The sequence below is a fragment of the Pseudomonas sp. 14P_8.1_Bac3 genome (assembly GCF_025466085.1).
Taxonomy (GTDB): Bacteria; Pseudomonadota; Gammaproteobacteria; order Pseudomonadales; family Pseudomonadaceae; genus Aquipseudomonas.
Genome location: NZ_JANLOD010000066.1, coordinates 111,458 through 226,800, shown reverse-complemented (window position 1 = coordinate 226,800; position 115,343 = coordinate 111,458). Strand labels below are relative to the sequence as shown.

The window sequence follows — 115,343 nt, the reverse complement described above, 5'->3', positions numbered from 1 at the left end:
ATAGTCCAGACACGCCTTTCAAAGTCGATGTCTGCCCAGCGAGTAGTCGCCGCCTCGGCGGGGCGAGTCATTGTGTGCAACTGCCATTCGATCAGGCAGCGGGTCGTGCGTTTGATACTGGCGTTCGCGATCTCCAGCATAAGCTCGGGGAGTTCTTCGGGCGGAAGCGCAGCCATGTTCTCTTTCTTGGGCTTCTTGAATACTGCCCTGATACCGCTGAGCGGGTTGGCGAAGATCAAGCCGGAATTGACGCCGTAGGTCATGATCTCGTTTAGCCGCTGGCTGAGACGCTTTACCGTCTCCAGGCTGCCTTTCGCTTCGATAGGACGAAGCAATCCGATCACCATCGGCGCGGTGATTTTCGTGAGTGGCGTCGTCTTCAAATCGGGGAACACGTGCAGCGTGAGGGACCGCCAAATGTCCTCGGCGTAGGCCGGGGTGACCGAGTCTTTCTTGAGCTCGAACCAGGCGGTGGCCACGTTCTCGAAGGTGTGTTCCGTTTCTGCGCGCTTGGCTTCATTCAGCGTATTGCGCTGCACCTTCGGATCAATGCCCTGAGCGAGCAGCTCGCGGGCATCGACTGCCATCTTTCGTGCATTCGCCAGTGACAGCTCGGGGTAGGTCCCGAAGCCGATGTTGATGCGCTTCTTGGTCACCGGTTCGCGGTAGTTGAAATTCCACAGCAACGAGCCGTTGCTGCGTACGCGGAGCTGCAAACCGTCACCGTCCGTGAGGACGTAATCCTTGGACGCGGGTTTGACTCCCTTGAGCTGTCGATCGGAGAGACGGAGGTTTTGAGCAGGCATGAGATTCTCCTCAGGCACTGATTCGGTATTCCAAAGATTAGCACCGGATGAGGTGGAATACCGTCTGGAATACCCGAATGGCTGGAACTCAAAAACTCTCAAAAGACCAGGAAAAGCTCTGGAAGCCGCGTGTTTACTGGCTCTCAGGCACAAAAAAAGACGTCCGTGGACGTCTTTGTTTGATCATTTGGTGGAGCCGGGGGGATTTGAACCCCCGTCCGCCAGTACTCCGCTGTCGGTACTACATGCGTAGCCGTGTCTATTAAGTTAACCCTCAGCGACCCGACGGGCAGGGTGCTTTGGGCGAGTTGTGTAAGTTTTAGCCGCTTCGTCCACAACGTACTGCACGGCGATTCTGTTCTATATGACAATCACTTCGAGTTTACAGACATCCTCTAGTGATTGCTGGACCCGAAGGTACCAGAAGCTCAGGGCTAAGGCTGCTTACGCAGCGAGAGCGTATTCCTGGCCGTAGTTATCGTCATTGGCAACTATAAGTAGTTGCAACAGTGGATTTACGAGTTCTGTTACCAACTCGGCATGCACCTAAAGTTTCGCAACCGGCGTCGAATCCTAAACGGCCCCGAGCCTGATGCTCGATGAATCTTGTGAGCAACAGGCCTGTGCAGTGTACGCCAACGTGGCCCAGAAGGCCAACCCGAAGGTTGGCCAAGTCGTCATCAATGTGTCAGCGACAACGCTTGAGTGGCCTCGGTGGCGCATTTTTTGTCGTCCCCGGAGGCGTGCGAGGCTTCGGCGCTGGCCAGCAGTCTTTTGATTTCCATTGTGGTGTAGTCGGAGCCTGCCGGAAGTGAAGCCACTTTGGCTTTCAGCTCTTGCAGCTTGCTCGTGCAAAGGGTGTTGTCCGCTGCAAATACGGGAGAGGCCAACATGACAGCAGACATGAACAGACCAGCGAGCGCGGTGCGTTTCATGGATATCTCCTTGAGCAGGTAGTCTCGTTGCTGCCGTATGGGCGGGCGGCTCGGACGAGGTCGGAAAGTGAGCCACGGATGATTGGGCCTACTTAAAAGACCACGACGCTGCGCAGAAATTCGGTGGTACAGGAAAGGCTCTGGGAGTGCTGAACAGCAGCAAGCCTTTGCGATGAGTATAAACAGAAACAACAATGCCAACCCGAAGGTTGGCATTGCTTCGGATCACTTCCCGCCTTTGTTGGCGTTCTTGATGTCCTGGATCGTTTTTTCCGTCTCAGCGATGCAGTCTTTGGTCCCTTCGCTAGTGCCTTTTGCCTGATCTTCTTTGGCCAGCCTGACGCTTTCCATGACCTGGTCACTCATCTCGGGAGGGGTCTGTGCCTTGGCATTGTCAATGGTTTTCAGGTTGACCGCGCAGAGGTCTTCAGCGGCAAACGAGGGGGACGCCAACAGCGAGGCAGTAACGAAAAGACCTAACAGTACAGAACGTTTCATGTGTATCTCCTTGAACTGAGGGGCCAGGCACTTGCTGGCCATCAGGACGGGCTGCCGAGTAGGGAAGCCCGGCGATGTCCGGGCTTAATCTGTGGACTACGGCGGCGCGTCAGGGTTCTATTTTTCTTCAGATGACCCTGGCCCGGGTCACCCGATCCACCAGATAGACCAGGCCGTGGTAGTCGATTCCACCGTGTTGCGTCAGACCGATCTCACATGTTCGGCTGGTAGAAATCCCCTCGCTGCACTGTTGCACCGCATCCTTGAGCGTGCGTAGCGAATGAGCGTTCAGCTCCGGCGTGGTGAAGCCTTTGTCGCCAGCAAATCCGCAGCAGTGAATGCCTTCGGGAATCACCACGTTTTTGCTGCACTTGCGCGCCAGCTCGATCAGCGCCTGGCTTTCCCCAAGGTGCTGGGTGCTGCAGGTGACGTGCACGGCGATGGGCGCTTCCTGCGCTGTGAACTCGAGTCTGTCCATCAAATGCGTACGGATGAAACGCACCGGGTCGTACAGGTCCAGTCGAACATCGCCCAGGTCCTGAACCAGGCGCAAGTTGCAGGGGCTGGTGTCGCAGTAGATCGGATCGAGCCCGCCACGACTGGCATGGAGCAACGCGCCGATCAGTTCCTGGCGCTTGTGCTCGGCCTGTTCCGCGTAGCCTTTCGAGGCGAAAGGCTGACCGCAGCACAAGCTGTCCTGATTGTCCGGAAAGACGACCTGGTAACCGGCTTTTTCCAGCAGCCCGCGGGTTTTGTCGTACAGGGACATTTGCTCTTTGTCACCGGCTGCGGGCCCCATGACCCGTGAAACGCAGGCCGCCAGGTACACCACTCGCGGGCGCGCGTCCGTCACGCTCGGGCTGAAGCGAATGGCCTTTTCCGGCTGCGGCATGGCAGGGGTCCATTGCGGGACGTGGCCTTTGGACAGGCGCGTCAATGTTGCCGAAAGTTTCGCCAGACGCGGCGCCCCCAACATCATTCGCGCACCGTTGGCCACGTGCAGAGTGAAACGTGCTCCCTGCAATGTGCTGGCGAAATGTCCTTCAAGCCAATTGGCGGTTTTCGTATGCGTCGCGGTTCGGCTGCGGAGTTTTTTCACCAGCTCGCCGGTGTTGATGCCTACAGGACAACGCTGAGCGCACAATCCGGTGGCGGCGCAGGTGTCGATGCCCTGGTATTCATAAGCGGCTTCAAGTTCGGTGGTGTCCACGCCGGCGCGTTTCTTCGCCTGAATGTCACGCCAGATCACGATGCGCTGGCGCGGGCTCAGGGTCAGGCCTTTCGAGGGGCAGACCGGTTCGCAGAAGCCGCACTCGATGCACTTATCCACAATCTCATCGGCGGCCGGCAGCGGTTTCAGATGCTTCAGGTGAATCTGCGGGTCTTCGCTGAGCACCACGTCCGGATTGAGAATGCCGTTGGGGTCGAGCAAGCGTTTGAGCTGCCACATCAACTGGTAGGCATCGCTGCCCCACTCCAGTTCGACGAAGGGCGCCATGTTACGACCGGTGCCGTGCTCGGCCTTCAGTGAGCCGCCGAATTCCACCGCGACCAATTGCGCGACGTCATCCATGAACGCCTGATAGCGTGCGACTTCTTCCGGGTTGTTGAAGCCTTGGGTGAAGACAAAGTGCAGATTGCCTTCCAGGGCGTGTCCGAAAAGGATCGCCTCGTCGTAGTGATGTTTGTCGAACAGCTCGATCAGGCGATTCACGCCAATCGCCAGTTGTTCCACCGGGAACGTCACATCTTCGATGATCACCGTGGTGCCGGTTTTGCGCACCGCGCCGACGGCAGGGAAGGTGTCCTTGCGGATGGCCCAGAGCCGGGCGTTTTCCAGCGGGTCTTCGGTGAAGTCGACCTGTTTCTCCACCGGGAACGCGGCCAGTGACGCCATGATCTGCGCCAGTTGCTCGTGCAGTAACGTGGACGATGCGGCGCGGGATTCGATCAACAGGGCGCAGGCATTGTTCGACAGGTGTTGTACGAAAACCGGCATGCCCGGTTTGTCCTGCACCGAGCGCAGGCTGCGGCGGTCCAGCAGTTCTACGGCGGACACTGGTTGGCTTTTCAGCACCGTAACGGCGTTGCAGCAGGTTTCAACATCGGGGAACACGATCAGTGCCGACGCCTTGTTCGGATGGTCGATCACGGTGTCGTAGGTCACTGCGCTGATAAATCCGAGCGTGCCTTCGGAGCCCACCAGCAAATGGCTCAAGATATCCACAGGCTCGTCAAAATCCACCAGGGCGTTGAGCGACAGGCCGGTGGTATTTTTCAGACGATATTTGTGGCGAATTTTCGCGGCCAATTCGGAATTGGCGCGGGTCTCGCGGCCCAATGTCGCCAGTCGTTCGAGCAGTGTTGCGTGGCTTTCACGAAACGCTGCCACACTCCTCGGATCTTCGGTGTCGAGGCGGCTGCCGTCAGCCAGCACCAGGCGAATGCCGGCGAGGGTGTGATAAGTGTTTTGCGCCGTGCCACAGCACATGCCGCTGGCATTGTTAGCGACGATGCCGCCGATTTTGCAGGCGTTGATCGAAGCCGGATCCGGACCGATCTTGCGCCCGAACGGTGCCAGCCAAGCGTTGGCGTGTGCGCCGATTACTCCCGGTTGCAGGCGGATTTGCGTGCCTTGGCCACGGATCTCGCGCCCGTTCCAATTATCCCCCAGCACGATCAGCACCGAATCGCTGATCGCCTGGCCGGACAGGCTGGTGCCGGCGGCGCGAAACGTCACTGGAACGTGGGCCCGCTGCGCCAGTTCGAGCAGTGCGACCACTTCATCTTCAGACTCGACGCGGATCACCAGCTGCGGAATCAGCCGATAGAAACTGGCGTCGGTGCCGAAGGCCAACGTCGACAATGGGTCGTCGAAACGTCGCGCTTGAGGGATCAGTTGTTGCACATCTCGTAGGAAAGCCGCCGGTAGACTCATTGGTCCTCCAGGATCAAAACCACCAGGTCTTTGGGACCGTGAGCGCCGTAGGCCAGGACCTGCTCGATGTCAGCGGTCTTCGACGGGCCGGACACCAGCAGCGCGTTGGTCGGCATGCCTTGTGCCCAGTTGAATTCCTGTTGCACCTGATAAAAGTTGTCGTGGATCTCACTGGCGTTGAGCAAGGCGAAATGCACCGGTGGCGCCAGGCTCATCAAGCGCGGTTCTTCCCGCGTCGGCCAGAGAATCAGACTACCCGTCGCGGCGATTGCGCCGAGGGTGCTGGTCAGGCTGGCCGGGGTGTCGTTGAACAGTTCGGCCTTCCATTCCTCAATCGGGCGGTCGTAGGATTTGAGCGTCGGCAGACCTGGATTGTTCGCCCAATGTTGAGCGATACGTTGACCGTGAGGCGTCGACGCTGCAATCAGCAGGCTCGGCAGTTGGCGATCGCGCAGCAATTGCGCAAGCAGCGCTGGCCAGTCTTTGTCTGATGTCAGATGGATTTCGGTGTGCACCGCTTCCATCAGCTTGCGCAGTTGCGCGATGCGTTGTTCGGGCGCGTAGGTGTAGGGCGCGGTCACCAGTTCGACATCGAACTCGTCAGGCACCGGGGTGGTGCCTGTCAGGCTTTTCCGTAATTTGCCGAGGATATTTTGCTTGGCGCTCATCAGCGGTCTCCCTGTTTGGCCAGATGCTCGCGGGCCATGTCATGCAGTGAGCGGGCAGCGGGTTTCGGCGCGCTGTGGTTTTGCGTCCAGGGGCCAACGTTGCTCGGCGCGAGGGCGCGCAGTCGCGTGGCAAAGAAGCCGAAGAGACGATACAGCGTCGGCGAGCTGTTGAGCCTGGCCCAGGCGTTCCAGATGAAGCGTTCCTTGCGCGAATACTTGCTGCCCTGGCCGCGCATGACTTGATGCGGACTGTCCGGGGCTTTGACGTTCTCTTCCCGCAGCCGACGCAGCAATGCCGGGATAGGAATTTTCACCGGGCAGACTTCACCACAAGCGCCACACAACGACGACGCGCTCGGATGGTCCGGGACGCTGGCCAGACCGACCATGTGCGGGGTGATGATTTTTCCGATAGGCCCAGGGTAAACCTCCCCATAGGCGTGGCCGCCAATTCGAGTGTAGACCGGGCAATGATTCATACAGGCGCCGCAGCGAATGCAGTTCAGGGTCTGGCGCAATTCGCTGTCGGCGAAGGCTTGGCTGCGACCGTTGTCCAGCAGCACCAGATGCACTTCCTGGGGACCATCCAGCTCATGCGCCTTGCGCGGGCCGGAGATCATGTTGACGTACGTGGTGATCGGGATGCCCAGGGCGGAGCGAGTCAGCAGCGACAACAACGGCACCACGTCGCGCAGGTTCTCCACGACTTTCTCGATACCGGTGACGGCGATGTGCACCGGCGGCACCGTGGTGGTCATGCGCCCGTTGCCTTCGTTTTCCACCAACAGCAGGGTGCCGGTCTCGGCCACGGCGAAGTTGACGCCGGAGACGCCGATGTCCGCTTCGAAGAATTTCTGTCGCAAGACTTTGCGACCGATCTGAATGAGTTGGTCTACGTCCTTGGTGTATTCCACGCCAAGTTTGTCGTGGAACAAGGACGCGACCTGACCGGCATTCTTGTGGATCGCCGGCATAATAATGTGTGAAGGCTTCTCGTGGTCGAGCTGGACGATGTACTCGCCCATGTCCGATTCCAGGCATTCAATGCCACGATCCGCGAGGAAATGATTCATTTCCATCTCTTCGCTGACCATCGATTTGCCCTTGATCACTTGCCGCCCCTCGTGAGCGCGGATGATCGAGAGGACGATGCCATTGGCCTCGTCCACCGTTTCCGCCCAGTGCACTGTCACACCGTTGCGGGTCAGGTTTTGTTCAAGTTGCTCGAGCAGGTCGGGCAACTTGGATAACGCACGAGCGCGGACAGCATTGCCCAGCGCGCGCAAATGTTCTCTTTCATGGGCATCGCTGAAGGACGCTGCCCGTTTTGTCATCAGTGAATCCATCGCCGTGCGAAAGTTGTTTCGCAACTGCTTGTCGCCCAACGCCTCGCGCGCCCGGGTGCGGAAGTCTTCTTCTACGGCAACCGTAGGAATAATCGCGGAAGCGTTCATTGAGCGCCTCCGGTTCGTTGCCAGAGGAAACTGGCCAGGTGCTGACCGCGCAACGCTTCCTTTTGCTTCTCCAGCGAGCCGTTGATGTTCATCAGGCAACCGCAGTCGGCACTGAGTACCTGGTGCGCGCCGGATTCCTTCAGCGACCGGGTCTTGTCAGCCACCATAGCGCCGGAAATATCTGGCAGTCGGACGCTGAAAGTCCCACCGAAGCCACAGCATTCACTTTCGTGGCTGTGGTCGACTCGCTCCACGTTGCCCAGTTGCGCCAACAACTGACGACCATGCAGGTGGGTGTTCATCTCGCGACGTGCCGAGCATGAGGTGTGCAACGCCACTTTGACCGGTTCGCCGCTGTCCTTGAGCTGCACTTTGCAGACGAACAACAGGAACTCGGCCAACTCGTAAGTTCGTGCCGCCAGGGCTTGAACCTGTTTCAACGTGTCCGGCTCGTCCTTGAACAAGTCGGCGTAATGTTCGCGCAACATGCCCGCGCAGGAACCCGAGGGCACCACCACCGGATGATTACCGGCAAACAGCACCAGCTGCGAGCGCGCCACGGTGCGGGCCTGCTCGGTGTAACCCGAGGTGTACGCGGGTTGTCCGCAGCAACTTTGCCCTTGCGGGTATTCGACCCGGATACCTTCGCGTTCCAGCAGGTGGATCGCATCCATCCCGGCTTCCGGGTAGAACAAATCCACGACGCAGGTTCCGAACAGGTAAACCCGGGACGGTTTTTCGCTGGGATACTGTCGAGGCTGAGGCAGCGGCGGTGCGACGCGAGTTGCGTTCGGCACAGCGTTGTAAAAAAGCTCGCTCATCAGGCGTGTCTCTCGGCCGGTTATCCGTCCGCTGAGGCTGCTGAATATAGTGCCTAATGCTTTCAGCAGCCTTACAGACCGGGTTGTGAATGGCTGACGCCGGAATCGCAGTCCGGCGTCGGTTTTTACGATTTGTCTTGCAGGACTCAGTGCACCAGCATGCCGGTGAACCAGTAGGCCTGAGCCAGGGTGATCAGGCCGACGATGGTCGCGAAGAACAGGCTGTGCTTGAGGGTGAAGCGGAACAGGTCCGACTCCTTACCCACCAGGCCGGTCGCGGCGCAGGCTACGGCGATGGATTGCGGCGAAATCATCTTGCCGGTCACACCACCGCTGGTGTTGGCCGCTACCAGCAATACGTCGTTCACGCCGATCTGGTGCGCGGTGGTCGCTTGCAACGAACTGAACAACGCGTTGGACGAGGTATCGGAGCCGGTCAGGAACACGCCCAGCCAGCCAAGGAACGGCGAGAAGAACGGGAAAGCAGCACCGGTGCCGGCCAGGACCAGGGCCATGGTCGACGACATGCCCGAGTAGTTGGTGACGAAGGCAAACGCCAGCACCATGCCAATCGACAGAATCGGCCAGCGCAGCTCGTAGAACGTCTCTCTTAATGTGGTCAGACCAGTTTTAATATTGATCTTCAGCACTAGCATCGAGACCAAAGCGGAAAAGAAAATCGCTGTGCCGGTCGCGGAAATCGGATCGAGCTTGAACACTGCCGGAATGGCCGTCGGGGCGGTCACGATTGGCGCGACCTTGATCACCATCTGGTCCAGGTGCGGAATCGCGAAGTTGAACACCCAGCTGTACATCGAGCCGCCAACGGCGAACATTGCCTTGAACGGCTTCAGAGTCCAGATAGTGACCAGAACGGTCAGGATCAGGAACGGTGACCAGGCCTTGAAAATTTCACCCAGGCTGTAAGGCGATGCCACGGTGCTGCGTGGCTGACCGAAACCACCGGCGCTGGCGGTCACCACCGAGGCAGAAACGGCACCGGCGATGTGTTGGCCGGCGGCGCGTTTCGGTTGCCAGACTTTCAGGAACAGTGTCAGGGAAATCAGGCTCGCCAGGGCCGAGGTGATGTCCGGCAGCTCCGGACCGATGAAGTTCGAGGTGAAGTATTGGGTGACGGCAAAGCTCAAGCCCGCCACCAATGCGGCTGGCCAGGTTTCGCGGACGCCGCGCAGGCCATCCATCATGAACACCAGCCAGAACGGCACGAATAGCGACAGCAGTGGCAGTTGGCGGCCGGTCATGGCGCCGATCTTGAACGCGTCGATACCGGTCACTTGCCCGGCCACGATGATCGGAATCCCCAAGGCACCAAAGGCCACCGGCGCCGTGTTGGCGATCAGGCACAGGCCTGCGGCGTACAACGGATTGAAGCCCAGTCCTACCAGCAGTGCCGCAGTAATCGCGACCGGTGCGCCGAAACCGGCGGCACCTTCAAGGAACGCACCGAAGCAGAAACCGATCAGCAGCACCTGCAAGCGCTGGTCATCGGTGATCGACAGGACGGAGCTGCGGATCACTTCGAACTGACCACTCTTGACCGTCAGTTTGTAGAGAAACACCGCGGCGACGATGATCCACGCGATCGGCCACAGACCGTAGGCGAAGCCATACCCAGCGGCGGCGAATGCCATGTCGACCGGCATCTGAAAGGCGAAGATGGCGACCGCAATGGACAGCGCCAGCGTGATGCTGCCGGCCACGTGCCCTTTGAGCCGAAACACGGCCAGCGCCAGAAAGAAAAACACAATGGGAATCACGGCCGCGAGCGCGGATAGGCCGAGGCTGCCGAGCGGGGTATAGAGCTGTTGCCAGGTTTGCATATGGGGTGGCCCCTAATTGTTGTTGGTCAGGCACTGATCAGCGTTCTTGGATAATTGGTAATACCAATTTACAATCGCTGTTCGCTAGGGTAAAAGCCTTGTAGGTGGTGTGTCAATTTGCCGCCCTAAAACTTTTGTCGAATAAGCGCTGCGGCGCCCGCGTGATCCGCTCGAACAAATGCCGTCTGGTAGGTGCTGGCACAGCGCCGATAGGCCAGAATAGAGAGCCCGGCGAGCCGTCGGGATCGTGGAGAATTGAGTTATGGGGTTTGATCAAATTCGTCAGCGCCGTTTGTCTGACGATATTGTCGAGCAGCTCGAGGGGATGATCCTCGAAGGTACGCTGAAGGCCGGCGAGCGCTTGCCGGCCGAGCGCGCGCTGGCCGAGCAGTTCGGCGTGTCACGGCCTTCGTTGCGCGAAGCGATTCAGAAACTGGCGGCCAAGGGGCTGCTGGTCAGTCGCCAGGGTGGCGGCAACTATGTGGTGGAATCGCTGGGCACGACCTTCAGTGATCCGCTGCTGCATCTGCTGGAAAGCAACCCTGAAGCTCAACGGGATCTGCTGGAATTTCGCCACACACTGGAAGCGTCCTGCGCTTATTACGCGGCGCTGCGCGCCACCGATGTCGATCGCGAACGGCTGACGGCAGCCTTCAATGAATTGCAGGATTGCTACGCGCGTCACGATGAAGTGAGCCGGGCGGAAGAGGGCGCGGCGGATGCGAAATTTCACCTGGCCATCGCCGAGGCCAGTCATAACGCCGTGTTGCTGCACACCATTCGTGGGCTGTTCGATTTGCTCAAGCGTAACGTGGTGACCAACATTGGTGGCATGTACAAGCAACGCACCGAGACGCGCGACATGTTGATCAGCCAGCACCGGGAGTTGTACATGGCGATTATCGAAGGGCGGGCGGAGCAGGCGCGGGAAGTGTCCAGTCGACACATTTTGTATGTGCAGGAAGTGCTGGAAGAGGTGCGTCAGGAAGTGCAGCGCATGGCTCGGGCGGAGCGACGCAAGGGGATGTAGCCGGGAGTCTTGCGGTGGGTGTGCGATTGTTATCGCGAGCAAGCTCGCTCCTACAGGGGTCGTGATATCCCTGTAGGCGCGAGCTTGCTCCGGGGCGGCGTTCCGACGATGGCGCCATCAGGACGAGCGAATTAGTCTTCCTTGCCCTTGTTGCGCACCGCACGCTGCAACTCGCGACCGGCGTCACGTTCGCGTTCGGTATCACGCTTGTCGTATTCCTTCTTGCCTTTGCCCAGCGCGATCTCGCACTTGACCATGTGCTTGCTCCAGTACCAGGACAGGCACACGCAGGCATAACCCTTTTGCTGCACGGCGGCGGCCAGCTTTTCCAGCTCACGGCGGTTGAGCAGCAGTTTGCGGGTGCGGGTCGGGTCAGCAATGACGTGGGTGCTGGCAGTCGTCAGCGGCGTGATGTGACTGCCAAGCAGCCAGGCTTCGCCATCCTTGAGCAGCACGTAACTGTCAACCAGCTGCAGCTTGCTCGCCCGCAGACTTTTTACTTCCCAGCCGGCCAGGACCAGACCAGCCTCGAACCGATGTTCGATGAAGTAATCGTGTCGCGCCTTTTTATTTTGCGCGATGGTCCCTGTTGGGTGTTTCTTCTGTTTAGCCATAGGGGCGGCATTATAGGGAGTTGCAAGCGAGTCGGCTACGGTGATGCTGCGTGCTTGAGCAGGTTGATTGAATCCCGGACAATGCGCGCTCTTTTTTCAATGCTTGGACGTGATAACGATGTCGACAGACAAGGTTTCTGTCCACGGCAGTTGGGCGAGCCGCTGGGTCTTCATACTCGCGGCGACCGGTTCGGCCGTGGGCCTGGGCAGCATCTGGAAATTCCCCTATATGGTCGGGGTTTTTGGCGGCGGGGCGTTTGTGCTGATGTTCCTGGCCTGCATAGCGCTGATCGGTGTGCCGGTCATGCTGGCTGAAACCCTGATCGGCCGCCGTGCCCGGCAAAGCCCGGCAAACGCCCTGAAGGTGTTGGCGCTGGAGGCGGGGCATTCGGGCAAGTGGTCCTGGGGCGCCTTCGCCGGAATGATAACGGCGTTGTTGATCCTGTCTTTCTACAGTGTCGTTGGCGGCTGGTCGCTGGATTACATCATCGACATGGGCCGTGGCGATTTTCAGGGCGTAACCCCTGACCAGGTCGGTGCGTACTTCGGCAAAGTGATCGCCGATCCGTGGCGCCTGACACTTTGGCACACGATTTTCATGCTGCTGTCCGCCATCGTGATTGCCAAAGGTGTCGTCGCCGGGCTTGAGCGCAGCTTGCGCATCATGATGCCGTTGCTCTTTGTCATGATTCTGGTGCTGCTGGGCTACAGCATGACCACCGGCCATTTCATGAAGGGCGTGCATTTCATGTTCGACTTCCAGCCGGAAAAAGTGCTGGACGGTTTACTGCCGGCGATGGGGCACGCGTTCTTCTCTTTGAGCGTGGGCGTAGGCTCGATCATGATCTACGGTGCGTACATGCCGAAGGATTCCTCGATTTCCGGGACTGTCGTCGGCGTCGCGTTGCTTGATACCTTTGTTTCGCTGGTGGCCGGCCTGGCATTGTTCCCGATTGTGTTCGCCGCCGGGCTGAACCCGAGTGAAGGCCCTGGCCTGATGTTCGTCAGTCTGCCATTTGCCTTTGGTAACGTAGCGTTCGGTCAGTTGATGGGCGTCGTGTTCTTCGTGCTGGTAGCCATTGCAGCGTGGAGTTCAGCGATTTCATTGCTGGAGCCGATGGTGGCCTACCTGGTTGAACGGACAAAAGTCAGTCGCGCCTGGGTGACGTTCTGGCTAGCCTTCACTTGCTGGTTCGTCGGTCTGGGCACGGTGTTTTCCTTCAATATCTGGCGGGACGCCAAATTTTTCGTGAACGAAGGCGGGATGTTTCATCTCTATCAGTGGGGTGCCGCCGGCGGCCTGAACTTCTTTGGCCTGATCGATTTTTTCACCTCACGGATCATGTTGCCCCTCGGTGGTTTATGTTTCGTGGTGTTTGCGGGCTGGGTGATGGGGCGTGAAGCGGTGCGCGACGAGTTGTCGATCCGCAACCCCATGTTGTTCACGCTGTCCCTGTTTTTGATGCGCTATGTGGCGCCCATCGGCATTCTCGTAGTGTTTGCCGCCCAGCTGTGGAAGTGACGCTTACATGACGACACATATTCAACGTTCGGCTCTGCTGCCGTATCCGGCGCAAGCGCTGTATGACCTGGTCAATGACGTTGCACGCTACCCGGAGTTTCTGCCGTGGTGCTCGTCGGCCGAAGTCCTGGAAAGTTCGCCCGAGCACATGCGCGCGAGCGTCGGTGTGGCCAAGGGGGGGCTCAGCCAGCATTTCGTGACGCGCAATACCCTGGTTCCGGGGCAATCGATCGAGATGAACCTCGAGGAAGGGCCATTCACTCAGTTGCATGGCATCTGGGTATTCAAGGCGCTGACCGATAAAGCCTGCAAGATCAGCCTGGACCTTTCATTCGATTACGCCGGTCCGATTGTCCGCGCGACCTTGGGGCCGTTGTTCAATCAGGCCGCCAATACCCTGGTCGATGCGTTCTGCCAGCGCGCTAAACAGATGCATGGTTGAGGTCGTGATCGATATTGAGGTGGTGTATGCCGCGGTCGATCGCCAAGTGCTTCGTCGTGTATCGATACCGGCGGGCACAGCAGTGCGTGCGGCTTTGCTGGCTTCGGGGATAGGCGAAGAATTTCCGGAGCTGGATCTGGCCGAGTGCCCCGTCGGGATATTTGGCAAGGTGATCACCGATCCGGACGTCCGCCAGGTTCAGGTGGGGGATCGTATCGAGATCTATCGGCCGCTTCTTGCTGACCCCAAAGAGGTCCGCCGGCTTCGCGCTGCCAAAGCTGCCGAGGCGAAAGCCCGGAATCAGTGATTCGCTGAACGTCAGGCAATAAAAAACCCGGAAATTCCGGGTTTTTTATTGCGTCGCAAATTATTGCGGCGAGGTGTCCAGGGGTTCTGGCGTCGGGACCGGAACGGTTTCTACCCCGTCCACGTCCTTCTGGATCTGATCCAGCAACGAACCTGGCTTGACCGGTTTCTCCGGTTTCGGCTTCTCGGCGTTCTCGGCAGGAGCGGTCACGTTGGTGCCGCTGTCCTTGCCAAGAATGGCTTCGTCCCGGCTCACGCCTGGCATGAAGTCACCGGAAAGGCTGACAAGCTGGTCATTTGGGTTGAAGATAACGCTAATGCGTTCCTGTTGGCGTTCACCGCCACCGGGTTGCAGGCTATACAGGTAATCCCAGCGATCGGCATGGAACGTGTCGGTCAGCAGAGGGTTACCCATGATAAACCGTACTTGCCGACGGGTCATTCCCGGGCGTAACTGGTCTATCATGTCCTGCGTGACGACATTGCCCTGCTGGATGTCGATTTTGTAAACCCCGGGGAATGAACAACCGGCGAGTGCGAGCAGTCCCACAAAGGTGAAACTGGTTAGCAAGAGCTTGGTGTTTTGCATCGGTGGGCGACTTCCACTATCTTGGCTGGGACAACGTAAACGCCGATCATACCCGCATTAAGAGAAGCTGCGAAGCAGCATCGCGAGAAAGCTGACCATGGTTGAAAATAGCGAACTACGCAAAGCCGGCCTCAAAGTGACCCTTCCACGGGTCAAGATTCTGCAAATGCTCGATTCCGCCGAGCAACGCCACATGAGTGCCGAGGATGTTTACAAGGCGCTGATGGAGGCTGGTGAGGACGTCGGTCTGGCCACGGTTTACCGTGTTCTGACTCAGTTCGAGGCAGCTGGCCTTGTGGTGCGGCACAACTTCGACGGAGGCCATGCGGTCTTCGAGCTGGACGACGGCAAGCATCACGACCATATGGTCAACGTCGAGACCAGTGAAGTGATTGAATTCTTCGACGAAGAAATCGAGCGTCTGCAGAAAGCCATCGTCGACAAGTACGGCTTCGAAATGGTTGATCACAACCTCGTGCTGTACGTACGCAAGAAAAAGTAAGCCTGTCGCGCGAACTGACAGGTTCGCGAAACGAGCGAAGGCGACCCCAGGGTCGCCTTCGTGCTTTCTGCGATGCCTAGATTTTTGCGGTGACCACCATTTTTTTCGCATGAGCCAAGGATTCCTTGGTCAGGTCGATGCCGCCCAGCATTCGCGCGACTTCTTCGACACGATCGTTCTTGCTCAGCTTGGAGACGGCCGTGTGGGTCGCGTCCTCACCACGCACTTTGTGCACAAATAGATGCTGATGCCCTTGCGCTGCCACTTGCGGCAAGTGAGTCACCGTCAACACTTGTCCGCGTTCGCCGAGGCGGCGCAGCAACTGGCCGACAATCTCGGCGGTCGGACCGCCAATGCCCACGTCCACTTCGTCGAACACCAAGGTCGGCACGCGTGACGTCTGCGCGGTGATCACCTGAATCGCAAGGCTGATCCGCGACAGCTCGCCGCCCGAGGCGACTTTTGCCAAGGCTTTCAGTGGCTGGCCGGGGTTGGCGCTGACCAACAACTCGACCTGTTCCAGCCCGTTGGGCAGCAGTTCATCACTGCTGTTTGGACGCAATTCGATGGTGAAGCGACCGCCCGGCATGCCCAGGCGCTGGATTTCCTGTTCCACGGCGCTGGCCAGGCTGCTTGAGGCTTGATGGCGCAGGTCGCTAAGCTCTCGAGCCTTCTCCTGATAATGACGAGCATAAGATGCCAGCTCATCGCTCAGGCGTTCGATCGATTCGTCGTTGGCATTCAGGGTTTCAATTTCATCCAGCAGCCGTTGCTGCATCTCGGCCACTTCGGTGGGCTGGATGCGGTGCTTGCGCGCCATGGTGTAGATCGCATCGAGGCGTTCTTCGAGGTATTGCAGGCGCGCGGGGTCGGCGTCGAAGTTATCAAGGAAGCGGTTCAGCTCGCCCACGGCTTCTTCAACCTGAATCTGCGCACTGGTCAGCAGGCTGCTGGCTTCGCCCAATGCGCCAATCGAATTGTTCACGCTCGACAGCCGATTGAGGCTGGCGGTCAGGGCGTTCAGGACATTGCCGGAATCACTTTCGCTGCATTGCTCGACTACTTGTCGGCAGATGCCCAACAACGTTTCAGCGTTGGTCAGGTTCTTGTGTTCCTGTTCCAGCTGCTCCAGTTCGTTTTCGCCGAGGCCGAGATTTTCCAGTTCTTCGAGCTGATAACTGAGCAGTTGATGACGGGCGCGCTGCTCGTCGCCGGAGTTGGACAGGCGCTCCAGCTCCTGGCGGGTCTGGCGCCAGCGCTGGGCGGCGAGCTGAACCTGGCGGGCAAGGTCAGTGGCGCCGGCATATTCGTCGAGCAGGCGGCGGTGAGTGTCAGTCTTGAGCAAAGACTGGTGTTCGTGCTGGCTATGGATATCGATCAGCAATTCACCCAGCGACTTGAGGTCACCGAGCGGGCAGGGCGTGCCGTTGATATAGCCGCGCGAACGACCTTCGGCGGTAATGACCCGGCGCAGGATGCACGGCCCGTCATTTTCGAGGTCGCGCTCGGCCAGCCAGGCGCTGGCTTCGGGAATGTCGACCAGGTCGAAGGTGGCCAGGATATCGGCCTTGTCGGCGCCTGGGCGGACCACGCCACTGTCGGCGCGATCACCGAGGGTGAGGCCGAGGGCATCGAGCATGATCGACTTGCCGGCGCCGGTTTCCCCCGTGATCACACTCATACCGCGATCAAGTTCGAGATCGAGATGTTCGACGATGGCGTAGTTGTGTACGGACAGGTGCACCAGCATAAAGGCCGCTCCCAGGCTTTAGGTCTGGTTATTTATACAGTGTTTTATTTGTGGCTGACAATGCCCCTGCTTAGCTCGATTGGATTGATCCGACGAAATCGTTAGCGCATCAGGGAATGACAATGCAGCTGTTTTTTGTAGGGTTAATCATACGGGGCCCTTGAAGCTGATTTTTGCGGCCCCATATACCGGGACAGAAGCGTGAGTTGAGCTCGCGGACGAAATTGAAAGGAGAAATCTATGGCTGACGAACAGACAGTGGATACGCAAAACCTCGACGCCGATCAGGCTGCCCAGGATTCGGGTGATGAACTGGCGACTCGCGTGCAAGTGCTCGAAGAGCAATTGGCTGGCGCCCATGATCAGGCCTTGCGTGTGGCAGCTGATCTGCAGAACGTCCGCCGTCGCGCCGAGCAGGATGTAGAAAAAGCGCACAAATTCGCCTTGGAAAAATTCGCTGGCGATTTGCTGCCGATCATCGACAGCCTGGAGCGTGGCCTGGAGTTGTCCAATCCGGACGATGAAAGCATCCGCCCTATGCGCGAAGGCATCGAGCTGACCCTGAAAATGTTCCAGGACACCCTGAAGCGGTATCAGCTGGAAGTGATCGATCCGCATGGCGAACCGTTCAACGCCGTTCAGCATCAGGCAATGGCCATGCAGGAAAGCGCCGACGTCGAGCCGAACAGCGTGCTCAAGGTGTTCCAGAAGGGCTATCAGCTCAACGGTCGCCTGCTGCGCCCGGCGATGGTCGTGGTCAGCAAGGCCCCTGCGCCAGTTTCGCCTTCTATTGATGAGCAGGCTTGAAATTAGCCGCAAGGCCCCCATTTAGAAGTCAAGCGTTTAAGTGCTACCGCAGTTAGCCACCACTGCTGCGGCAACCAAATCCAAAGTTTCGGGAGAGTGAACATGGGCAAAATTATCGGTATCGACCTGGGGACTACCAACTCCTGCGTCTCCGTGCTTGAAAACGGCGTAGCCAAAGTTATTGAAAACGCTGAAGGCGCGCGTACTACGCCGTCGATCATCGCTTACGCCAACGACGGCGAAATCCTTGTTGGTCAGTCGGCCAAGCGTCAGGCTGTGACCAATCCGCATAACACCCTGTACGCGGTGAAGCGTCTGATCGGTCGTAAGTTTGACGAAGAAGTCGTACAGAAAGACATCAAGATGGTCCCTTACAAAATTGCCAAGGCTGACAACGGCGATGCGTGGGTAGAAGTGAACGGCCAGAAAATGTCGCCGCCACAGATCTCGGCTGAAATTCTGAAGAAAATGAAGAAGACCGCCGAAGACTACCTCGGCGAGCCAGTGACCGAAGCGGTAATCACCGTTCCGGCCTACTTCAACGACAGCCAGCGTCAGGCGACCAAAGACGCCGGCCGCATTGCGGGCCTGGACGTAAAACGTATCATCAACGAACCAACCGCAGCCGCTCTGGCTTACGGTATGGACAAGGCGAAGGGCGATCACACCGTGATCGTTTACGACCTGGGCGGCGGTACTTTCGACGTTTCCGTGATCGAAATCGCTGAAGTCGATGGCGAGCACCAATTCGAAGTGTTGGCCACCAACGGTGACACGTTCCTGGGCGGTGAAGACTTTGACATTCGTCTGATCGACTACCTCGTCGACGAATTCAAGAAAGAAAGCGGCATGAACCTTAAAGGTGACCCGCTGGCCATGCAGCGCCTGAAAGAAGCCGCTGAAAAAGCCAAGATCGAACTGTCTTCGAGCAATTCGACCGACGTGAACCTGCCGTACATCACTGCAGACGCTACCGGTCCTAAGCACTTGAACGTGAAAATCTCCCGCGCCAAGCTTGAAGCGCTGGTAGAAGACCTGGTTCAACGCACCATCGAACCTTGCCGCATCGCTCTGAAGGATTCCGGCATCGACGTTGGCGCCATCAACGACGTGATCCTGGTTGGCGGTCAGACCCGTATGCCACTGGTTCAGAAACTGGTGACCGAGTTCTTTGGCAAAGAAGCACGTAAAGACGTGAACCCAGACGAAGCTGTTGCCATGGGTGCTGCCATCCAGGGCGCCGTATTGGCCGGTGACGTGAAAGACGTTCTGCTGCTGGACGTCAGCCCGCTGACCCTGGGTATCGAAACCATGGGTGGCGTGATGACCGCGCTGATCGAGAAGAACACCACGATTCCTACCAAGAAATCGCAAGTATTCTCGACGGCCGACGACAACCAGGGCGCCGTGACCATTCACGTGCTGCAAGGCGAGCGTAAGCAAGCGGCGCAGAACAAGTCCCTGGGCAAGTTCGACCTGGCCGAGATTCCACCAGCACCACGCGGCGTGCCGCAAATCGAAGTGACCTTCGACATCGACGCCAACGGCATTCTGCACGTAGGCGCCAAAGACAAGGCCACCGGCAAGACCCAGTCGATCGTGATCAAGGCCAACTCCGGTCTGTCCGAGGAAGAGATTCAGCAGATGATTCGCGATGCTGAAACCAACGCCGACGCCGATCGCCAGTTCGAAGAGCTGGCCGCTGCCCGCAACCAGGGCGATGCACTGGTTCACTCCACGCGCAAAATGGTGGCAGACGCTGGCGATAAAGTGACCGCTGAAGAGAAGACAGCGATCGAAGCTGCAGTGGTTGCCCTCGAAGCCGCCGTTAAAGGCGACGACAAGGCTGCCATCGAAGCCAAGGTTGAAGAGCTGTCGAAAGTCTCCGCTCCAGTGGCGCAGAAGATGTACGCCGAGCAGGCTCAGCCCGCTGAAGGTGCTGCACCGCAAGGCGAATCGGCTGAGAAGGCTGACGACGTCGTCGACGCCGAGTTCGAAGAAGTCAAAGACCACAAGTAAGTTAGTGGTCGCCCGGTTGACTGCCTTGAGGCGGTGACTGGTAGGATGTCGCCGCGCGGGAGCCTGCTCCCGCGTTGGCGTGTCTGGAGTACAGGAATTTTTACAGCATGCGACAGCGCTCGGATGCTGGCGGTATGGCCGGGAATGCTCCTGCTTTTCGAGCCGCAAGTACCAATGAATCAAAGACCAGGATCGTTGAATTGACGTGAGTTGGGTCCGGGCCTGTATTGGGGCTCAACGAGTTTGGCGAGGCTCAGGAGAGGTTTGCCGGACGTCCTTAAGAGTGCAAAGACTTATGGCAAAGCGTGACTATTACGAAGTATTGGGTGTTGAGCGCGGCTCAAGTGAAGCGGATCTGAAAAAGGCCTACCGTCGCCTGGCGATGAAGCACCACCCGGACCGTAATCCCGATGACAAAGCGTCGGAGGAGATGTTCAAGGAGGCCAATGAGGCCTACGAAGTGCTGTCCGATTCCAGCAAGCGAGCGGCGTACGACCAGTACGGCCATGCCGGCGTCGACCCGAGCATGGGTGGCGGCGGTGCCGGATTTGGCGGTCAGAACTTCTCCGACATCTTCGGTGATGTCTTCAGTGATTTCTTCGGCGGCGGCCGCGGCGGTGCTCGTGGCGGCGCCCAGCGCGGCAGCGACCTGCGCTATACCCTTGAGCTGAACCTGGAAGAAGCGGTGCGCGGCACGACCGTGAATATTCGCGTTCCGACACTGGTCAACTGCAAGCCGTGCGACGGCTCGGGTGCCAAGAAAGGCTCCTCGCCAGTCACCTGCCCAACGTGTGGCGGTATTGGTCAGGTCCGTATGCAGCAAGGTTTCTTCTCGGTGCAGCAGACCTGCCCGCGTTGCCATGGCCAGGGCAAGATCATTTCCGACCCGTGCACCTCCTGTAACGGTGACGGTCGCGTCGAAGAATACAAAACCCTTTCCGTGAAAGTGCCGGCCGGTGTCGATACCGGTGACCGCATTCGCCTCTCCGGCGAAGGCGAGGCGGGGGCTCAGGGTGGTCCGACGGGCGACCTCTACGTGGTGATCAATGTGCGCGAGCACGCGATCTTCCAGCGGGATGGCAAGCACCTGTTCTGCGAAGTGCCGATCAGCTTTGTCGACGCGGCGCTGGGTGGCGAGCTGGAGATTCCGACCCTTGATGGTCGGGTCAAACTGAAAATCCCTGAAGGGACTCAGACCGGCAAGCAGTTCCGTGTTCGTGGCAAAGGCGTTGCGCCGGTGCGTGGCGGCGGTGCGGGTGATTTGATGTGTCGTGTGGCAGTCGAAACCCCAGTCAACCTGGGTCGTCGTCAGCGCGAGTTGCTGGAAGAGTTCCGCAGCTCGCTGGCGGACGACAACAGCCATTCACCGAAAACCACCGGTTGGTTCGAAGGCGTGAAGCGCTTCTTCGGCGATCTGTAAGGAGTGGGCATGCGACGTATAGCTGTGATGGGTGCCGCTGGCCGCATGGGCAAGATCCTCGTCGAGGCGGTCCAGCAACGCGCGCCGCAGACCGGTCTGACAGCCGCTATCGTGCGTCCCGGCAGCACGCTGATTGGCGTGGATGCCGGTGAGCTGGCCTCGTTGGGTCGTATTGGCGTGCCGCTGTCCGGTCATGTCGAAGCGGTCGCCGAAGAGTTCGATGTATTGATCGACTTCACCCTGCCGGAAGTCATGCTGAAAAACCTGGCGTTCTGCCGTAAGGCGGGCAAGGCCATGGTAATCGGCACGACGGGGCTGGACGCTGCGCAGAAGCAATTGCTGGCCGAGGCGGGCAAGGATATTCCGATCGTGTTCGCGGCCAACTTCAGTGTCGGGGTGAACCTGTCGCTGAAGCTGCTCGACATGGCTGCGCGCGTGCTGGGCGATGAGGCGGACATCGAAATCATCGAGGCTCATCATCGGCACAAGATCGACGCGCCTTCAGGCACGGCCCTGCGTATGGGTGAAGTGATTGCCAGTGCTTTGGATCGTGATCTGCAGAAGGTCGCGGTGTACGGTCGTGAAGGTCACACCGGCGCCCGTGAGCGGGAAACGATCGGTTTTGCCACTGTTCGCGGTGGCGATGTGGTCGGTGATCACACGGTTCTGTTTGCCTGTGAGGGCGAGCGCCTGGAAATTACGCATAAGGCCTCCAGTCGCATGACTTTCGCCAAGGGTGCGGTGCGTGCAGCGTTGTGGCTGGACGGTCGCGAGCCTGGTCTTTACGACATGCAAGACGTGCTCGACCTGCGTTAAGATGCGCCCGAAATCGGGGTCCAGCTTGGCGCTGGAGCCCGATTTCATTACGCCAAGCGACGTCCTGTCGCATTCCCCGGCCTTTAAGGCTCATTGGCGGTAGACCAAAAAAGCCTTTTTCTGTAAGCTACAGCTTTAGTGTGTCCACTAAAAGCGCGCAGAATAATTCAGTGAAGAAGCGGGGTGACGTGTCCATACGTCACTCCGCTTTTTTACAACCTGCGATCGCCCTTTCAGGCTTTATTTACGGGAGGTCTTCTTGACTAAGCCAGCCATACTCGCCCTTGCTGATGGCAGCATTTTTCGCGGCGAAGCCATTGGAGCCGACGGTCAAACCGTTGGTGAGGTGGTGTTTAACACCGCAATGACCGGCTATCAGGAAATTCTTACCGATCCTTCCTACGCCCAACAGATCGTTACCCTGACTTATCCGCACATCGGCAACACCGGCACCACGCCGGAAGACGCCGAGTCCGACCGCGTATGGTCTGCTGGCCTGGTCATTCGCGACCTGCCGCTGGTTGCGAGCAACTGGCGTAACACGATGTCCCTGTCCGATTACCTGAAGGCCAACAACGTTGTAGCCATCGCCGGTATCGACACCCGCCGCCTGACGCGCATCCTGCGTGAAAAAGGCGCCCAGAACGGCTGCATCATGGCCGGTGACAACATCTCCGAAGAAGCCGCCATCGCCGCTGCCCAGGGGTTTCCTGGCCTCAAGGGCATGGACCTGGCGAAAGTGGTCAGCACCAAAGAACAGTATGAGTGGCGTTCGACGGTCTGGGATCTGAAGACGGACAGCCACGCGACCATCGACGCTTCCGAGCTGCCGTACCATGTGGTTGCCTACGATTACGGCGTCAAGCTGAACATTCTGCGCATGCTGGTCGAGCGCGGTTGCCGCGTGACCGTGGTGCCGGCCCAGACGCCTGCTGCTGAAGTCCTGGCCATGAAGCCAGACGGCGTGTTCCTGTCCAACGGCCCGGGCGACCCGGAGCCTTGCGACTACGCGATCCAGGCGATCAAGGACGTGCTGGAAACCGAGATCCCGGTGTTCGGTATCTGCCTCGGTCACCAACTGCTAGCCCTGGCCTCTGGCGCCAAGACCCTGAAAATGGGCCACGGCCACCACGGTGCCAACCACCCGGTCCAGGACTTGGACAGCGGTGTCGTGATGATCACCAGCCAGAACCACGGTTTTGCGGTAGACGAAGCGACCTTGCCGGCCAACGTTCGCGCGATTCACAAATCGCTGTTCGACGGCACCCTGCAAGGGATCGAGCGTACCGACAAGAGCGCCTTCAGCTTCCAGGGTCACCCGGAAGCCAGCCCTGGCCCGAACGACGTAGCGCCATTGTTCGATCGCTTCATCAACGAGATGGCCAAGCGACGCTGATCGCTCGCCTTTGATGCAGCAAAGCTTGAGGGCGGTCCCGACACCGGTGGCCCCCTCAAGGCTTCACAGATTGAACAAGACGGCTTGCCGACTGACCTGCGGATTTGAGTGACAAACCCATGCCAAAACGTACAGACATTAAAAGCATCCTGATTCTCGGCGCTGGCCCGATCGTTATCGGCCAGGCCTGCGAATTCGACTACTCCGGCGCCCAGGCCTGCAAAGCCCTGCGCGAGGAGGGTTACCGCGTCATCCTGGTGAACTCCAACCCGGCGACCATCATGACCGACCCGGACATGGCCGACGCCACGTATATCGAGCCGATCAAGTGGCAGACCGTTGCCAAGATCATCGAAAAAGAGCGTCCGGACGCGTTGCTGCCGACCATGGGCGGCCAGACCGCGCTGAACTGCGCCCTGGACCTGGAGCGCGAAGGCGTTCTGGAGAAGTTCGGCGTAGAGATGATCGGTGCCAACGCGGACACCATCGACAAGGCTGAAGACCGTTCGCGCTTCGACAAGGCGATGAAGTCCATCGGTCTGGATTGCCCGCGCTCGGGTATCGCCCACAGCATGGAAGAGGCCAACGCGGTTCTTGAGCGCCTCGGCTTCCCGTGCATCATCCGTCCGTCCTTCACCATGGGTGGCACCGGTGGCGGTATCGCATACAACCGTGAAGAGTTCGAAGAAATCTGCGCCCGCGGTCTCGACTTGTCGCCGACCAAAGAGCTGCTGATCGACGAATCGCTGATCGGCTGGAAAGAATACGAGATGGAGGTGGTCCGCGATAAGAAGGACAACTGCATCATCGTCTGCTCCATCGAAAACTTTGACCCGATGGGCGTGCACACCGGTGACTCGATCACTGTTGCGCCAGCGCAGACCCTGACGGACAAGGAATACCAGATCATGCGTAACGCCTCGTTGGCGGTACTGCGTGAGATCGGCGTGGAAACCGGCGGCTCCAACGTTCAGTTCGGCATCTGCCCGGACACTGGCCGTATGGTCGTGATCGAGATGAACCCGCGTGTGTCCCGCTCTTCGGCACTGGCCTCGAAAGCCACTGGTTTCCCGATTGCGCGTATCGCTGCCAAGCTGGCGATCGGCTACACCCTCGACGAACTGTCGAATGAAATCACTGGCGGCGCTACGCCTGCGTCCTTCGAGCCGTCTATCGACTACGTCGTGACCAAGCTGCCACGCTTCGCCTTCGAAAAATTCCCGAAAGCCGACGCGCGCCTGACCACGCAAATGAAGTCGGTCGGTGAAGTCATGGCCATCGGCCGGACCTTCCAGGAATCCCTGCAGAAAGCCCTGCGCGGTCTGGAAGTGGGCGTTTGCGGCCTGGACGAGAAGCTCGACCTGAGCAACCCGGAAAGCATGAGCATCCTCAAGCGCGAACTGACCGTACCGGGCGCCGAGCGTATCTGGTATGTGGCTGATGCGTTCCGCGCCGGCCTGTCAGTCGAAGACATCTTCGGCATGAACATGATCGACCCGTGGTTCCTGGTGCAGATCGAAGACCTGATCAAGGAAGAAGAGAAGGTCAAGACCCTGGGTCTGGCCAGCATCGACCGCGACCTGATGTTCCGTCTCAAGCGCAAAGGCTTCTCCGACATGCGCCTGGCCAAGCTGCTGGGCGTTACCGAGAAGGCGCTGCGTCGCCACCGTCACAAGCTGGAGATCTTCCCGGTCTACAAGCGCGTTGACACCTGCGCAGCCGAGTTCGCCACCGACACCGCCTACATGTACTCGACTTACGAGGAAGAGTGCGAGGCCGCGCCGACGGGCCGTGACAAGATCATGATCCTCGGCGGCGGTCCAAACCGTATCGGCCAGGGCATCGAGTTCGACTACTGCTGCGTGCACGCGGCACTGGCCCTGCGCGATGACGGTTACGAGACCATCATGGTCAACTGCAACCCGGAAACCGTTTCCACCGACTACGACACCTCTGATCGCCTGTACTTCGAACCAGTGACCCTCGAAGACGTGCTGGAAATCGTCCGCGTCGAGAAGCCGAAAGGCGTGATCGTCCAGTACGGCGGCCAGACCCCGTTGAAACTGGCTCGCGCCCTTGAAGAAGCGGGCGTGCCGATCATCGGTACCAGCCCGGACGCCATCGACCGTGCCGAAGACCGTGAGCGCTTCCAGCAGATGGTTGAGCGTCTGAACCTGCGTCAGCCGCCAAACGCCACCGTGCGCAGTGAAGACGAAGCGATTCGTGCTGCGGCGAAGATCGGTTACCCGCTGGTGGTGCGTCCGTCCTACGTACTGGGCGGTCGTGCGATGGAAATCGTTTACGAAGAAGAAGAACTCAAGCGCTACCTGCGCGATGCGGTGAAAGTGTCGAACGACAGCCCGGTGCTGCTCGATCACTTCCTCAACTGCGCCATCGAAATGGACGTGGATGCGGTCTGCGACGGCACTGATGTGGTGATCGGCGCGATCATGCAGCACATCGAACAGGCGGGCGTTCACTCCGGTGACTCCGCGTGCTCCCTGCCGCCGTACTCGCTGCCGGCGCACATCCAGGACGAGATGCGCGAACAGGTCAAGAAAATGGCCCTGGAACTGGGCGTGGTCGGCCTGATGAACGTTCAGTTGGCGCTGCAAGGCGAAGACATCTACGTCATCGAAGTCAACCCGCGCGCGTCCCGTACCGTGCCGTTCGTCTCGAAGTGCATCGGTGTTTCCCTGGCCATGATCGCGGCTCGCGTGATGGCAGGTAAAACCCTGAAAGAAATCGGCTTCACCAAAGAAATCATCCCGAACTTCTACAGTGTGAAAGAAGCGGTCTTCCCGTTCGCCAAATTCCCTGGCGTTGACCCGATCCTGGGCCCAGAGATGAAGTCCACCGGTGAGGTCATGGGTGTCGGCGATACCTTTGGCGAAGCATTCGCCAAGGCTCAAATGGGCGCCAGCGAAGTGCTGCCGACCGGCGGTACTGCGTTCATCAGCGTGCGTGATGACGACAAGCCACTGGTTGCAGGCGTGGCCCGTGATCTGATCAACTTGGGCTTCGAAGTGGTTGCCACTGCCGGTACTGCCAAGCTGATCGAAGCCGCAGGCCTGAAAGTGCGCCGTGTGAACAAGGTGACCGAAGGCCGTCCGCACGTGGTCGACATGATCAAGAACGATGAGGTGACCTTGATCATCAACACCACCGAGGGGCGTCAGTCGATCGCCGATTCGTACTCCATTCGTCGTAATGCCTTGCAGCACAAGATTTACTGCACCACCACCATTGCTGCTGGCGAAGCCATCTGTGAAGCGCTGAAGTTCGGTCCCGAGAAGACCGTGCGTCGCTTGCAGGATCTACACGCAGGATTGAAGGCATGATCAAGTACCCAATGACCGTCCAGGGTGCGAAAGCCCTGGAAGAAGAACACGCTCACCTGACCAAGGTCGTCCGTCCGAAGCTCAGCCAGGACATCGGCACGGCCCGCGAGTTGGGTGACCTGAAGGAAAACGCCGAATACCACGCTGCTCGTGAGCAGCAGGGTATGGTCGAGGCGCGGATTCGTGACATTGAAGGCCGAATTCAGAATCAGGTGATCATCGACGTCACGACCATTCCTCACACTGGCAAAGTGATCTTCGGCACCACCGTTGAAATCGCTAACGTCGAGACGGATGAGCGCGTCACTTACCACATCGTGGGTGAGGATGAGGCTGACTTCAAACTCGGCAAGATTTCGGTCGGTTCTCCATTGGCCCGCGCCTTGATTGCCAAGGAAGAGGGCGATGTGGTCGCCGTGAAAACGCCGGGTGGCGTTATCGAGTACGAGATTGTCGAAGTTCGCCACATCTGAGAGAAGGCGCCCGCTGCGTGCGGGCGCCATGCTTTGGCAACTGACCCAGATGTTGTGGGTGGGTGGCCTGTGGCTGCTGCACATCGGTCTGCTGCCGGTGCTAGGCCAAATTGGTCTGGCGCCGCTGCTGATCGACGAAATCGCAGGCATGCTGAACGCGCTGGTAGTGGCGTTCGCCGCAGCGTGTGTGATCTTTCAGGCTTTGGTGCTGGTTCAGGCCGAGGGCCTTTCCAGTCTATGGCGCGATATTCGCGGGCAACTGCTGCTGATGGCGTTGTATGGGTGCGCGATGTTTTTTGCAGTCCGCTTTGCTTGGCCGGACGCCGTGCGTTGGCAGGTTTTCAGCTATCTGATTCTGGGTTTTTCCGGGCTGGTGCTGGTGCTGCAACCGGTGCCTGGATGGAGCGGCAGGGTGCGCGAAGCGCACCCTTGACCCTTGCCATCACTTGAAACGATGGACGTTCGACAGCTGCTTGTTGACGCTGAAGTTCTTGCGGTAAATCAGTGCCATCTTGCCGATGACCTGTACCAGATCCGCCTTGCCGACCTTGCACAGCTCTGCAATGGACGCCAGGCGTGATTCGCGATCGAGGATGTTGAGCTTGATTTTGATCAGCTCGTGATCCGCCAGCGCGCGTTCAAGTTCGGCTAACACACCTTCAGTCAAGCCGTTGTCTGCCACGATCAAAACCGGTTTCAGATGGTGGCCAATGGATTTGTACTGTTTCTTCTGCTCTTGAGTGAGCGGCATAATCTGACCCTTACGTCTGGATTCTGTAAAATGGCGGCCATTTTACCCGAGGGTTCGTTGATCCGCCCAATTAATCACGACCCTAATCATCGAGGTGCCCAGTGGCGCGTTCCAAGACAAGCCTTGGTTGGCTGAAAAGACATGTCAACGATCCCTACGTGAAGCAGGCGCAGAAGGATGGCTACCGCTCGCGTGCAAGTTACAAACTCCTGGAAATCCAGGAGAAATACAAACTGATCCGTCCGGGGATGAGTGTGGTCGACCTGGGTGCCGCGCCGGGTGGCTGGTCGCAGGTCACCAGCCGGCTGATCGGTGGTCAGGGGCGTCTGATTGCCTCGGATATCCTGGAAATGGACAGCATTCCGGACGTGACTTTCATCCAGGGTGACTTCACCGAGAACGAAGTGCTCGCGCGGATCCTTGAGGCCGTGGGTAATTCGCAGGTGGACCTTGTGATTTCCGATATGGCCCCCAATATGAGTGGTACGCCCGAAGTGGATATGCCCAAAGCCATGTTTCTTTGCGAACTGGCGCTTGATTTGGCGACTCGGATACTCAAGCCCGGTGGCAATTTTGTAATCAAGATTTTTCAGGGCGAAGGGTTCGACGTCTACCTGAAGGACGCTCGCAAGAAATTCGACAAGATCCAGATGATCAAGCCGGATTCTTCCCGTGGCACTTCTCGCGAGCAGTACATGCTGGCCTGGGGCTATCGCGGCGGAGACGAGTAAAACGAGGTTTTTCGTCGGGGCGATAGGTTTTTCGTATTTCGCCCCGAGAGCATTAGCGAATATTGTGTAGAAAGTGTTTCACAAAGGGTTACAGACGGCGCCTGCCAGAGCCGTAGGTAATGTAGTAAGTTAGGCCGGTGAATATCATGCGAAGCGCGCGCCATTAGCGGAGCTTGCTTCAGAGGGTAGTTAATTGAACGATATGGCAAAGAATCTGATCCTGTGGTTGATCATCGCGGCTGTCCTGGTGACAGTGATGAACAACTTCTCCAGCCCTAACGAGCCGCAGACCCTCAACTATTCCGACTTCATCCAGCAGGTCAAGGATGGCAAGGTCGAGCGCGTAGCGGTTGACGGCTACGTGATCACCGGTAAACGCAACGACGGCGACAGCTTCAAGACCATTCGTCCGGCAATCCAGGACAACGGTCTGATTGGCGACCTCGTGGACAACCATGTGGTGGTCGAAGGCAAGCAGCCTGAACAGCAAAGCATCTGGACCCAACTCCTGGTCGCGAGCTTCCCGATCCTGGTGATCATCGCCGTATTCATGTTTTTCATGCGGCAGATGCAGGGCGGCGCCGGAGGCAAGGGTGGGCCGATGAGTTTCGGCAAGAGCAAGGCGCGCCTGCTGTCCGAAGATCAGGTGAAAACCACCCTGGCTGACGTCGCCGGTTGCGATGAAGCCAAGGAGGAAGTCGGCGAACTGGTCGAGTTCCTGCGCGATCCGGGCAAGTTCCAGCGCCTGGGCGGTCGCATTCCTCGCGGCGTGCTGATGGTTGGTCCTCCGGGTACCGGTAAAACCTTGCTGGCCAAGGCGATTGCCGGCGAAGCCAAGGTGCCGTTCTTTACCATCTCCGGCTCCGATTTCGTTGAAATGTTCGTCGGTGTCGGTGCCAGCCGTGTTCGCGACATGTTTGAACAGGCCAAGAAGCACGCACCGTGCATCATCTTCATCGATGAAATCGACGCCGTCGGTCGCCATCGTGGCGCTGGCATGGGTGGCGGTCACGATGAGCGTGAGCAGACTCTCAACCAGTTGCTGGTGGAGATGGATGGCTTCGAGATGAACGACGGCATCATTGTTATCGCCGCAACCAACCGTCCGGACGTCCTGGACCCGGCGCTGTTGCGTCCGGGCCGCTTCGACCGTCAGGTTGTGGTTGGGCTGCCGGATATCCGCGGTCGTGAGCAAATTCTTAAAGTACACATGCGCAAAGTGCCAATGGGCGATGACGTTGCTCCTGCAGTCATCGCACGCGGTACACCGGGCTTCTCCGGCGCCGATCTGGCCAACCTGGTGAACGAAGCGTCGTTGTTCGCTGCCCGTACCGGCAAGCGCATTGTCGAGATGAAAGAGTTCGAGCTGGCCAAAGACAAGATCATGATGGGCGCTGAGCGCAAATCCATGGTCATGTCCGAGAAAGAGAAGCAGAACACCGCTTATCACGAAGCAGGCCATGCCATCGTCGGTCGCGTCGTGCCTGAGCATGATCCGGTCTACAAGGTGTCGATCATCCCCCGTGGTCGTGCGCTGGGTGTGACCATGTTCCTGCCGGAAGAAGATCGCTACAGCCTGTCCAAGCGCGCGTTGATCAGTCAGATCTGCTCGCTGTACGGCGGCCGTATCGCCGAAGAAATGACCTTGGGCTTTGACGGTGTGACCACCGGCGCGTCCAACGACATCATGCGTGCCAGTCAGATTGCACGGAACATGGTGACCAAGTGGGGTCTTTCGGAAAAACTCGGTCCGTTGATGTATGCCGAAGAAGAGGGTGAAGTGTTCCTTGGTCGCGGCGGTGGTGGTCAGAGTGCGAGCTTCTCCGGTGAGACAGCCAAGCTGATCGACTCCGAAGTGCGCAGTATCATTGATCAGTGCTACGGCACGGCCAAGCAGATCCTCACGGATAACCGCGACAAGCTCGATGCCATGGCCGATGCCCTGATGAAGTACGAAACGATCGATGCCGATCAAATCGACGACATCATGGCGGGTCGTACACCCCGCGAGCCTCGTGATTGGTCGGGCGGCACCGGTACGTCCGGTACACCACCGGTAGTGCAGGATCCGCGTCCGGAAACACCGATCGGCGGTCCAGCTGCTGACGTCTAAGGTTTGAAATGACTTCTGTTCTGTCCTCGACCCGGTTGCCTTTCGGCAACCGGGTTCTTGATTTGGCCCGGACGCATGTCATGGGCATTCTCAATGTCACTCCCGATTCCTTCTCTGATGGCGGCCAATACAGCCAGCTCGATGCGGCCTTGCGCCACGCCGAAGCCATGGTGTTGGCTGGCGCAACCCTGATTGATGTGGGGGGCGAGTCGACCCGGCCTGGCGCCAGGGCGGTTTCGCCGCTGGAGGAATTGGAGCGCGTCGCGCCGATCGTCGAGCGCATCAATCGAGAGCTGGACGTGATTATCTCGGTCGATACCTCCACGCCGGCGGTCATGCGTGAAACTGCGCGGCTTGGGGCGGGCCTGATCAATGATGTCCGTGCTTTGCGTCGTGAGGGAGCCCTGGATGCTGCCGCGGACACAGGTCTGCCGGTTTGTCTGATGCATATGCTCGGCGAGCCGGGCGACATGCAGGACAATCCGCACTATCAGGATGTGACCCAGGAGGTGGCGGACTTTCTTGCCGAGCGTATAGCGCAGTGTGCGGCTGCGGGTATTCCGGCCGAGCGGATCATTCTGGATCCGGGGTTCGGCTTCGCGAAAAACTTGCAGCACAATCTAAGCTTGTTCAAACATATGGAAGCCCTGCATGTCTTCGGGCGGCCGCTGCTGGTCGGGGTTTCGCGCAAGAGCATGATTGGTCAGGCCTTGAATCGCCCGGTCGGAGAGCGACTTTTTGGTGGCCTGGCGCTCGCGGCGCTGGCTTCGTCCAAGGGGGCGCGTATATTGCGCGTCCATGATGTGGCCGAAACCGTCGATGTGGTGCGAATGATCGCTGCAGTGGAATCAGCCGAATAAGAATGATGGAGCACTTATGACTAAGAAATACTTTGGCACCGACGGCATTCGTGGTCGGGTCGGCGAATATCCGATTACCCCTGAATTCATGCTCAAGCTCGGTTGGGCGGCGGGCATGGCGTTCCGCAAGATGGGCGCCTGCAAGGTGTTGGTGGGTAAGGACACGCGGATCTCCGGGTACATGTTTGAATCAGCGCTCGAGGCTGGACTGACTTCGGCCGGTGCCGACGTGATGCTCCTGGGGCCGATGCCGACGCCTGCCATTGCTTACCTGACACGTACGTTCCATGCCGAGGCAGGCATTGTGATCAGCGCTTCGCACAATCCGCACGACGACAATGGCATCAAGTTTTTCTCCGGCAAGGGCACAAAGCTGCCGGATGAAGTCGAGCACATGATCGAAGAGTTGCTCGACACACCGATGACCGTGGTTGAGTCGAGCAAGATCGGCAAGGTGTCGCGAATCAACGATGCCTCGGGCCGGTACATCGAATTCTGCAAGAGCAGCGTGCCTACCGGCACCAGCTTCTCCGGCCTGAAGATCGTGATCGATTGCGCTCATGGCGCGACGTATAAGGTAGCGCCAAGCGTATTTCGTGAGTTGGGTGCCGACGTCGTTGTGCTTTCCGCACAACCGAACGGCCTGAACATTAATGAAAATTGCGGTTCGACTCATATGGGGGCCATACAGGCGGCCGTGCTGGCTGAGCATGCTGACCTGGGTATTGCATTCGACGGCGATGGCGACCGGGTTCTCATGGTCGATCACACCGGCGCCGTCGTTGATGGTGACGAACTGCTGTTCATCATTGCTCGCGACCTGCATGAGCGACATCAGTTGAAGGGCGGTGTAGTCGGGACATTGATGAGTAACCTGGGGCTGGAGCTGGCCCTCGCTGATCTGTCGATTCCGTTTGTGCGGGCCAACGTCGGCGACCGGTATGTCATCGCGGATCTGCTGGAACGTAACTGGTTGGTCGGTGGTGAAAACTCGGGCCATATCGTTTGCTTCAATCACACCACCACCGGCGATGCGATCATCGCTGCGTTGCAGGTGCTGATGGCGCTGAAAACTCGCTCGCAAAGCCTGGGTCAGGCTCGGCAGGCGTTGCGCAAGTGCCCTCAGGTACTGATCAACGTGCGTTTCGGGGGCGGTGCCAGTCCGCTCGATCATCCGTCGGTCAAGGAGGCCAGCGAGCGTGTTACCCAAGCCATGGCGGGGCGTGGCCGGGTGTTGTTGCGCAAGTCCGGTACCGAGCCGTTGGTGCGTGTCATGGTCGAAGGCGAAGACGAAACACAGGTCCGTGGCTATGCCGAAGAGCTGGCAAAACTGGTTACTGAAGTTTCTGCCTGAATTCGGCTTGCCAGCCATGATTGTGTTGGGTAACATCTGCGCCCACTTTGACCGACGAGGTACAGCATGCGTCGCCCTATGGTAGCTGGTAACTGGAAGATGCACGGTACCCGCGCAAGCGTCGCTGAGCTGATCAACGGCCTGAGTCATTTGGTCTTGCCGAGCGGTGTAGATGTCGCGGTATTCCCGCCTTGCCTGCATATCAATCAAGTGATTGATGGCTTGCAAGGCCAGTCGATTTCGGTCGGCGCGCAGAACTCTGCGGTGGAATCCCTGCAAGGCGCATTGACCGGTGAAATCGCGCCGAGCCAGTTGGTGGATGCAGGTTGTTCCCTGGTACTTGTCGGGCATTCCGAGCGCCGCCAGATAATGGGTGAGCGGGACGAGATGCTGATTCGCAAGTTCGCGGCGGCACAGGCATGTGGCTTGATTCCGGTGTTGTGTGTGGGGGAGACCCTCGAGCAACGTGAAGCCGGTAAGACTCTTGAGGTTGTCGGGCGTCAGCTGGGCAGCATCATTGAGGAGCTGGGTGTCGGTGCCTTTGCAAAGGCAATTATTGCTTACGAGCCGGTCTGGGCCATTGGCACCGGGCTGACTGCTTCGCCGCAACAGGCGCAGGATGTGCACGCAGCCATTCGCGCCCAGTTGGCGGCAGAGAATTCTGAAGTCGCACAAGGCGTGCGGCTTCTATACGGCGGCAGCGTGAAGGCGGCCAATGCGGTCGAACTGTTCGGCATGCCGGATATCGATGGGGGGCTCATTGGTGGAGCTTCCCTGAATGCAGATGAGTTCGGTGCGATTTGTCGCGCCGCGGGAAACTGAAAAAATGCTGGAAACAGTCGTAGTCGTTTTTCATCTGCTGGGTGCATTGGGCGTAGTTGCTCTGGTATTGCTGCAGCAGGGTAAAGGTGCGGATGCTGGCGCGTCTTTCGGAGCAGGTGCTTCAAATACTGTGTTCGGAAGCCAAGGTTCCTCTACCTTTCTTAGTAAGTTTACTGCTATACTTGCCGCCGGTTTCTTCATAACCAGCTTGGGGTTAGGTTACTTTGCTAAAGAGAAAGCTCATCAGCTGACTCAAGTAGGTTTGCCAAACCCAGCGGTGTTGGAAGTTCCAAAGCAACAACCGGCTTCTGATGATGTACCGGTGCTTCAAGAGCAAAAGTCGGCTACTCCAGCGACTGACGTGCCTCCAGCTCAAGAGCAAAAGTAAGAAGGGTTTCAAACGCAGTATTGCCGAGGTGGTGGAATTGGTAGACACGCAACCTTGAGGTGGTTGTGCCCATAGGGTGTAGGGGTTCGAGTCCCCTTCTCGGTACCAATTATCAGGAGAGCCCGCTGTTGCGGGCTTTCTTGTAGGTGGAAGGTTACATTGACCCTGTCAGGGATCGGTCGTATACTTCCGCCCCAGCTTTGTCGCGGGGTGGAGCAGTCTGGTAGCTCGTCGGGCTCATAACCCGAAGGTCGTCGGTTCAAATCCGGCCCCCGCAACCAGTTTAAGGAGCCCCTTTTAAGGGGCTTTTTGTTAGCTGGACACTTTCTACGCCGCTGTTCGACGGCGTTTCAAGGATGGGCGTTTCGCCCATTTTTTTATTTTGCATAGCATGCACATACATGCACGAGGGGGTTCAGGTGTCGAGCAAGCTAGAAGAGTTGCAGGCCTTGTTGGCCCCGGTGGTCGTGGCCCTAGGCTATGAATGCTGGGGTATTGAGTTCTCGGCTCAAGGTCGCCACTCAATGTTGCGCGTTTATATTGATAAAGAAGGCGGCGTGCTGGTGGACGATTGTGCCATTGTCAGCCGTCAAATCAGCGGTGTCCTGGACGTTGAAGATCCAATCGCCGTTGAGTACACCCTTGAAGTTTCCTCGCCTGGCATGGAACGCCCACTGTTCACTATTGAGCAGTTTGCAAAATTTGCCGGTGAACAAGTGAAGATCAAGCTGCGCTCGCCTTTCGAAGGGCGACGCAACTTTCAGGGCCTTCTGCGCGGTGTAGAAGAGCAGGACGTCGTGGTGCAGGTAGAAGACCATGAGTTCCTGTTGCCGATCGATATGATCGACAAGGCCAACATTATTCCCAGTTTTGACTGAGACGCGGATCCCGCGGATCCAATGGCTTGCGAAAGGCGAGGCGTACGATGAGCAAAGAAGTACTGCTGGTTGTTGAGTCGGTATCCAATGAAAAGGGCGTACCGGCAAACGTAATTTTTGAAGCGCTGGAGCTGGCTCTGGCCACCGCTACCAAGAAGCGGTTTGAGGACGAAGTCGATCTGCGTGTGGAAATCAATCGCCACACCGGTGCTTATGAGACATTCCGTCGCTGGACGGTCGTCGAAGAAGCAGACCTGGACGATCCGGCCATCGAAACCTGGCCGAGCAAGGTTGCCGAAACGCACCCTGGCGCCAAGGTTGGCGATGTAGTCGAAGAAAAGATCGAGTCCATCGAGTTCGGTCGTATCGCGGCACAGACTGCCAAGCAAGTCATTGTGCAGAAAGTTCGCGAAGCCGAGCGCGCTCAAGTCGTTGACGCCTATCGCGAGCGCCTGGGTGAAATCATCTCCGGCACCGTGAAAAAAGTGACCCGCGACAACGTGATCGTCGATCTGGGTAACAACGCCGAGGCGTTGCTGGCCCGTGAAGACATCATCTCTCGCGAAACCTTCCGGGTTGGCGTGCGTCTGCGTGCGCTGCTCAAGGAAATCCGCACCGAGAACCGCGGCCCGCAGTTGATCCTGTCGCGCACCGCACCGGAAATGCTGATCGAGCTGTTCCGCATCGAAGTGCCGGAAATTGCTGAAGGCCTGATCGAAGTCATGGCTGCGTCCCGTGATCCGGGTTCGCGCGCCAAGATCGCGGTCCGTTCCAAGGACAAACGCATCGACCCGCAGGGCGCTTGCATCGGTATGCGCGGCTCGCGCGTCCAGGCAGTGTCGGGTGAGTTGGGCGGTGAGCGTGTGGACATCGTCCTGTGGGATGACAACCCTGCTCAGTTCGTGATCAATGCAATGTCGCCGGCTGAAGTGGCGGCAATTATCGTTGACGAAGATGCCCATGCAATGGACATCGCCGTTGGCGCAGACAATCTGGCTCAGGCCATCGGTCGTGGTGGTCAGAACGTGCGTCTGGCTAGCCAATTGACTGGCTGGACCCTGAACGTGATGACCGAATCGGACATCCAGGCTAAGCAGCAAGCAGAAACTGGCGACATCCTGCGCAACTTCATCGACGAGCTGGAAGTCGACGAAGACCTGGCACAGGTGCTGGTAGATGAAGGCTTCACCAGCCTGGAAGAGATTGCCTACGTACCGTTGGAAGAAATGCTCAACATCGACGGCTTTGACGAAGAAACCGTCAACGAGCTTCGCGCTCGTGCCAAGGATCGTTTGTTGACCAAAGCCATCGCTACTGAGGAAAAGCTGGCAGACGCCCATCCGGCCGAAGACCTGCTCTCGCTTGAGGGTATGGACAAGGATTTGGCGATGGAACTGGCGGTGCGCGGCGTAATTACCCGCGAAGACCTGGCCGAGCAGTCTATTGACGACCTGCTCGACATCGACGGCATTGACGATGATCGTGCCGGCAAGTTGATCATGGCCGCCCGAGCCCACTGGTTCGAGTAATTAGGCGCGGCCTGAGGAGAGAAGTGCATGACGCAAGTCACGGTGAAACAACTGGCCGATGAGGTCAAAACACCGGTAGAGCGCCTGTTGCAGCAGATGCGTGAGGCAGGTCTGCCGCACACCGCCGCCGAAGAACATGTGACTGACAGTGAGAAGCAATCTTTGCTGACTCACTTGAAAAGCAGCCACAAGGCGAAAGTGGAAGAACCACGCAAGATCACACTGCAGCGTAAAACCACCAGCACCTTGCGTGTTGCTGGCAGCAAAAGCATCAGTGTTGAAGTTCGTAAAAAGAAAGTTTTCGTTCAGCGCAGCCCGGAAGAAATCGAAGCCGAGCGCAAACGCGAACTGGAAGAACGTCGCGCAGTAGAAAATGCTGCTCGTCAGAAGGCTGAAGAAGAAGCCAAGCGTCGCGCCGAAGAAGAAGCGCGTCGCCAGCCTGCTGCTGCGCAAACTGCTTCCAACGACGCTGTTGCCGCGCCGGTTGCTGCTGTTGCTGAACCTGTACGTGAAAGCGCGCCGGTTGTTGCAGCTGCACCAGCGCCGTCTGCGGACGTTCGTAACAAGCAGAACGAACAGCGCCGTCCGGACAAACCACGTGCCGACGATAACAATCGTCGCGGCAGTGGCGATGGCGAGCGCAAAAACGCTCCGCATCGTGCTTCGGTCAAAGAGAAAGCGCCTGCTCCACGCGTTGCGCCACGTACTACCGACGAAGAAAGCGATGGCTTCCGTCGTGGTGGTCGCGGCAAGGCCAAGCTGAAGAAACGCAACGCCCACGGTTTCCAGAGCCCAACCGGTCCTGTCGTGCGCGAAGTGAAGATCGGCGAGACCATCACTGTTGGCGATCTCGCCCAGCAGATGTCGGTCAAGGCTGCTGAAATCATCAAGTTCATGTTCAAACTGGGCACTCCAGCGACCATCAACCAGGTACTGGATCAGGAAACTGCCCAGCTCGTGGCTGAAGAACTGGGCCACAAAGTGACCCTGGTCAGCGACACGGCCCTGGAAGACTCCCTGGCCGAGTCCCTGAAATTTGAAGGTGAAGCGTTCTCCCGTGCGCCGGTTGTGACCGTAATGGGCCACGTTGACCATGGTAAGACCTCGCTGCTCGACTACATCCGTCGTGCCAAGGTAGCTGCTGGCGAAGCCGGCGGCATCACCCAGCACATCGGTGCGTACCACGTTGAAACCGAACGCGGCATGGTCACCTTCCTCGACACCCCTGGTCACGCCGCGTTTACCGCCATGCGTGCCCGTGGTGCCAAGGCGACCGACATCGTGATCCTGGTGGTTGCAGCGGACGACGGCGTGATGCCGCAGACCATTGAAGCCGTTCAGCACGCCAAGGCTGCTGGTGTTCCGCTGGTTGTAGCCGTGAACAAAATCGACAAGCCGGGCGCTGATCTCGATCGCATCCGTAGCGAACTGTCGGTTCACGGCGTGACTTCGGAAGAGTGGGGCGGCGACACCCCGTTCGTATCGGTTTCGGCGAAAGTCGGTACTGGCGTGGACGAGTTGCTCGAAGCTGTTCTGCTGCAAGCTGAAGTTCTGGAATTGAAAGCAACTCCGTCGGCACCTGGCCGTGGCGTTGTAGTTGAATCGCGTCTCGACAAAGGTCGCGGCCCGGTTGCAACCGTTCTGGTTCAAGACGGTACCCTGCGCCAAGGCGACATGGTGCTGGTCGGTTCGAACTATGGCCGTGTACGTGCCATGCTCGACGAGAACGGCAAACCGATCAAGGAAGCCGGTCCTTCCATCCCTGTCGAGATCCTCGGCCTGGACGGTACCCCGGACGCTGGCGACGAGATGAGCGTGGTTGCCGACGAGAAGAAAGCCCGTGAAGTAGCTCTGTTCCGTCAAGGCAAGTTCCGCGAAGTCAAACTGGCCCGTGCTCACGCCGGCAAGCTTGAAAACATCTTCGAGAACATGGGTCAGGAAGAGAAGAAGACGCTCAACATCGTCCTCAAATCTGACGTCCGTGGTTCGCTGGAAGCGTTGAACGGTGCCTTGAACGGCCTGGGTAACGACGAAGTGCAAGTGCGTGTTGTCGGTGGCGGTGTCGGTGGTATCACCGAGTCCGACGCCAACCTGGCACTGGCCTCCAACGCTGTACTGTTTGGCTTCAACGTGCGTGCCGATGCCGGCGCTCGCAAGATCGTCGAGCAGGAAGGTCTGGATATGCGTTACTACAACGTGATCTACGACATCATCGAAGACGTCAAGAAAGCCCTCACCGGTATGCTGGGCAGCGATGTTCGCGAGAACATCCTGGGTGTCGCTGAAGTGCGTGACGTGTTCCGTTCGCCGAAGTTTGGCGCGATCGCCGGTTGCATGGTGATCGAAGGTGTTGTTCACCGTAACCGTCCAATCCGTGTACTGCGTGAAGACATCGTTATCTTCGAAGGCGAGCTGGAATCCCTGCGCCGCTTCAAGGATGACGCTTCTGAAGTACGTGCCGGCATGGAATGCGGTATCGGCGTGAAGAGCTACAACGACGTCAAGGTCGGCGACAAAATCGAAGTCTTCGAGAAGGTTCAGGTTGCTCGCAGCCTCTAACTCGCGCACTTCAAGGGCCACGCCAAGCCGCCGCATGCAGATGCGCGGCAACGCGTCAGGACTCTAAACGCAACGCCCGGTCTGGCTTTTGTCAGGCCGGGCGTTTGCCGCTTTCAGACCCTTCGGGTTTCACCGTGGGGCAGTAACAGGTAACAAGACATGGCAAAAGAATACAGCCGTACCCAACGTATCGGCGATCAGATGCAGCGTGAGCTGGCACAGCTGATCCGTCGTGAAGTCAAAGACCCGCGCGTCGGCCTGGTCACCATTACCGCTGTTGAAGTCAGCCGTGACGTCGGTCACGCCAAGATCTTCATCACGGTCATGGGCCAGGACAGCGCCGAAGACATCGCGCAAAGCATCAAGGTGCTCAACTCCGCCGCCGGTTTCCTGCGCATGCAGTTGGCCCGCGAAATGAAGTTGCGCAGCGTTCCGCAGTTGCACTTCCACTACGACGAAAGCGTCGTGCGTGGCGCGCACCTGTCGGCACTGATCGAGCGCGCGGTGGCTGAAGACAATCAGCACCCGGTTGCGGCTGAAGCCGAAGACACCAAGGAGTAATCGGTGGCTCAGGTCAAACGTATCCGTCGTAACGTCAGCGGCATCATCCTGCTGGACAAGCCGCTGGGGTTCACCTCAAACGCCGCGTTGCAGAAAGTCCGCTGGCTGTTGAACGCCGAGAAGGCCGGGCATACCGGCAGTCTTGATCCGCTGGCCACCGGCGTACTGCCGTTGTGCTTCGGTGAGGCCACCAAGTTCTCGCAGTACCTGCTCGACTCCGACAAGGGTTACGAAACCCTGGCGCAACTGGGCAAGACCACCACCACGGCGGACGCCGAAGGTGAAGTTTTGCAGGAGCGCCCGGTGACCGTTGGTCGCGCCGATGTCGAAGCGGCGTTGCCCAAATTTCGTGGGCAAATCAGCCAGATACCGCCGATGTACTCGGCGCTCAAGCGTGATGGCCAGCCGCTGTACAAGCTGGCGCGTGCAGGTGAAGTAGTGGAGCGCGAACCGCGTTCTGTTACTATTGCGCGCTTGGAATTGCTGGCCTTCGAAGGTGATACTGCGCGGCTTGCGGTGGATTGCAGCAAAGGCACCTATATCCGCACCCTGGTGGAGGATATCGGTGAGCAACTCGGTTGTGGCGCTTACGTTGCTGAATTGCGACGTACCCAGGCCGGGCCCTTCAACCTGGCGCAGACGGTCACGCTCGAAGAGTTGGAAGCGGTACATGCCGAAGGCGGCAACGAAGCGGTCGACCGCTTCCTGATGCCATCGGACAGCGGCCTGCTGGATTGGCCACTGTTGCAGTTCTCGGAGCACAGCGCGTTCTACTGGCTTAACGGCCAACCGGTGCGCGCCCCGGATGCGCCGAAGTTCGGCATGGTACGGGTACAGGATCACAACGGTCGCTTCATCGGTATCGGTGAAGTGAGCGAAGACGGGCGCATCGCGCCGCGTCGACTGATTCGGTCAGAATGACCGGACGAGGGTGGCTGTCAACAGGCACGGTCACTACTCATTTTTAGATACAGGGATTTGTCCCTGGCCTGTTGAAACTGTTTTTCTGAAACAGTTTCCTGATAAAAGGATTGCCTCATGGCTCTCGACGTTCAAGAAAAAGCTCAAATCGTAGCTGACTACCAGCAAGCTGTTGGTGACACTGGTTCGCCAGAAGTGCAAGTTGCACTGCTGACCCACAACATCAACAAACTGCAAGGTCACTTCAAGGCCAACGGTAAAGATCACCACTCCCGTCGTGGTCTGATCCGCATGGTTAACCAGCGTCGTAAGCTGCTGGACTACCTGAAAGGCAAGGACGTGAGCCGTTACAGCGCTCTGATCGCTCGCCTGGGTCTGCGTCGCTAATAAGCGATTGCGCTAGAGGTTGGTTGTCTGTCGTACGTCAGTGGGTTTCCCGCTGGCGTACGGCAGGCTCCCAGCCTCAAGTTTTATCTGGATACACGTTTTTACCGGACAGGCGTTGGGCCGATTCCCGACATTGCCCAAGAATTTCGCAAGAAGACAAGTTCCCCAAGAGCCACAAAAGAAGGTAGGACACCGTGAACCCGGTAATCAAAAAATTCCAGTTCGGTCAGTCGACCGTTACCCTCGAGACTGGCCGTATCGCCCGTCAGGCCTCCGGCGCAGTATTGGTCACCGTTGACGACGACGTCAGCGTATTGGTGACCGTAGTCGGTGCCAAGCAAGCCGATCCAGGCAAGGGCTTCTTCCCTCTGTCCGTTCACTACCAGGAAAAGACTTACGCTGCCGGTAAGATCCCTGGCGGTTTCTTCAAGCGTGAAGGCCGTCCTTCCGAGAAAGAAACCCTGACTTCCCGACTGATCGACCGTCCGATCCGTCCGCTGTTCCCTGAAGGCTTCATGAACGAAGTGCAGGTTGTCTGCACCGTCGTCTCCACCAGCAAGAAGACCGATCCGGACATCGCTGCGATGATCGGCACCTCGGCTGCACTGGCGATCTCCGGCATTCCTTTCGATGGCCCGATCGGCGCTGCCCGCGTTGCGTTCCACGAAAGCACCGGCTACCTGCTGAACCCGACTTACGAACAACAGAAAGCATCGAGCCTGGACATGGTCGTTGCCGGTACTTCGGAAGCCGTATTGATGGTTGAATCGGAAGCCAAAGAGCTGACCGAAGACCAGATGCTGGGCGCGGTACTGTTTGCTCACGACGAGTTCCAGGTGGTGATCAACGCCGTCAAGGAACTGGCCGCCGAAGCTGCCAAGCCGACCTGGACCTGGGCTCCACAGCCAGAAGCCACTGCTCTGCTGGGCGCTATCCGTGCCGAGTTCGGCGAGTCGATCTCCCAGGCTTACACCATCACCGTCAAAGCCGACCGTTATGCGCGTCTGGGCGAGCTGAAAGACCAGGTCGTTGCCAAGCTGTCCGGCGAAGAAGGCCAGCCGACTTCCGCTGAAGTCAAAGCCGCTTTCGGCGAAATCGAATACCGCACCGTTCGCGAAAACATCGTTAACGGCAAGCCACGTATCGACGGCCGCGACACCAAGACCGTACGTCCTCTGAACATCGAAGTGGGTGTTCTGCCAAAGACCCACGGTTCGGCGCTGTTCACCCGTGGCGAAACCCAGGCTCTGGTCGTTGCGACGCTGGGCACCGCCCGTGACGCACAGCTGCTGGACACCCTGGAAGGCGAGAAAAAAGACCCGTTCATGCTGCACTACAACTTCCCTCCGTTCTCGGTCGGCGAGTGTGGTCGCATGGGTGGCGCCGGTCGTCGCGAAATCGGTCACGGCCGTCTGGCCCGCCGTTCGATCTCGGCCATGCTGCCTGCCGCTGACGTGTTCCCGTACACCATCCGTGTCGTGTCGGAAATCACCGAGTCCAACGGTTCGAGCTCCATGGCTTCGGTCTGCGGCGCTTCCCTGGCCCTGATGGACGCTGGCGTTCCGATGAAGGCACCGGTTGCCGGTATCGCGATGGGCCTGGTTAAAGAAGGTGAGAAATTCGCCGTCCTGACCGACATCCTGGGCGACGAAGATCACCTCGGCGACATGGACTTCAAAGTAGCCGGTACCGCCAAAGGCGTGACCGCGCTGCAGATGGACATCAAGATCAAGGGCATCACCGAAGAAATCATGGAGATCGCTCTGGGCCAAGCCCTGGAAGCGCGCCTGAACATCCTCGGTCAGATGAACCAGATCATTGGTCAGTCGCGTACCGAGCTGTCGGAAAACGCTCCGACCATGATCGCGATGAAAATCGACACCGACAAAATCCGTGACGTCATCGGTAAAGGCGGCGCGACCATTCGTGCGATCTGTGAAGAGACCAAGGCTTCGATCGACATCGAAGACGACGGCTCGATCAAGATCTTCGGCGAAACCAAGGAAGCGGCTGAAGCAGCACGCCAGCGCGTCCTGGGCATCACCGCTGAGGCTGAAATCGGCAAGATCTACGTCGGCAAGGTTGAGCGCATCGTCGACTTCGGCGCATTCGTCAACATCCTGCCGGGCAAGGACGGTCTGGTTCACATCTCGATGCTGAGCGACGCTCGCGTAGAGAAAGTGACCGACATCCTGAAAGAAGGCCAGGAAGTGGAAGTGCTGGTACTGGACGTGGACAACCGCGGCCGTATCAAGCTGTCCATCAAGGACGTCGCAGCGGCCAAGGCTTCGGGCGTTTAATCACTCCCCACGCCTGACCGCTCCAACGTTATGAAAAATGCCCCGCCGTGCAAACTGCGGGGCATTTTTTTGTCTGCGAAAAGTGGAAACGATTTGTGGATTTGCCCGACCCCAATCCCGGTGCTAGGTTTAGCTCACCGCCCGTGTAGCTCAGCCGGTAGAGCAGCGCACTCGTAACGCGAAGGTCGCAGGTTCGATTCCTGTCTCGGGCACAATTATTCCTGTATTTGTTGCGCATGAACGCTTCACTGATCCGTGTTGGCGCGGCGACGGCTTTCAGCATGTTTTTGTAGATTCAATGTAAAAGTGCATATAAATCGTCTTCCAAACGTCCTATATTCGGACCGTGCAGAAGCACCACCCTGCAGTTTTCAAATGATCCACGAATGGTTCTGAAGGCCAGACAAACCGGGCTTCAAACGGTTTTTTGCGTCAGAGAGATCCTTGATGATCCAGATCCATCTTCCATTCCCCCGATCAGCGAGAACGACATGACCGTAAAAGAATTGACCCAGGAAGCCCGGCACGAAGAAGCGCTGCAGAAGTACGTGCTTGAGTCGCCGCAGCTAGCCGAAGAAATCAAGGACCTGCCCGCCGACGATCAGAAAGACCAGATCCAGTGGGCGTTCGAGGATGAGGCGGAATCCCAGGGCTTGCAGCCGTGGGAGCTGACGCTCAAGTACACCTCGAGCCCGGAAGAATTCGAGGCGGCGCGACTGGCGCTGCACAAGGAGGCGGCCGAGGTACTGGGCGTCGAGTGGGAAGAGTACTGCGAGATGAACAATCTGGTGGTCTGACAGACCTGCAGGAGCGAGCTTGCTCGCGATGGACTCAAGAGCGCCGCGTTTTACCCAGTAAATACGCGTTATCGATAACGTCCATCGCGAGCAGGCTCGCTCCTACGATTTTTTTCATTTCGTCGTCAGAGGCTCAGGCGCATCGACAGGTCGACCGCCTTCACATCCTTGGTCATTGCACCAATCGAGATGTAATCCACCCCGGTTTCCGCTATCGGCAGCAATGTGCTTTCGTTGATGCCGCCGCTGGCCTCCAGTTTTGCCTTGCCGCCGTTCAGGCGCACGGCCTCGCGCATGTCATCCAGGCTCAACTCGTCGAGCATGATGATGTCAGCACCGGCCGCCAGGGCCTCCTTCAGCTCCGCCAGACTTTCCACCTCGATCTCCACCGGTTTGCCCGGGGCGATCTTGTGCGCGGCGTTGATCGCCTCAGGGATGCCACCACAGGCGGCAATATGGTTTTCCTTGATCAGGAAGGCGTCGTAGAGGCCAATGCGATGGTTATGGCAACCGCCGCAAGTCACGGCGTACTTCTGCGCCAGACGCAGCCCCGGCAGGGTCTTGCGGGTATCGAGCAGCTTTACCTGGGTGTCGGCGACGAAATCCGCCAGATATTGCGCGCGCGTGGCCACGCCGGACAGCAGTTGCAGGAAATTCAGGGCGCTGCGCTCACCCGTCAGCAGCGAGCGTGCAGGGCCTTCGAGGTGGAACAGGGCTTGATCGGGCTTCACCCGCTCACCGTCACGCACCTGCCAATGCACCGCTACGCGCGGGTCCAGTTGCCGGAACACGGCATCCACCCAGGCAGTGCCGGCGATGACCGCAGCGTCGCGGGTGATGATGGTGGCTTTGGCCAGGCGTTCGGCCGGGATCAGCTGCGCGGTGATGTCGCCGCTGCCGATGTCTTCGAGCAACGCACGGCGCACGTTGGCTTCGATTTCGGCGGTCAGATCGGCGAGACGTAGATTCGGCATAACGGACTCCACAAACAAAGTGGCCCGATTATAGGGGCATGGCGCGGAGCAACCCAAGGCGTGAGAGGTCTTCCGATCGCACTGACACCTGCACTTGGTCGATTCCTCTGATCAATTGGCGTCAGGCAATGGTCAATCGAAACGTCTATTTCATTAAGGCGCGCAGAGTCCGCTGGCAAACGGGACATTCTTTGCAAGATAATGCGCCTTGTGTTTGACGTCATAGCTTTGACGTACCTTGGCCCTACCGAGTCGAGGAATCACCGTTTCAGGGAGGCCAGGATGCACAACGACGCGAATGTGGTGCCTTTGCACAAGGCGGCTACCGAAAAAGCGACCTATTCGCCGCTCGCCCGTGTGCCTGTGATTCTGCTTCAGGTTCGCGACAAGGCCGCGCTCCAGCTCCGGCATGCGTTACAGGAACTGTTCGATAACGCTGACGACACGCTGTTCGAAATGGCCGACCGCGCGCGCACCGATGTTGACCAGAACATCTTCTTCGAAGCCATGCGCGACTTGCGCCTAAAGCGCAAAAGCATCGAGCGCAGTTTTCTCGAGCAGTTCTTCGAGGCGTTCGGTGGCCTTACCCATTACGGAACGGCGCAGACGGCCTTGCCCCAGGCACTGGCGCTCGATGCGGCGCAGGCCAGTGACGACCTGGAGCGCAGCGTGGCGGTGGAGGCCATGGTCAACAAGGTGTTGAACCGCGACGGTTTTGCCCTGGACCAACTGACCGCACGCCTCAGTACCCTGATGGGCAAGAAACTGCTGACTCAACACAATCCCCTCGGCCCGGCGCTGCTCTGTGAGTATTTCATGCAGGCCGGGCGTAACCTCGGGGTGGAGATCAAGGTCAAGCTGATCATCCTGAAGCTTTTCGAGCGGTACGTGCTCGGCGACACCGACCAGCTTTATTCCGAAGCCAATCAACTGCTGATCGCCACCGGTATTCTGCCGGATCTCAAGCTGGCGCCATCGCGGCGCGCACTCGATCGTGCCGAAGCCAGTGTCCACGCCGCCCCGGCCGACACCAGCAACCTGCCTGTCGACGAGGGCGTGCAAGAAGTGTTCGCGGCGCTGCAAACGCTGCTGCTCCACGTCCGCGGCAGTGTCGCGCCGACACTGGAGGTCAGCGCCCCGGCGCAGCCGATTTCTACCCGCGACCTGCTGCGCATGCTTTCGCACCTCCAGCAGTACGTGCCGGCGCTGGCGGCTCATGACGATTTCGACCTGCGCAACCAGCTCGAGCAGCTGCTGACCCGGGTCAGCGTCAGAAGCGGCAAATCGCGTGTGGTCGGCGTGGCCGATGAAGACGTGATCAACCTGATCGCCATGCTGTTCGAATGCATCCTCGATGACCGCAACTTGCCGGACTCGCTTAAAGCGCTGATCGGCCGCTTGCAGATTCCGATGCTTAAAGTAGCCGTCCTCGACAAGAGTTTCTTCAGTCGCGCCAGTCATCCGGCCCGTCGTCTGCTCAACGAAATTGCCGCCGCGGCCATGGGCTGGGGCGAGTGCGACGATCACCAGCGCGACAGCCTGTACCTGCGCATAGAGCAAGTGGTGCAGCGCTTGTTGAATGACTTCGTCGACGACCCGACGATCTTTTCCGAACTGCTGGCGGATTTTCTCGCGTTCACCAGCGATGAGCGCCGTCGCAGCGAGTTGCTGGAACAACGCACCCGCGACGCCGAAGAGGGCCGCGCCAAAACCGAGCTGGCCCGGCAGCGCGTCGAGAAGGCCTTGAATCAGGTGTTGCTGGGCAAAGTGTTGCCGCAGCGGGTGGTGGCGTTCCTCCAGGAGGCCTGGAGCCAGGTCTTGCTGCTGACATGCCTCAAGCATGGCGATCAGTCCGCCGAATGGCATGCAGACGTGCAGACCATGGACCAACTGGTCTGGAGCGTGCAGCGTCACGATGAGCCCGATGCGAGCCTGCGCCTGCTGGCGCTGGTGCCCGGGTTGCTCAAGTCGTTGCGCGACGGGTTGAGCAGCTCGGCGTTCGATCCGTTCGCCACCGGTGAGTTTTTCAGTGAGCTGGAAAGTCTGCATGTTCAACTGTTCGAGCGTCCGGATCAGGAGCCGTCAACCCGCCGCGAATCCGATGCGCCGGTGATGGTGCGGGTGCAGGAGGAGATCGTGTTACGCACCGCTGACGAAGGGCCCGATACGTCCGCGGTACGCTTGTCAGCGGACGACGCGGGGCTGATTCAAGTCGATCAGCTGCACATGGGGTGCTGGGTGGAGTTTCAGGAAGACGAGGACAATACCCTGCGCTGCAAACTGGCCGCGATCATCGACGCCACGGGCAAATACATCTTTGTCGACCGGACCGGGATGAAAGTCCTGGAGCGCAATCGCACTGGCCTGGCCCTGGATTTCCGCAGTGGCGCGGTGCGAACCCTGGACGACACCTTGCTCTTCGATCGGGCGCTGGAATCGGTGATCGGCAACCTGCGGCGTCTCAATCGCGGCAAGTGATCGCCGCCGAGGGTCTATCGCGGCATACTGGGCGCCAACACAGTCGACGTTGAAGGAACCTGTATGCAGTTGGACCCCGCGAGCGGTTGGTGTCAGGGCGTGAAGGTATGCCCCTCGCCCAACTTCAATGCGCGCCCCACGGGCGAAGTTTCCCTGCTGGTGATCCACAACATCAGTCTGCCGCCAGCGCAATTCGCCACCGGCAAGGTGCAGGCCTTTTTTCAGAACCGGCTGGATGTCACAGAGCATCCCTATTTTGAGGGGATCGCTGACCTGCGGGTGTCCGCGCACTTTCTGATCGAGCGTGACGGCACGGTCACTCAGTTTGTTTCGTGCCTTGAGCGCGCCTGGCATGCCGGCGTGTCGTGCTTCGACGGGCGCGAAACCTGTAACGATTTTTCCGTGGGCATCGAGCTCGAAGGCACGGATGATCTGCCGTTCACCGACGCTCAATATGCGGCATTGACGGCGCTGACCTTGCAGCTGCAAAGCGTCTACACGGAAATCACTGCGCAGCGCATCTGCGGACATAGCGACATCGCTCCCGGACGCAAGACCGATCCGGGGCCGGCGTTCGACTGGGCACGTTATCGGGCCGCCCTGGCGCATCGCTCCAGTAAAGAGGAACAACAATGAGCTTTCTGGTGTTGCTGTTGGCGGTATGGATCGAGAAGTTCTCGGCCTTGCGTCATCGGGTTCAACGTGACGCTGGCTGGTTGCGCGAGTTGCACAAGCTCGAAGCCAGTCCGCGTTTGGTCAATCGTCCGTGGTTGATCCTGGTGATTCTGGTGTTGCTGCCTGCGGCGCTGTTGGCGTTGCTGCTGGTGGTGCTGGAGCCGGTCGCCTATGGCCTGTTGGCGTTGCCCGTGCATTTGCTGGTGGTGATTTACAGCCTGGGTCGCGGGGATCTGCTCGCCGGTCTCGGACCGTTCCGCGACGCCTGGCGTCGGGAAGACCTGCAAGCCGCTGCGCATGTAGCGAACCGCGATCTGAACATTTGCGCCGAGAGCGGCGAGCAACTGCTGGAGCGAGTTCAGGGGCATCTGCTGTGGGAGGCCTACCAGAGCTTTTTCGCCGTGATTTTCTGGTACTTTCTGCTCGGCCCGGTGGCGGCGCTCAGTTATCGATTGCTCGCTCTCGCTGAAGTTCACGGGCAAAATCCGGCCGTCGTCGAGCGAGCGGCACAGTTGCGTCATGCGTTCGATTGGATACCGGTGCGCTTGCTGGCAGCGAGCTTCGCACTGGTCGGCAACTTTGTCGCGGTCAGCCGAGTCATGCTCCACGAGTTGCTGAACTGGAACATCAGCGCCGCGCAGTTGATCGAGAAGGTCGGGCTGGTGGCCGGTGAAATTCCTGCGCCAGTGGTTGGGCCGGACGGCATCAACAGCCTCGACCGCCTCTGGGAGTTGCTGCTGCGCGCGGCGGTGCTCTGGTACGCCGGTTTCGCATTGTGGACCGTCCTCCCCTGAATACCCGGCTCCTGCACGGGCGGTGTCGGCAAGGCGCCGCCAGGTCCGGTTCGTCTACCGTTAACCTTAAGTTACAAAACCTCCCACCGAATTAAGCTATACAGAGATAGCACTGAGTAGTGGCTATCTGCTGCCTGTCTGTGCCTACCAATAAAAATAAGAAATCAAAGGGAGACTTCCAGTGAAGAGCTTGCTCTATCCCGCCGTCGCACTGATGAATCGCCTGAGCTTCGGCATGAAGTTCAGCCTGATCAGCGTTTTGTTCCTGGTGCCCATGCTGGTGACCAATTTTTACCTGGTGCGCGATTCCTATCGTGAATTCCAGGGCACGCGGGTGGAACTGCAGAGCCTCGACCTGCTGGGCAGCAGTCTGACCCTGCGACGGGATCTGGAAACCCTGAACAACCTGGTGCAGATCAACGTCTACCTGGGCCAGGCCGGCAAAGGTGGCAATCTCGAGTCCAAGATCACGACCCTGGAGCAGAGCATTCTGGCCCGTTTGCAAGGGCTGACGGCGATGACCGCCGATCCGGAGCAGATTGCCGTTTTCGACGGCAAACGCGATGAGATGATCACCGCGTTCAAGGCCGAGCAAACGGAAAACTCCCTGCAAAGCAAAAGTGCGCTGATCGGCAAGTTGCTGGGCAACGCACAGATATTCAGCCAGATCATCGCCAGCCAGGCGGGTTTGAGCCGCGACAACCAGAGCGACATGCGTCAGCTCACCGAACTCATCACCAACGTCACTCCGCTCGTCACCCAGGCGCTGGGCGATGGCCGCGCGCTGGGGTCTTCTTCGCTGGGGCAGGGGTTTCTCAATTCGTCGTCGAGCACGCGTTTCGATGAGTTGCTGGCGCAAATCGAAAAGCTGCAGGCTGAATACGGGCTGAAACTGCAGGACGCGTTGGGTTCGAGCAAAGCGGCGGGTGAAACCCTGGCGACCCTGGCCGACAGCAGCAAGGGCTCGTTGAAAAAGGCCAGTGACCTGTTCGAAGAACAGGTGGTGATGGCCGACACCCTGGATGCGCCGTGGCAGGGTTTTTACGACCAGGTCACCGGCCTGATGGACCGGACCTACCAGCTCAACGAAGCCACGCTGAAATTCCTCGACACCCAGTTGCAGCAGCGGCTGGCCCAGAATCGCACTCACATGGTTCTGCAAGCCGTGGCGTTGTCCGTGGTGTTTGTGCTGATTTTTTACCTCTACGGCGGCTTCTATGCCTCGACCCGCACCACCCTCAAGCGTCTCGGCGCGATGATGGATAAGGTGGCGGCCGGCGACATGACCGTGACGTTCAACGCCAACAGCCGTGATGAGCTGGGCGAGTTGGGCGAGGTGTTCAACGGCACGGTGAAGAAAATCCATGACCTGATCGAGCGGGTCGGCCACACCGTCGGTGAGGTCGAGCGCCAGGCCGGCCAGGTGGAGAATGTGTCGGCCCAGAGCAACCAGGCCGTCGCGGGACAGCGCTCGCAGATCGAACAGGTCGCGACGGCGATGAATCAGATGTCGGCGACTTCACTGGAGGTCGCCCGCAGTGCCGCCGCGGCGGTCAGCAGCGCCCACAGCGTCAACGATGAAACCATCAGCGGTCGCGGTCTGGTGGAATCGCAACAGGGCAGCATTGCCGCGCTGGCCAACGAGATCGATCAGTCGGTGCTGGTGATCAACCAGTTGGCCAGCGACAGCCAGTCCATCAGCCGCGTGCTGGAAGTGATCAAAAGCATCGCCGAGCAAACCAACCTGCTGGCGCTCAACGCGGCGATCGAAGCGGCGAGGGCGGGTGAGCAGGGCCGAGGTTTCGCGGTGGTGGCGGACGAGGTCCGGACCCTGGCCAAGCGCACCCAGCAATCGACCGAAGAGATCGAGCAGATGATCGCCAAACTCCATAACGGTGTCGGTGCCGCGGTGAAGGCCATGGGCACCAGCCATGAAATGGCCAGTGGTACGGTCGGGCAGTCGGAAAAAGTCCAGCAGGCCCTGGAAAACATCCTCGGCGCTGTCGGAATGATCGTCGATCAGAACCAGCAGATTGCCGCCGCGGTGGAACAACAGACTGCCGTGGCCCACGACATCGACCAGAACATCGTCGAGATCAACCGCGCTGGCGAGCGCACCGCTGAGGGCGCACACCAGACCGAAGACGCCAGTCGGGTGTTGTCGGCGCAGGTGGTGGAGCTTAAACAGCTGATCAGCGCCTTCCGGGTCTGAGCGGGACTCACCCCGGTGCAGCACAAACCCCGGTAGGAGCAAGCTTGCTCGCGATGACGGAGCTGCAGGCAACACCGCTATCGCCGGCAAGCGGCCCCTACAGTTTTGCGCAGTGTCTGTCGTACTTATTCTCTACACCGCGTAGGCAATATCCGATTTTCCTCCAGGCGCTGGCTTTTGGTCTTCAATGAAGGATGATCCCAACCCTGACCTACTTTAAGGACTGAGGAGGCTCGGTTATGTCCGTTATCACAACTGGAATTCAGGGCCACTGCGCCCATTGCGGCAGTACGCACCTGCTCGCACCCTGGCAACTCAACGCCATTGCGATCAATGAAACGTTCCCCTGTTCCCACTGCCACAAAGCTTTGCGGCTGAGCGACCCGAAACAGATCAAACGGATCAAGTCCCTCGACTCGGTGGCGATGCTGCGCGCGAGTACGCTGGTGATGGTCTGCACCGCGCTGCTGGTGGCGTTGGTGATGGAATGGGTCGGGCTGCTCAGCGTGCTCGAACAGGTGAATTTTTCGCTGGTGGCGATTCTGATCTACTTCATCGTGGTTCAGTACGCTCGACACCGGCAACACATCACGCTGGTGCTTGAAGCCGCCAAGGCGCACAACGATTGACTACCAGTAGAACAACTCACGGGCGTTGGTCGTGCTCGCCGCGGCGAGTTGCTCAGGGCTGATCGCCATGATGCCGGCCAGCGCCGCACAGATCGCCGGCAAGTGCGCCGGGCTGTTGCGTTGACCGGGAAACATGGCGGGCGCCATGTCCGGTGAGTCGGTTTCCAGCACCACCGATTGCAGCGGCAGCTGCGCCAGTACGCGATGCATGCGCAAGGCCTGGGGCCAGGTTGCCGCGCCGCCGAGACCCAGTTTGAAACCGAGCTTGATGTATTCGCGGGCCTCTTCCTGACTGCCGGCAAAGGCGTGAATGATGCCTGCGCGTTTCAGCTTGAAGCGCTTGAGCGTGGCAATCACCGTCGCATGGCTGCGCCGCACGTGAATCAGCGCCGGCAGGTTGAAGTCCACCGCCAGTTGTAACTGGGCCTCGAACAGCGCTTGCTGGCGCTCGCGGTCGAGGGTTTCGATGAAGTAGTCCAGGCCGATCTCGCCCACCGCGCACAACTGCCGGTGGCCGGCCAGCCGGGTCAGCCAGTCACCCAGTTCGCTTAAATCTTCAGGTCGATGCTCCTGCAGATACACCGGGTGCAAACCGAACGCGGCATGCAGGTCCGGATCGCCTTGCACCAGCTCCCAGACCCGCTGCCAGTTGGCCTGATAAACCCCCAACACGACAATCTGCCGCACCCCAAGGGCGCGGCTCTCGGCGAGCAGCGCCTGACGGTCTGCGTCGAAGTCCGGAAAATCCAGATGCGTGTGGGTGTCGATCAGCTCCACGGTTCAGTCCCGGCGTATACGCTGCTTGAAGGTTCGCGCGATGGCCTGCACGCCGGGCTGGTAATCGGACTGCTCGATGGCAGCGAGGGCCAGTTGCAGCGCCTTGTCGGCGATCAGCTGATGCTGCTGGGCCATCGCGTTGACCGGCAGCGGCAGGAAGTCCAGCAGCTGCGTATCGCCGAAAGTGCCGAGGCGCAGCGGACGGGTTCTCAACGGGAAGTCGTGCAAAGCGTCGAACACGCCTTGAAGCAGCACGTAGGACGTGGTCACCAACGCATCCGGCAAATGCCCCAGACGCTGTAGCAGCTCTTCCATCAACTGCTTGCCGCACTCGCGGCTGAACGATTCGCCGTGCTCGATCAGGACCTCGCCTTTGAAATCACCCAGTGCTTCCTTGAAGCCCGCCGCGCGCTCCTGGCTGATGCTCAGTTCCGGGCGTGCACCGATCAGGGCGATCTGCTTGGGCTGCGGGTCGAGCAGGCTGCGGGTCAATTGCAGACTGGCTTCGCGGTCATCGCTGATCACCGAACAGAAATGCTCGGGTTCCATGACCCGGTCGATGGCGATGATCGGGATGCCCTTGGCTTGTAACTGACGGTAACTGTCGTCACCGGCCGGCAGGCAACTGGCGACGATCAGTGCGTCGCAACGGCGGGCGCGGAACAGTTGCAGCAATTGCCGTTCGCTGTCCGGCGCATCGTCGGAGCTGGCGATCAGCAACTGATAGCCGCGGGCCCGAGCGCCTTGTTCCAGCAGTTTGGCGATGCGTGCGTAGCTGGGGTTTTCCAGGTCCGGCAGAATAAACCCCAAGGTGCGGGTGTGCCGACTGCGCAGCCCGGCCGCCTGGGGGTTGGGCGTAAAGCCATGTTGCTCGACGACCGCGCGCACGCGCTCGACGGTGGCGCTGCTGATGCGTTGCTGTTCGGCTTTGCCATTGATGACATAACTGGCGGTGGTCACGGACACACCGGCCAGCTGAGCGATATCACTGAGTTTCAACTCGGGATTTCCTTGTTTTTCGGCCGACATTTTCGCCAATCCTACCCGATTAAGGCGCAAACCCTTGCCGTAACGTATCCGACAGGTTGAGCTTCAACGAGGGAGCATTATCGAGTAACGTGCCATTCACTCTAGATTAAACGTTTCAGCAGGCGTATTTTCTACGTTTTAGGTGCATTTGGCCGGTTCTGCCGCGAAACCGCCAAAAGTCATGACCAAGCGCCTAAGCTGACGCATTCAAAACAATACCTGGCGCCTCAAGGGGCCAAAAAGGAGAACGCATGCTCGAGCTCACCATAGAGCAGATTTCCATGGGCCAATCGGCGGCGGACAAATCCGCTGCATTGCAGTTATTGGCCCGACACCTGGTCGCCGATGGCCTGGTGGCTGACGGTTATCTCGCCGGTCTGCAAGCGCGCGAGGCTCAGGGCTCGACCTTTCTCGGTCAAGGTATTGCCATCCCCCACGGTACGCCGGAAACCCGCGACCAAGTGTTTTCCACCGGCGTGCGCCTGACGCAATTTCCCGACGGCGTGGATTGGGGCGACGGCCAGATCGTCTATCTGGCAATCGGTATCGCCGCCAAATCCGACGAACACCTGCGACTCCTGCAACTGCTGACCCGCGCCCTCGGCGAGACCGACCTGGGCCAGGCCCTGCGTCGCGCCGGTTCCGCCGAAGCCTTGTTGAAGCTGTTGCAAGGCGCGCCGCAGGAACTGGCGCTGGATGCGCAGATGATCGGCCTCGGTGTGTCGGCCGATGACTTCGAAGAACTGGTCTGGCGCGGTGCCCGCTTGCTGCGCCAGGCGGATTGTGTGAGCAATGGTTTCTCCGCGGTGTTGCAACAAGTCGAAGCGCTGCCCCTCGGCGACGGCTTGTGGTGGCTGCACAGCGAACAAACGGTCAAGCGTCCGGGCCTGGCCTTCGTCACCCCGGACAAACCGATGCGTTACCTCGGCCAGCCGCTCAGCGGGCTGTTCTGTCTGGCCAGCCTCGGCGAAGCGCATCAGGCCTTGCTGGAGCGCCTGTGCGCGTTGCTGATTGAAGGTCGCGGTCATGAACTGGGCCGCGCGACCAGCAGCCGTAAAGTCCTTGAAGTGCTCGGCGGTGAGTTGCCGGCGGACTGGCCGAGCGCGCGCATTGCCCTGGCCAACGCCCACGGCTTGCACGCGCGCCCGGCGAAGATCCTCGCGCAACTGGCGAAAAGTTTTGACGGTGAAATTCGCGTACGCATCGTCGACGGTCAGGACAGCGCCGTATCGGTGAAGAGCTTGAGCAAGCTGCTCAGCCTCGGCGCTCGCCGTGGTCAGGTGCTGGAATTCATCGCCGAACCGAGCATTGCCGCCGACGCCTTGCCGGCGTTGTTGGCCGCCACCGAAGAAGGCCTCGGTGAAGAAGTCGAGCCGCTGCCCGCCGTGAGCCAACAGCGCGAAGTCATCACCGAGCTGGCCGAAGTGTTGCTCGCCCCGGCGTCCGGCAGCCTGGTCCAGGCCATCCCTGCCGCGCCAGGTATCGCCATCGGCCCGGCGCACATTCAGGTGTTGCAAACCCTCGATTACCCCCTGCGAGGAGAATCCGCCGCGATTGAACGCGAGCGTCTCAAGCAAGCGCTGGCCGACGTGCGCCGCGACATCGAAGGCTTGATCGAACGCAGTCAATCCAAGGCCATTCGCGAGATTTTCATCACCCACCAGGAAATGCTCGACGACCCGGAACTGAGCGATGAAGTCGAGAGCCGCCTCAAGCAAGGCGAAAGCGCCGAAGCCGCGTGGATGACGGTTATCGAAGCCGCGGCCAGGCAACAGGAATCGTTGCAGGATGCGTTGCTCGCCGAACGTGCCGCGGACCTGCGTGACATCGGCCGTCGGGTGCTGGCGCAACTGTGCGGCGTCGAGACCCCGAGCGAACCGGACCAGCCGTACATTCTGGTGATGGATGAAGTGGGCCCGTCCGACGTGGCGCGTCTCGATCCCGCCCGGGTCGCCGGCATTCTCACTGCCCGGGGTGGCGCCACGGCGCACAGTGCGATCGTCGCCCGTGCGCTGGGTATTCCGGCGTTGGTCGGCGCGGGCGCGGCGGTGTTGCTGCTGGCGCCGGGCACGCCGTTGCTGCTCGATGGCCAGCGCGGTCGCCTGCACGTGGATGCCGATGCGGCGACCCTGCAACGCGCCATCGAAGAGCGCGACAGCCGCGAGCAACGCTTGAAGGCCGCCGCCGAACAACGCCATCAACCGGCGCTGACCACCGACGGCCACGCGGTCGAAGTGTTTGCCAACATCGGCGAAAGTGCCGGCGTCACCAGCGCGGTGGAGCAGGGCGCGGAAGGTATCGGCCTGCTGCGTACCGAACTGATTTTCATGGCCCACGCCCAGGCGCCGGATGAGGCGACCCAGGAAGCCGAATACCGCCGCGTCCTTGATGGGCTCGCCGGCCGGCCGCTGGTGGTGCGCACCCTCGATGTCGGTGGCGACAAACCGCTGCCGTATTGGCCGATCGCCAAGGAAGAAAACCCGTTCCTCGGTGTGCGTGGTATTCGCCTGACCTTGCAGCGTCCCCAGATTATGGAAGGGCAATTGCGTGCACTGTTGCGCGCCGCCGATAACCGTCCATTGCGCATCATGTTCCCGATGGTCGGCAGCGTGGATGAATGGCGACAGGCGCGGGACATGACCGAACGGCTGCGCCTGGAAATCCCGGTGGCCGATTTGCAACTGGGGATCATGATTGAAGTGCCGTCGGCGGCGTTGCTCGCACCGGTGCTGGCCAAAGAGGTCGACTTTTTCAGTGTCGGCACCAACGACCTGACCCAATACACCCTGGCCATCGACCGTGGCCATCCGACGCTATCGGCACAGGCGGACGGCTTGCACCCGGCGGTGCTGCAACTGATCGATATCACCGTGCGCGCGGCCCATGCCCATGGCAAATGGGTCGGCGTGTGCGGCGAACTGGCGGCCGATCCGCTGGCGGTGCCGGTGCTGGTCGGCCTCGGCGTCGATGAACTCAGCGTGTCCGGCCGCAGCATCGCCGAGGTCAAGGCGCGCATCCGCGAACTCGACCTGACCCAGACTCAAACCCTCGCCCGACAGGCTTTGGCCGTGGGCAGCGCCAGTGAAGTGCGCGCACTCGTGGAGGCCCTGTAATGGCCCGGATCCTCACCTTGACCCTCAACCCGGCGCTGGACCTGACGGTGCAATTGCCACGGCTCGAAGCCGGTCAGGTCAATCGCAGCGATGAAATGCACACCCACGCCGCCGGTAAGGGGGTCAACGTGGCACAGGTGCTGGCGGACCTTGGGCACCAGCTCACGGTCAGCGGGTTTCTTGGCGAAGACAATCTTCAAGCGTTCGAAACGCTGTTCGCCAAACGCGGTTTTGTCGACGCCTTTATCCGTGTCCCCGGCGAAACCCGCAGCAACCTTAAACTCGCGGAAAGCGACGGGCGCATCACCGACATCAACGGTCCGGGGCCGAGGGTCAGCGAGGTGGCGCAGCAGGCGCTGCTGGATCGGCTGGACCTGATCGCGCCGGGTCATGACGCGGTGGTCGTCGCGGGCAGCTTGCCGCAAGGCGTCAGCCCGGCGTGGTTGCAGGCGTTGGTCCTGCGCTTGAAAAACCTCGGGCTCAACGTCGCGCTGGACACCAGCGGCGAAGCGTTGCGCGCGGCGCTCAAGGCCGGTCCGTGGCTGATCAAACCGAACACCGAAGAGTTGGCCGAGGTGCTCGGTTGCGAGGTGACCTCGGTCGCGGCGCAGGCCGAAGCCGTGAGTCGCCTGCACGCGCAAGGCATCGAGCATGTGGTGATTTCCCATGGCGCGGACGGTGTGAACTGGTTCAGCGTCGGTGCGGCGATGCATGCCACGCCGCCCAGGGTCAGCGTCGCCAGCACCGTGGGCGCCGGGGATTCGTTACTGGCCGGCATGCTCCACGGTTTGCTCAGCGCCGACACCCCGGAACAGACCCTGCGCACTGCCACGGCGATTGCCGCGATGGCAGTGACCCAGATCGGTTTCGGTATCGGTGACGCGACGCAATTGGCGCAGCTCGAACAGGGCGTACGCATCCGTCCCCTGACAGAACAATAAGAGGGATTGTCATGAAGTTAGCCATTGTTACGGCTTGCCCGAACGGCATGGTCACCAGTGTGCTGTGCGCCCGTTTGCTCGACGCCGCGGCGCAGCGCCAGGGCTGGAGCACCAGCGTCGAAGTGGTGGATGCGGCGCACCCGGAACGGCAGTTGTCGGCGACTACGATCGAGGCCGCCGAGTGGGTGTTGCTGGTGACCAGCTCGCCGGTCGATATGTCGCGATTCGTTGGCAAACGTGTGTTCCAAAGCACGCCGGCGCAAGCGCTGCAAGATGTTGAGGCAGTGTTGCGACGCGGTGCTGAAGAGGCTCAGGTTTATGTCGCCCCTGAGGCGCCCGTCGAGCCGGCCACCGTCACGAAAAACGCCCCGCGCCTGGTCGCCATCACCGCGTGCCCGACCGGCGTCGCGCACACCTTCATGGCCGCTGAAGCCTTGCAGCAAGCGGCGAAACGTCTGGGCTATGACCTGCAGATCGAAACCCAGGGCTCGGTCGGCGCGCGCAATCCGTTGAGTGCGGCCGCGATTGCCGACGCCGACGTGGTGCTGTTGGCCTGTGATATCGAAGTCGCCACCGAGCGCTTTGCCGGCAAGAAAATCTACCGCTGCGGCACCGGCATCGCATTGAAGCAGGCTGAAGCGACGCTGAATAAAGCGTTGGCCGAGGGCAAGCAGGAAACGGCGGCGACCGGCGCCAAAGGCCCGGCCAAGCAAGAGAAAACCGGCGTCTACAAGCATCTGCTGACCGGTGTGTCGTTCATGTTGCCGATGGTGGTGGCGGGCGGCCTGATGATCGCGCTGTCGTTCGTGTTCGGCATCACCGCGTTCAAGGAAGAAGGCACCCTTGCCGCCGCCCTGATGCAGATCGGCGGCGATACCGCGTTCAAGCTGATGGTGCCGCTGCTGGCGGGCTACATTGCGTACTCGATCGCCGACCGTCCGGGTCTGGCGCCGGGGATGATCGGTGGGCTGCTGGCGAGCACCCTGGGGGCCGGTTTTATCGGCGGGATCATTGCCGGTTTCATCGCCGGTTATGCGGCGCAGGCGATCAATCGTTATGCACGATTGCCGCAGAGCCTTGAGGCGCTGAAGCCGATCCTGATCATCCCGTTGCTCGCCAGTTTGTTCACCGGGCTGGTGATGATTTATGTGGTCGGCAAACCGGTGGCCGGGATGCTCGCCGGGCTGACGCACTTCCTCGACAGCATGGGCACCACCAACGCGATTCTGCTCGGCGTGCTGCTCGGCGGCATGATGTGCGTTGACCTGGGTGGACCGATCAACAAAGCCGCCTATGCGTTCTCGGTGGGGCTGCTGGCCTCGCAAAGTTATGCGCCAATGGCCGCGACGATGGCGGCCGGCATGGTGCCGCCGATTGGCCTGGGCATCGCCACGTTCATCGCCCGCCGCAAGTTCGCCCAGACCGAGCGCGAGGCCGGCAAAGCCGCGCTGGTGCTGGGGTTGTGCTTCATCTCCGAAGGCGCGATACCGTTTGCCGCGAAAGACCCGTTGCGGGTCATCCCGGCAAGCATCGCCGGCGGCGCGCTGACCGGGGCGCTGTCGATGTACTTCGGCTGCAAACTGATGGCGCCGCATGGCGGGTTGTTCGTGTTGGCGATTCCCAATGCGATCAATCATGCGCTGCTTTACTTGCTGGCGATTGTTGCCGGGAGTTTGCTGACGGCGGTGGCGTATGCGCTGCTCAAACGACCGGAGGTGGTCGAGCTGGCCGTAGAACCCGTCAACGCCTGACACCCTGAATCCCTAGCGGGTGCGACGATTCGACTGGCTCGCGAAAGCGATTTTTCAGACAGCATCTTTGATGAATGTGGAACCGCCTTCGCGAGCAAGCCCGCTCCCACTGGGGCAGGCGTTGGACACAGGTCTTGTGTCCGGCATTGATCGCTGTGGGAGCTGGCTTGCCGGCGAAGGCGTCATCGGCATCGCCATCAAACCGGGGTCTTGTACGAGGCCTCCCGCTGCAACGCGCGCGCCTGAACCACATCCAGCACCGTGCAGCCCTCACGCATCAGCAGATGCACGGCGCGGGTGATGCGGACCAGATCACAGTCGGAGGTGTTTCTCAGATTCAGGCTGCACAGCGTGTCCGCCAAGTCGCGAACCACGGTGAAGCGGTGCATGGCGCAGGCGGTGAGTTCGCTGAGTTCTTTGTGGGTGTTGACGAAGAGCACCGGTGTTTCGGCGTCGTAGGTGTCAATGGGGAGGTAGCGGGGCATGACTTGGAACATGATGTAACTCCTGTAATGGAAGCTACCACCACTCGCGGCCAAACGATGAGGGTGGCAGCCATACGCGGGTTGGCCGACCGGGTACAGGAACCGGCACACGCGAACGTGTCCCACGCACAGCTGCCATGAAACAACGCCTCAGGCACAAAGTGCCCGAGGAGGTGTTGCTACGCTGTAGCGTTCCTGCACCGACCGGCCAAGGTCGTTCGCGGTGTTTTCCGCGAGCCCAAACTATGGAGTCGAAGCCGAAACGCGGCAACAAGATACGTTGTAGGAAAGGTCTTGGAAAGTTGTGTGCTTCAGGAGAAGCGCTTCCACTCTCTGCGTGGGAACCCGATCCTGTGGGAGCAAGCTGACTCGCGAAAGCGATTTTTCAGACAGCATCTTTGTTGAATGTGGAATCGCCTTCGCGAGCAAGCCCGCTCCCACAGTGATCTCCATCAAGTTCAGGTTCTGTTTGATTTCTATACATGCAATGTTTAGAACCAATACATGTGCACGTTGGTTTGTTGTAGTGGCTGTTTTTCTAATGGGTTTTATTTAGGATTTATTTTCAATTCAGCACGAGCAGTTAATGATGAAGTTGATAAGGAAGCAACAAACAAACTCATGGAAGACAGTCGCATCATTGATCTTCTGTTCGCTATTCCTACCGGCCGGGAATGCGGCCATTGCCGAAGAAGCCAGCGCCGGCCTGTGCAACGGAGCCTGGGGTATCGTCGGTGGTTATTACTGCAACATAAACGGCGGTGTCGGCGGCGGGTCGGTGTTATGCGTTTTTTCAGGCAGGGATAATGATCGTAACGGTGCTTACCGAAGTGGCACCAGTGATCAATGTGTTGTTAATAAAGGCGGGAGGGATTCGGCCATTGATTGTAATGAGATGTGCCGCTTGAATAACAATTGTTCCAGGGTTTCATGCCCGGTTAGTTCGCCGTTAAATAACGCGAAGTTATAAATAAATAAGACCGCATTGTCGTTCCCCTGTAGGAGCCGGCTTGCTGGCGATGGCGATTTCAAACCCCGCCATCCCCAGCAAGCCGGCTCCTACAGCTGTAGGGTTAGTACACGTCGCGGCGGTAGCGACCTTGTTCGATCAGCCGGTCTACGGCTTCAATCCCCAGCAGTTCGTTGAGCGTGTGATCCACCCCAGACGCCATGCCCTGCAAGCTGCCGCAGATGTAGATCACGGCGCCATCCGCCAGCCATTTCTTCAGCTCGTCGGCGGATTCGCGCAGGCGATCCTGCACATAGATCTTCTCTGCCTGATCCCGCGAGAATGCCAGGTCCAGGCGTTCGATATCCCCTGAAATCAGCCACTCTTCCAGCTCGGCGCGACACAGGTAATCGTGTTCACGATTACGTTCGCCGAACAGCAGCCAATGACGCTGCTGCCCATCGGCAATCCGCGCCTTGAGCAAACTGCGCAGCCCGGCCAGGCCAGTGCCGTTGCCCAGCAGGATCATCGGCACCGGCTCGACCGGCAGATGGAAACCGCTGTTGCGGCGCACCCGCAAGCTGATGGTGCTACCGACTGACGCGTGTTCGGTCAACCAGCCGGAGCCGACGCCCAGGCTGCCATCGGGATGCAGTTCCTGACGCACGATCAGTTCGAGCACACCGTCGGCGGCAATCGAGGCGATGGAGTATTCGCGCATGGCCAATGGCACCAGCGCATCGACCAACGCCTGGGCGTGCAAGCCGACCAGGTGCGCACGGTTTTCCGGCAATTGGCGACTGGCCAGGGCGTGTTCCAGGAGTTGCGTCAGACCATCAATCGTCACCGTGGCTCGACCATCAATGCCCAGGCCATCGAGGAAATGCTCGATCGCCCACGGGCAGTTGCGCGGCAGCACTTCTACCAGGTCACCGGCGAGCCAGCTGCTAGTGGTCGGGGCGCTGAGACCCAGCAAGTACACCGGCGAGCCGCTGCTGTCCGGGTTCATCAATTCACGACGGGTGAGCGTCCAGTTGTCGTAGCTCGGTGCTTGCCAGGTGTCCACGGGCGCCTGGCCGGTCAGCAGGCCGAGTTGCTGCTGCCAGTGACGCAAGGCGTATGGGTCACCGCTGTCGACCTCTACGGGGGCAAACAGGGTCTTGCCGCCATGCGCGCCGAGCCAGTTGTGCAGGCGTCGGGCGAAACCACAGAAGTGCTGATACTGGCGATCGCCGAGGCCGAGCACCGCGTAATTCAGGCTTTCCAGGCTCAACGTGCGCGCCAGCACCTTGCGTTCGAAGCCGCGGGCGCTGTCCGGCGCTTCGCCGTCGCCGAAGGTGCTGACCACGAACAGCGCGTTGCTGGAGTCGCGCAAGTCCTGTTCGCTGACATCCGCCAGCGGCGAAACTTTCACCGGCAGGCCAGCGGCTTGAAGCTGTCCGGCCGTTTGCCACGCCAACTGTTCTGCAAAGCCGCTCTGGCTGGCGAAACCGATCAGCCAAGCCGGTGCGTCGCTTTCCGGTTGCTCAATACCTTGGCGCGCATCCTTGATCTGCTTTTTCTTGCGCCGACGATCGAGGTACAGCAACCAGCCGGTGACGAAAAACAACGGCATGGTCAGCGCGCTGAGCGTCAGGATGATCCGGCCGACAATGCCGAAGTAACTGCCGACGTGCAGCGCGTAGATGCTGGTCAGCAGTTGGGCCTTGAGGCTCTTGTCGCTGTAACGGTCATGGCTTTTGACAACGCCGGTGGCCGGATCGAGATTGATCTGGTTCAGCGCGCGTTCGTGCGGCGAGCTGTTCAGCAGGTAATACACGGTTGCCGGTTGTCCCGCGACGGGAGGCATGCGGATGTTGTAGGCACTGAGTGCTGGGCCGGCGGCGCTGTAGATGCTGCTCCACATGGCGGCGTAGTCGGCGGTGGGCGCCGGGCCGGCTGGCGCCGGACCACGGTTGCGCACCCGCTCATTCTGCGGCGCGTCGGAAAGGAGTCGGGTCAGGCCCTTGCTGTACCACTCGTAGGACCAAGACAACCCGGTCAGCGCCGCCAAAAGGTAAAACACCAGGCACCAGGTGCCGGCCACGGAGTGCAGGTCCCAATTGAAGCTGCGACCCTTTTTCCGCCAGTCGAGGGTCAGCCAGGCGCGCCAGCTGTTCCACTGGCGGGGCCAGCGCAGGTACAGGCCGGACAGGCAGAAGAACACCAGGATCAGCGTACAGGCGCCGGTGATCTGCCGACCGGTTTCGCCCATGGCGAGGAAGCGGTGCAGTTGCAGCATCAGGTCGAAGAAACCCTGGCCGGTGGCGTCGCCGAGGAATTCGGCGGTGTACGGGTCGAAGTACCGCATTTCGCCACGGCGCTCGCCCGGCGGCGGGGTGAAATTCACCCGCGCGGCGTTGCCGCTGTCGGTCTCGACCCACAGCATCGCGACTTTCTTGCCCGAGGCGCCTTCGATTTTTTCCACCAGTTCGGCGGGCGGCAAGACGCCAGCGACCTGTTTTTCGACCTGCAACACCGAAGGGTTCAGCGCACGCAGGATTTCGTCGTCAAACGACACCGTCGCGCCAGTGATGCCCATCAGGGCCAGGACCAGCCCGGCACTGATACCGAAAAACCAGTGCAACTGGAACAGGGTTTTCTTCAACACGTCGCTCGCCTTGTTCGTCCGAAATTTGTCATCACGGCGCGCATTATGCCGTGGGTTGTCGAGAAACATTCTTTTTTACGCAGAAAAGCCCCGTTCATCTCAATGAACAGGGCCTCGCCGGTTTCTGTAGGAGCGAGCTTGCTCGCGATGAACTCAAACCCGACGCGGGGTGTCTGGTGTCCCGCGTTATCGTTGACGACCATCGCGAGCGAGCTCGCTCCTACAGTTTTTCCATCAGAAGTGGAAGTTGGTGCTCAGCAACGCAGTACGACCGGCCGCCTGGTTGGCGAAGTGGGTCGAGAAGGCCTTGTCGTAGTAGGTTTCGTCGGTGAGGTTCTGCACGTTCAGCTGCAGGTCCACGTTTTTGCTCAGCTTGTAGGCGGCCATCGCGTCATAACGCACATAGGAATCGACCATGGTGGTGTTGGCCACGCTGCCGAACACGTCGTCGACGTAGAACGCGCCGCCACCGATGGTCAGCTTCGGCGTGACTTGATACGTCGTCCACAGGCTGGCGCTGTTTTTCGGGGTGTTAGGCAGTTCGTTGCCGTCGTTGACTTTGCCCAGTGCGCCGCCGTCGATCTGTTCGCTGTCCATGTAGGCGTAACCGGCGAAGACTTGCCATTTGTCAGTGAGTTTACCGGTGGCCGACAGCTCGAAACCTTGAACGCGGGTTTTGCCGGCGTTTTCGTACGACGTGGTGTCGACTTGCACACGCGCGTTGTCTTTTTCGGTGCGGAAAATGTCCGCGGTCAGCGACAGGCGATCGTTGAGGAAGTCCCACTTGGTGCCGATTTCGTAGTTCTTGGTGGTTTCCGGCTCCATGTCGCTGCTCAGCAGGTTGCCGCTGCGATCAGGCGTGCCGCCCAGCGGGTTGCCGTCCTGGCCTTCGCCGAGGGTGGCGCCCGGTGGGGTGGCAGAGGTGGCGTAGGACGCATAGATGCTGCCGTTTTCCGCAGGTTTGTAGACCACGCCGAATTGACCGGTGACAAATTCGCTGACGTCATCGCCCTTGGCCGTGGTGGCGCCGGCGGCGGTGTAGGTTTTGTATTTAGTGTCGAAATGGTCGTAACGCAGGCCCATGTTCACCAGCCACTGCTCGGACAACTCCAGGGTGTCGAACACGTACAGCGCATATGTGTTGGCCTTGGTGTCGGTGCCGGCGTAGTTACGCGAGATGGCGCCGTTCCACGGGTCGTTCGGGTTCGGGTTGGACAACGAGGTGCAGTTGTAGCCACTCGGAGCTCCGATCATCGCCGGAGTGCATTGGGTGCCTGGATCCCTTGTTGTAACTGGAGTTCCGGGCGTGGAGTCGGTGTTGACGGTATACGAGGATTTCTGGCTTTCCTCACGGCTCAGTTCGATACCGGTGGAGAAGCTGTTCTTGAACCCGGCGATGTACACATCACCAAACAGGTCGGTCTGGTTGGTGGTGGTCTCCGTGTTGCTGACACGGGTGTTGGCCCGGCGCCAGACGCTGCCGTTGTTGACGTTGCCCTTGCTGTCGTCCGGCTGGGTCAGGATGTAGTCCTGCATGCTGGTGCCGTGGCGCAGGGTGTTCTTGATGGTCAGCGCGTCGCTCAGGTCGTGCTCGATGGCGAAGGTCGCGGTGTCGGTGCGGGTCTTACGGAAATCGCGGTCGTTCAGGCCGTAGAAGTTGCTGCTGTCGCCGCCATCGTTGGGTTTGTCCGGGTTGGATTTGGTACGGGCCGCCGAGCCCGCGACCGGGATGCTGTACGGGATGCCCGAGTCCGGAGTGTCGTTGCTTTCGAGGTGGTAATAATCAAGGTTCACCCGGGTGTCGGTGCCCAGGCCGAAAACCAGCGAGGGTGCGATGCCCCAGCGGTCGTAGTCGACGCTGTCGCGGCCAGCGACGTTGCTCTCGTGACTCATCAGGTTCAGACGGCCGGCGGCGCTGTCGCTGAACTGGTAGTTGCCGTCCAGGGTGTAGCGCTGGGTCTGGTCCGAACCCCAGGTAAAGCCACCGTCGAGCGAGTTGCCCAAATGTGCTTTCTTGCTCACCAGGTTTATGGTGCCGCCTGCTGCGCCACGACCGCCGATTGCGGAGTTCGGGCCTTTGCTGACTTCGATCGATTCAACGGCGAAAATCTCGCGGCTCTGCGAACCGGTGTCGCGCACGCCGTCGAGGTAGGTATCGCCCTGGGCATCAAAGCCGCGAATGAACGGACGGTCGCCCTGGGGGTTGCCGCCTTCACCGGCGCCGAAGGTGATGCCGGGCACGGTGCGCAGCGCGTCCTGCATGTTCAGGGCGCCGGTGTCCTTGATGACTTGTTGCGGAATGACCGTGATCGAACGCGGTGTGTCGATCAGCGGTGCGGTGTACTTGGGCGAGGAGGCTTTCTCGACGTTGTAGCTCGTCTGGTCCTGGGCTTCGCCGGTGATGGAAGTGGCATCCAGGGAAATCGCCCCGTTCGGCGCTTTTCCGTCGGTCTTCTCGGCGGCGAACACCATGTGGCCTGCGGAGCCGGCGGTGATGGCCATGCCAATTGCGGAAGCGAGCAAACGTGGTGAACTGACCGGTAATTGTGGTTGTTGGCGTGACATGTGAATTCCCCTCCCCAAGGATTTGAGGCCGCGGAATATAGGGTAGACGCGTATATGTATCAATTGCGAAACGTTACTATTCGCACTGAATTTACATTCTTTACAATTTATCCTTACGGTTTTTGATGTTTCATTCGTCGCGCGGGTTTTACACTGGCAATAAGAATCACTACCATCTCCATCCTTTTGCCTTCAGGTACTTTTCCATGCTGCTGCACATCCCCGGCTTGTTCTCAAAAGAAGAGGTGCAGCGCATTCGCGAGGCTCTGGAACAGGCGGATTGGGCGGATGGCAAAATCACGGCCGGCTATCAGTCGGCGAAAGCCAAGCACAATCTGCAGTTGCCGGAAGGCCATCCGTTGGCCAAGGAAGTCGGCGCGGCGATGCTTGAGCGGCTGTGGAAAAATCCATTGTTCATGTCAGCCGCATTACCGCACAAAGTCTTTCCACCATTGCTGAACTGTTACACGGCGGGTGGCAGTTTCGATTTCCATATCGACAACGCGGTGCGTCAGCCCAAAGGCAGTATCGAGCGGGTACGCACCGATCTGTCGGCGACGCTGTTTTTCAGCGAACCGCAGGACTACGACGGCGGTGAGCTGGAGATTCAGGATACCTATGGCACGCAACGGGTGAAGCTTCCCGCGGGCGACATGGTCCTGTACCCCGGCACCAGCCTGCACAAGGTCAACGCCGTGAGCCGCGGCACCCGGTTCGCGTCTTTTTTCTGGACCCAAAGCCTGGTCCGCGAGGACAGCCAGCGTGCGCTGCTGTTCGAGATGGACGAAGCGATCCGGCAGCTGACCCAGGACATGCCCGACCATCCCTCATTGATCCGCCTGACCGGCACGTATCACAACCTGTTGCGTCGCTGGGTCGAGGTATGAGTTTTCAATTGCGTCGTGAGGAAGTGCTCGACGGTGATCGGCTCAAAGCCATGCTCGAGGACAGCCCCGCGCGGGCGGCCCAGGCGATTTTGATCGCGGCCCGTGAAGGCGTGCTCGATGCACAGGCCTTGCTCGGGCAGATTCTGCTGGATGGCCGGGGTATCGAACTGGATCAGCAACTGGCGCTGCGTTGGTTCGAGATCGCGGCCAACGGCGGGCACCTGATGGCGCGCAACATGCTCGGCCGTTGTCATGAGCATGGCTGGGGTTGTGTGGCCGATGCGGCGGTCGCCGCGAGGCATTATCGCGTCGCTGCCGATGCGGGGCTGGATTGGGCGATGTACAACTTCGCCAACCTGTTGGCGACCGGGCGCGGTGTGGTCGAGGATCAGGTGCAGGCGCTGAGTCTTTACCGACGCGCGGCTGAACTGGGCCACGCGAAGTCGATGAACCTGCTCGGGCGTTATCTGGAAGAAGGGCGCATTTGCCCGGCGGATCGGGTGGGCGCCGTGGAGTGGTATCGGCGCTCGGCGCTCGGCGGCGATTTTCGCGGGCAGTTCAGCTATGCCGCGGTGTTGGCGGATGAAGGCAACATCGAGGAGGCGCTGGCGTGGCTACGCCAGGCGCTGGCTGGCGGCAACCTGAATTTCTTGCGGGTGGCGAGCAAGGCGCTGTTGACCGCCACCGATCCACAGATCCGCGCTCTGGCAGCCGATTACGCCCAGCGCTACACCGAACTCGAACAGACATTAACCCCCCTGTAGGAGCGACGGGGCACGATCCACTCGCCCACAAAAAAGCCCATGACAGGCCATGTCATGGGCTTTTCAATGCCTGCAGCGTTTACACGTAGAACGATTTCAGCGGCGGGAAGCCGTTGAACTCGACCGCGCTGTAGCTGGTGGTGTACGCGCCGGTCGACAGCCAGTACAAACGATCACCGATCGCCAGGTTCAGCGGCAGGCCGTACTTGTAGTTTTCGTACATGATGTCGGCGCTGTCGCAGGTCGGGCCGGCGATGACCACTTCTTCCATCTCGCCCTTTTTCTCGGTCCAGATCGGGAACTTGATGGCTTCGTCCATGGTTTCGATCAGGCCGGAGAACTTGCCCACATCCGTGTACACCCAGCGCTCGACGGCGGTGCGGGATTTGCGCGCCACCAGCACCACTTCGCTGACCAGGATGCCGGCGTTGGCGATCAGCGAACGGCCCGGTTCCAGGATGATTTCCGGCAGGTCGTCACCGAAGTCTTCCTTGAGGAAACGAATGATTTCCTCGGCGTAGGTTTCCAGGCTGTTGGTGCGGGTGATGTAGTTGGCCGGGAAGCCGCCGCCCATATTGATCAGCTTCAGGTGGATGCCGTCTTCTTCTTTCAGGCGCTCGAAGATCACCTTGACCTTGGCGATTGCCGCGTCCCAGACGCTGATGTCACGTTGTTGCGAACCGACGTGGAACGAGATGCCGTAAGGCACCAGGCCCAGGTCCCGGGCGAGGATCAGCAGGTCCATGGCCATGTCGGTCTGGCAGCCGAATTTGCGCGACAGCGGCCAGTCAGCGGTGGTCGAGCCTTCGGTGAGGATGCGCACGTAGACTTTCGAACCCGGTGCAGCCTTGGCGATGTTGCGCAGGTCGGCTTCGGAGTCGGTGGCATACAGACGCACGCCCTTGTCGTAGAAGTAGCGGATGTCCTTGGATTTCTTGATGGTGTTGCCGTAGCTGATGCGATCCGGGCCAACGCCCTGGTTCATCACTTTGTCGAGCTCGTAGATCGAAGCGATGTCGAAGTTCGAGCCTTTCTCTTTGAGCAGGTCGATGATTTCGACGGCCGGGTTGGCCTTGACCGCGTAGTAGACCTTGGCGAATTCGAAACCGGCGCGCAGGTCATCGTAGGCCTGGCTGATCATCGCGGTGTCGATCACCACGAACGGGGTTTCTTGTTTGTCGGCGAACGCCTTCATTTTGTTGAAAGTATCGCGCGCGAAATAGTCTTCGACGTTGATCGACATGCTGGGAACTCCTACTGGCAAACTAAAATTATCAATGGGTGCAAATGAACGTCCTCCGTATCCCCACTTTGGTTCGCCTACTTCCCAAGGCATGTCGCCGAAAGCAAAAAGGCCATGGGAGGCGACGCTTCCCTTGGCCTTGCTGTCTCGTCGTCAGTACTTGAGCCGGATGGATCGTTTCCAGCATGGACGTTCGGCGCGAACTTTAGGGCGTGAAGGGCTCGAGATCAACAAAAAATGTCGCGTTTTTGCACGCTTCCGTCGTGCGGTCCCGGACAGCTACTGATGTAACCGACCTGCATGACAGTGTGATGTTCCCGAGAGGGGGAGATTTGCGGGGAATCAGCGGGATTTGTGGTGCCCTGTTCGCGAGCAAGCCCGCTCCCACATTGGATCTGCGTCATTTCACAATGCTGTGACTGGCGCGGGCCCAGGTGGGAGCGGGCTTGCCCGCGAATGCGTGCGGTCAGGCGACGGCAGTTTCAGCCGGCGAAACAATGCTGGTCTTGCCGCCACGGGACTTGCCGGAGCTCAGGTACTCGGCAATCGATTCCTGGGTCACTTCACCCAGGAACACCCGCTCGGCATCCATCACCGGCAACCACGAGCGGTTGAACTCGTACATCCGCGACAACAGGATGCGCAAATGCTCGTCGTACGCCGCGGTGGCGTTGAATTCGCGCAGGTACTGTGCGCAGGTCCCGGTCTGACGGTGCAGGTCGCGGCGTCGTACATAGCCGAGCGCCTTGGTCTCACCATCGGTGACCACGACGTAACGGCGGTCATGCTCATCCATCAACTCCAGCGCATCGGCCACCGGCGTTTCCGGGCTGACGGACGGCGCGTTGTCTGCCGCGTCTTCGGCTTTCACCAGCAACAGACGCTTGAGCGTGCTGTCCTGGCCGACAAAGTTGCTGACAAAATCATCCGCCGGGTGCGCCAGCAGCGTGTCCGGGTGATCGATCTGCAACAGCTTGCCGGCGCGGAAGATCGCGATCTTGTCGCCCAGCTTGATCGCTTCGTCGATGTCGTGGCTGACCATGATCACGGTCTTGTTCAGCGCGCGCTGCATCTCGAAGAATTCGTTCTGGATCATCTCGCGATTAATCGGGTCGACTGCGCCGAACGGTTCGTCCATCAACAGCAACGGCGCATCCGCCGCCAGCGCGCGAATCACGCCAATCCGCTGCTGCTGGCCACCGGACAATTCACGCGGGTAGCGATTGAGGTACTGCTTGGGCTCGAGCTTGATCATGCTCATCAATTCGCGGGCACGGTCGTGGCATTTCTGTTTATCCCATCCGAGCAGTTTCGGTACCACCACAATGTTTTCTTCGATGGTCATGTTCGGGAACAGACCGATCTGCTGGATCACGTAGCCGATGTTGCGACGCAGGGTCACTTCGTCGAGGTCGGTGGTGTCTTCGCCGTTGATCAGGATCTTGCCCGAGGTTGGCTTGATCAGGCGGTTGATCATCTTCAGCGTGGTGCTTTTGCCGCAGCCCGATGGCCCGAGAAACACACAGATTTCGCCTTCATTGACGGTCAGGCTTACCGAGTCCACGGCTTTCACGTCTTTGCCGTTGCTTTGGAAGGTCTTGCTGAGGTTTTGAAGTTCGATCATTTCAGGAGTCCTTTGGGAGTCAGCGTGCGTTGCAGCCATTGCAGAAGCAGGTCGGCGAAGATGGCCAGGAGACTGACCAGCACGGCGCCGACGATCAGCATCGACATGTCGCTGCGGCTGATGGAAGCGAGAATGAGTACACCGAGGCCACCGGCACCGATGGTGGCGGCGATGGTCATGACTCCGATGTTCATGACCACGGCGGTGCGTACACCGGCGAGGATCACTGGCACCGCAATCGGCAGTTCGACCATGCGCAAGCGCTGGCCGAAGGTCATGCCGATACCGCGTGCGGCTTCACGAATGCCCGGCTCGACGCCGGTCAGGGCGAGGTAGGTGTTGCGCATGATCGGCAGCAGCGAGTACAGGAACACCGCAGTGATCGCCGGCATCGGCCCGAGCCCCTGGCCGAATTTCGAGTAGAACGGCAACAGCAGGCCGAACAGCGCAATCGACGGCACGGTCAGCAGTACCGTGGCGCTGGCTTGCAACGGGCCGGCGAGGGTTGGGAAGCGCGTCATCAGAATGCCGAGCGGCACGCCGGCCACAATCGCCAGGGTCACGGCGATCCCGACCAGGGTGATGTGCTGCCAGGTCAGGTGCAGCACCAGCGGCCAGTCGAGATGGGAAAAGGCGTTCAAAAATTCCATGTCTTTTCCTCCTTAGTTCAGTGGATGCTGGCGCAGAAAATCAGCGGCAACGGATGAAGGGCTTTCGTGATCGACATCGACCCGTGCGTTCAATGCGCGCATGGTTTCGTCATCGAACAGCTCGGCCAGCGGCTTGATCTCTTCCGCCAGTTTCGGGTGGGCGTCGAGGTAAACCTGACGTACCACCGGCGCGGCGGTGTAGTCCGGGAAGTAGTGCTTGTCGTCTTCCAGCAGCTTGAGCTTGAAGGCGTTCAGGCGACCGTCGGTGGTGTAGACCAGCCCGGCGAACACCTGGCCATTGCGCAGGGCGGTGTAGACCAGGCCAGCGTCCATCTGGCGGATGTTCTCGCGGGTCAGGTTCATGCCGTAGAGGTCGACCATGCCGTCCAGTCCGTCGGAACGGTTGGCGAACTCGGTGTCCAGGGCGACCAGGTGATTGTCCTTGTGCTCCGCCTGCAACACGGTGTTCAGCTCGCTGATGGTGTTGATCTGGGGGTAAGCCTTCGCGGTTTTTTCCGGCAGGGCCAGGGCGTAGGTGTTGCTGAATTTCGACGGCGTCAGCCAGATCAGGCCTTTTTTCGCGTCGAGTTCTTTCACCTTGGCGTAGGACTGAGCGCTGTCGAGCTTGTCGGTGACATGGTTGTAAGACACCAGCGACACGCCGGTGTATTCCCACATCAAATCCAGCTGGCCACTTTCGTGGGCGCTGCGGGCCAGGGTGCTGCCCAGACCACCGGTCACCTGAGTGTCGTAACCCTTGGTGCGCAGGTACTGGGAGGTGATTTCCGCCAGCAGGGTCTGTTCGGTGAACACCCGGGCGCCGATGCGGATCACCGGTTTTTCAGCGGCTTGGGCGATTCCGGCGAACAGCAGGGCGCAGCCTAATAGCAAGCTTAATATCTTCATGAGTCTTCCTTTGCCGAGGCTTAAGACGGGCGCAGGCCGCGTTCGAGCCAGAGGCGGCTGGCGAGGGTCACCAAGCCGTCGAGCAGCAAGGCCAGCAGCGCGGTGCACGCCGCGCCAAGCAGCAGTTGCGGCTGATTGTTCAGGGCGATGCCGGGGAAAATCAGGCTGCCCAGACTGTTGGCGCCGATCAGGAACGCCAGCGGTGCAGTACCGACGTTGATCGCCAGGGCCACTCGCACGCCACCGATGATGATCGGCACCGCGTTCGGCAGTTCGACCCGCCACAGCACCTGGGCCGGCGTCATGCCGATGCCGACCGCCGCTTCCTTGAGCGAACCTTGAACGTTTTTCAGGCCTTCGTAGGTGTTGCGTACGATCGGCAACAGCGAGGCGAGGAACAGGGCGAAGATCGCCGGGCCGCTGCCGATGCCCAGAATCCCCAGGGCGATGGCCAGTACGGCGAGAGGTGGCACGGTGTTGCCGATGTTGAAGATCTGCATGAAGCGTTCAGCGCGACCCACCATGGTCGGGCGGCTGAGGGCGATACCGGCGGGAATGCCCACTACCAGGGCGGCCAGCATGGAAGCGAGGACAAGCACCAGATGGGCTTGCAGGTAAAACAATAAATCGTCGCGGTAATGTTCGATCGTGTTGATGCCGATCCAGTGGACCAGCAGGGCCAGGAGGGCGATTACCAGCACGCCTCCTATCAGCCCTTTGCCATAGCGAATAGCCACAGGCGGACTCCTTTTTTCTTTCTTTGTCGGCGAACGCAGTTCCGTGTGGCACTGCCATTGCTGGCTGCCGGGATCAAAACGTTCGCGAGAAGCAGCTCATGCCTAACGCGTCCCCCTGTAGGAGCGAGCTTGCTCGCGATGGACGTCAACGATAACGCGTGCTCCCTGAGCAAGCGCGTTGCCTGAAGGTTCATCGCGAGCAAGCTCGCTCCTACAAAAAGGGCGTACGGCGTATCGAGCCATAAGCGCAGCCTCGTCAGGCTAACGGGCTGATTGATCAGCCCCTGACAAAAGCTGTAACAGGTGAGTGGACGCCTTCACCTTTTAAAAGGTTCCATCACTGGCAGCATTTAGCCACCCGCCAAGGGGCGAGCGGTGGTCCGTGACGGTCGGTTTGCGCTATACTCGCCGCCCTTTTTTGAATCACCGCCAGGCGATTTCCCATGACCAAACAGGCCGCCGAAGTCGCGAAACGCCGCACTTTCGCCATTATTTCCCACCCCGATGCCGGTAAAACCACCATCACCGAAAAGCTCTTGCTGATGGGCAAGGCGATCGCGGTGGCCGGCACGGTGAAGTCTCGCAAGTCCGACCGCCATGCCACCTCCGACTGGATGGAAATGGAAAAGCAACGGGGTATTTCCATTACCACGTCGGTCATGCAGTTCCCGTATCGCGATCACATGATCAACCTGCTCGACACCCCGGGCCACGAAGACTTCTCCGAAGATACCTATCGCACCCTGACGGCGGTCGACTCGGCATTGATGGTCCTCGACGGCGGTAAGGGCGTAGAGCCACGGACCATCGCGCTGATGGACGTCTGCCGTCTGCGTGACACGCCGATTGTCAGCTTCATCAACAAACTCGACCGTGACATCCGCGACCCGATCGAACTGCTCGACGAAATCGAGGCGGTCCTGAAGATCAAGGCGGCGCCGATCACCTGGCCGATAGGCTGCTACCGCGACTTCAAGGGCGTCTACCACCTCGCCGACGACTACATCATTGTCTACACCGCCGGTCACGGCCACGAGCGCACCGATGTAAAAATCATCGAGAAGCTCGACTCCGACGAAGCCCGCGCGCATTTGGGCGACGAATATGATCGCTTCGTCGAGCAACTGGAACTGGTGCAGGGCGCCTGCCACGAGTTCAACCAGCAGGAATTCCTCGACGGCCAGCTGACCCCGGTGTTCTTCGGTACCGCGTTGGGTAACTTCGGTGTCGATCACGTGCTCGACGCCGTGGTCAACTGGGCGCCGAAACCGCTGGCCCGTGTCGCCAACGAGCGCACTGTGGAACCGGTCGAAGAGAAATTCGCCGGCTTCGTGTTCAAAATCCAGGCGAACATGGACCCGAAACACCGCGACCGTATCGCCTTCATGCGTATCTGCTCCGGCAAGTACGAAAAGGGCATGAAGATGCGCCACGTGCGCACCGGCAAGGACGTGCGGATCGGCGACGCCCTGACGTTCTTCTCCTCGGAGCGTGAGCAACTGGAAGAAGCCTTCGCCGGCGACATCATCGGCCTGCACAACCACGGCACCATCCAGATCGGCGATACCTTCACCGAAGGCGAAGTCCTGGGCTTCACCGGCATCCCGCACTTCGCCCCGGAACTGTTCCGCCGCGTGCGCCTGCGTGACCCGCTGAAATCCAAGCAACTGCGCCAGGGCTTGCAGCAATTGGCCGAAGAAGGCGCGACCCAGGTGTTCTTCCCTGAGCGCAGCAACGACATCATCCTCGGCGCCGTCGGTGTGCTGCAGTTCGATGTGGTCGCCAGCCGCTTGAAAGAGGAATACAAGGTCGAATGCTCCTACGAGCCGATCACCGTGTACTCCGCGCGCTGGATCGATTGCGACGATAAGAAGAAATTCGAGGAGTTCCGGGTCAAAGCCGTGGAAAACCTCGCGGTCGACGGCGGCGGTCACCTGACCTACCTGGCCCCGACCCGCGTCAACCTGGCGCTGATGGAAGAGCGCTGGCCGGACGTGAAATTCCGTGCCACGCGTGAGCATCACTAAGCGCTGATCGGCGACACCCAAAACCCCGTTGCGAAAGCTGCGGGGTTTTTTTGTTGCGCGACACAATTCCCCTGTAGGCGCCTGCTCGCGATACACCCGAGAGCGCCGAGGGGTGTCAGGCCCCCCGCGTCATCGTTGACGACCCTCGCGAGCGTGCCTGCTCCTGCAGGGTTCTGTGGTGTGCGGCAGGGCCGGGTTCACGCAAAACCTGTAGGAGCCAGCTTGCTGGCGATGCACGCAAGAGCGCCGCGTTCGTTCCGGTAGCACGCGTCAGTGTTAACGACCATCGCGAGCAAGCTCGCTCCTACAGGGCGTTGAAATAACTTTTTGCCATAGGGTTTATGCGAAAGCGGTCTGCCGATGTCGGGGCATTTCCTGGCCGTCATCAGAGTCATAACTGGTGAACCCGGCTGAGCGGGACTAGATTCAATCTGTGCCGTCAGGCTTCATGCTGCACCTGCGAAGGATGGAATCGGCTATGAGCATTTTTCAACGTATTGTGTTGTTGCTTAAGGTTTTGGTGATGCTGTCGGTGGGCATGTCCGCGGCGTGGGCGGAGTGCCCAGGGCATGGCGAGCAGGCTTCGAGCGGCCATATGACGCATACCGGCATGATGGTCGCCAAGTCCGAGTCGGAGGCGGGCGATAAAGGGCAGGGTGGTAGCGCAGGCGATGATGACTCGACCACTGACGAGCCGGACACCGATGACGATGATGACGACACCTCGTCGTCGTAAGTAAGCAGCGGGATAAATAAAACCCCTTCGGCCCGGAAGCAGAAGGGGTTTTGTTAGCGACTCAATTCAATGTGGGAGCGGCCTTGGTCGCGAAAGCGGTTTGTCAGCCAGCGACGATGTAATGAAACATTCGCGAGCAAGCCCGCTCCCACAGGTTTTTTCAGGTCACCGTTACGCCGCGCCGTCGAGGAATTGCTCGGCGTAGTGGCATGCCACCTGGCGACTGTCGAGCAGGCGCAGGGCCGGTTCTTCAGTCTTGCAGCGCTCGGTCGCGTACGGGCAGCGCTTGTGGAAAGCGCAACCCGACGGCGGGTTCAGCGGGTTGGGCAATTCGCCGACGATTTTGATTTTCGGCTTGTTCGGGTCCGGATGAATGGTCGGGGTCGCCGACAGCAGCGCCTGGGTGTACGGGTGCAGGGGACGGGCGTAGATATCGTTCTTCGGGCCCATTTCCACCGGGCGGCCGAGGTACATCACCATCACGTCATCGGCAACGTGCTGCACCACCGCCAGGTTGTGGGAGATGAACACGTACGCGGTGTTGAACTCTTGCTGCAGATCCATGAACAGGTTCAGCACCTGTGCCTGGATCGACACGTCCAGCGCCGACGTCGGCTCATCCGCCACCAGCACTTTTGGCTGCAGCATCATCGCGCGAGCGAGGGCGATCCGCTGGCGCTGGCCGCCGGAGAACATGTGCGGATAACGCTGATAGTGCTCGGGACGCAAGCCTACCTGCTTCATCATTGCCTGGACTTTTTCACGACGCTCGGCCGCTGAAAGGCTGGTGTTGATCAGCAGCGGCTCGGCCAGTTGGTCACCGACCTTCTGCCGCGGGTTCAGCGAGGCATACGGGCTCTGGAACACCATCTGCACGTCTTTGCGCAGTTGCTTGCGCTGGCCCTTGTCGGCGCCGGCGACTTCCTGCCCGGCGATTTTCAAGGAGCCGGAGGACGGCTCTTCAATCAGCGTCAGGGCCCGGGCCAAGGTGGATTTGCCGCAACCCGACTCACCCACGACGGCGAGGGTCTTGCCGGCTTCCAGTTCGAACGACACACCATTGAGGGCGCGCACGGTCGCGCGGCCCTTGAACAGGCCTCGGGACACTTCGTAGTGACGGGTGAGGTCGCGGGCGGTAAGTACGACGGCCATTACGCCACCTCCTGGTTCAGCGGGTAGAAGCAGCGGGCGAGGCTGTTGCTTTTCGGGTCAAGGGCCGGACGCTGCGCGCGGCAGTTGTCCTGCACGTACGGGCAGCGCGGCGACAGCAGGCAACCCTGCGGACGGTCGTAACGACCGGGCACGATACCCGGCAGGGTCGACAGGCGCGAGGCGCCGAGGCTGTGCTCTGGAATCGCCTTGAGCAGCGCTTCGCTGTACGGGTGCGCCGGAATGTCGAACAGTTGCGGCACCTGGCCGACTTCCACCGCCTGGCCAGCGTACATCACGCACACGCGCTGGGCGGTTTCGGCCACGACCGCGAGGTCGTGGGTGATCAGCACCAGGCCCATGTTCTGCTCTTTCTGCAACGCCAGCAGCAGGTCCATGATTTGCGCTTGAATCGTCACGTCGAGTGCGGTGGTCGGTTCGTCGGCGATCAGCAGTTTCGGTTCACCGGCAATCGCCATGGCGATCGCAACACGCTGGCTCATACCGCCCGACAGTTGATGCGGGTAGGCGTCCATACGGCTGGCGGCGCCCGGGATTTCGACTTTTTCCAGTAGCTCGATGGCGCGGGCGCGGGCCTGCTTGCCGGACATCTTCAGGTGCAGGCGCAGCACTTCTTCGATCTGGAAACCGACGGTGTAGCTTGGGTTCAGCGCGGTCATCGGGTCCTGGAAGACCATGGCCAGGTCTTTGCCGACGATCTGCCGACGCTGACGGTTGCTGAGCTTGAGCATGTTCTTGCCGTCGAAGCTCAGGGCGTCGGCGGTGACGATCCCCGGATGCTCGATCAGGCCCATCAGCGCCATCATGGTCACGGATTTGCCGGAACCCGACTCGCCAACGATGGCCAGCACTTCGCCCTTGTCCACGGAAATGTCGAGCCCGTCGACCACCGGAACGGCGTTCTTGTCGCCGAAGCGAACGTTGAGATTCTTGATTTCTAACATTGACATTTGAATCTCCTCAGGCGGCGTTCTTGAGTTTCGGGTCCAGCGCATCGCGCAGGCCGTCGCCCATCAAGTTGATTGCCAGCACGCTGAGCAAAATGGTCAAACCAGGCAGACTGACGACCCACCAGGCGCGTTCGATGTAGTCGCGAGCCGAAGCCAGCATGGTGCCCCACTCAGGCGTCGGCGGTTGTACGCCAAGGCCGAGGAAGCCCAGTGCCGCGGCATCGAGAATGGCCGAGGAGAAGCTCAGGGTGGCCTGCACGATCAGCGGCGCCATGCAGTTCGGCAGCACGGTGATGAACATCAGGCGCGGCAGGGTGGCACCGGCCAGGCGCGCGGCGGTCACGTAGTCGCGGTTCAGCTCGCCCATCACCGCGGCGCGGGTCAGACGAACATAGGACGGCAGGGACACCACGGCGATCGCGATCACGGTGTTGATCAGGCCAGGGCCGAGGATGGCGACAATCGCCACGGCCAGCAGCAGCGACGGCAGGGCCAGCATGATGTCCATCAGACGCATGATGGTCGGGCCGAGTACGCGCGGGAAGAACCCGGCGAACAGACCCAGCAGGATCCCCGGAATCAGCGACATCACTACCGACGACAGGCCGATCAGCAAGGACAGGCGCGAACCCTGGATCAGGCGCGAGAGCAGGTCGCGGCCCAGTTCATCGGTGCCGAGCAGGAACTGCATCTGCCCGCCTTCCAGCCACGCGGGCGGGGTCAGCAGGAAGTCGCGGTATTGCTCGCTCGGGTTATGCGGGGCGACCCACGGCGCGAAGATCGCGCAGAAGATCACCAGCAACATGAACATCAGGCCGGCAACGGCGCCTTTGTTGCGCGAGAAGGCGTGCCAGAATTCTTTGTACGGCGACGGGTACAGCAGGCTTTGATCCGCCGACGCGGCGGTGGCTACTGAGGAAGTTGGAGTGCTCATGAATAGTGATCTCAGCGCTGATGACGGATGCGTGGGTTGGCAAAGCCGTAGAGGATGTCCACCACGAAGTTGACCAGAATCACCAGGCAGGCGATTAACAGGATGCCGTTCTGCACCACGGGATAGTCCCGTGCGCCAATGGCTTCGATCAGCCATTTGCCGATGCCGGGCCAGGAGAAGATGGTTTCGGTCAGGACCGCACCGGCCAGCAACGTGCCGACTTGCAGGCCGACCACCGTCAGCACCGGGATCAGCGCGTTGCGCAGGCCGTGCACGAACACCACGCGCGACGGCGACAGGCCTTTGGCGCGGGCAGTACGGATGTAGTCTTCGCGCAGCACTTCGAGCATCGAAGAGCGGGTCATCCGCGCGATCACCGCCAATGGGATGGTGCCGAGCACGATGGCCGGCAGGATCAGGTGATGCAGCGCATCGAAGAACGCCCCGACGTCATCGGCCAGTAGCGTGTCGATCAACATGAAGCCGGTGCGCGGCTCGATGTCATAGAGCAGGTCGATCCGCCCGGACACCGGCGTCCAGCCCAGGGACACCGAGAAGAACATGATCAGGATCAGGCCCCACCAGAAGATCGGCATCGAATACCCCGCGAGGGAGATGCCCATCACCCCATGGTCGAACAGGGATCCTCGCTTGAGTGCCGCGATCACCCCGGCCAGCAGGCCCAGGATGCCGGCGAACAACAGGGCGGCCATGGACAGTTCCAGGGTTGCCGGAAACAGGGAGGTGAACTCGGTCCATACGCTTTCACGGGTACGCAGGGATTCCCCCAGGTCGCCGTGGGCCAGTTTGCCGATGTAATCCAGGTACTGGGCGTACAACGGTTTGTTCAAACCAAGGCGTTCCATTGCCTGTGCATGCATTTCGGGATCCACCCGACGTTCTCCCATCATGACTTCCACCGGATCGCCAGGGATCATGCGAATCAACGCGAAAGTCAGCAACGTGATGCCGAAGAACGTGGGGATCAGTAACCCCAGTCGGCGGGCAATAAAACTAAACATCGTGTGGTGTACCTCATCAGCCGGTTAGGCGTGCCTGGTGTCCCTGGGGTCAAGGACACCGGGAGTTTTCTTATTTACTTCACCTGGGTGGTGGCGAAGTTATTCGTGGTCAGGGGGCTAATGTGATAACCCTCTACGTTGTTGCGCATTGCCGTGAACATTCTAGTGTGTGCGATGCTGATCCATGGCTGATCCTGGTTAAAAAGAACCTGGGCCTGTTCATACAAGGCTGCACGCTCGGCCGGATCGGTTTTTTCCCGGGCCTGGTCGAGCAATGCTTGAAACTTGTCGTTACACCAGCGGGCGTAGTTTTCGCCGTTTTTGGCCGCCTCGCAACTCAGAAGAGGCGTGAGGAAGTTATCCGGGTCGCCGTTATCGCCCGCCCATCCGGCAGACACCAGGTCGTGCTCGCCGTTCTTGGCGCGTTTGAGCATTTCGCCCCATTCCATCACGCGAATGTCGATCTTGATCCCGACCTTGGCCAGGTCAGCCTGCATCATCTGTGCGCCCAGCATCGGGTTGGGGTTGGTCGGACCGCCACCGTTGCGGGTGAACAGGGTGAAGGTGGTGCCTTCCGGTACGCCGGCTTCCTTGAGCAGGGCACGGGCCTTGTCCAGGTTGAGGGCCGGATTCTTCAGGGCATGGTTGTAGCCTAGCAGGGTGTCCGGATACGGGTTGACCGCCACGGTCGCGTTGCCCTTGCCAAACAGCGCGTTGACGGCCGCTTCCTTGTCGAACGCGAGGTCGATGGCTTTGCGCACGCGCACGTCGCTGAGGTATTTGTGCGAAGTGTTCATGGCGATGTAGGCAACGGTCATCGCGTTGAGTTCATCGACCTTCAGGTTGCTGTCTTTCTTGATGCTCGGGATGTCATCCGGCTTCGGATACAGCGCGACCTGGCACTCGTTGGCCTTGAGCTTTTGCAGGCGCACGTTGTTGTCGGTGGCGATGGCCAGGATCAGTGCATCCGCCGGTGGCTTGCCACGGAAGTAGTCCGGGTTGGCCTTGAAGCGAACCTGGGCGTCCTTGTTGTAGCGCTGGAACACGAACGGCCCGGTGCCGACCGGTTTGTTGTTGAGGTCGCCGGTTTGGTTCGCCTTGAGCAACTGGTCGGCGTACTCGGCGGAATAGATCGAGGAGAACGCCATGGCGATGTCGGCCAGGAACGGCGCTTCGCGGCGGGTCAGGGTGAACCTGACCGTGTTGTCATCGACCTTCTCGACGTTTTTCAGCAGTTCCTTGAAGCCCATGCTTTCAAAGTACGGGAAGCCCACGCTCGACTGTTTGTGCCACGGGTGATTCGGGTCCAGCTGGCGCTGGAAGCTCCAGACCACGTCGTCGGCGTTCATGTCGCGGGTCGGCTTGAAGTATTCGGTGGTGTGGAACTTGACGCCTTTGCGCAGGTGGAACGTGTAGGTCAGGCCGTCTTCACTGATGTCCCAGGACTCGGCCAGGGCGGGAATCACCTCGGTGGTGCCGGGCTGGAAGTCGGCCAGACGGTTGAAAATGGTTTCAGCCGCGGCATCGGCGGTGACTGCAGTCGTATACAACGCCGTGTCAAAGCCTTCCGGACTGGCTTCGGTGCAGACCACCAGCGGTTTGGCCGAGACGCCAACAGCGACACTCAGCAGCGCGGCCGCGATGGCCGCACGTAGGGGAAGCATTTTCATCAAAGAACCCTCTGCAATCTGTTAAGAGGACAAAAGCCGAACGGCCGATTCATCGCTGAATCAGCCGTTCGGCCGGGTGCATTACAAAATGTTGAACGGGATGGTGGTCACGAGGCGGAACTCGTTGATGCTGCCATCGGATTGTTGCTCACTGGCGCGGTGGGTGGTGTAGGTGGCGCGGATGGCAGTGGCTTTCAGCGGGCCGCTTTGTACCGCGTAGGAGGCACCGATGCCGTATTCGTAATGGTGTTCACCGTCCTGGCTCTGAATGCCATCGTAGCCTTTGCCTTCTACGCCGCCATTGCCGTTGTAGTGAGTGCCGTCGATGCCCCAGCCGCGCGCCTGGTAGAGGTTGAATTTCAGGCCTGGCACGCCGTATTCAGCCATGTTCAGGCCGTAGGCGATCTGGAACGATTTTTCGTTCGGGCCGTTGAAGTCCGACAGCAGGGAGTTGGCCAGGTAGATGCCGTTGGTTTCGTGCAGGTAGTCGAAGTACTCGTTACCGTTCACTTCCTGATACGAGAAGGTCAGGCTGTGGGCCTGGTGAGTCAGGCCGAACGACAGCGAGTAGGTGTCGTTGTCGATGTCGCCGAGCAGCTTTTTACCTTCGTCCTGGGTTTTGTAGTAGTTCAGGCCGGTGGTCAGGCTCAGCACCTGGCTGTCACCCAGCACGTGGCTGGCGCCGAAGTAGTACTGGTTCCAGAAGTCCTTGGCCTGGGTCGCCCAGAGGCTGGTGGTCAGGCTGGCCAACGGGTTGTAGGTGATGCCGCCAGTGTAGATGTGGTCGGACTCCACGCTGCGGTTGCCGTATTCGGAACGGAATTTCTGCTGGCTCTGCTCCATACGCGGGGACACGCGGTCAAAGGTCGCGAAATCGAAAGCCAGGTTGTCCAGCTCGCCAATTTTCAGGCTGGCGCCCTGGAAGCTCGATGGCAGCGCACGGTTGCCGATGGTGTCCACTTGCGGGCTGCTGTAGCTCTGGCGACCGACGGTCAGGGTGCTGTTGGAGAAGCGTGCCTTGACGTTGGCCAGGCCGAGTTTGCTCCACTGGTCGACCGCGTCGCCGTTGGAGTGGGCCAGGGTGCGGTTGGAGCCACCCTTGATGTCTTCGCGGCTACGGTCCAGCGCAATCGCGTTGTACGCCGCCACTTCGGTGCTGAAACCCACGGTGCCTTGGGTGAAGCCCGAACTGTAGTTGAGGATGGTGCCCTGAACCCAGTTGATACGGCGCGAACCTTCCAGTGTCTGGCCGTGGCGTTCGTACTCGTAGACACCGTCACGCTGTTTGTCTTCGTTGGAGTACCAGTTGCGGGTCGTGCCGCTCAGGGACTGGCCGTCGATGAAGCCGGTCGCTTCGCTCTGTGCACTCTTGTCTTTCACGGTGACCGGGGTGAACGCCTGGCTCTGGGTTTCCGCGTAAGCCGTGGCGGTGATGCTGCTGATGGCCAGGGCCAATATCGCGGTGCTGCTCAGTTTCATGGGTGAAGCTCCTTACTTTCTTTTTTTTAATGCCGGTTTTTTTGGTGGTCCGGCTATTTGTTGGAACTCATTCACGCAAGGCAAACGTTTGCTAGTTGCCCATAAGGCGATTTACGGCAATACGCTTGCGTGAGGGTGCAGTGCACCCCCAAGCGTTTTAGCTACACGGTTTGTTATTTATCGATGCTGACACCCGAGAACACGTTGCGGCCGAATGGACTCACCTTGAATCCTTCGACTTTGGCGCTCAACGGCTGGTTGACCGTCGAGTGGGCGACAGGCGTGATCGGCACTTGCTGCTTGAGCAACTGCTGGGCCTGTTTGTAAAGAACGGTGCGCTGGTCACGATCGGTGACGATCTTGGCCTGCTTGATCAGCTTGTCGTAAGCCGGATCACACCATTGGGAATAGTTGTTGCCGCCAATGGCATCGCAGCTGTAAAGCGTGCCGAGCCAGTTGTCCGGATCGCCGTTGTCACCGGTCCAGCCAATCAGGCTGATGTCGTGCTCGCCATTCTTGGTGCGCTTGATGTACTCGCCCCATTCATAGCTGACGATTTTCACTTTGAGCCCGATCTTTGCCCAGTCCGCCTGGAGCATCTCGGCCATCAACTTGGCGTTGGGGTTGTAAGGACGTTGAACCGGCATTGCCCACAACGTGATCTCAGTGCCTTCCTTGACCCCGGCAGCCTTGAGCAATGCCTTGGCTTTTTCCGGGTTGTAGGCGGCGTCCTTGATGGTTTCGTCGTAGGACCATTGGGTCGGCGGCATGGCGTTTTGCGCCAATTGCCCGGCGCCCTGGTAGACCGCGTTGAGAATGCCTTGCTTGTTCACCGCCATGTCCAGCGCCTGGCGCACTTCTAGCTGGTCGAACGGTTTATGGCGCACGTTGTAGGCGATGTAGCCGAGGTTGAAACCCGGTTTCTCAATGAGCTTGAGTTTCGGGTCATTCTTCAGCGCATCGACGTCGGCAGGACGGGGGTGCAGGGTGATCTGGCATTCGTTGGCCTTGAGTTTCTGCACCCGCACCGAGGCGTCGGTGTTGATGGCGAAGATCAGGTTGTCGAGCTTGACCCGGCTCGGGTCCCAGTACTGCTTGTTGCCGCTGTAACGGATGTTGGAATCTTTCTGGTAGCTCTTGAACACAAACGGCCCGGTGCCGATCGGTTTCTGGTTGATGTCGCTTGGCTTGCCCTCGGCCAGCAACTTGTCGGCGTATTCGGCGGACAGGATGGCGGCGAAGCTCATGGCGATGTTCTGGATGAACGCGGCGTCCACGCTGTTGAGCGTCATGACCACGGTCAGCGGCCCGGTCTTCTCGACCTTGGCGATGTTCTTGTTCAGGCTCATCCCGTTGAAATACGGGAATTCGGTCGGGTAAGCCTTACGGAAAGGTTGTTGCGGATCGAGCATGCGATTGAAGGTGAACAGCACGTCGTCGGCATTGAAATCACGGGTCGGCGTGAAGTACTTCGTCGTGTGAAATTTCACCCCTTGGCGCAGGTGAAAGGTGTACGTGAGGCCGTCTTCGGAAATATCCCAACGGGTTGCCAGGCCCGGTACGACGTTGGTGGCGCCTTTTTCGAACTCTGCCAGGCGGTTGTACAACGGCTCGGCGGCGTCGTTATCGGTCGCGGTCGTGTACTGCGCGGTGTCGAAGCCAGCCGGGCTGCCTTCGGAGCAGAACACCAGGCTGTTGGCGGCGGCCTGGCTGATGGAAGTGGCGGCCAGCAGGCCGGTGCCCAGCAATGCGGATAAAACCAAGGTATGGCGCATGACGCTCCCTTTTCTCTTTCTCGAAGTATTTTCAATGAGCCAGCGTCGTGTGTTCGGACGCAGGGGCTCGCTGATTCAAACCATGGCGTGCAGCAAAACCGAGGGCCCACACATAAACTGGTCGGATCCCGACGGTATGAGCCGTGGGTCTGGCAGTAAATGCGTAAAGTCCTAAAGACTCGTAGGAAAGTTCAACGCGTCCGACGCCGCCGTCGTAATACTCGGCGGAAATGGATGTAGGTTTTTTCCTAACTTCTCGGCAGAAAAAAGCAACGGCGACGTCAAAAACGTCGCCGTTGCTAATTCTTACTTGCTGACGCTGACGCCGTAGAAGGAGTTCAAGCCAAATGGGCTGATCTTGAAGTCCTGCACTTCATCGCGCATGGGTTGGAACACCGTCGAGTGAGCGATAGGTGTGTATGGAACCGCGTCTTTGAGGACGTGTTGCGCCTGTTTGTACAGTTCGGTGCGCTTGCCCTGGTCGGTGGTGCGCTTGGCTTCTTTCACGAGGCCGTCGAACTTCTTGTCGCACCATTTGGAGAAGTTGTTGCCGCTCAGCGAGTCGCAGCCGAACAACACGTTGAGCCAGTTATCCGGATCACCATTGTCACCGCTCCAGCCAATGATCATGGCCTGGTTCTCGCCGCCTTTGGAGCGCTTGATGTACTCGCCCCATTCGTAGCTGACGATCTTCACGTTCAGGCCGATTTTCTTCCAGTCGGACTGCAGCATTTCAGCCATCAGCTTGGCGTTCGGGTTGTACGGACGTTGCACCGGCATCGCCCACAGAACGATTTCGGTGCCATCCTTGACGCCGGCTTCCTTGAGCAGCTCTTTGGCTTTCTCAGGGTCGTACTTCGCGTCCTTGATGGTGGTGTCATACGACCATTGGGTCGGCGGCATGGCGTTGACCGCCAGTTGACCGGCACCCTGGTACACCGAGTCGATGATCTGCTGCTTGTTGACGGCCATGTCCAGTGCCTGACGCACTTTCAGCTGGGCCAACGGGTTCGGTTCATTGCTGCCTTTGACCTTGTCCATCACGTTGTAGGCGATGTAACCCAGGTTGAAACCAGCCTGGTCAGGCACTTTCAGGGTCTTGTCTTCTTTCAGTGCCTTCAGGTCAGCCGGACGCGGGAACAGAGTGATCTGGCACTCGCCCTTCTTCAGCTTCTGGATACGCACCGACGGGTCGGTGGTGATGGCGAAGATCAGGTTGTCGATCTTGACGTCTTCAGGCTTCCAGTAGTCCTTGTTCCCGGTGTAGCGGATGTTGGAGTCTTTCTGGTAGCTCTTGAACACGAACGGGCCAGTGCCGACCGGCTTCTGGTTGATGTCGGCAGCCTTGCCTTCCTTGAGCAGCTGGGCAGCGTACTCGGCGGACTGGACCGACGCGAAGCTCATGGCCATGTTCTGGATGAACGCGGCGTCCACGTCTTTGAGGGTGAACTTGACGGTGTGGTCGTCGACTTTATCGATCTTGGTGATGTTGGTGTCCATCGCCATGTCGGTGAAGTACGGGAATTCGGTCGGGTATGCCTTACGGAACGGATCATCCTTGTTAATCATGCGATTGAAGGTGAACAGTACGTCGTCGGCGTTGAATTCGCGGGTCGGCTTGAAGTACGGAGTGGTGTGGAACTTGACGCCTTCACGCAGGTGGAAGGTGTACGTCAGGCCATCGTCGGAGATGTCCCACTTGGTCGCCAGACCTGGAACAACGGCAGTGCCGCCGCGCTCGAACTGGGTCAGGCGGTTGAACATGGTTTCTGCAGAGGCGTCGAAGTCGGTTCCGGTGGTGTACTGACCAGGATCAAAACCGGCCGGGCTCCCTTCGGAGCAAAACACCAGGTTAGTCGCCGCTTGGGCGAAAGGTGCGCTAGCTAACAAGCTGGCGCCGACTAAAAACGGAATGACCGCGTGTTTGAGCATGGTGGCCTCATGATTTGTTGTCATTTTTTAATTGTGAGGACGACCTCGTGAGTCGTGCCTGCGGATACTTATGCAGGGGCCATACCCAATGCAAGACGCGGAACGACTACAGGCCTTAAACGGTGGCACGAACGTACCTTAATGTCGCATATGTATAACTTGACGCGCATTTGACCGTTTGCGTGTAATTTTTTCGGTGCAAACCGCGCACTGATCGGGTGCAACCGGTGCGCTTGGCGCACCCGGTTGGCGCGAGGTGTTACTTATTTATACCCACTCCATAGAAAGGAGTGAGGCCGAACGGGCTGATCTTGAAGCCCGTGACTTCCTTGCGCAGCGGCTGGAACACCGTCGAGTTGGCGATCGGCGTGATAGGTACTTGTTGCTTAAGGATTTGTTGCGCCTGTTGGTACAGTTTGATCCGCTGCTGTTTGTCTGTGGACACCTTCGCTTCCTGCACGAGTTGGTCGTACGCCGGATCACACCACTTGGCGTAGTTGCTGCCCTTGATCGCCGCGCAGCTGTAGAGCACGCCGAGCCAGTTGTCCGGGTCGCCGTTGTCGCCGGTCCAGCCATAGATCATCGCGTCGTGTTCGCCGTTTTTGGCGCGCTTGATGTACTCGCCCCATTCATAGCTGACGATGTTGGCCTTGATGCCGATCTTCTCCCAATCCTGTTGGATCATTTGCGCTGACATCCGCGCATTGGGGTTCGACGCACGCTGCACGGTCATGGCCCACAAATTAATGGTGGTACCGGGTGCAACTCCCGCTTCTTTCAATAGCGCCCTGGCTTTTGCCGGGTCGTAAGGCGCGTCTTTTATCGTCGAGTCGTAAGACCATTGCGCCGGTGGCAAGGCGTTCTGTGCCAGTTGCCCGGCACTTTGGTAAACCGCCTTGATGATCGCCGGTTTGTCGATCGCCATGTCCAGCGCCTGCCGCACCTTAAGCTGGTCAAGGGGCGGGTGGGTCACGTTGTAGGCGAGGAAGCCGAGGTTGAAGCCGGCCTGCTTGAGCACGCGCAGGTTCGGGTCTTTTTCCATCACCTCGATGTCGGCCGGGCGCGGGTAGCCGCTGACCTGGCATTCGCCGGCCTTGAGCTTCTGCAAACGCACCGCAGCGTCCGGGGTAATCGAGAAGATCAGGTTGTCGAGCTTCACGTCCTCGGGTTTCCAGTAGGCCTTGTTCGCGGCGTAGCGGATCTGCGAGTCCTTTTGATAGCGCTTGAACACGAACGGGCCGGTGCCGACCGGTTTCTGATTGAGGTCGGCGGCTTTGCCTTCCTTTAACAGTTGCGCGGCGTATTCGGCCGACTGGATCGAGGCGAAGCTCATGGCCAGGTTTTGCACGAACGCGGCGTCGAGGTTGTTCAGGCTGAAACGCACGGTGTGTTCGTCGATCTTGTCGACGCTCTTGATCGTGGTGTTCAGGCCCATGTCAGTGAAGTAGGGCGATTCGGCGGGATAGGCTTTGCGGAAACTGTTTTCCGGATCGAGCAGGCGCTGGAAAGTGAACAGCACATCGTCGGCGTTGAAATCCCGGGACGGAGTAAAGTAATCGGTGGTGTGGAATTTCACCCCGTCGCGCAGGTGGAAGGTGTAGGTGAGGCCGTCGGTGGGTACGTCCCAGCGCGTGGCCAGCCCGGGTTCGACCTCGGTGCCGCCGCGTTTGAATTGGGTGAGGCGGTTGAACACGGTTTCGGCCGAAGCGTCGAAATCGGTGCCGCTGGTGTATTGGCTGGGATCGAAACCGGCGGGGCTGGCTTCGGAGCAGTAGACCAGGGTGCTGGCGGCCTGGGCGAATGGCGCGGTGGTGGCCAGGGCCAGGGCGAGCAGCAGCGGTTTGACGGTGGTTCTTTCCATGGAGTCCCCGAGGAAGTGGGCAGCGGTATTTTCCTCAGAGTAGCGTCGTAGACGGGTTGCGCGGAAATACTCGTTTGTGCGGATGACCCTTGGGTTATGGCATACAGGCGCTGGTTAAGAGGTGACGGGTTAGCATTTTTCGCGAGCAAGCCCGCTCCCACAATGGATCTCTGGTCACAGATCCATTGTGGGAGCGGGCTTGCTCGCGAAGGCGGCAGGCCAGTCAACGAAAACCGACTGACCCACCTCCCGATCAAGGCATCAACACTTCAATCGATCCATCCGCCGTCATGCTGACCTGGCTGGTGCCGGCCTCGACTTCCGGCGTCACCGGCGCAGCGTCCATGCTTGCCGCTTTCATCATCATTGGCGCGCGCATGTACGGTTGTGGGTAGCCGTTGCTGTTGAGGTTCAGGTTGACGATCTTGTAACCCTTGCCACCCAACGCATCGCTGGCCAGTTGTGCGCGGGCCTTGAAGGCGGTCACGGCGTCTTTCATCAGCGCGTCTTCGCTGGCCTTGCGGGTTGGCGTGGCGATGGCGAAGTCCATGCCGCCCATTTTCAGGTCGGTCAGCAGTTCGCCGGTCAGCTTCGACAGCGCGGCGAAGTCCGAGCTTTCCAGGCGCAGTTCGGCGCGTTCACGCCAGCCAGTGATTTTCTGACCCTTGGTGTCGTAGATCGGGTAGCTGCTGCGGCTGCCCTGACGCAGGGTGATGTCTTTTGCCTGCTTGGCCTGGTCCAGCGCCTTGTTCATCGTGGTGCTGACGTCTGCGGCGAGTTTGGCCGGGTCGGTGTTTTGCTCTTCGGTGTACAGGGTCACGATCATCAGGTCGCGGGCCACTTCCTGGCTGACTTCGGCGCGCAGGGAGATCTGGTTGTAGTGCAGCTCGTCGGCGGCGGCCAGGGCCGGGAGGCTGGCGACGGTGCCGACGCTAAGGGTGAGAAGGGCGGCGCTGCGGCGGAAAGTGTGCATGAATACTCCTTGGACGATGCGCAGGGGTTGGGTCCGAGCCTGCGTGAAACCATCAGACTCTAGCGTTAATGATCCGGTTCGCACAGTTACAACTTCTATACAGTCAGAGACGGGTGTGCCGCTTCGCGGGCAAGCCTCGGTCCTACAGGGTGATGCGTTCCAATGTGGGAGCGAGGCTTGCCCGCGAAGGCGGTCTTGCAGGCGCCACAATCATTGGCATGTGGCCGTTTGCCGCACTTTCGCCTGCCAACCCCGTGCTTGGTTATACTCCGTGCGATCCGCCTGGAGCGCTCATCAGGAGAGCTCATGCTCGCCCCCGTTCAAATTACATCCGCGACTCGCCAGAACCTCTGGCGGCTGACGTTCATCCGCACCTTGGTGCTGGCCGCCCAGGCCGGTTCCGTGGGCCTGGCCTACTGGCTCGAATTGCTTCCCCTGCCCTGGTTCCAACTGGCCGCGACCCTCGGTTGCTCGATGCTGCTCTGCGCCTTCACGGCGATTCGCCTGCGTACCACCTGGCCCGTCACCGAGCTCGAATATGCCGTGCAGCTGGCCTGCGACCTGTTTATCCACAGTGCGTTACTGTATTTCTCCGGCGGCTCGACCAACCCCTTCGTCTCTTATTACCTGGTGCCGCTGACCATCGCCGCCGTGACGCTGCCATGGCGCTATTCGGTGATTCTGTCGGGCATCGCACTGACGATGTACACCTTGCTACTGGCGCGTTTCTATCCGCTGCAAACCTTCCCGATTGCCCGGGAAAACCTGCAGGTCTACGGGATGTGGCTGAGCTTCGCCCTGGCCGCGGCGGTGATCACCTTTTTCGCCGCGCGCATGGCCGAAGAGCTGCGCCGTCAGGAAGAACTGCGCGCCATCCGCCGTGAAGAAGGCCTGCGTGATCAGCAACTGCTGGCCGTCGCGACCCAGGCCGCCGGTGCCGCCCATGAGCTGGGCACGCCGCTGGCAACCATGAGCGTACTGCTCAAGGAAATGCGTCAGGACCATCCCGATCCGTTGCTGCAGGACGACCTGAGCGTACTGCAGGATCAGGTCAAGCTCTGCAAAGAGACGTTGCAGCAACTGGTGCGCGCGGCCGAAGCCAATCGCCGTTTGGCCGTGGAAATGCAGGACGTCACCGACTGGCTCGACGAAGCGCTGAACCGCTGGCACCTGATGCGTCCGGAAGCCAGCTACCGCTTCCAGCGTCTGGGCCAGGGGCCCGTGCCGCGCATGGCGCCGCCGCCGGACCTGACCCAGGCGCTGCTGAATCTGCTGAACAACGCCGCCGATGCCTGCCCCGAAGGGCTGCAGGTGACGCTGGACTGGAATGCCGAGGACCTGACCATCAGCATTCGCGACCACGGCGCCGGCGTGCCGCTGGCCATTGCCGAACAGATCGGCAAGCCGTTTTTTACCACCAAGGGCAAAGGTTTCGGCCTGGGCCTGTTTTTGAGCAAGGCCAGCGTGACACGCGCCGGCGGCTCAGTGAAACTCTACAGTCATGAGGAAGGCGGTACGCTCACCGAGCTGCGCCTGCCCCGTGTCGCCCGAGGAGACGAACATGAGTGACGAAATCCAAGTCGAAGGCGAAGACCTGCCGCATTTGCTGCTGGTCGATGACGACGCCACGTTCACCCGCGTGATGGCGCGCGCCATGGCTCGCCGTGGTTTTCGCGTCAGCACCGCCGGTTCCGCGGAAGAGGGCCTGACCATCGCCCAGGCCGACATCCCGGATTACGCTGCGCTGGACCTGAAGATGGACGGCGATTCCGGCCTGGTGCTGTTGCCGAAACTGCTCGAACTCGACCCGGACATGCGTGTGGTGATCCTCACCGGTTACTCGAGCATTGCCACCGCGGTCGAGGCGATCAAGCGCGGCGCCTGCAACTACCTGTGCAAACCGGCGGACGCCGATGACGTGCTCGCCGCGTTGCTCTCCGAGCACGCCGACCTCGACACCCTGGTGCCGGAAAACCCGATGTCGGTGGACCGCTTGCAGTGGGAACACATCCAGCGCGTGTTGACCGAGCACGAAGGCAACATCTCCGCGACCGCCCGTGCTCTGGGCATGCACCGTCGCACGCTGCAGCGCAAACTGCAGAAGCGCCCCGTTCGTCGCTGAACCTGTGCTGAACGAATGCCGGCCGCGCCTCGCGACAAACCGAACCGATCATCTATGATCGGTTCGTGCGTGTTCTTTTCTTTATCGAGCCTTTTCCATGAATCAGAACGCTGAATATTCCGCGGTCAACGATGCGGTGCGCGGGCAGTTTTTCCGCAAAGTCTGGGCGATGATCACGCCTTACTGGCGCAGTGAAGAGAAGGCCAAGGCCTGGACCCTGCTGATCGCGGTGATTGTGTTATCGCTGGTCAGCGTCGGGATCTCGGTGTGGTTCAACACCTGGTACAAGGATTTCTACAACGCCCTGCAACAGAAGGACGAGGCGGCATTCTGGCGGCTGATTCTGTATTTCTGCGGGATTGCGGCGGTGGCGATTATCGGTGCCGTGTACCGGCTCTACCTGACGCAGATGCTGACCATTCGCTGGCGAGCCTGGCTCACCGAAAAGCATTTTGCCCGCTGGCTCGGCAACAAGAATTACTACCAGCTGGAACAGGGCGGCTATACCGATAACCCGGACCAGCGGATCTCCGAAGACCTCAACAACTTCACCTCGAACACCCTGGAACTGGGCATTGGCCTGCTGCGCAACATTGTCAGCCTGGTGTCGTTCTCGATCATCCTGTGGGGCGTGTCGGGCAGTATCGACGTGCTTGGTTTCACCATTCCCGGCTACATGTTCTGGTGCGTTCTGGTCTACGCCGTGATCGGTAGCTGGCTGACCCATTTGATCGGCCGTCGCTTGATCGGGTTGAACAACCAACAACAACGTTTCGAAGCCGACCTGCGTTTCTCCATGGTGCGGATTCGCGAAAATGCCGAAAGCATCGCGTTGTACAACGGCGAACCCAACGAAAATCGTCGCCTGAGCAGTCGCTTCGGGCTGGTCTGGCACAACTTCTGGGACATCATGAAGGTGTCCAAGCGTCTGACGTTCTTCACGTCAGGTTATCAACAGGCCGCCATCATCTTTCCCTTCATGGTCGCCGCACCGCGTTACTTTGCCGGCAAGATCGAACTCGGCGAGCTGATGCAGATCAGCTCGGCGTTTGGCAACGTGCAGGAGAGCTTCAGCTGGTTCATCAGTGCGTACCAGAACCTCGCTGCGTGGCGCGCCACCTGTGATCGTCTGTTGAGTTTCCATCAGGCCATGAGCGACAACGAAGAGCGTGCGCCGGCCATCGACGTGCAGAATTCGGGCGCGGCGCTGAAGGTGCATAACCTGGGCCTCGACCTCGCCGACGGGCGTCATTTGCTGACCAGCGCCGACATGACCGTGGAGGAGGGCGAGCGCGTCATGCTCAGCGGCCGTTCCGGCAGCGGCAAATCGACGTTGCTGCGGGCGATGGGGCATCTGTGGCCAGCGGGCCATGGCAGCATTCGTCTGCCGGCGGCGCGTTACCTGTTCCTGCCGCAAAAGCCCTATCTGCCGATCGGCACGCTGCGCGAGGCGTTGAGTTATCCACAACCCGGCGACACGTACCCGCACGAGCGCTACGTTGACGTGTTGGAAACCTGCCGCCTGCCGCATCTGGTGGCGCGTCTGGATGAAGCCAATCACTGGCAGCGCATGCTTTCTCCCGGTGAACAGCAACGCCTGGCCTTCGCCCGCGCACTGCTGTACGCACCGCAATGGCTGTACATGGACGAAGCCACCTCGGCGATGGATGAAGAGGATGAAGCGTCGCTGTATCAGGCATTGATCGACGAGATCCCCGGTTTGAGCATCGTCAGCGTCGGACATCGCAGCAGTTTGAAACGATTCCATCCGCGGCATGTGCGTATCGACAATGGCCACCTGGTGGATCAGACGGTGACCGCGTGAACACCCGGTCCCTGGGGCGGGGTGATCGTACAACCGCGTTGAGCTATGATGCGGATTCAGCCGAATTTTTCGAGACAGACGTTCACCATGGAAAACCCGATCGACGTACCACGCCTCCCTCGCAAGCGCCGCAGCCTCGCTCAGGAACTGGTGACGGTGCTGTCCGAGCAGATCCGCGACGGTCAGCTCAAGCGTGGCGATAAATTGCCCACCGAGTCGGCGATCATGGACGCCCATGGTGTCAGCCGCACCGTGGTGCGCGAAGCGATTTCCCGTTTGCAGGCGGCCGGGCAGGTGGAAACCCGTCACGGCATCGGCACCTTCGTGCTCGATACCCCGAGCCCGAGCGGCTTCCGGATCGATCCGGCGACCGTGGTGACGCTGCGTGATGTGCTGGCGATCCTGGAACTGCGCATCAGCCTCGAAGTGGAATCCGCCGGTCTCGCCGCGCAACGCCGCAGCCCCGAGCAACTGGCGCTGATGCGCGCCGCACTGGACGCCTTGAACGAAAGCGCGGCCCACGCCAGCGACGCGGTGGCTTCGGACTTCCAGTTTCACCTGCAAATCGCGCTGTCGACCGGCAACCGCTACTTCACCGACATCATGACCCACCTCGGCACCAGCATCATTCCGCGCACACGCCTCAACTCGGCGCGCCTGGCTCATGATGACCAGCAACACTACATGGGCCGGTTGAGCCGCGAGCACGAGGAAATCTATGACGCGATCGCCCGTCAGGATTCCGATGCGGCGCGGGCAGCCATGCGCTTGCACCTGACCAACAGCCGCGAGCGCTTGCGTCATGCCCATGAAGAGGCCGAGGCACAGCGCGGCTAGCCGCCAACGTGATCGTTCCCATGCGTGGGAACGATCCAATCGCTTAGCGCTCGATTCGCACCAGCAAAGGCTCCGAGCTCAGTTCCAGGCTTGATTCATCCGCAAATTTGTAACGCAGTTCGACTTGCATACCCACGTACGTTTCCAGGTCGGCTTTTTCGATTCTCAATTCAATCCCTTTCAACTCGACCATGTCCTCGATGGCCTCGTCCCAGAGGCCGGCAGGCTCCTGTTCGCCGCGCCAATCGGGGTCTTCCGGATCCGCGCCGAAGATCGGATAGACCTCCCAGTTCGGCGGAATATCGTGCGGGTCCGGGATTCGCACGATCAGGCAGTCCGTCAGGCTCGACAGCGTAACGGTTGCAACCTCATCGGCGTCGAGAGCGGGGAACTGCGGGAGGGTGGGGGTCGGAAAACACATCGTTGGCACTCCTTGCGCAAGATCGCCGCGATCCATTCGCGGCGCTGGGCAAACTCTACTGCATGGTCTCGAGGCGTGCTGGGGGGCGATGTTTTCCGGGCGTTTCCAAACGCTCTGCAATGGCTGGATGGTGTTCCAACATCGTGTGACTGACCGAAAATCAGAATGAGCACCCCGGAAAAAATTGCCGGTTAACGATGAAATGCAGTTGACGGTTATTTTTTAAGTTGTACGATGACCTACAACTTCGGCGCAGGCTGAAAGATTTCCTCACATACACACATGTTGCTACCCAGGGTGTTCGAATAATGAATCCACAAGAACTGAAGTCCATCCTCTCTTCCGGTCTGCTGTCTTTCCCGGTTACCGATTTCAATGCTCAGGGCGACTTCCATCGCGCGGGCTACATCAAGCGTCTCGAATGGCTGGCCCCATACGGCGCCACGGCGTTGTTCGCCGCGGGCGGCACCGGTGAGTTCTTCTCTCTGGCGGCCAGCGAATATTCGGAAATCATCAAGACTGCCGTCGACACCTGCGCGACCAGCGTGCCGATTCTGGCCGGCGTCGGCGGTTCGACCCGCCAGGCCATCGAATACGCACAGGAAGCCGAGCGGCTCGGCGCCAAGGGCCTGTTGCTGCTGCCGCACTACCTGACCGAAGCCAGCCAGGACGGCGTTGCCGCCCACGTTGAAGCCGTGTGCAAATCGGTGAACATCGGCGTGGTGGTCTACAACCGTAACGTGTGCCGCCTGACCGCTCCGTTGCTGGAACGCCTGGCCGAACGTTGCCCGAACCTGATCGGCTACAAGGATGGCCTGGGCGACATCGAGTTGATGGTGTCGATCCGTCGCCGCCTGGGCGATCGCTTCAGCTACCTGGGCGGTTTGCCAACCGCTGAAGTCTACGCTGCGGCTTACAAGGCGCTGGGCGTGCCGGTCTACTCCTCGGCGGTGTTCAACTTCATCCCGAAAACCGCGATGGATTTCTACCACGCCATTGCCCGCGAAGATCACGCCACCGTTGGCAAGATCATCGACGACTTCTTCCTGCCATACCTGGACATCCGTAATCGCAAGGCCGGTTACGCGGTGAGCATCGTCAAGGCCGGGGCAAAAATTGCCGGCTATGACGCAGGTCCTGTGCGTGCACCGCTGACCGATCTGACTGGCGAAGAGTACGAAATGCTCGCCGCGCTGATCGACAAGCAAGGTGCGCAGTAACACACCCGATTTAACAAGGCCGCTGAGTGATCAGCGGCCTTTTGCGTGAGGAGAATATTCCGTGGCAAATGCAAAGCGTTTTGATAACTACATCAACGGCGAGTGGGTTGCCGGCAGCGATTACTGCGCCAACATCAACCCGTCCGAACTGACCGATACCATCGGTGAATACGCCAAGGCCGATCTGACCCAGGTCCATGCTGCCATCGACGCCGCTCGGGCTGCGTTCCCGGCCTGGTCGACGTCGGGCATTCAGGCTCGTCACGATTCGCTGGACAAGGTCGGTACTGAAATCCTCGCCCGTCGCGAAGAACTCGGCACCTTGCTGGCCCGGGAAGAGGGCAAGACCCTGCCGGAAGCCATCGGCGAAGTGACCCGCGCCGGCAACATCTTCAAATTCTTCGCGGGTGAAACCCTGCGCCTGTCCGGCGACTACCTGCCGTCGGTGCGTCCGGGCGTCAACGTCGAAGTCACCCGTGAAGCGTTGGGCGTGGTGGGCTTGATCACCCCGTGGAACTTCCCGATCGCGATACCGGCGTGGAAAATCGCTCCGGCCCTGGCCTACGGTAACTGCGTCGTGCTGAAGCCGGCCGACCTGGTGCCGGGTTGCGCCTGGGCCCTGGCTGAAATCATCTCCCGCGCAGGCTTTCCGGCCGGTGTGTTCAACCTGGTGATGGGCAGCGGCCGCGTGGTGGGTGATGCGCTGGTGCAGAGCCCGAAAGTCGATGGCATCAGCTTCACCGGCTCCGTCGGTGTCGGTCGTCAGATCGCCGTCAGCTGCGTGTCGCGCCAGGCCAAGGTCCAGCTGGAAATGGGTGGCAAGAACCCGCAGATCATTCTAGATGACGCCGACCTGAAACAAGCGGTCGAGCTGTCGGTGCAGAGCGCGTTCTACTCCACCGGTCAGCGTTGCACCGCGTCGAGCCGCTTCATCGTCACCGCCGGCATCCACGACCAGTTCGTCGACGCCATGGCCGAGCGCATGAAGTCGATCAAGGTCGGTCACGCGCTGAAAACCGGTACCGACATTGGTCCGGTGGTTTCGCAGGCACAGCTTGAACAAGACATGAAGTACATCGACATCGGCCAGTCCGAAGGTGCGCGCCTGGTGAGCGGCGGTGGTCTGGTGACCTGCGACACCGAAGGCTACTACCTCGCGCCAACGCTGTTTGCCGACAGCGAAGCCGCGATGCGGATCAGCCGCGAAGAGATCTTCGGCCCGGTGGCCAACGTCGTTCGCGTCGCCGATTACGACGCGGCACTGGCCATGGCCAACGACACCGAGTTCGGTCTGTCGGCGGGCATCGCCACCACATCGCTGAAGTACGCCAACCACTTCAAGCGCCACTCCCAGGCCGGGATGGTGATGGTCAACCTGCCGACGGCCGGCGTGGACTACCACGTTCCGTTCGGTGGGCGTAAAGGTTCATCGTATGGTTCCCGCGAGCAAGGTCGCTACGCGCAAGAGTTCTACACGGTCGTGAAAACCAGCTACATCGGTTCGTAATCGCAAACCTGCGGTATCGACTTCGATACCGCAATCGCCTGTAGGAGCGAGCCTGCTCGCGCTGGTGGTCAACGAAGACGCGGGGCATCAGGTTGCCCGCCGCGTCCTTGCGACCATCGCGAGCAAGCTCGCTCCTACAGGTAAAAATCAGTTTCACCCCGCATAAAAATAATCAGTGGGAGTACCTCTACATGCAAGCGACCAAGCCGACCCACGTCCGCTATTTGATATTGCTCATGCTTTTCCTGGTGACCACGATCAACTACGCCGACCGGGCCACCATCGCCATCGCGGGCTCCAGCCTGCAAAAAGACCTCGGCATTGACGCGGTCACCCTCGGCTACATCTTTTCCGCATTCGGTTGGGCCTACGTGGCCGGGCAAATTCCCGGTGGCTGGCTGCTGGACCGTTTCGGCTCGAAAAAAGTCTACGCGCTGAGCATTTTCACCTGGTCGCTGTTCACTGTGCTGCAGGGTTATGTCGGCGAGTTCGGCATGTCTACGGCAATCGTCGCCCTGTTCATGCTGCGCTTCCTGGTAGGCCTGGCCGAAGCGCCGTCCTTCCCCGGCAACGCGCGCATCGTCGCGGCCTGGTTCCCGACTGCCGAGCGCGGCACGGCGTCGGCGATCTTCAACTCGGCGCAATACTTCGCCACCGTGTTGTTCGCGCCGTTGATGGGCTGGATCGTCTACACCTTCGGCTGGCAGCACGTGTTTGTGGTGATGGGCGGGATCGGCATCGTGTTCTCGCTGATCTGGCTGAAAGTTATCCACAGCCCGCGCCAGCACCCGATGATCAACGACGCCGAGTTCAAGCACATCGCCGACAACGGCGGCATGGTCGACATGGACCAGGACAAAGCAGCGGGTAAAAAGGTCGACGGCCCGAAGTGGGACTACATCCGCCAGTTGCTGACCAACCGCATGATGCTTGGCGTGTACCTTGGCCAATACTGCATTAACGGCATCACCTACTTCTTCCTGACCTGGTTCCCGGTATACCTGGTGCAGGAGCGCGGCATGACTATCCTCAAGGCAGGTTTCATTGCCTCGTTGCCGGCCATCTGCGGCTTCATCGGTGGCGTGCTCGGCGGGGTGATTTCCGATTACCTGCTGCGCAAGGGTCACTCGCTGACGTTCGCCCGCAAGGCGCCGATCATCGCCGGGTTGCTGGTCTCCAGCAGCATCGTGGCCTGCAACTACGTGGACATCGAATGGATGGTGGTCGGCTTCATGGCCCTGGCTTTCTTCGGCAAAGGCGTCGGCGCACTGGGCTGGGCGGTCGTGTCGGACACCTCGCCAAAACAGATCGCCGGGTTGAGTGGCGGCCTGTTCAACATGTTTGGCAACATCGCGTCGATCACCACGCCGATCGTGATCGGCTACATCATCAGCTCCACCGGCTCGTTCAAATGGGCGCTGGTGTTCGTCGGTTGCAACGCCTTGGTCGCGGTGTTCAGCTACCTGGTGATCGTCGGCCCGATCAAGCGTGTGGTACTCAAGGAGCCGCCAGTCAGCGGTCCTGAAATTCAGAACAAATTGTCTCAAGCGCATTCCTGAGGAGCGGCGTCATGCAGTTGATTGAACATTCCGACTCGCCGCGCTACATCCGCCTGCACCAGCGGGACAATGTCGTGATCGTGGTCAATGACCAGGGAGTACCCGCCGGTACCGAATTTCCGGACGGCCTGGTGACGGTGGACTTCGTGCCTCAGAGCCACAAGGTCACCCTGGAAGACATTCCCGAGGGTGGCCAGGTGATTCGCTACGGCCAGACCATCGGCTATGCGTTGCAGCCGATTCCACGCGGCAGCTGGGTCAAGGAAGATCAACTGCGCATGCCGACCGCGCCACCGCTGGACAGCCTGCCGCTGTCCACCGAAGTGCCGGCCGCGCAGGCACCGCTGGAAGGCTTCACGTTCGAGGGTTATCGCAATGCCGACGGCACCGTCGGCACGCGCAACATTCTCGGGATCACCACCACGGTCCAGTGCGTCACCGGGGTGCTCGATCATGCGGTCAAGCGCATCAAGGACGAGTTGCTGCCCAAGTATCCGAACGTCGATGACGTGGTCGCGCTGACCCACAGCTACGGCTGCGGCGTAGCGATCACGGCGACTGACGCGTACATCCCGATCCGCACCGTGCGCAACCTCGCACGCAACCCGAACCTGGGCGGCGAAGCGCTGGTGATCAGCCTCGGCTGCGAGAAATTGCAGGCCGGGCAGGTCATGCACGACAACGACAGCTCGGTGGATCTGAGCGAGCCGTGGCTGTATCGCTTGCAGGATTCGAGTCATGGTTTCACCGAGATGATCGAGCAGATCATGGCGCTGGCCGAGACCCGTTTGAAAAAGCTCGATCAGCGCCGTCGGGAAACCGTGCCGGCGTCCGAGCTGATCCTCGGCATGCAATGCGGCGGCAGCGATGCGTTTTCCGGCATCACCGCCAACCCGGCGCTAGGTTACGCCTCGGACTTGTTGCTGCGGGCCGGCGCGACGGTGATGTTCTCCGAAGTCACCGAAGTGCGCGACGCGATCTACCTGCTGACCTCCCGTGCCGAAACCGAGGAAGTCGCCCAGGAACTGGTGCGGGAAATGGACTGGTACGACCGTTACCTGGCCAAGGGCGAAGCGGATCGCAGCGCCAACACCACGCCGGGTAACAAGAAGGGCGGGCTGTCGAACATCGTCGAGAAGTCACTGGGCTCGATCGTCAAATCCGGCAGCAGCGCTATCAACGGGGTGCTCGGCCCTGGCGAGCGCTTCAAGCGCAAAGGCCTGATTTTCTGCGCGACCCCGGCCAGCGATTTTGTCTGCGGCACGTTGCAGCTGGCGGCGGGGATGAACCTGCATGTGTTCACCACCGGGCGCGGTACGCCGTATGGTCTGGCGATGGCGCCGGTGGTTAAGGTGTCGACCCGGACCGAACTGGCGCAGCGCTGGCCGGACCTGATCGACATCGATGCCGGGCGGATCGCGACCGGGCGGGCGTCGATCGAAGAGCTTGGCTGGGAGTTGTTCCACTACTACCTGGATGTGGCCAGCGGGAAGAAGCAGACGTGGGCCGAGCAGCACAAGCTGCATAACGACATCACCCTGTTCAACCCGGCGCCGATCACCTGATACCGCGTTATCGTTCATCGCCAGCAGGCTGGCTCCCACAGTGATCTTAGGTGCAACAAAAAGATTCCCTGTGGGAGCGAGCCTGCTCGCGAAGGCGATCTCCCAGACGCCAACGTCCCGGGTGGCTTATCATTCGCCCCTAACGACGCCCACCCAAGGTCCTCTCCGGCATGCTGGCAATCTTCCTCGAAACCCTCAACATCACCGCGCCGGTGTTTGCCATGCTGTTTCTCGGTGTGCTGCTCAAGCGCATCAACTGGATCAACGACAATTTCATCCACACCGCGTCGGCCCTGGTGTTCAACGTCACCATGCCGGCGTTGCTGTTTCTGGGCATCCTGCATGCCGACCTGCACGCCGCGCTGCAACCGGCGCTGCTAATCTATTTCTCGATTGCCACACTGGTCAGCTTCGCCATCGCCTGGGGCTGGGCGATCCTCAAGTGCCCGCGTGAAGATCGCGGGATTTATACCCAGGGCGCCTTCCGCGGCAACAACGGTGTGATCGGCCTCGCGCTGGCGGCGAGCATGTACGGCGATTACGGGATTTCCCTCGGGGCGATTCTCGCGGCGCTGGTGATCCTGTTCTACAACACCCTGTCGACCATCGTGTTGGCGGTGTACAGCCCGGTGATCAAGTCCGATCCGTGGAGCATCTGCAAAAGCGTGATGAACAACCCGCTGATCATCAGCGTGTTTGCGGCGGCGCCGTTTGCCTATTTCAAGATCAGCCTGCCGGGTTGGCTGGAGACGTCCGGGCAATACCTGGCGCAAACCACGTTGCCCCTGGCGTTGATCTGCATTGGCGGCACGTTGTCGCTGGCGGCGATGCGCAAAAGCGGTTCGATGGCGCTGAGTTCCAGCCTGGTGAAGATGATCGGCCTGCCGGTGGTGGCCACGCTGGGGGCGTGGCTCTGGGGCTTTCGCGGGGCGGAACTGGGGATTCTGTTCCTGTACTTCGGCAGCCCGACGGCTGCAGCGAGTTTTGTCATGGCGCGTCAGGCCAACGGCAATCATGAACTGGCGGCGGCGATCATTGTGATCACCACGTTGATGGCGGCGGTGACCACCAATATCGGGATCTTTTTGTTGCAGTGGGGTGGGTGGATTTAGCTTCGGGATTTGCGGTGTTCTTCGGGGCCTCTTCGCGAGCAAGCCCGCTCCCACATTTGATTTCCAGCGAACACAACATTTGTGTACGGCTTGACCCAATGTGAGAGCGGGCTTGCTCGCGAAGACGGCCGAACCGTCACCACACCCCCCGGCGACTTACTCCGGCTTCTGATAGCTATCAATCACTTCCTGCGCCGCCCGAAACGCATCGATCGCCGCCGGTACGCCCGCATACACCGCGCAATGCAGCAACGCCTCGCGAATCTCTTCCGCCGTGCAACCGTTGTTCAACGCGCCACGCACGTGGCCCTTCAATTCCTGCGGGCACTTCAGCGCGGTCAGCGCGGCGAGGGTAATCAGGCTGCGGGTTTTCAGCGGCAGCCCTTCGCGATTCCACACGCTGCCCCAGGCGTGTTCGTTGACGAAATCCTGCAGCGGCTGGGTGAACTCGGTGGCATTGCCCAGTGCGCGGTCGACGAACGCGTCGCCCATCACTTGGCGGCGTACTTCAACGCCCGGTTTTTTAGCATCGGTCATGGCAATTCCCTCTTGTGATGTTGGCGACGCCAGGCGCGTAGCGACGTGAACAGCAGGAACGCCACCAGCGCCGGCAGGACGAAAAACAGCATCAGGTGCTCAAGCTTGCCGGCCAGCGGCATGCCGGTGGTGAACGACACCACGTGCAGACCGTAAGCCAGGTACAAACCGAGAAACAGCAGACCTTCGGCGCGGGTTACCCGATAACCGGAATAAAACACCGGCAGGCACAACGCCGCGACGCCGAGCATCACCGGCAAATCGAAATCCAGTGCATTGGGTGAGACCGACAACGGCGACGGCGCAATCAACGCGGTCACGCCGAGCACGCCCAGCAGGTTGAACAGGTTGCTGCCGATCACGTTGCCCACGGCGATGTCGCGCTGGCCGCGCAACGCGGCGATCAACGAAGTGGCGAGTTCCGGCAGGGAGGTGCTGACGGCGACGATGGTCAGGCCGATGATGCGCTCCGAGAGGCCCAGGTCGGTGGCCACTGAAACGGCCGCGCCCAGTAACAAGTGCCCGGCATATACCAGCATCGCGAGGCCGACGACAATCATCAGCAGGCTGCTGAGCCATGGCACTTCCTGGCCTTCCTGGGGGCTCGAATGCGGCCGGGTGGAATGCCGCGACTGGCGCAGGAGCAACGCCAGATAAAGCGCCAGGGCCGTCAGCAACAGCACGCCGTCGACACGGGTCAGTTCTTCATTCCATGCCAGCACGAACACCAGCAGGCTGGCACCGATCATCAGCGGGATGTCCAGGCGCACCAGTTGCCGCGAGACCCGCAGCGGAATGATCAGCGCCGAAAGACCGAGGGTGACGAGGATGTTGAAGATGCTGCTGCCGATCACGCTGCCGACGGCGATGTCGGCGTTTTGCGCCAGGGTGGCTTGCAAGCTGACCGCCATCTGCGGTGCGCTGCTGCCGAGGGCGACGATGGTCAGGCCGATGATCAGCGGCCGTACGTGCAGGCGCGCGGCCAGACGCACGGCGGCGCGCACCATCAGTTCGGCGCCGGCGATCAGCAGCACCAGGCCGCTGAGCAGTTCAAGCACGCTGAGCAGGGGTAAGTCGGCAAGTCCGAAAATGGTCGCGGCTCCGGTGGTCAGTCGTCGAGGGCCTGCACACGAACCCGTGCGGTGCCGCTGCCGAGCATGCCCAGTCGCTCGGCGGCTTCGTGGGACACGTCGATCAGGCGCCCGCGGGTGTGCGGCCCGCGATCATTGATGCGGACCACGCAGGACTTGTCGTTTTTCAGATTGGTGACCTTCACCCGCGTGCCGAAGGGGAGCTGGCGGTGGGCGGCGGTCAGGGTATTCTTGTCGAAACGCTCGCCACTGGCGGTGCGTTTGCCTTGGTGTTTGGCGCCGTAATAGGACGCCACGCCGGTCTGGTCGTAGCCATGGGGATCGACGATGTCCGTGCTGGCGCAACCGGCCAGCAGCGAGAGCAGGGCGCAAAGGCCGAGTAGATGCTTCATTCAAGGTTTCCCGAAAACAAATGTGGGAGCCGGCCTGCTGGCGATCGCGGAGTGACAGACATGGAAATGTTGAATGTCAGACCGCTATCGCCAGCAGGCTGGCTCCCACAGGGCGTGGAGCCAGAATTGAATGCTGGCTCCATACTCATCAGCCTTCGAGCTTGCTTTTCAGCAGTTCGTTGACCTGTTGCGGGTTGGCCTTGCCTTTGGAGGCTTTCATGGCCTGGCCGACGAAGAAGCCGAACATCTTGCCGCGTTTGGCTTCGTCTGCCGCGCGGTATTGCTCGACCTGCTCGGCGTTGGCTGCAAGCATTTCGTCCAGCACGGCGGAGATCGCACCGCTGTCGGTCACTTGCTTGAGGCCGCGCTTGTCGATGATCTCGTCGGCGCTGCCTTCCCCGTTGGCCATGGCTTCGAACACCACCTTGGCGATCTTGCCGGAGATGGTGTTGTCCTTGATGCGCAGCAGCATGCCGCCCAGTTGCTCGGCCGACACCGGCGACTCGTCGATGTCCAGGCCTTGCTTGTTGAGCAGGCTGCCCAACTCGACCATCACCCAGTTCGCCGCCAGTTTGGCGTCGCCGCTGATGCTCACGACTTGCTCGAAGTAATCGGCTTGCTCACGGCTGGTGGCCAGGACGCTGGCGTCATAGATCGACAGGCCGAACTGCGCCTGGAAGCGCTCGCGCTTCTGCGGCGGCAATTCCGGCAGTGTCGCGCGCACGTCATTGAGGAACGAGTCCTCGATGACCACCGGCAGCAGGTCCGGATCGGGGAAGTAACGGTAGTCGTTGGCTTCCTCCTTGCTACGCATCGGACGGGTTTCGTCCTTGTTCGGATCGTACAGGCGGGTCTGCTGGATCACCTTGCCGCCGTCTTCGATCAGTTCGATCTGGCGCTGTACTTCGGTGTTGATCGCCTTCTCGATGAAGCGGAACGAGTTGACGTTCTTGATCTCGCAGCGGGTGCCGAATTCAGCCTGGCCCTTTGGACGGATCGACACGTTGCAGTCGCAACGCAGCGAACCTTCGGCCATGTTGCCGTCGCAGATGCCCAGGTAACGCACCAGCGCGTGGATCGCCTTGACGTAGGCCACGGCTTCCTTGGCGCTGCGCATGTCCGGCTCGGAGACGATTTCCAGCAGCGGCGTGCCGGCGCGGTTCAGGTCGATGCCGGTGGCGCCGTTGAACTCTTCGTGCAGGCTTTTACCGGCGTCTTCTTCCAGGTGCGCCCGGGTGATACCGACACGTTTGACCGTGCCGTCTTCCAGGGCGATGTCCAGGTGGCCCTTGCCGACGATCGGCAATTCCATCTGGCTGATCTGGTAGCCCTTCGGCAGGTCCGGGTAGAAATAGTTTTTGCGGGCGAACACGTTGTGCTGGCCGATCTCGGCGTCAATCGCCAGGCCGAACATCACCGCCATGCGCACCGCTTCCTGGTTCAGCACCGGCAATACGCCGGGCATGCCGAGGTCAACCAGGCTGGCCTGGGTGTTCGGCTCGGAACCGAAGGTGGTGGAACTACCGGAAAAGATTTTCGACCGGGTGGTGAGCTGGGTGTGAATCTCCAGCCCGATCACGACTTCCCATTGCATGTGTTTCTCCTCAGAAGCCGGTTGGGGTGCGGGTGTGCCAGTCAGTGTTGAGCTGATACTGGTGCGCAACGTTGAGCAAGCGGCCTTCCTGGAAATACGGGGCGAGCAGTTGCACGCCAACCGGCAGACCGTCGACGAAACCGGCCGGCATCGACAAGCCCGGCAGGCCAGCGAGGTTGGCGGTGATGGTGTAGACGTCTTCCAGGTATGCAGCGACCGGGTCGCTGTTCTTGGCGCCGAGCTTCCAGGCCGGGTTCGGCGTGGTCGGGCCGAGGATGATGTCGACCTCGTTGAAGGCGGTCATGAAGTCGTTCTTGATCAGGCGACGGATCTTCTGCGCCTTCAGGTAGTAGGCGTCGTAGTAGCCGGCCGACAGCGCATAGGCGCCGACCATGATCCGGCGCTGCACTTCCGGGCCGAAACCTTCGCCACGGGAACGCTTGTACAGGTCGATCAGGTTTTTCGGGTCTTCACAGCGGTAGCCGAAACGCACACCGTCGAAACGCGACAGGTTGGACGAGGCTTCCGCCGGGGCGATCACGTAGTACGCCGGAATCGCGTGCTGCATGTTCGGCAGGCTGATTTCCTTGATCACGGCGCCGAGCTTTTCCAGCGCCTTGACGCTGTCGTGGATCAAATCGGCAATGCGCGGATCGAGACCGGCGCTGAAGTATTCCTTCGGCACGCCGATGCGCAGGCCTTGCAGCGAACCGTTGAGGCTGGCGCTGTAATCAGGCACGGGCTCGTCGATGCTGGTGGAGTCCTGCGGGTCGAAACCGGCCATGCCTTGCAGCAGGATGGCGCAGTCTTCGGCGGTGCGCGCCAGAGGGCCACCCTGATCGAGGCTGGACGCGTAGGCGATCATGCCCCAGCGCGAAACGCGACCGTACGTCGGTTTCAGGCCGGTCAGGTTGGTCAGCGCCGCTGGCTGGCGAATCGAGCCGCCAGTGTCGGTGCCGGTGGCCGCTGGCAGCAGGCGCGCGGCCACTGCCGCCGCCGAACCGCCGGAAGAACCGCCCGGCACGTGTTCCAGGTTCCAGGGGTTTTTCACGGCGCCGTAGTAGCTCGACTCGTTGGCCGAACCCATGGCGAATTCGTCCATGTTGGTCTTGCCCAGGGTCACCGCGCCCGCAGCGGCCAGTTTGGCGACGACGGTGGCGTCGTACGGGGCCTTGAAGTTGTCGAGCATCTTCGAGCCGCAGCTGGTGCGGATGCCTTGTGTGCAGAACAGGTCTTTATGGGCGATGGGCGCGCCAAGCAGGGCGCCGCTCTCACCATTGGCGCGACGCGCATCAGCAGCTTTGGCCTGCTGGAGCGCCAGGTCTTCGGTGAGGCTGATGAAGCTGTTGAGCTGCGGATCGAGCTGGGCGATACGCGCCAGCAGGGTTTTGGTCAGCTCTTCGGCAGAAAACTTTTTATCGGCGAGTCCGCGGGCGATCTCGGCCAGAGTCAATTGATGCATTGCAGGCTCTTTCCCTTTAGTCGATGACTTTCGGAACCAGGTACAGGCCGTTTTCGACCGCTGGTGCGATGGACTGATAGGCCTCGCGATGATTGATCTCGGTCACGACGTCTGCACGCAGGCGCTGGCTGGCTTCCAGTGGGTGGGCGAGCGGTTCGATACCGTCGGTATTGACCGCCTGCATTTCGTCGACCAGGCCAAGAATGCTGTTCAGGGCCGAAGTAATATGTGGAAGATCGGCATCATCGAGGCCAAGACAGGCCAGATGAGCGATTTTTTCCACGTCGGAGCGTTCAAGCGCCATGGGAATCTCCAGTGGAAAACAGAACGGACGGTGTCCGTGTGTTAGTGTTGTCGGAACACTACCGCACTTCTACGGTCATAAGGCCGCGATTGTGGGGCTTGGTGCACAGAAAAGCGGCCAATTTAACATATTGGCGCCTTGCCCAAAATCCCTGTCGTTGTTAGAGTTTGCCGCACTTTTTTTACCCACGCGTTGCCTAGGGTCCCTTTCCCATGTTCAAGAAACTGCGTGGCATGTTTTCCAGCGATCTTTCCATTGACCTGGGCACTGCCAACACCCTTATTTACGTGCGCGAGCGCGGCATCGTCCTGAATGAGCCATCGGTTGTGGCTATTCGGACACACGGTAACCAGAAAAGTGTCGTTGCTGTCGGCACCGAGGCCAAGCGCATGCTCGGCCGTACGCCGGGCAACATCGCAGCCATTCGTCCGATGAAGGATGGCGTCATTGCCGACTTCAGCGTCTGCGAAAAGATGCTGCAATACTTCATCAACAAGGTTCACGAAAACAGCTTTTTGCAGCCGAGCCCTCGTGTGCTTATCTGCGTGCCTTGCAAATCCACCCAGGTTGAGCGTCGAGCCATCCGTGAATCGGCCCTTGGTGCCGGCGCCCGTGAAGTGTTCCTGATCGAAGAGCCGATGGCGGCTGCGATCGGTGCCGGCCTGCCGGTTGAAGAAGCCCGCGGTTCGATGGTCGTCGATATCGGTGGCGGTACCACTGAAATCGCGCTGATCTCCCTGAATGGTGTGGTTTACGCCGAATCCGTACGGGTTGGCGGCGACCGCTTCGACGAAGCGATCATCACCTACGTGCGTCGCAACTACGGCAGCCTGATCGGCGAATCCACCGCTGAGCGCATCAAGCAGGAAATCGGTACGGCCTACCCGGGCGGCGAAGTGCGTGAAGTCGACGTTCGTGGCCGTAACCTGGCCGAAGGCGTTCCACGCGCATTCACCCTGAACTCCAACGAAGTGCTGGAAGCTCTGCAAGAGTCCCTGGCGACCATCGTTCAGGCCGTGAAAAGTGCCCTGGAGCAATCGCCTCCGGAACTGGCTTCCGATATCGCCGAGCGTGGCCTGGTGCTGACCGGTGGTGGCGCCTTGCTGCGCGACCTCGACAAGCTGCTGGCCCAGGAAACCGGTCTGCCGGTCATCGTTGCCGAAGATCCACTGACCTGCGTTGCTCGCGGCGGTGGCCGTGCCCTGGAAATGATGGATAAGCACACCATGGACTTGCTGTCGAGCGAGTGATCTCGCCCGATGCATCTAGGCTGTTGAGCGCGCAGGCGGCACTTTGCAGTGCCGCCTGTTGGCGTTTATCTTCTGTCATTCTGCATCCAGGCCGGTTTGTTGCCGTATGAGTAAAGAGAACATTTGCCTGGGAGGAGCGGCTCATTAAACCGCTTTTCTCCAAAGGTCCCTCACTGGGCGTGCGCTTGTTGGTGCTGGTCGTGCTTTCGATCGCGCTGATGGTGGTCGATGCCCGCTTCACACTGCTCAAGCCAGTGCGTAGCCAAATGTCGCTGGTGTTGATGCAGTCCTACTGGGTCACCGACCTGCCGCAGCGGCTATGGCAAGGTGTGGCCAGCCAGTTTGGCAGCCGCACCGAGCTGGTCGCCGAAAACGAAAAACTCAAGACCGAAAACCTGCTGTTGCAGGGGCGCATGCAAAAGCTGGCCGCCCTCACCGAGCAGAACGTCCGGCTGCGCGAGTTGCTCAATTCGTCCGCGCTGGTCAACGAGAAGGTCGAAGTGGCCGAATTGATCGGCATGGACCCCAACCCTTTCACCCATCGCATCATCATCAATAAAGGTGAGCGTGACGGTGTGGTCCTCGGTCAGCCGGTGCTCGATGCCCGTGGCCTGATGGGCCAGGTGGTCGAGTTGATGCCATACACCTCCCGGGTGTTGCTGCTGACCGACACCACCCACAGCATTCCAGTGCAGGTAAACCGTAACGGTCTGCGGGCGATTGCCAGCGGCACCGGTAACCCGGAACGCCTGGAGCTGCGGCACGTGGCTGATACCGCCGACATTAAAGAAGGCGATCTGCTGGTCAGTTCCGGCCTGGGTCAGCGTTTTCCGGCGGGCTACCCGGTGGCAACGGTCAAGGAAGTGATTCACGACTCCGGCCAACCGTTCGCGATTGTCCGCGCCGTGCCGACAGCCGCGTTGAACCGTAGCCGCTACCTGCTGCTGGTGTTCAGCGACACCCGCACGCCGGAAGAGCGCGCCAATGACGCCGCGCAAGCCCAGGAAAACCTGGACGCGCAGGGCGGCGGGCCGATCGTTCCCGCCACCGTGCCGAAACCTGCGCCGGTGACTCCGGCCGCAGCCCCGGCTGCTCCTGCGACGGCACCGGCCAGCACAACTCCGGCCAAGCCTGCTGCCACAACGCCGGCGAAGCCCACTGCGGCACATCCTGCCACCGCCAAACCGCCCGCGACGACACCGGCTGCCAAACCACCGGCGACGCAACCCGCTGCCGTGAAGCCTGCAGCCAAACCGCCTGTCTCCGCGCCGGCCACCCCAGGGGGAAGAGAATAATGGTCGGTGCTACCGCCTCCCGAAACGGCTGGATGGTCTGGCTGACGTTCGCCGTCGGCCTGTTGCTCAGCGTCTCTCCGCTGCCGCAATTCATGGAAATTCTCCGTCCGCTTTGGCTCGCCTTGCTGCTGGCCTTCTGGGCACTGGCCATGCCGCAGAAAGTCGGCATGGTCACCGCGTGGTGCCTGGGCCTGGCCGAAGACGTGCTCTACGGCACGTTGCTCGGCCAGAACGCCTTGATCCTGACGCTCATCACATTCCTGGTGCTGTCGTTGCAACAGCGGCTGCGGATGTTCCCGATGTGGCAACAGAGCCTGGTGATCCTGGTGATCTTTGGCCTCGCCCAGCTTGTTCAACTCTGGCTCAGTGCCCTGACCGGCAACCGTCAGCCAACGCTGGCGCTGGTCCTGCCGGCACTGGTCAGTGCGTTGCTCTGGCCGTGGATCAGCTTTGGTTTGCGCGGGTTGCGTCGACGCTACAAAATCAATTGATCGGTCAGGCATTCGCCCGGTGCCTTGCCTTGCAAATACGTTGCTTCTCTGGCGAGTGGCTGTTGTTGCCAGGCAACGAGCGGCAACGCAGTGGCAACAACAGACGCCGCCAAAAGGAACAGTATTTGTGAGGCAGGGCGCTAACAGGGAGATGTCTTGATGAAATTGTTATTCCTCGCCTCAGGCTCGCCGCGTCGGCGTGAACTGCTCACGCAGATCGGCGTGCCGTTCTCCGCCATCAGTGCGGACATCGATGAAACCCCTTTGAATCATGAATCGCCGTCGGCCTATGTCGAGCGCCTCGCGCGCGGCAAGGCTGAAGCCGGGCGCCGCGCGGTCGTGTCCGACGCGGCGTTTTGCGTGCTGGGCGCCGATACCGCCGTGGTGCTGGACGGGAAAATTCTCGGCAAACCGGTGGACGAAGCCGAGGCGTGCGCCATGCTTATGATGTTGGCCGGTCACGAGCACGAAGTGCTGACGGCGATTGCCGTGCTTGACGGCGAGCGTTGCGAGTCACGGGTGGTGCGCAGCCTGGTGCGTTTTCGCGCCATCGACCGCGATGAAGCGGCGGCCTACTGGGCCAGCGGCGAACCGCGGGACAAGGCGGGCGGCTACGGTATTCAAGGGCTGGGCGCGGTGTTTGTCGCCGGGCTCAATGGCAGTTACTCGGCGGTGGTCGGACTGCCGTTGTGCGAAACCTCGGAGCTGCTTGGCCATTTCGGCATACCCTGTTGGCAAACCCTTGACGCGCGTTGAGCGCCGTACTGACAAGATGCGGCCATTATCGTGAACATGCCTGAACGAGACCCTGCCATGAGTGAAGAGATTCTGATCAACATCACGCCGATGGAATCGCGCGTGGCGGTGGTTGAAAACGGTGTTCTGCAAGAGGTCCACGTCGAGCGTACGCAAAAGCGCGGCATCGTCGGCAACATTTACAAAGGCAAGGTCGTGCGGGTTTTGCCGGGCATGCAGGCGGCGTTCGTCGACATCGGCCTGGACCGCGCCGCGTTCATTCATGCGTCGGAAATTTCCCTGCGAGAAGGCCCGGCGGTCGAGAGCATCAGTGCGCTGGTGCATGAAGGCCAGAGCCTGGTGGTGCAAGTCACCAAGGACCCGATCGGTTCGAAAGGCGCCCGCCTGACCACGCAACTGTCGATCCCTTCGCGTTACCTGGTGTACATGCCACGCACTGCGCACGTCGGCATTTCCCTGAAGATCGAAGACGAAGCCGAACGCGAGCGCCTCAAGCAAGTGGTCACCGACTGCGTGGCCAAAGAAGGCATCAAGGAAGCCGGCGGCTTCATCCTGCGCACCGCCGCCGAGGGCGCGGGTGCCGATGAAATTCTCATGGACATCCGCTATCTACGCCGGCTCTGGGACCAGATCAACGAGCAGATCAAGACCATCGGCGCACCGAGTGTGATCTATGAAGACCTGGGCCTGGCCTTGCGTACCTTGCGCGACCTGGTGAGCCCGAAGATCGAGAAGATCCGCATCGACTCCCGGGAAACCTTCCAGAAAACCACGCAATTCGTCGCTGAACTGATGCCGGAAATCGCCGATCGTCTGGAGCATTATCCGGGCGAGCGGCCGATCTTCGATCTGTACGGCGTCGAAGACGAAATCCAGAAAGCTCTCGAACGCAAAGTCCCGTTGAAGTCCGGTGGCTACCTGGTGGTTGACCCGGCGGAAGCCATGAGCACCATCGACGTCAACACCGGCGCGTTTGTCGGCCATCGCAACCTTGAAGAAACCATCTTCAAGACCAACCTCGAAGCCGCGACCGCCATCGCTCGCCAACTGCGCCTGCGCAACCTGGGCGGGATCATCATCATCGACTTCATCGACATGGAAGATGAAGAGCACCAGCGCCAGGTGCTGCGCACGCTTGAGAAGCAACTGGAGCGCGATCACGCCAAGACCAACATCATCGGCATCACCGAGCTGGGCCTGGTCCAGATGACCCGCAAACGCACCCGCGAAAGTCTCGAGCAAGTGTTGTGCGAACCGTGCAGCAGCTGCCAGGGCCGCGGCAAGCTCAAGACTCCAGAAACGGTTTGCTACGAAATCTTCCGCGAAATCCTCCGCGAGGCTCGCGCCTATCAGGCGGAGGGCTATCGTGTATTGGCGAACCAGAAAGTCGTCGATCGGCTGCTGGATGAAGAGTCGGGCAATGTCGCCGAGCTGGAAGGTTTTATCGGACGGACCATTCGGTTCCAGGTCGAAACCATGTATTCCCAGGAACAATACGACGTGGTGCTGCTCTGAATCGTTGCGTTACCACTCCACTAGAACAGCTGGCCTCAGCTTTTTGCAATTTCGCCATGGGAGCCACCTGACATGGACCGTCTGACACGCATACTGGCCGCACTGACCCGTTGGGGTCTGGGCCTGTGCGCGTTGGCTTTGGTGCTGATGGCGCTCTACGTCAGTCTCGGCCGCGAGTTGACGCCACTGTTGGCCGAGTACCGGGCCGAGGTTGAAGACAAAGCCGGTGCTGCCTTGGGCATGCCGCTGCAGATCGGCGAACTGGAAGGTAACTGGCGGGGCTTCGCGCCGATCTTGCTGGCCCATGACGTGACGGTCGGTGAGGGCGCCAATGCCCTGCGCCTGGACAAGGTGCGCGCGGTGCCGGATCTCTGGGCCAGTTTGCTGGCTCGCGAAGTGCGTATTGCCCACCTGGAACTCAACGGCCTGAAGATCAGCCTCAAGGAAGGCGCGGACGGTCAGTGGGCGCTGGAAGGCTTGCCGGTGCAACAGGACCAGCCGCTGGACCCGGAGCAACTGCTCAATCGCATGCAGAGTGTGCAGCAATTGTCAGTGCTCGACAGCCAGGTGACCTTGCAGCCACTGGACCAGCCGCCACTGACCTTCACCTATGTGGGCCTGAACTTCAAGACCGGCGCCTCCCGCCAGCGCCTCGATGCTCGACTGACGTTGCCCGATGGCCAACCGGTGGCCATGAGCGTGCGCACGCGCATTCGCGCCAGCCAGTGGAAGGACGGTGAGGCCGAAGCCTACCTGAGCCTGCCGCAAAGCGACTGGTCGAAATGGCTGCCCGAGCGTGTGACCCGGCAATGGAATTTTTCCAGGATCAAGGCCGGTGGCGAACTTTGGGTCAATTGGAGCAAAGGTGCGCTGCAGAGTGGCGCGATCCGCTTGAACGCGCCGCAGCTCAAGGGCGCCTACGCCGAGCGCAAGCCGATCCTGATCAACAACCTGGCGCTCAACGGTTACTTCCAGCGCAGTTCCGAAGGCATCCTGGTGACGCTGGATTCCCTGGCGATGAACCTTGGCGAGACCCGCTGGGAATCGCACCTGCAACTCCAGCAAAGCCTGGCCACCGACAAGGCCGACGAGCGTTGGCACCTGCAAGCCGACCGCCTCGACCTCACGCCGCTGACGCCGCTTTTGAATGCTTTGGGACCATTGCCCGAAGGCGTTGCCACGGCCGTCGAGAAGCTCAAGGTGACCGGCGCTTTACGCAACGTCTTGCTGGATTTCCGGCCCAATGCCACCGATGACACCAAGTTAAGCTTTGCCGCCAACCTCGATCAGGTCGGCTTTGATGCCTATCACGGCGCACCGGCCGCGCGAAATGTCAGCGGCAGCATCAGCGGTGATTTGGGCCATGGCGAACTGCGCATGGACAGCAAGGATTTTGTCCTGCACCTGGACCCGATCTTCGCCAAGCCGTGGCAATACATTCAGGCCAACGCCCGCCTGACCTGGAAACTCGACAAAGAAGGTTTCACCCTGATCGCACCGTATCTGAAGGTGCTGGGCGAAGAGGGCAAGATTGCCGGCGACTTCCTCATCCGCCTGCATTTCGATCACAACCAGGAAGACTACATGGACCTGCGGGTCGGCCTGGTGGACGGCGACGGCAAATACACCGCCAAATACCTGCCGGCAGTGCTCAGCCCGGCGCTGGACGAGTGGCTGCGAACCGCCATTCTCAAAGGCGCGGTCGATCAGGGCTTCTTCCAGTATCAAGGCTCGTTGAACCATGGCGCGGCCGATACCGCTCGCAGCATCAGCCTGTTCTTCAAGGTCCACGATGCCGAACTGGCGTTCCAGCCGGGCTGGCCGCATGTGAGCAAGGTCAGTGGCGATGTATTCATCGAAGACAGTGGCGTGCGGATTCTGGCCAGCAAAGGTCAATTGCTCGACACCCAGGTCAGCGACGTCTACGTCAACATCCCCCACGCGCCCGCCGGGCAAAATGCTCACCTGTTGCTCGACGGCGCCTTCGCCGGCGGACTGGGCGACGGCCTGAAAATCCTCCAGGACGCACCGATCGGTACGGCCAGCACCTTTGCCGGGTGGGAAGGCGAGGGCGACCTGCAGGGCAAATTGAAACTGGATATTCCGCTGGCAAAAGGCGAACAGCCGAAGATTCTCGTCGACTTCAAGACGGCCAAGGCCCGCTTGAAACTCGCCGATCCAGCCCTCGAACTGACCCAGCTCAAAGGCGATTTCAGCTTCGACAGCAACAAGGGTTTGAGCGGGCAGAACATCACCGCGCGCGCATTCGACAAACCGGTCACCGCGCAGATTTTCGCCGACGGCAGTCCCGGCAACATCAAGACACGGGTCAGTGCGTCCGGGCAGGTCGAGGTCAAGAAGCTCACCGACTGGTTGAGCGTGACCCAGCCGTTACCCGTGTCCGGCGTCATTCCGTACCAGTTGCAACTGAACCTGGGAGGCGACGACAGTCAGTTGATGGTCAATTCCAACCTCAAAGGCGTGGCTGTCGATCTGCCGGCGCCGTTCGGCATGGCGGCCGATGTCGGGCGCGACACGATGTTCCGCATGACCCTGCAAGGCCAGGAGCGGCGGTACTGGGTCAAATACGGTGAGTTGGCGAGCTTCACCTTCGCCGCTGCGCCCGGCAATTTTGCCGACGGTCGCGGCGAATTGTTCCTCGGTGATGGCGATGCCGTGCTGCCCGGTGGCAAAGGCCTGCGCGTGCGTGGTGTGTTGTCTGAGCTGGATGTTGGCCCGTGGAAAGACCTGGTGGATAAGTATGCCGGCCAGGACCCGGGCGGCAGCGCCAAACAATTGCTCAGCAGTGCCGACTTCAAGGTCGGCAAGCTCAGCGGCATCGGCACCACCCTGGATCAGGCGTCGGTGCAGTTGAACCGCAAGCCGACCGCGTGGGCCTTGCAGCTCGACAGCCAGCAGGTCAAGGGCACCGCCAGCCTCCCCGACGCCAAGTCCGCGCCGATCGCGATCAACCTGCAATACGTGCGCTTGCCTGCGCCGGATCCGACGGTCCTGGCCGATGAGAACTCGCCGGATCCGCTGGCCAGCGTCGACCCGAGCAAGATCCCGGCGCTGGATATCACCATCAATCAATTGTTCCAGGGGCAGGACCTGGTCGGGGGCTGGTCGCTGAAAGTCCGTCCGACCGCCAAGGGCATTGCCCTCAACACGCTGGATCTGGGCCTCA

Annotated in this window: 95 protein-coding genes, 3 tRNA genes and 1 other RNA gene (2 of these 99 running past the window's edge); 58 read left to right on the top strand and 41 right to left on the bottom strand. The window is 60.1% G+C overall.

Going from position 1 to position 115,343, the window contains the following annotated elements; translation table 11 throughout:
* From NTD84_RS22165 to NTD84_RS22125, 9 genes are all read right to left on the bottom strand, one after another.
* Positions 1-806: the 5' portion of an integrase domain-containing protein gene (locus NTD84_RS22165; RefSeq protein ID WP_262169966.1), read on the bottom strand. Its footprint begins 451 nt before the window's first position; only the first 806 of its 1,257 coding nucleotides appear in the window; it begins with the start codon at positions 804-806; its stop codon lies off the left edge, out of view.
* Positions 807-994: 188 nt separating this feature from the next.
* Positions 995-1,391: a transfer-messenger RNA gene (gene ssrA / locus NTD84_RS22160) on the bottom strand.
* 95 nt (positions 1,392-1,486) lie between these two features.
* Positions 1,487-1,741 carry a hypothetical protein gene (locus NTD84_RS22155; protein ID WP_262169963.1) on the bottom strand — a complete coding sequence of 85 codons (255 nt, stop codon included), beginning with the start codon at positions 1,739-1,741 and terminating at the stop codon, positions 1,487-1,489.
* A 225-nt stretch (positions 1,742-1,966) separates the two neighbouring features.
* Positions 1,967-2,239 carry a hypothetical protein gene (locus tag NTD84_RS22150; RefSeq protein WP_262169960.1) on the bottom strand — a complete coding sequence of 91 codons (273 nt, stop codon included), beginning with the start codon at positions 2,237-2,239 and terminating at the stop codon, positions 1,967-1,969.
* 127 nt (positions 2,240-2,366) lie between these two features.
* Positions 2,367-5,177: an FAD-binding and (Fe-S)-binding domain-containing protein gene (locus NTD84_RS22145; RefSeq protein WP_262169957.1), complete on the bottom strand. Its 2,811-nt coding sequence runs from the start codon at positions 5,175-5,177 to the stop codon at positions 2,367-2,369.
* Complete coding sequence (locus NTD84_RS22140) at positions 5,174-5,845, bottom strand: lactate utilization protein C (RefSeq protein WP_262169954.1); 672 nt, start codon at positions 5,843-5,845, stop codon at positions 5,174-5,176. Before NTD84_RS22140 ends, NTD84_RS22145 begins: the two co-directional genes overlap by 4 nt.
* Entirely contained in the window at positions 5,845-7,299 is a 1,455-nt protein-coding gene (locus NTD84_RS22135) for a LutB/LldF family L-lactate oxidation iron-sulfur protein (protein ID WP_262169951.1), read from the bottom strand. The genes NTD84_RS22140 and NTD84_RS22135 overlap by 1 nt, the downstream gene beginning before the upstream one ends.
* On the bottom strand, positions 7,296-8,120 hold the full coding sequence (locus tag NTD84_RS22130; RefSeq protein WP_262169948.1) for a (Fe-S)-binding protein: 825 nt from the start codon (positions 8,118-8,120) through the stop codon (positions 7,296-7,298). Before NTD84_RS22130 ends, NTD84_RS22135 begins: the two co-directional genes overlap by 4 nt.
* A gap of 146 nt (positions 8,121-8,266) precedes the next feature.
* A complete protein-coding gene (locus NTD84_RS22125) occupies positions 8,267-9,961 on the bottom strand; it encodes a lactate permease LctP family transporter (RefSeq protein WP_262169945.1) in 1,695 nt (564 codons plus the stop codon).
* Positions 9,962-10,223: 262 nt separating this feature from the next.
* Here NTD84_RS22125 and NTD84_RS22120 point away from each other — a divergent pair, with 262 nt between their 5' ends.
* Complete coding sequence (locus NTD84_RS22120; protein ID WP_262169942.1) at positions 10,224-10,991, top strand: GntR family transcriptional regulator; 768 nt, start codon at positions 10,224-10,226, stop codon at positions 10,989-10,991.
* 131 nt (positions 10,992-11,122) lie between these two features.
* Here the strand turns inward: NTD84_RS22120 and smpB are convergent, their stop codons facing one another.
* Entirely contained in the window at positions 11,123-11,605 is a 483-nt protein-coding gene (gene smpB / locus NTD84_RS22115) for an SsrA-binding protein SmpB (RefSeq protein ID WP_018929470.1), read from the bottom strand.
* 118 nt (positions 11,606-11,723) lie between these two features.
* On the opposite strand from smpB, the gene NTD84_RS22110 reads away from it, so the two are divergent.
* Genes NTD84_RS22110 through NTD84_RS22100 form a run of 3 tightly spaced genes read left to right on the top strand, consistent with a single transcriptional unit; the run spans position 11,724 to position 13,876 of the window.
* On the top strand, positions 11,724-13,127 hold the full coding sequence (locus NTD84_RS22110; RefSeq protein WP_262169936.1) for a sodium-dependent transporter: 1,404 nt from the start codon (positions 11,724-11,726) through the stop codon (positions 13,125-13,127).
* Between the two features lie 7 nt (positions 13,128-13,134).
* A complete protein-coding gene (locus NTD84_RS22105; protein WP_150633550.1) occupies positions 13,135-13,569 on the top strand; it encodes a type II toxin-antitoxin system RatA family toxin in 435 nt (144 codons plus the stop codon).
* A complete protein-coding gene (locus NTD84_RS22100) occupies positions 13,562-13,876 on the top strand; it encodes an RnfH family protein (protein ID WP_262169931.1) in 315 nt (104 codons plus the stop codon). Before NTD84_RS22105 ends, NTD84_RS22100 begins: the two co-directional genes overlap by 8 nt.
* Before the next feature lie 60 nt (positions 13,877-13,936).
* On the opposite strand, the gene NTD84_RS22095 is transcribed toward NTD84_RS22100, so the two are convergent.
* On the bottom strand, positions 13,937-14,464 hold the full coding sequence (locus NTD84_RS22095) for an outer membrane protein assembly factor BamE (RefSeq protein ID WP_017336459.1): 528 nt from the start codon (positions 14,462-14,464) through the stop codon (positions 13,937-13,939).
* 97 nt (positions 14,465-14,561) lie between these two features.
* Here NTD84_RS22095 and fur point away from each other — a divergent pair, with 97 nt between their 5' ends.
* The gene (gene fur / locus NTD84_RS22090; RefSeq protein ID WP_003197684.1) at positions 14,562-14,966 is read left to right on the top strand and encodes a ferric iron uptake transcriptional regulator; all 405 of its coding nucleotides are present in this window, start codon (positions 14,562-14,564) and stop codon (positions 14,964-14,966) included.
* Positions 14,967-15,042: 76 nt separating this feature from the next.
* Here the strand turns inward: fur and recN are convergent, their stop codons facing one another.
* A complete protein-coding gene (gene recN / locus NTD84_RS22085; RefSeq protein ID WP_262169929.1) occupies positions 15,043-16,716 on the bottom strand; it encodes a DNA repair protein RecN in 1,674 nt (557 codons plus the stop codon).
* Positions 16,717-16,956: 240 nt separating this feature from the next.
* On the opposite strand from recN, the gene grpE reads away from it, so the two are divergent.
* The 8 genes from grpE to NTD84_RS22045 all read left to right on the top strand — a co-directional run bounded on the left by grpE (position 16,957) and on the right by NTD84_RS22045 (position 27,421).
* Positions 16,957-17,523, top strand: coding sequence for a nucleotide exchange factor GrpE (gene grpE, locus NTD84_RS22080; RefSeq protein WP_262169927.1), 567 nt, complete (start codon positions 16,957-16,959; stop codon positions 17,521-17,523).
* A 102-nt stretch (positions 17,524-17,625) separates the two neighbouring features.
* Positions 17,626-19,542 carry a molecular chaperone DnaK gene (gene dnaK, locus NTD84_RS22075; RefSeq protein ID WP_262169925.1) on the top strand — a complete coding sequence of 639 codons (1,917 nt, stop codon included), beginning with the start codon at positions 17,626-17,628 and terminating at the stop codon, positions 19,540-19,542.
* A 295-nt stretch (positions 19,543-19,837) separates the two neighbouring features.
* Positions 19,838-20,962, top strand: coding sequence for a molecular chaperone DnaJ (gene dnaJ / locus NTD84_RS22070; RefSeq protein ID WP_084321840.1), 1,125 nt, complete (start codon positions 19,838-19,840; stop codon positions 20,960-20,962).
* Between the two features lie 9 nt (positions 20,963-20,971).
* Complete coding sequence (gene dapB, locus NTD84_RS22065; RefSeq protein ID WP_262169920.1) at positions 20,972-21,778, top strand: 4-hydroxy-tetrahydrodipicolinate reductase; 807 nt, start codon at positions 20,972-20,974, stop codon at positions 21,776-21,778.
* Between the two features lie 259 nt (positions 21,779-22,037).
* Complete coding sequence (carA, locus tag NTD84_RS22060; protein ID WP_262169918.1) at positions 22,038-23,174, top strand: glutamine-hydrolyzing carbamoyl-phosphate synthase small subunit; 1,137 nt, start codon at positions 22,038-22,040, stop codon at positions 23,172-23,174.
* 119 nt (positions 23,175-23,293) lie between these two features.
* The gene (gene carB / locus NTD84_RS22055; RefSeq protein WP_262169917.1) at positions 23,294-26,515 is read left to right on the top strand and encodes a carbamoyl-phosphate synthase large subunit; all 3,222 of its coding nucleotides are present in this window, start codon (positions 23,294-23,296) and stop codon (positions 26,513-26,515) included.
* Positions 26,512-26,988: a transcription elongation factor GreA gene (gene greA, locus NTD84_RS22050; RefSeq protein WP_150633542.1), complete on the top strand. Its 477-nt coding sequence runs from the start codon at positions 26,512-26,514 to the stop codon at positions 26,986-26,988. The genes carB and greA overlap by 4 nt, the downstream gene beginning before the upstream one ends.
* Positions 26,989-27,016: 28 nt before the next feature.
* On the top strand, positions 27,017-27,421 hold the full coding sequence (locus NTD84_RS22045) for an MFS transporter (RefSeq protein ID WP_262170061.1): 405 nt from the start codon (positions 27,017-27,019) through the stop codon (positions 27,419-27,421).
* A 9-nt stretch (positions 27,422-27,430) separates the two neighbouring features.
* Here the strand turns inward: NTD84_RS22045 and NTD84_RS22040 are convergent, their stop codons facing one another.
* On the bottom strand, positions 27,431-27,739 hold the full coding sequence (locus NTD84_RS22040; RefSeq protein ID WP_007942889.1) for a YhbY family RNA-binding protein: 309 nt from the start codon (positions 27,737-27,739) through the stop codon (positions 27,431-27,433).
* Between the two features lie 101 nt (positions 27,740-27,840).
* Between NTD84_RS22040 and rlmE the strand changes: the two genes are divergently transcribed.
* The 17 genes from rlmE to NTD84_RS21955 all read left to right on the top strand — a co-directional run bounded on the left by rlmE (position 27,841) and on the right by NTD84_RS21955 (position 43,939).
* Entirely contained in the window at positions 27,841-28,470 is a 630-nt protein-coding gene (gene rlmE / locus NTD84_RS22035) for a 23S rRNA (uridine(2552)-2'-O)-methyltransferase RlmE (RefSeq protein WP_262169914.1), read from the top strand.
* 202 nt (positions 28,471-28,672) lie between these two features.
* Positions 28,673-30,583, top strand: coding sequence for an ATP-dependent zinc metalloprotease FtsH (gene ftsH, locus NTD84_RS22030; protein ID WP_262169912.1), 1,911 nt, complete (start codon positions 28,673-28,675; stop codon positions 30,581-30,583).
* An 8-nt stretch (positions 30,584-30,591) separates the two neighbouring features.
* Complete coding sequence (gene folP, locus NTD84_RS22025; RefSeq protein ID WP_262169910.1) at positions 30,592-31,443, top strand: dihydropteroate synthase; 852 nt, start codon at positions 30,592-30,594, stop codon at positions 31,441-31,443.
* A gap of 16 nt (positions 31,444-31,459) precedes the next feature.
* Complete coding sequence (glmM, locus tag NTD84_RS22020; protein WP_262169908.1) at positions 31,460-32,797, top strand: phosphoglucosamine mutase; 1,338 nt, start codon at positions 31,460-31,462, stop codon at positions 32,795-32,797.
* A gap of 66 nt (positions 32,798-32,863) precedes the next feature.
* Entirely contained in the window at positions 32,864-33,619 is a 756-nt protein-coding gene (gene tpiA / locus NTD84_RS22015; RefSeq protein ID WP_262169906.1) for a triose-phosphate isomerase, read from the top strand.
* Between the two features lie 4 nt (positions 33,620-33,623).
* Complete coding sequence (gene secG, locus NTD84_RS22010) at positions 33,624-34,007, top strand: preprotein translocase subunit SecG (protein ID WP_017336473.1); 384 nt, start codon at positions 33,624-33,626, stop codon at positions 34,005-34,007.
* A 22-nt stretch (positions 34,008-34,029) separates the two neighbouring features.
* Positions 34,030-34,115, top strand: a tRNA-Leu gene (locus tag NTD84_RS22005).
* A 96-nt stretch (positions 34,116-34,211) separates the two neighbouring features.
* Positions 34,212-34,288, top strand: a tRNA-Met gene (locus NTD84_RS22000).
* A gap of 138 nt (positions 34,289-34,426) precedes the next feature.
* Entirely contained in the window at positions 34,427-34,885 is a 459-nt protein-coding gene (rimP, locus tag NTD84_RS21995) for a ribosome maturation factor RimP (RefSeq protein WP_010463487.1), read from the top strand.
* Between the two features lie 47 nt (positions 34,886-34,932).
* A complete protein-coding gene (gene nusA / locus NTD84_RS21990) occupies positions 34,933-36,414 on the top strand; it encodes a transcription termination factor NusA (protein WP_007900474.1) in 1,482 nt (493 codons plus the stop codon).
* Positions 36,415-36,441: 27 nt separating this feature from the next.
* On the top strand, positions 36,442-38,973 hold the full coding sequence (gene infB, locus NTD84_RS21985; RefSeq protein WP_262169903.1) for a translation initiation factor IF-2: 2,532 nt from the start codon (positions 36,442-36,444) through the stop codon (positions 38,971-38,973).
* Positions 38,974-39,132: 159 nt separating this feature from the next.
* Positions 39,133-39,534, top strand: a complete 402-nt coding sequence (gene rbfA, locus NTD84_RS21980; protein WP_034148332.1) for a 30S ribosome-binding factor RbfA — start codon at positions 39,133-39,135, stop codon at positions 39,532-39,534.
* Between the two features lie 3 nt (positions 39,535-39,537).
* Positions 39,538-40,455, top strand: coding sequence for a tRNA pseudouridine(55) synthase TruB (gene truB, locus NTD84_RS21975; protein WP_262169898.1), 918 nt, complete (start codon positions 39,538-39,540; stop codon positions 40,453-40,455).
* Between the two features lie 117 nt (positions 40,456-40,572).
* On the top strand, positions 40,573-40,842 hold the full coding sequence (rpsO, locus tag NTD84_RS21970) for a 30S ribosomal protein S15 (protein ID WP_003197723.1): 270 nt from the start codon (positions 40,573-40,575) through the stop codon (positions 40,840-40,842).
* 194 nt (positions 40,843-41,036) lie between these two features.
* A complete protein-coding gene (pnp, locus tag NTD84_RS21965) occupies positions 41,037-43,142 on the top strand; it encodes a polyribonucleotide nucleotidyltransferase (RefSeq protein WP_262169895.1) in 2,106 nt (701 codons plus the stop codon).
* Between the two features lie 139 nt (positions 43,143-43,281).
* Positions 43,282-43,354 (top strand) — tRNA-Thr (locus tag NTD84_RS21960).
* A 279-nt stretch (positions 43,355-43,633) separates the two neighbouring features.
* Positions 43,634-43,939 carry a DUF6388 family protein gene (locus NTD84_RS21955; RefSeq protein WP_262169893.1) on the top strand — a complete coding sequence of 102 codons (306 nt, stop codon included), beginning with the start codon at positions 43,634-43,636 and terminating at the stop codon, positions 43,937-43,939.
* A 125-nt stretch (positions 43,940-44,064) separates the two neighbouring features.
* On the opposite strand, the gene nadC is transcribed toward NTD84_RS21955, so the two are convergent.
* Complete coding sequence (gene nadC, locus NTD84_RS21950; RefSeq protein ID WP_262169891.1) at positions 44,065-44,913, bottom strand: carboxylating nicotinate-nucleotide diphosphorylase; 849 nt, start codon at positions 44,911-44,913, stop codon at positions 44,065-44,067.
* A 282-nt stretch (positions 44,914-45,195) separates the two neighbouring features.
* Here nadC and NTD84_RS21945 point away from each other — a divergent pair, with 282 nt between their 5' ends.
* From NTD84_RS21945 to NTD84_RS21925, 5 genes are all read left to right on the top strand, one after another.
* Complete coding sequence (locus tag NTD84_RS21945; RefSeq protein WP_262169889.1) at positions 45,196-47,391, top strand: DUF1631 domain-containing protein; 2,196 nt, start codon at positions 45,196-45,198, stop codon at positions 47,389-47,391.
* 63 nt (positions 47,392-47,454) lie between these two features.
* Positions 47,455-48,027 (top strand): 1,6-anhydro-N-acetylmuramyl-L-alanine amidase AmpD, encoded by a 573-nt coding sequence (ampD, locus tag NTD84_RS21940; RefSeq protein ID WP_262169887.1) that lies wholly within the window; start codon positions 47,455-47,457, stop codon positions 48,025-48,027.
* Positions 48,024-48,860: a regulatory signaling modulator protein AmpE gene (gene ampE, locus NTD84_RS21935; RefSeq protein WP_262169885.1), complete on the top strand. Its 837-nt coding sequence runs from the start codon at positions 48,024-48,026 to the stop codon at positions 48,858-48,860. The genes ampD and ampE overlap by 4 nt, the downstream gene beginning before the upstream one ends.
* A 181-nt stretch (positions 48,861-49,041) precedes the next feature.
* Positions 49,042-51,072, top strand: coding sequence for a methyl-accepting chemotaxis protein (locus NTD84_RS21930; protein ID WP_262169883.1), 2,031 nt, complete (start codon positions 49,042-49,044; stop codon positions 51,070-51,072).
* 239 nt (positions 51,073-51,311) lie between these two features.
* Positions 51,312-51,701 (top strand): hypothetical protein, encoded by a 390-nt coding sequence (locus tag NTD84_RS21925; RefSeq protein ID WP_262169881.1) that lies wholly within the window; start codon positions 51,312-51,314, stop codon positions 51,699-51,701.
* Here NTD84_RS21925 and NTD84_RS21920 read toward each other — a convergent pair whose 3' ends face one another.
* Both NTD84_RS21920 and cra read right to left on the bottom strand, forming a co-directional pair.
* On the bottom strand, positions 51,702-52,478 hold the full coding sequence (locus tag NTD84_RS21920; RefSeq protein ID WP_262169879.1) for a TatD family hydrolase: 777 nt from the start codon (positions 52,476-52,478) through the stop codon (positions 51,702-51,704). It abuts the gene before it with no gap.
* A 3-nt stretch (positions 52,479-52,481) separates the two neighbouring features.
* The gene (gene cra / locus NTD84_RS21915; RefSeq protein WP_262170059.1) at positions 52,482-53,477 is read right to left on the bottom strand and encodes a catabolite repressor/activator; all 996 of its coding nucleotides are present in this window, start codon (positions 53,475-53,477) and stop codon (positions 52,482-52,484) included.
* A 281-nt stretch (positions 53,478-53,758) separates the two neighbouring features.
* Between cra and ptsP the strand changes: the two genes are divergently transcribed.
* The 3 genes from ptsP to NTD84_RS21900 are packed head-to-tail and all read left to right on the top strand — an operon-like array spanning position 53,759 to position 59,312.
* The gene (gene ptsP, locus NTD84_RS21910; RefSeq protein ID WP_262169877.1) at positions 53,759-56,620 is read left to right on the top strand and encodes a phosphoenolpyruvate--protein phosphotransferase; all 2,862 of its coding nucleotides are present in this window, start codon (positions 53,759-53,761) and stop codon (positions 56,618-56,620) included.
* Positions 56,620-57,561 (top strand): 1-phosphofructokinase, encoded by a 942-nt coding sequence (pfkB, locus tag NTD84_RS21905; protein ID WP_262169875.1) that lies wholly within the window; start codon positions 56,620-56,622, stop codon positions 57,559-57,561. Before ptsP ends, pfkB begins: the two co-directional genes overlap by 1 nt.
* An 11-nt stretch (positions 57,562-57,572) precedes the next feature.
* The gene (locus NTD84_RS21900; protein WP_262169873.1) at positions 57,573-59,312 is read left to right on the top strand and encodes a PTS fructose-like transporter subunit IIB; all 1,740 of its coding nucleotides are present in this window, start codon (positions 57,573-57,575) and stop codon (positions 59,310-59,312) included.
* Between the two features lie 197 nt (positions 59,313-59,509).
* Here the strand turns inward: NTD84_RS21900 and NTD84_RS21895 are convergent, their stop codons facing one another.
* The gene (locus tag NTD84_RS21895; protein ID WP_262169871.1) at positions 59,510-59,809 is read right to left on the bottom strand and encodes a hypothetical protein; all 300 of its coding nucleotides are present in this window, start codon (positions 59,807-59,809) and stop codon (positions 59,510-59,512) included.
* Between the two features lie 574 nt (positions 59,810-60,383).
* Here NTD84_RS21895 and NTD84_RS21890 point away from each other — a divergent pair.
* Positions 60,384-60,767 (top strand): hypothetical protein, encoded by a 384-nt coding sequence (locus NTD84_RS21890; RefSeq protein ID WP_262169869.1) that lies wholly within the window; start codon positions 60,384-60,386, stop codon positions 60,765-60,767.
* Positions 60,768-60,870: 103 nt separating this feature from the next.
* Here the strand turns inward: NTD84_RS21890 and NTD84_RS21885 are convergent, their stop codons facing one another.
* Positions 60,871-63,396 (bottom strand): sulfite reductase flavoprotein subunit alpha, encoded by a 2,526-nt coding sequence (locus tag NTD84_RS21885; RefSeq protein WP_262169868.1) that lies wholly within the window; start codon positions 63,394-63,396, stop codon positions 60,871-60,873.
* Positions 63,397-63,630: 234 nt separating this feature from the next.
* Positions 63,631-65,961 carry a TonB-dependent receptor gene (locus NTD84_RS21880; protein WP_262169866.1) on the bottom strand — a complete coding sequence of 777 codons (2,331 nt, stop codon included), beginning with the start codon at positions 65,959-65,961 and terminating at the stop codon, positions 63,631-63,633.
* 206 nt (positions 65,962-66,167) lie between these two features.
* On the opposite strand from NTD84_RS21880, the gene NTD84_RS21875 reads away from it, so the two are divergent.
* Together NTD84_RS21875 and NTD84_RS21870 are read left to right on the top strand one after the other, a co-directional pair.
* The gene (locus tag NTD84_RS21875; RefSeq protein ID WP_262169864.1) at positions 66,168-66,848 is read left to right on the top strand and encodes a Fe2+-dependent dioxygenase; all 681 of its coding nucleotides are present in this window, start codon (positions 66,168-66,170) and stop codon (positions 66,846-66,848) included.
* Entirely contained in the window at positions 66,845-67,612 is a 768-nt protein-coding gene (locus tag NTD84_RS21870) for a tetratricopeptide repeat protein (protein WP_262169862.1), read from the top strand. Before NTD84_RS21875 ends, NTD84_RS21870 begins: the two co-directional genes overlap by 4 nt.
* Before the next feature lie 79 nt (positions 67,613-67,691).
* Here the strand turns inward: NTD84_RS21870 and NTD84_RS21865 are convergent, their stop codons facing one another.
* From NTD84_RS21865 to NTD84_RS21845, 5 genes are all read right to left on the bottom strand, one after another.
* Positions 67,692-68,855, bottom strand: a complete 1,164-nt coding sequence (locus tag NTD84_RS21865) for a type III PLP-dependent enzyme (RefSeq protein ID WP_007942814.1) — start codon at positions 68,853-68,855, stop codon at positions 67,692-67,694.
* A 466-nt stretch (positions 68,856-69,321) separates the two neighbouring features.
* Entirely contained in the window at positions 69,322-70,479 is a 1,158-nt protein-coding gene (locus NTD84_RS21860) for a betaine/proline/choline family ABC transporter ATP-binding protein (RefSeq protein ID WP_262169859.1), read from the bottom strand.
* Positions 70,476-71,129, bottom strand: a complete 654-nt coding sequence (locus NTD84_RS21855; protein WP_105340033.1) for an ABC transporter permease — start codon at positions 71,127-71,129, stop codon at positions 70,476-70,478. The genes NTD84_RS21860 and NTD84_RS21855 overlap by 4 nt, the downstream gene beginning before the upstream one ends.
* Positions 71,130-71,141: 12 nt before the next feature.
* A complete protein-coding gene (locus NTD84_RS21850; RefSeq protein WP_262169855.1) occupies positions 71,142-72,035 on the bottom strand; it encodes a glycine betaine ABC transporter substrate-binding protein in 894 nt (297 codons plus the stop codon).
* Positions 72,036-72,055: 20 nt separating this feature from the next.
* Positions 72,056-72,772 (bottom strand): ABC transporter permease, encoded by a 717-nt coding sequence (locus NTD84_RS21845; RefSeq protein WP_262169853.1) that lies wholly within the window; start codon positions 72,770-72,772, stop codon positions 72,056-72,058.
* Positions 72,773-73,215: 443 nt separating this feature from the next.
* Here NTD84_RS21845 and NTD84_RS21840 point away from each other — a divergent pair, with 443 nt between their 5' ends.
* Together NTD84_RS21840 and NTD84_RS21835 are read left to right on the top strand one after the other, a co-directional pair.
* Positions 73,216-74,799 carry a peptide chain release factor 3 gene (locus tag NTD84_RS21840; protein WP_262169851.1) on the top strand — a complete coding sequence of 528 codons (1,584 nt, stop codon included), beginning with the start codon at positions 73,216-73,218 and terminating at the stop codon, positions 74,797-74,799.
* Positions 74,800-75,277: 478 nt separating this feature from the next.
* Positions 75,278-75,535: a hypothetical protein gene (locus tag NTD84_RS21835; RefSeq protein ID WP_262169849.1), complete on the top strand. Its 258-nt coding sequence runs from the start codon at positions 75,278-75,280 to the stop codon at positions 75,533-75,535.
* 171 nt (positions 75,536-75,706) lie between these two features.
* Here the strand turns inward: NTD84_RS21835 and NTD84_RS21830 are convergent, their stop codons facing one another.
* The 10 genes from NTD84_RS21830 to NTD84_RS21785 all read right to left on the bottom strand — a co-directional run bounded on the left by NTD84_RS21830 (position 75,707) and on the right by NTD84_RS21785 (position 89,301).
* Positions 75,707-76,687: a peptide ABC transporter ATP-binding protein gene (locus tag NTD84_RS21830; RefSeq protein WP_262169846.1), complete on the bottom strand. Its 981-nt coding sequence runs from the start codon at positions 76,685-76,687 to the stop codon at positions 75,707-75,709.
* Complete coding sequence (locus tag NTD84_RS21825) at positions 76,687-77,655, bottom strand: ABC transporter ATP-binding protein (RefSeq protein ID WP_262169844.1); 969 nt, start codon at positions 77,653-77,655, stop codon at positions 76,687-76,689. Before NTD84_RS21825 ends, NTD84_RS21830 begins: the two co-directional genes overlap by 1 nt.
* A 10-nt stretch (positions 77,656-77,665) precedes the next feature.
* On the bottom strand, positions 77,666-78,589 hold the full coding sequence (locus NTD84_RS21820; RefSeq protein WP_262169842.1) for an ABC transporter permease subunit: 924 nt from the start codon (positions 78,587-78,589) through the stop codon (positions 77,666-77,668).
* An 11-nt stretch (positions 78,590-78,600) separates the two neighbouring features.
* On the bottom strand, positions 78,601-79,611 hold the full coding sequence (locus tag NTD84_RS21815) for an ABC transporter permease subunit (RefSeq protein WP_075947650.1): 1,011 nt from the start codon (positions 79,609-79,611) through the stop codon (positions 78,601-78,603).
* A gap of 74 nt (positions 79,612-79,685) precedes the next feature.
* Positions 79,686-81,281, bottom strand: coding sequence for an ABC transporter substrate-binding protein (locus tag NTD84_RS21810; protein ID WP_262169836.1), 1,596 nt, complete (start codon positions 81,279-81,281; stop codon positions 79,686-79,688).
* 81 nt (positions 81,282-81,362) lie between these two features.
* The gene (locus tag NTD84_RS21805; RefSeq protein WP_262169835.1) at positions 81,363-82,760 is read right to left on the bottom strand and encodes an OprD family porin; all 1,398 of its coding nucleotides are present in this window, start codon (positions 82,758-82,760) and stop codon (positions 81,363-81,365) included.
* A 173-nt stretch (positions 82,761-82,933) separates the two neighbouring features.
* Positions 82,934-84,535, bottom strand: coding sequence for an ABC transporter substrate-binding protein (locus NTD84_RS21800; protein ID WP_262169833.1), 1,602 nt, complete (start codon positions 84,533-84,535; stop codon positions 82,934-82,936).
* Positions 84,536-84,841: 306 nt separating this feature from the next.
* Entirely contained in the window at positions 84,842-86,467 is a 1,626-nt protein-coding gene (locus NTD84_RS21795) for an ABC transporter substrate-binding protein (RefSeq protein ID WP_262169830.1), read from the bottom strand.
* A 259-nt stretch (positions 86,468-86,726) separates the two neighbouring features.
* Entirely contained in the window at positions 86,727-88,328 is a 1,602-nt protein-coding gene (locus NTD84_RS21790; protein WP_262169828.1) for an ABC transporter substrate-binding protein, read from the bottom strand.
* Between the two features lie 253 nt (positions 88,329-88,581).
* Positions 88,582-89,301 carry an SIMPL domain-containing protein gene (locus NTD84_RS21785; RefSeq protein WP_262169825.1) on the bottom strand — a complete coding sequence of 240 codons (720 nt, stop codon included), beginning with the start codon at positions 89,299-89,301 and terminating at the stop codon, positions 88,582-88,584.
* A gap of 306 nt (positions 89,302-89,607) precedes the next feature.
* On the opposite strand from NTD84_RS21785, the gene NTD84_RS21780 reads away from it, so the two are divergent.
* The 4 genes from NTD84_RS21780 to NTD84_RS21765 all read left to right on the top strand — a co-directional run bounded on the left by NTD84_RS21780 (position 89,608) and on the right by NTD84_RS21765 (position 94,085).
* Positions 89,608-90,870 carry an ATP-binding protein gene (locus tag NTD84_RS21780; protein ID WP_262169823.1) on the top strand — a complete coding sequence of 421 codons (1,263 nt, stop codon included), beginning with the start codon at positions 89,608-89,610 and terminating at the stop codon, positions 90,868-90,870.
* Positions 90,863-91,423 (top strand): response regulator transcription factor, encoded by a 561-nt coding sequence (locus NTD84_RS21775; RefSeq protein ID WP_262169821.1) that lies wholly within the window; start codon positions 90,863-90,865, stop codon positions 91,421-91,423. Before NTD84_RS21780 ends, NTD84_RS21775 begins: the two co-directional genes overlap by 8 nt.
* Before the next feature lie 97 nt (positions 91,424-91,520).
* Entirely contained in the window at positions 91,521-93,248 is a 1,728-nt protein-coding gene (locus NTD84_RS21770) for an ABC transporter ATP-binding protein/permease (protein ID WP_262169819.1), read from the top strand.
* Positions 93,249-93,335: 87 nt separating this feature from the next.
* The gene (locus tag NTD84_RS21765; RefSeq protein ID WP_028623926.1) at positions 93,336-94,085 is read left to right on the top strand and encodes a FadR/GntR family transcriptional regulator; all 750 of its coding nucleotides are present in this window, start codon (positions 93,336-93,338) and stop codon (positions 94,083-94,085) included.
* A gap of 43 nt (positions 94,086-94,128) precedes the next feature.
* Here the strand turns inward: NTD84_RS21765 and NTD84_RS21760 are convergent, their stop codons facing one another.
* Positions 94,129-94,542, bottom strand: coding sequence for a hypothetical protein (locus NTD84_RS21760; protein ID WP_262169815.1), 414 nt, complete (start codon positions 94,540-94,542; stop codon positions 94,129-94,131).
* Between the two features lie 272 nt (positions 94,543-94,814).
* On the opposite strand from NTD84_RS21760, the gene kdgD reads away from it, so the two are divergent.
* The 5 genes from kdgD (at position 94,815) to NTD84_RS21735 (ending at position 101,469) form a co-directional block, all read left to right on the top strand.
* A complete protein-coding gene (gene kdgD, locus NTD84_RS21755; RefSeq protein WP_262169813.1) occupies positions 94,815-95,726 on the top strand; it encodes a 5-dehydro-4-deoxyglucarate dehydratase in 912 nt (303 codons plus the stop codon).
* Between the two features lie 61 nt (positions 95,727-95,787).
* Positions 95,788-97,233 (top strand): aldehyde dehydrogenase family protein, encoded by a 1,446-nt coding sequence (locus tag NTD84_RS21750; protein WP_262169811.1) that lies wholly within the window; start codon positions 95,788-95,790, stop codon positions 97,231-97,233.
* A 191-nt stretch (positions 97,234-97,424) separates the two neighbouring features.
* Positions 97,425-98,792, top strand: coding sequence for an MFS transporter (locus NTD84_RS21745; RefSeq protein ID WP_262169809.1), 1,368 nt, complete (start codon positions 97,425-97,427; stop codon positions 98,790-98,792).
* An 11-nt stretch (positions 98,793-98,803) separates the two neighbouring features.
* Positions 98,804-100,357 (top strand): galactarate dehydratase, encoded by a 1,554-nt coding sequence (gene garD / locus NTD84_RS21740; protein ID WP_262169806.1) that lies wholly within the window; start codon positions 98,804-98,806, stop codon positions 100,355-100,357.
* Between the two features lie 170 nt (positions 100,358-100,527).
* Positions 100,528-101,469, top strand: coding sequence for an AEC family transporter (locus NTD84_RS21735; protein ID WP_262169803.1), 942 nt, complete (start codon positions 100,528-100,530; stop codon positions 101,467-101,469).
* A gap of 156 nt (positions 101,470-101,625) precedes the next feature.
* Here NTD84_RS21735 and NTD84_RS21730 read toward each other — a convergent pair whose 3' ends face one another.
* From NTD84_RS21730 to gatC, 6 genes are all read right to left on the bottom strand, one after another.
* Complete coding sequence (locus NTD84_RS21730; RefSeq protein ID WP_262169800.1) at positions 101,626-102,006, bottom strand: carboxymuconolactone decarboxylase family protein; 381 nt, start codon at positions 102,004-102,006, stop codon at positions 101,626-101,628.
* Complete coding sequence (locus tag NTD84_RS21725; protein WP_262169797.1) at positions 102,003-103,064, bottom strand: calcium/sodium antiporter; 1,062 nt, start codon at positions 103,062-103,064, stop codon at positions 102,003-102,005. Before NTD84_RS21725 ends, NTD84_RS21730 begins: the two co-directional genes overlap by 4 nt.
* Positions 103,065-103,114: 50 nt before the next feature.
* Complete coding sequence (locus NTD84_RS21720) at positions 103,115-103,489, bottom strand: septal ring lytic transglycosylase RlpA family protein (RefSeq protein WP_262169796.1); 375 nt, start codon at positions 103,487-103,489, stop codon at positions 103,115-103,117.
* 148 nt (positions 103,490-103,637) lie between these two features.
* Positions 103,638-105,083, bottom strand: a complete 1,446-nt coding sequence (gene gatB, locus NTD84_RS21715) for an Asp-tRNA(Asn)/Glu-tRNA(Gln) amidotransferase subunit GatB (RefSeq protein ID WP_262169795.1) — start codon at positions 105,081-105,083, stop codon at positions 103,638-103,640.
* A gap of 10 nt (positions 105,084-105,093) precedes the next feature.
* Entirely contained in the window at positions 105,094-106,545 is a 1,452-nt protein-coding gene (gatA, locus tag NTD84_RS21710; protein WP_262169794.1) for an Asp-tRNA(Asn)/Glu-tRNA(Gln) amidotransferase subunit GatA, read from the bottom strand.
* Positions 106,546-106,561: 16 nt separating this feature from the next.
* On the bottom strand, positions 106,562-106,849 hold the full coding sequence (gatC, locus tag NTD84_RS21705; RefSeq protein WP_262169793.1) for an Asp-tRNA(Asn)/Glu-tRNA(Gln) amidotransferase subunit GatC: 288 nt from the start codon (positions 106,847-106,849) through the stop codon (positions 106,562-106,564).
* Between the two features lie 212 nt (positions 106,850-107,061).
* On the opposite strand from gatC, the gene mreB reads away from it, so the two are divergent.
* From mreB to NTD84_RS21675, 6 genes are all read left to right on the top strand, one after another.
* On the top strand, positions 107,062-108,099 hold the full coding sequence (mreB, locus tag NTD84_RS21700) for a rod shape-determining protein MreB (RefSeq protein WP_002555108.1): 1,038 nt from the start codon (positions 107,062-107,064) through the stop codon (positions 108,097-108,099).
* A 143-nt stretch (positions 108,100-108,242) separates the two neighbouring features.
* Entirely contained in the window at positions 108,243-109,394 is a 1,152-nt protein-coding gene (mreC, locus tag NTD84_RS21695) for a rod shape-determining protein MreC (protein WP_262170057.1), read from the top strand.
* Complete coding sequence (gene mreD / locus NTD84_RS21690) at positions 109,394-109,885, top strand: rod shape-determining protein MreD (protein ID WP_262169792.1); 492 nt, start codon at positions 109,394-109,396, stop codon at positions 109,883-109,885. The genes mreC and mreD overlap by 1 nt, the downstream gene beginning before the upstream one ends.
* Before the next feature lie 159 nt (positions 109,886-110,044).
* Positions 110,045-110,641, top strand: coding sequence for a Maf family protein (locus NTD84_RS21685; RefSeq protein WP_262169791.1), 597 nt, complete (start codon positions 110,045-110,047; stop codon positions 110,639-110,641).
* A 57-nt stretch (positions 110,642-110,698) separates the two neighbouring features.
* Positions 110,699-112,156: a ribonuclease G gene (gene rng, locus NTD84_RS21680; protein WP_010463355.1), complete on the top strand. Its 1,458-nt coding sequence runs from the start codon at positions 110,699-110,701 to the stop codon at positions 112,154-112,156.
* Between the two features lie 72 nt (positions 112,157-112,228).
* Positions 112,229-115,343, top strand: the 5' portion of a protein-coding gene (locus NTD84_RS21675; RefSeq protein WP_262169790.1) for a YhdP family protein. It continues 689 nt past the right edge of the window; only the first 3,115 of its 3,804 coding nucleotides appear in the window; it begins with the start codon at positions 112,229-112,231; its stop codon lies off the right edge, out of view.

Excerpts from the sequence above, each read along its gene's own strand:
- nadC (WP_262169891.1), bottom strand. The coding sequence starts at position 44,913 with ATGCCGAATCTACGTCTCGCCGATCTGACCGCCGAAATCGAAGCCAAC.
- gatB (WP_262169795.1), bottom strand. The coding sequence starts at position 105,083 with ATGCAATGGGAAGTCGTGATCGGGCTGGAGATTCACACCCAGCTCACC.
- folP (WP_262169910.1), top strand. The coding sequence starts at position 30,592 with ATGACTTCTGTTCTGTCCTCGACCCGGTTGCCTTTCGGCAACCGGGTT.
- NTD84_RS21780 (WP_262169823.1), top strand. The coding sequence starts at position 89,608 with ATGCTCGCCCCCGTTCAAATTACATCCGCGACTCGCCAGAACCTCTGG.
- dnaJ (WP_084321840.1), top strand. The coding sequence starts at position 19,838 with ATGGCAAAGCGTGACTATTACGAAGTATTGGGTGTTGAGCGCGGCTCA.
- NTD84_RS21955 (WP_262169893.1), top strand. The coding sequence starts at position 43,634 with ATGACCGTAAAAGAATTGACCCAGGAAGCCCGGCACGAAGAAGCGCTG.
- NTD84_RS21760 (WP_262169815.1), bottom strand. The coding sequence starts at position 94,542 with ATGGATCGCGGCGATCTTGCGCAAGGAGTGCCAACGATGTGTTTTCCG.
- nusA (WP_007900474.1), top strand. The coding sequence starts at position 34,933 with ATGAGCAAAGAAGTACTGCTGGTTGTTGAGTCGGTATCCAATGAAAAG.
- NTD84_RS22045 (WP_262170061.1), top strand. The coding sequence starts at position 27,017 with ATGCTTTGGCAACTGACCCAGATGTTGTGGGTGGGTGGCCTGTGGCTG.
- grpE (WP_262169927.1), top strand. The coding sequence starts at position 16,957 with ATGGCTGACGAACAGACAGTGGATACGCAAAACCTCGACGCCGATCAG.
- ampE (WP_262169885.1), top strand. The coding sequence starts at position 48,024 with ATGAGCTTTCTGGTGTTGCTGTTGGCGGTATGGATCGAGAAGTTCTCG.
- NTD84_RS21925 (WP_262169881.1), top strand. The coding sequence starts at position 51,312 with ATGTCCGTTATCACAACTGGAATTCAGGGCCACTGCGCCCATTGCGGC.
- NTD84_RS21870 (WP_262169862.1), top strand. The coding sequence starts at position 66,845 with ATGAGTTTTCAATTGCGTCGTGAGGAAGTGCTCGACGGTGATCGGCTC.
- NTD84_RS21900 (WP_262169873.1), top strand. The coding sequence starts at position 57,573 with ATGAAGTTAGCCATTGTTACGGCTTGCCCGAACGGCATGGTCACCAGT.
- NTD84_RS21805 (WP_262169835.1), bottom strand. The coding sequence starts at position 82,760 with ATGAAACTGAGCAGCACCGCGATATTGGCCCTGGCCATCAGCAGCATC.
- ampD (WP_262169887.1), top strand. The coding sequence starts at position 47,455 with ATGCAGTTGGACCCCGCGAGCGGTTGGTGTCAGGGCGTGAAGGTATGC.
- NTD84_RS21830 (WP_262169846.1), bottom strand. The coding sequence starts at position 76,687 with ATGGCCGTCGTACTTACCGCCCGCGACCTCACCCGTCACTACGAAGTG.
- NTD84_RS21800 (WP_262169833.1), bottom strand. The coding sequence starts at position 84,535 with ATGCGCCATACCTTGGTTTTATCCGCATTGCTGGGCACCGGCCTGCTG.
- NTD84_RS21850 (WP_262169855.1), bottom strand. The coding sequence starts at position 72,035 with ATGAAGATATTAAGCTTGCTATTAGGCTGCGCCCTGCTGTTCGCCGGA.
- NTD84_RS22095 (WP_017336459.1), bottom strand. The coding sequence starts at position 14,464 with ATGCAAAACACCAAGCTCTTGCTAACCAGTTTCACCTTTGTGGGACTG.
- NTD84_RS21770 (WP_262169819.1), top strand. The coding sequence starts at position 91,521 with ATGAATCAGAACGCTGAATATTCCGCGGTCAACGATGCGGTGCGCGGG.
- infB (WP_262169903.1), top strand. The coding sequence starts at position 36,442 with ATGACGCAAGTCACGGTGAAACAACTGGCCGATGAGGTCAAAACACCG.
- NTD84_RS22130 (WP_262169948.1), bottom strand. The coding sequence starts at position 8,120 with ATGAGCGAGCTTTTTTACAACGCTGTGCCGAACGCAACTCGCGTCGCA.
- NTD84_RS22145 (WP_262169957.1), bottom strand. The coding sequence starts at position 5,177 with ATGAGTCTACCGGCGGCTTTCCTACGAGATGTGCAACAACTGATCCCT.
- pfkB (WP_262169875.1), top strand. The coding sequence starts at position 56,620 with ATGGCCCGGATCCTCACCTTGACCCTCAACCCGGCGCTGGACCTGACG.
- mreD (WP_262169792.1), top strand. The coding sequence starts at position 109,394 with ATGGTCGGTGCTACCGCCTCCCGAAACGGCTGGATGGTCTGGCTGACG.
- NTD84_RS21890 (WP_262169869.1), top strand. The coding sequence starts at position 60,384 with ATGATGAAGTTGATAAGGAAGCAACAAACAAACTCATGGAAGACAGTC.
- NTD84_RS22105 (WP_150633550.1), top strand. The coding sequence starts at position 13,135 with ATGACGACACATATTCAACGTTCGGCTCTGCTGCCGTATCCGGCGCAA.
- secG (WP_017336473.1), top strand. The coding sequence starts at position 33,624 with ATGCTGGAAACAGTCGTAGTCGTTTTTCATCTGCTGGGTGCATTGGGC.
- rng (WP_010463355.1), top strand. The coding sequence starts at position 110,699 with ATGAGTGAAGAGATTCTGATCAACATCACGCCGATGGAATCGCGCGTG.
- ftsH (WP_262169912.1), top strand. The coding sequence starts at position 28,673 with ATGGCAAAGAATCTGATCCTGTGGTTGATCATCGCGGCTGTCCTGGTG.
- NTD84_RS21840 (WP_262169851.1), top strand. The coding sequence starts at position 73,216 with ATGACCAAACAGGCCGCCGAAGTCGCGAAACGCCGCACTTTCGCCATT.
- tpiA (WP_262169906.1), top strand. The coding sequence starts at position 32,864 with ATGCGTCGCCCTATGGTAGCTGGTAACTGGAAGATGCACGGTACCCGC.
- carB (WP_262169917.1), top strand. The coding sequence starts at position 23,294 with ATGCCAAAACGTACAGACATTAAAAGCATCCTGATTCTCGGCGCTGGC.
- NTD84_RS21790 (WP_262169828.1), bottom strand. The coding sequence starts at position 88,328 with ATGGAAAGAACCACCGTCAAACCGCTGCTGCTCGCCCTGGCCCTGGCC.
- rpsO (WP_003197723.1), top strand. The coding sequence starts at position 40,573 with ATGGCTCTCGACGTTCAAGAAAAAGCTCAAATCGTAGCTGACTACCAG.
- NTD84_RS21875 (WP_262169864.1), top strand. The coding sequence starts at position 66,168 with ATGCTGCTGCACATCCCCGGCTTGTTCTCAAAAGAAGAGGTGCAGCGC.
- dnaK (WP_262169925.1), top strand. The coding sequence starts at position 17,626 with ATGGGCAAAATTATCGGTATCGACCTGGGGACTACCAACTCCTGCGTC.
- NTD84_RS21820 (WP_262169842.1), bottom strand. The coding sequence starts at position 78,589 with ATGAGCACTCCAACTTCCTCAGTAGCCACCGCCGCGTCGGCGGATCAA.
- NTD84_RS21895 (WP_262169871.1), bottom strand. The coding sequence starts at position 59,809 with ATGTTCCAAGTCATGCCCCGCTACCTCCCCATTGACACCTACGACGCC.
- ptsP (WP_262169877.1), top strand. The coding sequence starts at position 53,759 with ATGCTCGAGCTCACCATAGAGCAGATTTCCATGGGCCAATCGGCGGCG.
- NTD84_RS22110 (WP_262169936.1), top strand. The coding sequence starts at position 11,724 with ATGTCGACAGACAAGGTTTCTGTCCACGGCAGTTGGGCGAGCCGCTGG.
- NTD84_RS22120 (WP_262169942.1), top strand. The coding sequence starts at position 10,224 with ATGGGGTTTGATCAAATTCGTCAGCGCCGTTTGTCTGACGATATTGTC.
- mreB (WP_002555108.1), top strand. The coding sequence starts at position 107,062 with ATGTTCAAGAAACTGCGTGGCATGTTTTCCAGCGATCTTTCCATTGAC.
- NTD84_RS21745 (WP_262169809.1), top strand. The coding sequence starts at position 97,425 with ATGCAAGCGACCAAGCCGACCCACGTCCGCTATTTGATATTGCTCATG.
- fur (WP_003197684.1), top strand. The coding sequence starts at position 14,562 with ATGGTTGAAAATAGCGAACTACGCAAAGCCGGCCTCAAAGTGACCCTT.
- NTD84_RS21825 (WP_262169844.1), bottom strand. The coding sequence starts at position 77,655 with ATGTCAATGTTAGAAATCAAGAATCTCAACGTTCGCTTCGGCGACAAG.
- NTD84_RS21855 (WP_105340033.1), bottom strand. The coding sequence starts at position 71,129 with ATGGAATTTTTGAACGCCTTTTCCCATCTCGACTGGCCGCTGGTGCTG.
- smpB (WP_018929470.1), bottom strand. The coding sequence starts at position 11,605 with ATGGCTAAACAGAAGAAACACCCAACAGGGACCATCGCGCAAAATAAA.
- NTD84_RS21865 (WP_007942814.1), bottom strand. The coding sequence starts at position 68,855 with ATGTCGATCAACGTCGAAGACTATTTCGCGCGCGATACTTTCAACAAA.
- NTD84_RS21795 (WP_262169830.1), bottom strand. The coding sequence starts at position 86,467 with ATGCTCAAACACGCGGTCATTCCGTTTTTAGTCGGCGCCAGCTTGTTA.
- NTD84_RS21815 (WP_075947650.1), bottom strand. The coding sequence starts at position 79,611 with ATGTTTAGTTTTATTGCCCGCCGACTGGGGTTACTGATCCCCACGTTC.
- NTD84_RS21720 (WP_262169796.1), bottom strand. The coding sequence starts at position 103,489 with ATGAAGCATCTACTCGGCCTTTGCGCCCTGCTCTCGCTGCTGGCCGGT.
- garD (WP_262169806.1), top strand. The coding sequence starts at position 98,804 with ATGCAGTTGATTGAACATTCCGACTCGCCGCGCTACATCCGCCTGCAC.
- recN (WP_262169929.1), bottom strand. The coding sequence starts at position 16,716 with ATGCTGGTGCACCTGTCCGTACACAACTACGCCATCGTCGAACATCTC.
- NTD84_RS22100 (WP_262169931.1), top strand. The coding sequence starts at position 13,562 with ATGGTTGAGGTCGTGATCGATATTGAGGTGGTGTATGCCGCGGTCGAT.
- NTD84_RS21785 (WP_262169825.1), bottom strand. The coding sequence starts at position 89,301 with ATGCACACTTTCCGCCGCAGCGCCGCCCTTCTCACCCTTAGCGTCGGC.
- dapB (WP_262169920.1), top strand. The coding sequence starts at position 20,972 with ATGCGACGTATAGCTGTGATGGGTGCCGCTGGCCGCATGGGCAAGATC.
- rbfA (WP_034148332.1), top strand. The coding sequence starts at position 39,133 with ATGGCAAAAGAATACAGCCGTACCCAACGTATCGGCGATCAGATGCAG.
- NTD84_RS22155 (WP_262169963.1), bottom strand. The coding sequence starts at position 1,741 with ATGAAACGCACCGCGCTCGCTGGTCTGTTCATGTCTGCTGTCATGTTG.
- NTD84_RS22150 (WP_262169960.1), bottom strand. The coding sequence starts at position 2,239 with ATGAAACGTTCTGTACTGTTAGGTCTTTTCGTTACTGCCTCGCTGTTG.
- NTD84_RS21880 (WP_262169866.1), bottom strand. The coding sequence starts at position 65,961 with ATGTCACGCCAACAACCACAATTACCGGTCAGTTCACCACGTTTGCTC.
- NTD84_RS21775 (WP_262169821.1), top strand. The coding sequence starts at position 90,863 with ATGAGTGACGAAATCCAAGTCGAAGGCGAAGACCTGCCGCATTTGCTG.
- NTD84_RS22135 (WP_262169951.1), bottom strand. The coding sequence starts at position 7,299 with ATGAACGCTTCCGCGATTATTCCTACGGTTGCCGTAGAAGAAGACTTC.
- NTD84_RS21835 (WP_262169849.1), top strand. The coding sequence starts at position 75,278 with ATGAGCATTTTTCAACGTATTGTGTTGTTGCTTAAGGTTTTGGTGATG.
- NTD84_RS21945 (WP_262169889.1), top strand. The coding sequence starts at position 45,196 with ATGCACAACGACGCGAATGTGGTGCCTTTGCACAAGGCGGCTACCGAA.
- NTD84_RS21735 (WP_262169803.1), top strand. The coding sequence starts at position 100,528 with ATGCTGGCAATCTTCCTCGAAACCCTCAACATCACCGCGCCGGTGTTT.
- NTD84_RS21730 (WP_262169800.1), bottom strand. The coding sequence starts at position 102,006 with ATGACCGATGCTAAAAAACCGGGCGTTGAAGTACGCCGCCAAGTGATG.
- kdgD (WP_262169813.1), top strand. The coding sequence starts at position 94,815 with ATGAATCCACAAGAACTGAAGTCCATCCTCTCTTCCGGTCTGCTGTCT.
- NTD84_RS21765 (WP_028623926.1), top strand. The coding sequence starts at position 93,336 with ATGGAAAACCCGATCGACGTACCACGCCTCCCTCGCAAGCGCCGCAGC.
- NTD84_RS21685 (WP_262169791.1), top strand. The coding sequence starts at position 110,045 with ATGAAATTGTTATTCCTCGCCTCAGGCTCGCCGCGTCGGCGTGAACTG.
- NTD84_RS21810 (WP_262169836.1), bottom strand. The coding sequence starts at position 81,281 with ATGAAAATGCTTCCCCTACGTGCGGCCATCGCGGCCGCGCTGCTGAGT.
- NTD84_RS21860 (WP_262169859.1), bottom strand. The coding sequence starts at position 70,479 with ATGATCGAACTTCAAAACCTCAGCAAGACCTTCCAAAGCAACGGCAAA.
- NTD84_RS22140 (WP_262169954.1), bottom strand. The coding sequence starts at position 5,845 with ATGAGCGCCAAGCAAAATATCCTCGGCAAATTACGGAAAAGCCTGACA.
- greA (WP_150633542.1), top strand. The coding sequence starts at position 26,512 with ATGATCAAGTACCCAATGACCGTCCAGGGTGCGAAAGCCCTGGAAGAA.
- gatA (WP_262169794.1), bottom strand. The coding sequence starts at position 106,545 with ATGCATCAATTGACTCTGGCCGAGATCGCCCGCGGACTCGCCGATAAA.
- glmM (WP_262169908.1), top strand. The coding sequence starts at position 31,460 with ATGACTAAGAAATACTTTGGCACCGACGGCATTCGTGGTCGGGTCGGC.
- NTD84_RS22125 (WP_262169945.1), bottom strand. The coding sequence starts at position 9,961 with ATGCAAACCTGGCAACAGCTCTATACCCCGCTCGGCAGCCTCGGCCTA.
- NTD84_RS22040 (WP_007942889.1), bottom strand. The coding sequence starts at position 27,739 with ATGCCGCTCACTCAAGAGCAGAAGAAACAGTACAAATCCATTGGCCAC.
- gatC (WP_262169793.1), bottom strand. The coding sequence starts at position 106,849 with ATGGCGCTTGAACGCTCCGACGTGGAAAAAATCGCTCATCTGGCCTGT.